The organism is Paenibacillus sp. EKM206P (assembly GCF_011066155.1).
Lineage (GTDB): Bacteria > Bacillota > Bacilli > Paenibacillales > Paenibacillaceae > Paenibacillus > Paenibacillus polymyxa_D.
The window spans coordinates 57,672-173,014 of sequence record NZ_JAAMNQ010000004.1; the positions used below are offsets into that span (position 1 = coordinate 57,672).

108 protein-coding genes, 6 pseudogenes and 1 CRISPR repeat array (2 of these 115 cut by a window edge) are annotated in these 115,343 nt (G+C 45.6%); of the genes and pseudogenes, 17 read left to right on the forward strand and 97 right to left on the reverse strand.

Translation table 11 applies throughout. From position 1 onward, the window contains the following. The 19 genes and pseudogenes from rpsN to G9G53_RS10125 all read right to left on the reverse strand — a co-directional run. Positions 1-210, reverse strand: partial view of a 30S ribosomal protein S14 gene (gene rpsN, locus G9G53_RS10035; protein ID WP_029519131.1) — the 5' portion only. The gene continues 60 nt to the left of window position 1, outside the view; 210 of the gene's 270 nt are visible here — the first part of the coding sequence; the start codon lies at positions 208-210; its stop codon lies beyond the left edge, outside the window. Between the two features lie 266 nt (positions 211-476). Continuing rightward, entirely contained in the window at positions 477-1,445 is a 969-nt protein-coding gene (locus G9G53_RS10040) for an ABC transporter ATP-binding protein (protein WP_069010207.1), read from the reverse strand. After that, entirely contained in the window at positions 1,438-2,421 is a 984-nt protein-coding gene (locus G9G53_RS10045; RefSeq protein ID WP_165147270.1) for an ABC transporter ATP-binding protein, read from the reverse strand. The genes G9G53_RS10040 and G9G53_RS10045 overlap by 8 nt, the downstream gene beginning before the upstream one ends. Before the next feature lie 13 nt (positions 2,422-2,434). Continuing rightward, positions 2,435-3,361 carry an oligopeptide ABC transporter permease gene (opp4C, locus tag G9G53_RS10050; protein ID WP_029519128.1) on the reverse strand — a complete coding sequence of 309 codons (927 nt, stop codon included), beginning with the start codon at positions 3,359-3,361 and terminating at the stop codon, positions 2,435-2,437. Between the two features lie 15 nt (positions 3,362-3,376). Next, positions 3,377-4,330, reverse strand: coding sequence for an ABC transporter permease (locus G9G53_RS10055; protein ID WP_165147273.1), 954 nt, complete (start codon positions 4,328-4,330; stop codon positions 3,377-3,379). A 107-nt stretch (positions 4,331-4,437) separates the two neighbouring features. Continuing rightward, on the reverse strand, positions 4,438-6,162 hold the full coding sequence (locus G9G53_RS10060; RefSeq protein WP_165147276.1) for an ABC transporter substrate-binding protein: 1,725 nt from the start codon (positions 6,160-6,162) through the stop codon (positions 4,438-4,440). 198 nt (positions 6,163-6,360) lie between these two features. Continuing rightward, complete coding sequence (locus G9G53_RS10065; protein WP_029519125.1) at positions 6,361-7,296, reverse strand: ArsR family transcriptional regulator; 936 nt, start codon at positions 7,294-7,296, stop codon at positions 6,361-6,363. Between the two features lie 250 nt (positions 7,297-7,546). Continuing rightward, a pseudogene (locus G9G53_RS26900) lies at positions 7,547-7,783 on the reverse strand (discoidin domain-containing protein); the annotation flags it as partial. A gap of 210 nt (positions 7,784-7,993) precedes the next feature. Continuing rightward, positions 7,994-8,100: pseudogene (locus G9G53_RS26905) on the reverse strand (dockerin); the annotation flags it as partial. Further along, positions 8,100-9,257, reverse strand: a complete 1,158-nt coding sequence (locus G9G53_RS10080; protein ID WP_165147279.1) for an amidohydrolase — start codon at positions 9,255-9,257, stop codon at positions 8,100-8,102. The gene G9G53_RS10080 and the pseudogene G9G53_RS26905, both read right to left, overlap by 1 nt. Before the next feature lie 56 nt (positions 9,258-9,313). Next, positions 9,314-10,330, reverse strand: coding sequence for an LLM class flavin-dependent oxidoreductase (locus G9G53_RS10085; protein WP_165147282.1), 1,017 nt, complete (start codon positions 10,328-10,330; stop codon positions 9,314-9,316). Positions 10,331-10,345: 15 nt separating this feature from the next. Further along, a complete protein-coding gene (locus tag G9G53_RS10090; RefSeq protein ID WP_029519121.1) occupies positions 10,346-11,098 on the reverse strand; it encodes an amino acid ABC transporter ATP-binding protein in 753 nt (250 codons plus the stop codon). Continuing rightward, positions 11,095-11,805, reverse strand: a complete 711-nt coding sequence (locus tag G9G53_RS10095; RefSeq protein WP_029519120.1) for an amino acid ABC transporter permease — start codon at positions 11,803-11,805, stop codon at positions 11,095-11,097. The genes G9G53_RS10090 and G9G53_RS10095 overlap by 4 nt, the downstream gene beginning before the upstream one ends. Continuing rightward, entirely contained in the window at positions 11,802-12,581 is a 780-nt protein-coding gene (locus tag G9G53_RS10100; RefSeq protein WP_029519119.1) for an amino acid ABC transporter permease, read from the reverse strand. Before G9G53_RS10100 ends, G9G53_RS10095 begins: the two co-directional genes overlap by 4 nt. 75 nt (positions 12,582-12,656) lie before the next feature. After that, positions 12,657-13,508: a transporter substrate-binding domain-containing protein gene (locus G9G53_RS10105; RefSeq protein ID WP_029519118.1), complete on the reverse strand. Its 852-nt coding sequence runs from the start codon at positions 13,506-13,508 to the stop codon at positions 12,657-12,659. 160 nt (positions 13,509-13,668) lie between these two features. Next, positions 13,669-14,559 carry a LysR family transcriptional regulator gene (locus tag G9G53_RS10110; protein ID WP_029519117.1) on the reverse strand — a complete coding sequence of 297 codons (891 nt, stop codon included), beginning with the start codon at positions 14,557-14,559 and terminating at the stop codon, positions 13,669-13,671. Positions 14,560-14,666: 107 nt separating this feature from the next. Then, positions 14,667-15,197 (reverse strand): NADPH-dependent FMN reductase, encoded by a 531-nt coding sequence (gene ssuE / locus G9G53_RS10115; RefSeq protein WP_165147285.1) that lies wholly within the window; start codon positions 15,195-15,197, stop codon positions 14,667-14,669. A 17-nt stretch (positions 15,198-15,214) separates the two neighbouring features. Next, positions 15,215-16,555 carry an LLM class flavin-dependent oxidoreductase gene (locus G9G53_RS10120; RefSeq protein ID WP_029519115.1) on the reverse strand — a complete coding sequence of 447 codons (1,341 nt, stop codon included), beginning with the start codon at positions 16,553-16,555 and terminating at the stop codon, positions 15,215-15,217. Between the two features lie 29 nt (positions 16,556-16,584). After that, complete coding sequence (locus G9G53_RS10125) at positions 16,585-16,854, reverse strand: glutaredoxin family protein (protein ID WP_029519113.1); 270 nt, start codon at positions 16,852-16,854, stop codon at positions 16,585-16,587. Between the two features lie 272 nt (positions 16,855-17,126). Between G9G53_RS10125 and G9G53_RS10130 the strand changes: the two genes are divergently transcribed. Next, positions 17,127-17,996 (forward strand): DUF421 domain-containing protein, encoded by an 870-nt coding sequence (locus tag G9G53_RS10130; RefSeq protein WP_069010217.1) that lies wholly within the window; start codon positions 17,127-17,129, stop codon positions 17,994-17,996. A gap of 87 nt (positions 17,997-18,083) precedes the next feature. Here the strand turns inward: G9G53_RS10130 and G9G53_RS10135 are convergent, their stop codons facing one another. From G9G53_RS10135 to G9G53_RS10155, 5 genes are all read right to left on the reverse strand, one after another. Continuing rightward, positions 18,084-19,208 (reverse strand): sensor histidine kinase, encoded by a 1,125-nt coding sequence (locus G9G53_RS10135; RefSeq protein ID WP_165147288.1) that lies wholly within the window; start codon positions 19,206-19,208, stop codon positions 18,084-18,086. Then, positions 19,205-19,879, reverse strand: a complete 675-nt coding sequence (locus G9G53_RS10140) for a response regulator transcription factor (protein WP_165147291.1) — start codon at positions 19,877-19,879, stop codon at positions 19,205-19,207. Before G9G53_RS10140 ends, G9G53_RS10135 begins: the two co-directional genes overlap by 4 nt. Positions 19,880-19,939: 60 nt before the next feature. Next, positions 19,940-20,755 (reverse strand): ABC transporter permease, encoded by an 816-nt coding sequence (locus G9G53_RS10145; RefSeq protein WP_029519108.1) that lies wholly within the window; start codon positions 20,753-20,755, stop codon positions 19,940-19,942. After that, a complete protein-coding gene (locus tag G9G53_RS10150) occupies positions 20,752-21,771 on the reverse strand; it encodes an ATP-binding cassette domain-containing protein (protein ID WP_165147309.1) in 1,020 nt (339 codons plus the stop codon). The genes G9G53_RS10145 and G9G53_RS10150 overlap by 4 nt, the downstream gene beginning before the upstream one ends. A 78-nt stretch (positions 21,772-21,849) precedes the next feature. Next, a complete protein-coding gene (locus G9G53_RS10155) occupies positions 21,850-22,179 on the reverse strand; it encodes an antibiotic biosynthesis monooxygenase family protein (RefSeq protein WP_013310063.1) in 330 nt (109 codons plus the stop codon). Between the two features lie 134 nt (positions 22,180-22,313). Here G9G53_RS10155 and G9G53_RS10160 point away from each other — a divergent pair, with 134 nt between their 5' ends. Then, on the forward strand, positions 22,314-23,174 hold the full coding sequence (locus tag G9G53_RS10160) for a LysR family transcriptional regulator (protein WP_029519105.1): 861 nt from the start codon (positions 22,314-22,316) through the stop codon (positions 23,172-23,174). Between the two features lie 5 nt (positions 23,175-23,179). Here the strand turns inward: G9G53_RS10160 and G9G53_RS10165 are convergent, their stop codons facing one another. Continuing rightward, positions 23,180-24,367: a GTP-binding protein gene (locus G9G53_RS10165; protein ID WP_165147312.1), complete on the reverse strand. Its 1,188-nt coding sequence runs from the start codon at positions 24,365-24,367 to the stop codon at positions 23,180-23,182. Positions 24,368-24,507: 140 nt separating this feature from the next. On the opposite strand from G9G53_RS10165, the pseudogene G9G53_RS10170 reads away from it, so the two are divergent. Beyond that, positions 24,508-25,202, forward strand: a pseudogene (locus tag G9G53_RS10170) (DMT family transporter); the annotation flags it as partial. Between the two features lie 66 nt (positions 25,203-25,268). On the opposite strand, the gene G9G53_RS10175 reads toward G9G53_RS10170, so the two are convergent. The 8 genes from G9G53_RS10175 to G9G53_RS10210 form a co-directional block, all read right to left on the reverse strand. Further along, complete coding sequence (locus G9G53_RS10175) at positions 25,269-25,556, reverse strand: hypothetical protein (protein WP_238437775.1); 288 nt, start codon at positions 25,554-25,556, stop codon at positions 25,269-25,271. A 66-nt stretch (positions 25,557-25,622) separates the two neighbouring features. Continuing rightward, a complete protein-coding gene (gene mnhG / locus G9G53_RS10180) occupies positions 25,623-25,991 on the reverse strand; it encodes a monovalent cation/H(+) antiporter subunit G (RefSeq protein ID WP_165147318.1) in 369 nt (122 codons plus the stop codon). After that, entirely contained in the window at positions 25,975-26,268 is a 294-nt protein-coding gene (locus G9G53_RS10185) for a Na(+)/H(+) antiporter subunit F1 (protein ID WP_165147845.1), read from the reverse strand. The genes mnhG and G9G53_RS10185 overlap by 17 nt, the downstream gene beginning before the upstream one ends. After that, positions 26,268-26,744 (reverse strand): Na+/H+ antiporter subunit E, encoded by a 477-nt coding sequence (locus G9G53_RS10190; RefSeq protein WP_165147321.1) that lies wholly within the window; start codon positions 26,742-26,744, stop codon positions 26,268-26,270. The genes G9G53_RS10185 and G9G53_RS10190 overlap by 1 nt, the downstream gene beginning before the upstream one ends. Positions 26,745-26,750: 6 nt before the next feature. Further along, on the reverse strand, positions 26,751-28,226 hold the full coding sequence (locus G9G53_RS10195) for a Na+/H+ antiporter subunit D (RefSeq protein WP_165147324.1): 1,476 nt from the start codon (positions 28,224-28,226) through the stop codon (positions 26,751-26,753). After that, a complete protein-coding gene (locus G9G53_RS10200; protein WP_165147327.1) occupies positions 28,223-28,558 on the reverse strand; it encodes a Na(+)/H(+) antiporter subunit C in 336 nt (111 codons plus the stop codon). The genes G9G53_RS10195 and G9G53_RS10200 overlap by 4 nt, the downstream gene beginning before the upstream one ends. Before the next feature lies 1 nt (position 28,559). Next, positions 28,560-31,418 (reverse strand): Na+/H+ antiporter subunit A, encoded by a 2,859-nt coding sequence (locus G9G53_RS10205; RefSeq protein ID WP_165147330.1) that lies wholly within the window; start codon positions 31,416-31,418, stop codon positions 28,560-28,562. Between the two features lie 47 nt (positions 31,419-31,465). Beyond that, the gene (locus G9G53_RS10210) at positions 31,466-32,107 is read right to left on the reverse strand and encodes a universal stress protein (RefSeq protein ID WP_165147333.1); all 642 of its coding nucleotides are present in this window, start codon (positions 32,105-32,107) and stop codon (positions 31,466-31,468) included. Positions 32,108-32,296: 189 nt separating this feature from the next. Here G9G53_RS10210 and G9G53_RS10215 point away from each other — a divergent pair, with 189 nt between their 5' ends. Beyond that, the gene (locus tag G9G53_RS10215) at positions 32,297-32,524 is read left to right on the forward strand and encodes a hypothetical protein (protein WP_165147336.1); all 228 of its coding nucleotides are present in this window, start codon (positions 32,297-32,299) and stop codon (positions 32,522-32,524) included. Between the two features lie 180 nt (positions 32,525-32,704). On the opposite strand, the gene G9G53_RS10220 is transcribed toward G9G53_RS10215, so the two are convergent. From G9G53_RS10220 to G9G53_RS10245, 6 genes are all read right to left on the reverse strand, one after another. Beyond that, positions 32,705-33,679, reverse strand: coding sequence for an aldo/keto reductase (locus tag G9G53_RS10220; protein ID WP_165147339.1), 975 nt, complete (start codon positions 33,677-33,679; stop codon positions 32,705-32,707). A gap of 403 nt (positions 33,680-34,082) precedes the next feature. Then, positions 34,083-36,758 carry a YhgE/Pip domain-containing protein gene (locus G9G53_RS10225; RefSeq protein WP_165147342.1) on the reverse strand — a complete coding sequence of 892 codons (2,676 nt, stop codon included), beginning with the start codon at positions 36,756-36,758 and terminating at the stop codon, positions 34,083-34,085. Positions 36,759-36,968: 210 nt separating this feature from the next. Next, positions 36,969-37,520, reverse strand: coding sequence for a DUF2062 domain-containing protein (locus G9G53_RS10230; RefSeq protein ID WP_049817076.1), 552 nt, complete (start codon positions 37,518-37,520; stop codon positions 36,969-36,971). A 190-nt stretch (positions 37,521-37,710) separates the two neighbouring features. Continuing rightward, complete coding sequence (locus G9G53_RS10235; RefSeq protein ID WP_165147345.1) at positions 37,711-40,164, reverse strand: glycogen/starch/alpha-glucan phosphorylase; 2,454 nt, start codon at positions 40,162-40,164, stop codon at positions 37,711-37,713. Between the two features lie 45 nt (positions 40,165-40,209). After that, on the reverse strand, positions 40,210-41,313 hold the full coding sequence (glgD, locus tag G9G53_RS10240; protein ID WP_165147348.1) for a glucose-1-phosphate adenylyltransferase subunit GlgD: 1,104 nt from the start codon (positions 41,311-41,313) through the stop codon (positions 40,210-40,212). Between the two features lie 23 nt (positions 41,314-41,336). Next, positions 41,337-42,482, reverse strand: coding sequence for a glucose-1-phosphate adenylyltransferase (locus G9G53_RS10245; RefSeq protein ID WP_029519096.1), 1,146 nt, complete (start codon positions 42,480-42,482; stop codon positions 41,337-41,339). Between the two features lie 255 nt (positions 42,483-42,737). Between G9G53_RS10245 and G9G53_RS10250 the strand changes: the two genes are divergently transcribed. After that, on the forward strand, positions 42,738-42,875 hold the full coding sequence (locus G9G53_RS10250) for a hypothetical protein (RefSeq protein ID WP_023988334.1): 138 nt from the start codon (positions 42,738-42,740) through the stop codon (positions 42,873-42,875). Between the two features lie 104 nt (positions 42,876-42,979). Here the strand turns inward: G9G53_RS10250 and G9G53_RS10255 are convergent, their stop codons facing one another. From G9G53_RS10255 to G9G53_RS10280, 6 genes are all read right to left on the reverse strand, one after another. Beyond that, complete coding sequence (locus G9G53_RS10255) at positions 42,980-43,792, reverse strand: DUF3891 family protein (protein WP_069010222.1); 813 nt, start codon at positions 43,790-43,792, stop codon at positions 42,980-42,982. A gap of 131 nt (positions 43,793-43,923) precedes the next feature. Then, positions 43,924-44,712 (reverse strand): response regulator transcription factor, encoded by a 789-nt coding sequence (locus G9G53_RS10260; protein ID WP_069010223.1) that lies wholly within the window; start codon positions 44,710-44,712, stop codon positions 43,924-43,926. Next, a complete protein-coding gene (locus G9G53_RS10265; RefSeq protein ID WP_165147351.1) occupies positions 44,684-46,648 on the reverse strand; it encodes a sensor histidine kinase in 1,965 nt (654 codons plus the stop codon). The genes G9G53_RS10260 and G9G53_RS10265 overlap by 29 nt, the downstream gene beginning before the upstream one ends. Before the next feature lie 46 nt (positions 46,649-46,694). After that, a complete protein-coding gene (locus G9G53_RS10270) occupies positions 46,695-48,341 on the reverse strand; it encodes an extracellular solute-binding protein (RefSeq protein WP_029519090.1) in 1,647 nt (548 codons plus the stop codon). A 26-nt stretch (positions 48,342-48,367) separates the two neighbouring features. After that, complete coding sequence (locus tag G9G53_RS10275; RefSeq protein ID WP_029519089.1) at positions 48,368-49,255, reverse strand: carbohydrate ABC transporter permease; 888 nt, start codon at positions 49,253-49,255, stop codon at positions 48,368-48,370. Positions 49,256-49,269: 14 nt separating this feature from the next. Further along, positions 49,270-50,232: an ABC transporter permease gene (locus tag G9G53_RS10280; RefSeq protein ID WP_029519088.1), complete on the reverse strand. Its 963-nt coding sequence runs from the start codon at positions 50,230-50,232 to the stop codon at positions 49,270-49,272. Between the two features lie 253 nt (positions 50,233-50,485). Between G9G53_RS10280 and G9G53_RS10285 the strand changes: the two genes are divergently transcribed. Beyond that, entirely contained in the window at positions 50,486-51,376 is an 891-nt protein-coding gene (locus G9G53_RS10285) for a hypothetical protein (RefSeq protein WP_029519087.1), read from the forward strand. Between the two features lie 245 nt (positions 51,377-51,621). Here G9G53_RS10285 and G9G53_RS10290 read toward each other — a convergent pair whose 3' ends face one another. From G9G53_RS10290 to G9G53_RS10305, 4 genes are all read right to left on the reverse strand, one after another. Further along, complete coding sequence (locus G9G53_RS10290) at positions 51,622-52,479, reverse strand: DNA-binding protein (protein ID WP_165147354.1); 858 nt, start codon at positions 52,477-52,479, stop codon at positions 51,622-51,624. A gap of 181 nt (positions 52,480-52,660) precedes the next feature. Then, a complete protein-coding gene (locus G9G53_RS10295; RefSeq protein WP_029519084.1) occupies positions 52,661-53,107 on the reverse strand; it encodes an acetyltransferase in 447 nt (148 codons plus the stop codon). 125 nt (positions 53,108-53,232) lie between these two features. After that, positions 53,233-54,732 (reverse strand): UxaA family hydrolase, encoded by a 1,500-nt coding sequence (locus G9G53_RS10300; protein ID WP_069010226.1) that lies wholly within the window; start codon positions 54,730-54,732, stop codon positions 53,233-53,235. 17 nt (positions 54,733-54,749) lie between these two features. Next, positions 54,750-56,243, reverse strand: a complete 1,494-nt coding sequence (locus G9G53_RS10305) for a tagaturonate reductase (RefSeq protein WP_165147357.1) — start codon at positions 56,241-56,243, stop codon at positions 54,750-54,752. A gap of 314 nt (positions 56,244-56,557) precedes the next feature. Here G9G53_RS10305 and poxB point away from each other — a divergent pair, with 314 nt between their 5' ends. Beyond that, a complete protein-coding gene (gene poxB / locus G9G53_RS10310) occupies positions 56,558-58,282 on the forward strand; it encodes a ubiquinone-dependent pyruvate dehydrogenase (protein WP_165147360.1) in 1,725 nt (574 codons plus the stop codon). Between the two features lie 99 nt (positions 58,283-58,381). Here the strand turns inward: poxB and G9G53_RS10315 are convergent, their stop codons facing one another. From G9G53_RS10315 to uxaC, 3 genes are all read right to left on the reverse strand, one after another. After that, complete coding sequence (locus G9G53_RS10315) at positions 58,382-59,386, reverse strand: LacI family DNA-binding transcriptional regulator (protein ID WP_029519078.1); 1,005 nt, start codon at positions 59,384-59,386, stop codon at positions 58,382-58,384. 87 nt (positions 59,387-59,473) lie between these two features. After that, on the reverse strand, positions 59,474-60,874 hold the full coding sequence (locus G9G53_RS10320; protein WP_029519077.1) for an MFS transporter: 1,401 nt from the start codon (positions 60,872-60,874) through the stop codon (positions 59,474-59,476). Between the two features lie 174 nt (positions 60,875-61,048). Continuing rightward, entirely contained in the window at positions 61,049-62,473 is a 1,425-nt protein-coding gene (gene uxaC / locus G9G53_RS10325) for a glucuronate isomerase (RefSeq protein ID WP_165147380.1), read from the reverse strand. A 518-nt stretch (positions 62,474-62,991) separates the two neighbouring features. On the opposite strand from uxaC, the gene alsS reads away from it, so the two are divergent. Together alsS and budA are read left to right on the forward strand one after the other, a co-directional pair. Next, positions 62,992-64,701 carry an acetolactate synthase AlsS gene (alsS, locus tag G9G53_RS10330; protein WP_029519073.1) on the forward strand — a complete coding sequence of 570 codons (1,710 nt, stop codon included), beginning with the start codon at positions 62,992-62,994 and terminating at the stop codon, positions 64,699-64,701. 163 nt (positions 64,702-64,864) lie between these two features. Then, positions 64,865-65,611 carry an acetolactate decarboxylase gene (budA, locus tag G9G53_RS10335; RefSeq protein ID WP_165147383.1) on the forward strand — a complete coding sequence of 249 codons (747 nt, stop codon included), beginning with the start codon at positions 64,865-64,867 and terminating at the stop codon, positions 65,609-65,611. 156 nt (positions 65,612-65,767) lie between these two features. On the opposite strand, the gene G9G53_RS10340 is transcribed toward budA, so the two are convergent. The 5 genes and pseudogenes from G9G53_RS10340 to G9G53_RS10360 all read right to left on the reverse strand — a co-directional run bounded on the left by G9G53_RS10340 (position 65,768) and on the right by G9G53_RS10360 (position 71,045). Continuing rightward, positions 65,768-66,253: a tetratricopeptide repeat protein gene (locus tag G9G53_RS10340; protein ID WP_165147386.1), complete on the reverse strand. Its 486-nt coding sequence runs from the start codon at positions 66,251-66,253 to the stop codon at positions 65,768-65,770. Between the two features lie 150 nt (positions 66,254-66,403). Next, positions 66,404-67,384, reverse strand: a complete 981-nt coding sequence (locus G9G53_RS10345) for a S8 family peptidase (RefSeq protein ID WP_165147389.1) — start codon at positions 67,382-67,384, stop codon at positions 66,404-66,406. Between the two features lie 204 nt (positions 67,385-67,588). Then, the gene (locus G9G53_RS10350; RefSeq protein WP_165147392.1) at positions 67,589-68,983 is read right to left on the reverse strand and encodes an MATE family efflux transporter; all 1,395 of its coding nucleotides are present in this window, start codon (positions 68,981-68,983) and stop codon (positions 67,589-67,591) included. A gap of 77 nt (positions 68,984-69,060) precedes the next feature. Beyond that, positions 69,061-69,219 (reverse strand): annotated as a pseudogene (locus tag G9G53_RS10355) (metallothiol transferase FosB); the annotation flags it as partial. Between the two features lie 440 nt (positions 69,220-69,659). Further along, complete coding sequence (locus G9G53_RS10360) at positions 69,660-71,045, reverse strand: MFS transporter (protein ID WP_165147395.1); 1,386 nt, start codon at positions 71,043-71,045, stop codon at positions 69,660-69,662. Positions 71,046-71,362: 317 nt separating this feature from the next. On the opposite strand from G9G53_RS10360, the gene G9G53_RS10365 reads away from it, so the two are divergent. After that, positions 71,363-72,376, forward strand: coding sequence for a LacI family DNA-binding transcriptional regulator (locus G9G53_RS10365; RefSeq protein WP_165147398.1), 1,014 nt, complete (start codon positions 71,363-71,365; stop codon positions 72,374-72,376). Between the two features lie 427 nt (positions 72,377-72,803). On the opposite strand, the gene G9G53_RS10370 is transcribed toward G9G53_RS10365, so the two are convergent. Next, positions 72,804-73,667: an aminoglycoside phosphotransferase family protein gene (locus G9G53_RS10370; protein ID WP_165147401.1), complete on the reverse strand. Its 864-nt coding sequence runs from the start codon at positions 73,665-73,667 to the stop codon at positions 72,804-72,806. Positions 73,668-73,765: 98 nt separating this feature from the next. After that, positions 73,766-74,569 carry a glutamate racemase gene (gene murI, locus G9G53_RS10375; RefSeq protein ID WP_029519057.1) on the reverse strand — a complete coding sequence of 268 codons (804 nt, stop codon included), beginning with the start codon at positions 74,567-74,569 and terminating at the stop codon, positions 73,766-73,768. A gap of 291 nt (positions 74,570-74,860) precedes the next feature. Here murI and G9G53_RS10380 point away from each other — a divergent pair, with 291 nt between their 5' ends. After that, positions 74,861-75,487 (forward strand): FMN-dependent NADH-azoreductase, encoded by a 627-nt coding sequence (locus G9G53_RS10380; RefSeq protein WP_029519056.1) that lies wholly within the window; start codon positions 74,861-74,863, stop codon positions 75,485-75,487. 147 nt (positions 75,488-75,634) lie between these two features. Here G9G53_RS10380 and G9G53_RS10385 read toward each other — a convergent pair whose 3' ends face one another. The 8 genes from G9G53_RS10385 to zwf form a co-directional block, all read right to left on the reverse strand. Then, the gene (locus tag G9G53_RS10385) at positions 75,635-76,144 is read right to left on the reverse strand and encodes a hypothetical protein (protein ID WP_029519055.1); all 510 of its coding nucleotides are present in this window, start codon (positions 76,142-76,144) and stop codon (positions 75,635-75,637) included. A gap of 173 nt (positions 76,145-76,317) precedes the next feature. Continuing rightward, on the reverse strand, positions 76,318-76,473 hold the full coding sequence (locus G9G53_RS10390; RefSeq protein WP_023988309.1) for a hypothetical protein: 156 nt from the start codon (positions 76,471-76,473) through the stop codon (positions 76,318-76,320). Positions 76,474-77,035: 562 nt separating this feature from the next. Further along, the gene (locus G9G53_RS10395) at positions 77,036-78,121 is read right to left on the reverse strand and encodes a lactonase family protein (protein ID WP_165147404.1); all 1,086 of its coding nucleotides are present in this window, start codon (positions 78,119-78,121) and stop codon (positions 77,036-77,038) included. A 69-nt stretch (positions 78,122-78,190) separates the two neighbouring features. After that, entirely contained in the window at positions 78,191-78,637 is a 447-nt protein-coding gene (locus G9G53_RS10400) for an OsmC family protein (RefSeq protein ID WP_165147407.1), read from the reverse strand. A 55-nt stretch (positions 78,638-78,692) separates the two neighbouring features. Next, positions 78,693-79,901 (reverse strand): MFS transporter, encoded by a 1,209-nt coding sequence (locus tag G9G53_RS10405; RefSeq protein WP_165147410.1) that lies wholly within the window; start codon positions 79,899-79,901, stop codon positions 78,693-78,695. A 380-nt stretch (positions 79,902-80,281) separates the two neighbouring features. Next, a complete protein-coding gene (locus G9G53_RS10410; protein ID WP_165147413.1) occupies positions 80,282-80,956 on the reverse strand; it encodes an SOS response-associated peptidase in 675 nt (224 codons plus the stop codon). 156 nt (positions 80,957-81,112) lie between these two features. Then, positions 81,113-82,006: a phosphogluconate dehydrogenase (NAD(+)-dependent, decarboxylating) gene (gene gnd / locus G9G53_RS10415; protein ID WP_029519049.1), complete on the reverse strand. Its 894-nt coding sequence runs from the start codon at positions 82,004-82,006 to the stop codon at positions 81,113-81,115. 53 nt (positions 82,007-82,059) lie between these two features. After that, positions 82,060-83,562: a glucose-6-phosphate dehydrogenase gene (zwf, locus tag G9G53_RS10420; RefSeq protein WP_069010238.1), complete on the reverse strand. Its 1,503-nt coding sequence runs from the start codon at positions 83,560-83,562 to the stop codon at positions 82,060-82,062. 290 nt (positions 83,563-83,852) lie between these two features. Here zwf and G9G53_RS10425 point away from each other — a divergent pair, with 290 nt between their 5' ends. Beyond that, positions 83,853-84,173, forward strand: a complete 321-nt coding sequence (locus G9G53_RS10425) for a winged helix-turn-helix transcriptional regulator (RefSeq protein WP_007430161.1) — start codon at positions 83,853-83,855, stop codon at positions 84,171-84,173. Between the two features lie 142 nt (positions 84,174-84,315). Beyond that, positions 84,316-84,645, forward strand: coding sequence for a hypothetical protein (locus tag G9G53_RS10430; protein ID WP_069010239.1), 330 nt, complete (start codon positions 84,316-84,318; stop codon positions 84,643-84,645). A 10-nt stretch (positions 84,646-84,655) separates the two neighbouring features. Here the strand turns inward: G9G53_RS10430 and G9G53_RS10435 are convergent, their stop codons facing one another. The 7 genes from G9G53_RS10435 to G9G53_RS10465 form a co-directional block, all read right to left on the reverse strand. After that, on the reverse strand, positions 84,656-85,579 hold the full coding sequence (locus G9G53_RS10435; protein WP_165147417.1) for an NAD(P)/FAD-dependent oxidoreductase: 924 nt from the start codon (positions 85,577-85,579) through the stop codon (positions 84,656-84,658). Positions 85,580-85,819: 240 nt separating this feature from the next. Further along, positions 85,820-86,422 carry a nitroreductase family protein gene (locus G9G53_RS10440; RefSeq protein ID WP_025722870.1) on the reverse strand — a complete coding sequence of 201 codons (603 nt, stop codon included), beginning with the start codon at positions 86,420-86,422 and terminating at the stop codon, positions 85,820-85,822. A 106-nt stretch (positions 86,423-86,528) separates the two neighbouring features. Further along, complete coding sequence (locus G9G53_RS10445; protein ID WP_165147420.1) at positions 86,529-86,807, reverse strand: hypothetical protein; 279 nt, start codon at positions 86,805-86,807, stop codon at positions 86,529-86,531. 130 nt (positions 86,808-86,937) lie between these two features. After that, positions 86,938-87,264 (reverse strand): (2Fe-2S) ferredoxin domain-containing protein, encoded by a 327-nt coding sequence (locus tag G9G53_RS10450; RefSeq protein ID WP_165147423.1) that lies wholly within the window; start codon positions 87,262-87,264, stop codon positions 86,938-86,940. 35 nt (positions 87,265-87,299) lie between these two features. Continuing rightward, positions 87,300-87,800: a metallophosphoesterase family protein gene (locus G9G53_RS10455; RefSeq protein ID WP_165147426.1), complete on the reverse strand. Its 501-nt coding sequence runs from the start codon at positions 87,798-87,800 to the stop codon at positions 87,300-87,302. A 24-nt stretch (positions 87,801-87,824) separates the two neighbouring features. Beyond that, entirely contained in the window at positions 87,825-88,259 is a 435-nt protein-coding gene (locus tag G9G53_RS10460; RefSeq protein ID WP_029519039.1) for an Rrf2 family transcriptional regulator, read from the reverse strand. A 97-nt stretch (positions 88,260-88,356) separates the two neighbouring features. After that, the gene (locus G9G53_RS10465) at positions 88,357-88,734 is read right to left on the reverse strand and encodes a DivIVA domain-containing protein (protein WP_023988297.1); all 378 of its coding nucleotides are present in this window, start codon (positions 88,732-88,734) and stop codon (positions 88,357-88,359) included. Between the two features lie 144 nt (positions 88,735-88,878). Here G9G53_RS10465 and G9G53_RS10470 point away from each other — a divergent pair, with 144 nt between their 5' ends. Next, positions 88,879-89,448: a TraR/DksA C4-type zinc finger protein gene (locus tag G9G53_RS10470; protein ID WP_029519038.1), complete on the forward strand. Its 570-nt coding sequence runs from the start codon at positions 88,879-88,881 to the stop codon at positions 89,446-89,448. Positions 89,449-89,562: 114 nt separating this feature from the next. Here G9G53_RS10470 and G9G53_RS10475 read toward each other — a convergent pair whose 3' ends face one another. From G9G53_RS10475 to hrpB, 5 genes are all read right to left on the reverse strand, one after another. Continuing rightward, positions 89,563-90,567 carry a Gfo/Idh/MocA family protein gene (locus G9G53_RS10475; RefSeq protein WP_029519037.1) on the reverse strand — a complete coding sequence of 335 codons (1,005 nt, stop codon included), beginning with the start codon at positions 90,565-90,567 and terminating at the stop codon, positions 89,563-89,565. Between the two features lie 19 nt (positions 90,568-90,586). Then, entirely contained in the window at positions 90,587-90,949 is a 363-nt protein-coding gene (locus G9G53_RS10480; protein ID WP_013310011.1) for a helix-turn-helix transcriptional regulator, read from the reverse strand. Between the two features lie 315 nt (positions 90,950-91,264). Beyond that, a complete protein-coding gene (locus tag G9G53_RS10485) occupies positions 91,265-92,437 on the reverse strand; it encodes an acyltransferase (RefSeq protein WP_029519036.1) in 1,173 nt (390 codons plus the stop codon). A gap of 270 nt (positions 92,438-92,707) precedes the next feature. After that, on the reverse strand, positions 92,708-93,295 hold the full coding sequence (locus G9G53_RS10490) for a general stress protein (protein ID WP_029519034.1): 588 nt from the start codon (positions 93,293-93,295) through the stop codon (positions 92,708-92,710). 118 nt (positions 93,296-93,413) lie between these two features. Next, positions 93,414-95,942, reverse strand: a complete 2,529-nt coding sequence (hrpB, locus tag G9G53_RS10495; RefSeq protein ID WP_039273477.1) for an ATP-dependent helicase HrpB — start codon at positions 95,940-95,942, stop codon at positions 93,414-93,416. A gap of 314 nt (positions 95,943-96,256) precedes the next feature. On the opposite strand from hrpB, the gene gluQRS reads away from it, so the two are divergent. Further along, positions 96,257-97,252 (forward strand): tRNA glutamyl-Q(34) synthetase GluQRS, encoded by a 996-nt coding sequence (gluQRS, locus tag G9G53_RS10500; RefSeq protein WP_029517083.1) that lies wholly within the window; start codon positions 96,257-96,259, stop codon positions 97,250-97,252. A gap of 64 nt (positions 97,253-97,316) precedes the next feature. Here the strand turns inward: gluQRS and G9G53_RS10505 are convergent, their stop codons facing one another. The 9 genes and pseudogenes from G9G53_RS10505 to G9G53_RS10550 form a co-directional block, all read right to left on the reverse strand. Then, a complete protein-coding gene (locus G9G53_RS10505) occupies positions 97,317-97,691 on the reverse strand; it encodes a DnaJ family domain-containing protein (RefSeq protein ID WP_165147429.1) in 375 nt (124 codons plus the stop codon). A 123-nt stretch (positions 97,692-97,814) separates the two neighbouring features. Next, the gene (locus G9G53_RS10510; RefSeq protein WP_165147848.1) at positions 97,815-98,009 is read right to left on the reverse strand and encodes an XRE family transcriptional regulator; all 195 of its coding nucleotides are present in this window, start codon (positions 98,007-98,009) and stop codon (positions 97,815-97,817) included. Positions 98,010-98,112: 103 nt separating this feature from the next. Then, positions 98,113-98,280 carry an aspartyl-phosphate phosphatase Spo0E family protein gene (locus tag G9G53_RS10515; RefSeq protein ID WP_165147432.1) on the reverse strand — a complete coding sequence of 56 codons (168 nt, stop codon included), beginning with the start codon at positions 98,278-98,280 and terminating at the stop codon, positions 98,113-98,115. Between the two features lie 219 nt (positions 98,281-98,499). Continuing rightward, positions 98,500-99,890: pseudogene (locus G9G53_RS10520) on the reverse strand (helix-turn-helix domain-containing protein). A 707-nt stretch (positions 99,891-100,597) separates the two neighbouring features. Then, positions 100,598-100,896: pseudogene (gene cas1 / locus G9G53_RS10530) on the reverse strand (CRISPR-associated endonuclease Cas1); the annotation flags it as partial. Between the two features lie 43 nt (positions 100,897-100,939). Further along, a CRISPR array of direct repeats spans positions 100,940-101,646; the repeat unit is 32 nt; unit sequence ATTTCAATCCACGCACTCATATAGAGTGCGAC. Positions 101,647-101,871: 225 nt separating this feature from the next. Then, entirely contained in the window at positions 101,872-102,012 is a 141-nt protein-coding gene (locus tag G9G53_RS10535; protein ID WP_185156351.1) for a hypothetical protein, read from the reverse strand. 118 nt (positions 102,013-102,130) lie between these two features. Then, on the reverse strand, positions 102,131-103,315 hold the full coding sequence (locus G9G53_RS10540; RefSeq protein WP_165147437.1) for an aminotransferase class I/II-fold pyridoxal phosphate-dependent enzyme: 1,185 nt from the start codon (positions 103,313-103,315) through the stop codon (positions 102,131-102,133). A gap of 1 nt (position 103,316) precedes the next feature. After that, positions 103,317-104,246 carry a D-alanine--D-alanine ligase gene (locus G9G53_RS10545; RefSeq protein ID WP_165147440.1) on the reverse strand — a complete coding sequence of 310 codons (930 nt, stop codon included), beginning with the start codon at positions 104,244-104,246 and terminating at the stop codon, positions 103,317-103,319. Between the two features lie 109 nt (positions 104,247-104,355). Next, the gene (locus tag G9G53_RS10550) at positions 104,356-105,840 is read right to left on the reverse strand and encodes an aminotransferase-like domain-containing protein (RefSeq protein ID WP_165147443.1); all 1,485 of its coding nucleotides are present in this window, start codon (positions 105,838-105,840) and stop codon (positions 104,356-104,358) included. Positions 105,841-106,052: 212 nt separating this feature from the next. Between G9G53_RS10550 and G9G53_RS26440 the strand changes: the two genes are divergently transcribed. Continuing rightward, positions 106,053-106,205 carry a hypothetical protein gene (locus G9G53_RS26440; RefSeq protein ID WP_238437776.1) on the forward strand — a complete coding sequence of 51 codons (153 nt, stop codon included), beginning with the start codon at positions 106,053-106,055 and terminating at the stop codon, positions 106,203-106,205. A 647-nt stretch (positions 106,206-106,852) separates the two neighbouring features. Here G9G53_RS26440 and G9G53_RS10560 read toward each other — a convergent pair. Together G9G53_RS10560 and G9G53_RS10565 are read right to left on the reverse strand one after the other, a co-directional pair. After that, positions 106,853-107,704, reverse strand: coding sequence for a hypothetical protein (locus G9G53_RS10560; RefSeq protein WP_165147446.1), 852 nt, complete (start codon positions 107,702-107,704; stop codon positions 106,853-106,855). A gap of 31 nt (positions 107,705-107,735) precedes the next feature. Beyond that, positions 107,736-108,344, reverse strand: a complete 609-nt coding sequence (locus G9G53_RS10565; protein WP_165147449.1) for a hypothetical protein — start codon at positions 108,342-108,344, stop codon at positions 107,736-107,738. Between the two features lie 220 nt (positions 108,345-108,564). On the opposite strand from G9G53_RS10565, the gene G9G53_RS10570 reads away from it, so the two are divergent. Further along, positions 108,565-108,816, forward strand: coding sequence for a hypothetical protein (locus G9G53_RS10570; protein WP_165147452.1), 252 nt, complete (start codon positions 108,565-108,567; stop codon positions 108,814-108,816). Between the two features lie 586 nt (positions 108,817-109,402). Here G9G53_RS10570 and cas2 read toward each other — a convergent pair. The 7 genes from cas2 to cas3 form a co-directional block, all read right to left on the reverse strand. After that, positions 109,403-109,693: a CRISPR-associated endonuclease Cas2 gene (gene cas2, locus G9G53_RS10575; protein WP_023988276.1), complete on the reverse strand. Its 291-nt coding sequence runs from the start codon at positions 109,691-109,693 to the stop codon at positions 109,403-109,405. A gap of 10 nt (positions 109,694-109,703) precedes the next feature. Beyond that, entirely contained in the window at positions 109,704-110,735 is a 1,032-nt protein-coding gene (gene cas1c / locus G9G53_RS10580) for a type I-C CRISPR-associated endonuclease Cas1c (RefSeq protein WP_165147455.1), read from the reverse strand. Further along, on the reverse strand, positions 110,732-111,391 hold the full coding sequence (cas4, locus tag G9G53_RS10585) for a CRISPR-associated protein Cas4 (RefSeq protein WP_076264226.1): 660 nt from the start codon (positions 111,389-111,391) through the stop codon (positions 110,732-110,734). Before cas4 ends, cas1c begins: the two co-directional genes overlap by 4 nt. Further along, a complete protein-coding gene (gene cas7c, locus G9G53_RS10590; RefSeq protein ID WP_165147458.1) occupies positions 111,378-112,253 on the reverse strand; it encodes a type I-C CRISPR-associated protein Cas7/Csd2 in 876 nt (291 codons plus the stop codon). The genes cas4 and cas7c overlap by 14 nt, the downstream gene beginning before the upstream one ends. Positions 112,254-112,296: 43 nt before the next feature. Beyond that, entirely contained in the window at positions 112,297-114,243 is a 1,947-nt protein-coding gene (gene cas8c / locus G9G53_RS10595; protein ID WP_165147461.1) for a type I-C CRISPR-associated protein Cas8c/Csd1, read from the reverse strand. After that, positions 114,244-114,960: a type I-C CRISPR-associated protein Cas5c gene (gene cas5c / locus G9G53_RS10600; protein ID WP_165147464.1), complete on the reverse strand. Its 717-nt coding sequence runs from the start codon at positions 114,958-114,960 to the stop codon at positions 114,244-114,246. A 113-nt stretch (positions 114,961-115,073) separates the two neighbouring features. Beyond that, a protein-coding gene (cas3, locus tag G9G53_RS10605; RefSeq protein ID WP_165147467.1) for a CRISPR-associated helicase Cas3' crosses the window boundary here: on the reverse strand, positions 115,074-115,343 show its end. It continues 2,214 nt past the right edge of the window; the window shows 270 of its 2,484 coding nt (coding positions 2,215-2,484); the start codon falls outside the window, past its right edge — the gene reads right to left on this strand; the stop codon is at positions 115,074-115,076.

Genomic DNA, 115,343 nt, shown 5'->3' on the forward strand with positions numbered 1-115,343 from the left:
TATACGAGACAGCTTGAATTTGCGCAAGTATCCTCTGGGTCTTCCTGTCAGCTCACAACGGCTTTTCAGGCGTGTTGGAGATGAGTCACGCGGAAGCTTTTGCAAAGCTTCGTAGTCCCCTTTTGCTTTCAATTCACGTCTCAGGTCCGCATATTTAGCTACAATTTCCTGGCGTTTCTTCTCTTTTACGACTTTTGACTTCTTGGCCATGTAAAGCTCCTCCTTGTGTTATATGCCAATCATGAAGGTTCACCATCACTACCACGAGATTGATGAACACGGATATGAACATGATTTCACACCATAAATAGTAATAATTACGATTACTATTTAATATAACGCTGCTCCAAGCGTGTTGTCAACCCAAGCGGTTTGAATCACAACAACATTAAAAAGCCGTTGAAACAGTAGACCCCTTTCACTCTTGTGATCGGTCTGCCGTTTCAACGGCTTTAAAATTTGTTGACTAGCTCTGTTCATTCAGCCAAATGGCAAGCTACCCAGTGATCTGGACGTGCCTCACGATAGAGTGGAATCTCTTTAGAACAACGCCCGATGGCAAAGGGGCAGCGAGTATGGAATTTGCAGCCCGAAGGCGGATTAACCGGACTAGGAATATCCCCCTTGAGCAAAATTCGTTCTCTTTTCAACTTCGGCACCGGAATAGGCACAGCCGACAGCAACGCCTTCGTATACGGATGCAGCGGATTGCCGAATAACTCGTCACGCGAAGCTGTTTCGACCATAGAGCCTAGATACATCACGCCAATACGGGAACACAAATGTTCCACCACGCTCAAATCATGCGAGATGAACAAATATGTCAAACCCCGTTCGGCCTGCAATTTGGCGAATAGGTTAATAATCTGCGCCTGTATGGACACATCCAGCGCTGATACCGGCTCATCAGCGATAATTAGATCCGGCTGAAGCGCCAACGCTCGGGCAATGCCGATCCGTTGACGTTGACCTCCCGAAAATTCATGGGGGAAACGGTCGATATGATATTCGGACAATCCACATAGCTTGAGCACGTCCAGCACAATCTGCCGGACCTCCTCTTTGGTAGCTATACCGTGATCCAGTAGCGCCTCACCAATGGCATCACCAATCCGTACACGGGGATTCAGCGAGCTATACGGGTCTTGAAAGATCAGCTGAATTTTAGGACGAAGCTCCTGCATCGCTTTGGCAGACAAGCTGTGCAGATCCACCCCTTTGTATTTTACGGTACCGTCCGTTTTATCCGTCAATCTAACAATCGTGCGGCCCACCGTGCTTTTACCGCTCCCCGATTCCCCTACCAACCCGAAGGTTTCACCCTGACGGATTGTAAAGCTGATATCGTCTACCGCCCGCACATGTCCTGAAGTACGGTTCATAAACCCGGACTTCACGGGAAAGTATGTTTTTAAGCGGTCTATTTCCAACAATGGCTCAGCCATGAACAACCGCCTCCTCATATAGCCAGCAGGATGCTTTCTGCTGAGCTGAAACTTCTTTTAATGTAGGCTCTTTTATACGGCAAATGTCCATGCAATACCCACAGCGGTCGTGAAAATAACAGGAAGTCGTCAGCTCCAGCGGATTAGGTACCTGCCCGGGGATGGAATACAGTTCCTCTTGGCGCTGATTAAGCACCGGTTTGGATTTTAGTAACCCCTGTGTATAAGGATGCTTGGGATGATTGAACAGCTGTACCACTTCGCCTTCCTCGACGATCTTGCCTGCATACATCACTATGACGTAATCAGCCATTTCGGCGACAACACCCAGATCATGGGTGATTAGCATGAGCGACATATTGGATTGGGCTTTAAATTCACGCAGCATATCTAGAATCTGCGCCTGAATCGTTACATCCAGCGCCGTGGTTGGCTCATCCGCGATAAGCAGCTTGGGACTGCAAGAAACAGCAATGGCAATCATAATGCGCTGCAGCATTCCTCCGCTCAGCTCATGCGGATAGCTTTTTAAAATCTGCTCCGGTCGGGATATGCCGACCTGTTCAATCAGTTCCAGTGCCCGCTTGCGAGCTTCCTTTCGACCCATCTTTAAATGCTCAATCAGTGGCTCCGACAGTTGTTCGCCAATGGTCATGACTGGATTCAATGAAGACATCGGCTCCTGAAAGATCATGGATATTTCATGCCCGCGAATCGTGCGCATCTCATTTCTGCTAAGCTCTAGCAGATCGGTTTCCTCAAAACGGATGCTTCCGCCTGCTACTTTACCACCAGGACTCTGGATGAGACCCATGATCGACATCGCGGTAATACTTTTGCCGCAGCCCGATTCACCGACAATGCATACCGTTTCCCCCGGCTTCACACGGAAGCTGATATCATCCACCGCTTTAACCGTTCCTTCTTCTGTATAAAAATGAGTGCTTAAATGTTCAATGGAAAGTAAATTGTCCATGGTGCATGATCACCTACCTCTTATGTTTCGGATCAAGTACATCTCGTAGCCCGTCACCAAAAATATTAATAGCGATGACTGTAGCAAAAATAGACAGGCCTGGCGGTATCCACAACCAAGGTCGTTGCTGAAAATCCAGCACATTGTTGGCGGCATCAATCATATTGCCCCAAGTTGGTGTCGTGGGTAGCACGCCAAGGCCAAAGAAGCTGAGTACAGATTCACTCAAGATAGCTCCGCCAATATTCAATGTAGCGATAACGATCAACAATGGTAAAATATTCGGCAGCAGATGCTTGAACAGCTTTCGACGATTCGAGAGTCCCAGTACCGTCGCGGCTTGCATAAATTCACGTTCCCGCAAACTAAGCATCTGGCCCCTCACCATCCGTGCAATCCCCGGCCAGTTGACCAGACTAAGCATCAGCATGACAATATACATCCGTTGATCGGGTGGAACCTTCCAGTCAGATAGCAGCGCGCCCATAATAAATAGCAGGGGCAAACTGGGAATTGTCAGCAGCAAATCAGCAACGCGCATAATAATCTGATCTGCAATCCCGCGAAAATATGCGGATATGACCCCCAGCGTAGCCCCCAAAAAGACTGACAATACCATGGAAGCCAAACCCACGGTAAGAGAAATTTGACCTGCCTGCATCACACGTGTCAGCACATCCCGTCCCAGCTTGTCTGTTCCTAACCAGTGATGGATATTTGGCGCCTTGTTCATCATTAATATATTTGTTTTATTATCGGAATAAGGAGAAAATAACGGGCCGATAAAACAGAGCAAAAACATAAATACCACGACGAGCAGACCAGCCATAGCAAGCTTGTTTCTGAACAGCTGCCGGAGCGCTTGCTGCCACATTGAAGATTTAACAGTTGCTTGCAGTCTGCCGTTGCTCTTGCTCAAATTACTGCTCACGGATGACATTCCTTAGCCCCCTTCTTACACTTTCACACGCGGGTCCGCGATGCGATATAAAATATCGGACAATAGTGTCCCGATCACGCTCAATATGGCAATTAGCATCGTAAAGCCCATAAGTAGCGGATAATCCCGGAGCGAAAAGGATTGCATGTACAACTGACCGATTCCCGGCCAATTAAAAATCTTTTCAATAATCAGGGACCCGCCAAACAGCGCAGGTAATTCGAAGCCAACGAGCGTAATGGCAGGCAGTAATGCATTTCTCAATGCGTGCGTAAAAAGTACCTTTCTTTCCTTTAAGCCCTTTGCACGGGCTGTGCGTATATAATCCTGCTGGATCACGTCGATCATATTGCTACGGAAGTAGCGGGTCAACGACCCCAGTCCCAGCAGCGTCATAACGATCACTGGCAAGGTCATATGCTGGAGAACCTCCTTCACATACTCCATACCTGTAGCGTTACTGCCCGTATTGAGCATGCCACCGGGTGGCAACCACTTCAGGTCAACCGCTGCGATTTTAATCAGATACAGCCCGATAAAAAAAGAGGGCACAGACATGGCAGCGAAAATCACTATCATTACCAAAGTATCAAACCATGAATACTGCTTATAAGCAGCAACCACACCAATAATGACCGCGATAAACCAGGTCAGGAAGGTCGATATAACGGCCAGCAAAAACGAGTTCCAGATATATTCATTAAATAAGGTCAGAACCGGCTTCTGCTGGGCAAGCGAATAGCCAAAATTGCCATGCAGCGCATTGCCTAGCCAATTTCCATAGCGTTCAAGAATAGGCTTATTGAGGCCGTAAATTTCCCTCAGCTCCGCCTTTCTCTCTGGCGACAGCTTCAGATTGCCGCTAATGAAATCTCCCGGTGTCATGGCATACAGGAAAAAAATCATCATCGATGCGGCCAACAAAATAATAACCATATACGTCAGTCTTTTCGTTAAAAACGAGCTCATGACAGACTCCTTTCAATTCAAGGTCAGGCTACTCATTACGTTTCCCCCATTTGGGAGGCCCCTTGATCCGAACCTGATGTTCTTCACAAGGGGCCCGCAAATGTGGCTTATTTAAGGGACCATTCGAACAAATTACCAGACAAGCCAATGAACGGACTGACCTTTACATGTTCCATCCGACCATTGTAGGCATACACCGTCTTCTTATAGTTGGTAAAAATAACGGGCAGTTCATCGTTTAGCAGCACATATAATTCTTTATATATTTTCTTGCGTTCTTCCATATTCGTCGTAGACAAGCCTTTTTCATATAGCTCTTTTACCTTTGGATTGTTATATCCCTTGACTTCTCCATTGACGAATTGCTCGATTCCATCCGATGGATCTGTCAGCATGCCTGTCGAGAAGGCGGCGAGATCATAATCTTTACCTTCTACTTTGGCTACCATTGCATTAAAGTCTGCAAAGATTTCCGGCTGAAGGTCAACACCAATCGCTTTGTAATTTTCAGCCGCAAGCGCAATAAAGGTGTCTGTTTCTGGACGTTTAGAGGTCAGCAGGTGAATGGTCAGCTTCTGACCGTTTTTCTCACGGATACCGTCACTACCTTCTACCCAACCCGCTTCATCCAGCAGCTTTTTCGCTTGCTCCGGGTCGTAGTTGTATGGATTGATTCCATCGGTCGTGTAAGACCAGAATATTGGGGAAGCTGGAATGTTTGCGACCGCCCCTGCTCCCTGAGCTGCGTCGACATAAATACTTTTCCGATCCAGTCCAAAGGTCAATGCTTGACGAACCTTTTTATCCTTAAGCTTTTCATTTTCTAGATTTACTTGCAAATATCCGTAAGTGCTAGGGGTATACGGCAAAATGTTTAAAAAGCCAAGCCCTTTCAGTTTGTCAATATTTTCCTGAGTTGCGGTGAAGGATGCAAAGTCGGTATCGCCCGTTTCAATAAACTGCCAAGCATCGCCTTCTGCTGTTTTGTAAATGAAATGCTGTGTTTTCGGCTTGCCTTTGAAAAAGTGATCATTCGCCTCCAGACGAACTTCTTGCCCCGGAATAAATTTTTCCAGCTTATAAGCCCCATTCCCCAGAGGACTACTATGTAGATTCTTAAAATAATCCAGCTGTCCAAACTTATAATCCTTGCCGTAGTAGGCTTTGGACAGTACATATTCACCCAGAATCGGCAGAGCCAACGCGTTAGGTTTTTCCAACGTCGCAGAAATGGTCTGCGCATCAATTACCTTGATTCCTGCAATTTGTTTTGCCTTGCCTTCCGTATAGGCGTTGCCGCCTTTAATGTTCAGCTTTCGGATTTGACTGTCGCCAGGATAGGCTTTGTCATAGATCAACGTCCAAGTAAAAGCGACATCTTCTGCTGTCAAAGGGGAGCCATCACTGAATTTAGTACCGGGAGCCAGATGAAATGTATACGTTAGATTATCTTTAGAAATATCCCAGCTCTTAGCCAGATTGGGCAGCGGAAGCCCCTTCTCGTCTACTGTGACCAGCGGAGTCCACAATTGCGAAATCACGTTGCCGTCATAGCCGCTTTGGTTAAAATACGGAGTAAACACCCCGGCTGGGTCAGTCAGACCCACAATAATCGTGTCGCTTCTCTTTTTGGACACTTCCGGCAATTTGGACATATCAGAAGCCTTTACCAAACTTGTTAATGGCTGCGTTGTAGTAGCTGTCTGTGTGTCCCCATTATTTTGGGCAGTAGCATTGTTGGAGCTGTCCGGTCCACCGTTAGAGCAAGCCGCCAGCAAAATAGAGCTCGCCAGAAGTAGACTGCTAAGTAAAATAATACTCTTTTTCAACATAATCCCCCCGAGTTAAATTATTAAATTCCGATAGAACAAGTTGTGATTAAGAAGATAAACCTCATTATAGGAATTTATTGGGGTTCTGTAAAGGGAGAACTACATTTTTTATGTAAAAAAAAGACGTCAACTCATCTGGATTCCAAATGATCGACGTCTATTTGTTTAAAGTGTTAAAGTCTGACGGGTGCGTGCAGCCTAATTTCGCTCCATATAGCCAAAAATGCTCCGATGCATTTCATCCACAGCCGAAAGCCGTGCGCTATATCCGAGTAATGTTTCTCCATCAAAATGTGCATGAATGAAGCCGGAGGCCCGAAGCTTAAAAATATGGTCGTGCGTGATTCCCTTGGACAGCTTGAGATGACGGACAATCTCAATAAAGGTTCGTGGAGACTGGCTTTGATACAAATACTTTAAAATCCTAAGCCTGCTCTTCTCCCCCAAGCTTCGGATCATTCGATATTCCTGTGGGGATAAAAAATCTTCCTCCTGAACATAAATTCCTGCCGAGTAATGGCATAACAGGAGCGACCCAAATCGATAAATAATATTTATCGGCTGAAAATGGTATTGAGGCACCAGCAACACGCGCGTCAGTCCCTCGGAAGGCTCGAACCGGAAGCCATTAGTGGTACGATCCACCCACTCCATAGAGCTATAAACGCCCTTCTCCTTATTTCTTCGTTCAGCTTCCTGTTCCAGACCGCTTAGAATACTTATATCCACATGGCGAAAATACTCTTCGTCCCAGCCAGATAGCAGTTGCAAAGCAAGTTTGCGAAGCTTCTCCATGTCGTCAGGCAGCGGAATCCCATAGGCTGATGCCTGTTGTTTTAATTCCTGTAAAGTCTGGCTTTCCAAACGGTCTACGACCTCTTCAACGCCCCCCTGATCAGAAAGCATATAGACAAGTCCATAAATAACCTTCCAATCTGCATTGATTTCCATGGACTCCAGCAATTCGGACAAACCTGGAGACAGCGTTCCACTCACTTGCTCCGCCCACCCGGCTGATAAGTCGGTCTTCTTGTAAGCCTTGCGGCAAATAAAGGTGTGTAAGCTGCTGAGCAGCTCAAACACCGGTCCATATGCTACATGTACATCGTAAGGAGCATTCACGTCGTGACTCATCGCTTTCTGTCCTCTTTTCTATCATATCTGATGTCCATTATACATACTATCGTACACCCATTCATTCTTAGTGAGCCATTCGTACGAGAATTTAGCAAAACACAGACACAAATATGAAGGAAACAAGCGCTATAATCAAAGCGCAAAAAAAGCCTGATCTCACCAGACTTTAACTGTTCAGCTATGAATTCAAAAAGGTTGTCTCCCACAAATATCGCAGGAGACAACCTTGGGTCAAATAGTATAATGTTTAAAGTTTGTTAGCTGCTACTTTCCACTCTAAAATTCCTGTGGATGCTGAACCTTTGGATACCATTTCAATTCTTAATTTCGTTGTTTTTACAGGCGTAAAAGTAGTTGTATTATACTGGTCTGCCGAAGCACCCAATCCATTAGCCTGCTTGACATTGGACCAGCTGCGACCATTCCAATACTTAATCTTGTAAGACTTAGGAACATCAATGCCACCGCCATCTTTAAACCAATAGACATCCGTTTGGGATACCGTATATTCTTGATCAAAATCATATTGGACCCATTGTGACCTGTCTCAGGCCAAAATGAAAAAACCGTTTATTCACTGAATCAATTCCATCGCAGAATTTGATTTTGGAATAAACGGCTCTATTTATAAGCTTTTTCACACTACTCTAGTAATTTTTTAGCGGGTAGGAAAACGAGAGGTATCCTTCTTAACCTAGCTCCAGGTATAACGCAACATCCAGGTATCCACTCTGTTATTTTGGGAGAATTTCCGGCCCACATAATAGTTGGCACAGGAAAACCACCCCTAGGCTCATGCTCTACTCTATGGATTTCAATGCCGATTCAGCCAGTGAAGCCAGTAGCTTCGCTGTTCCGGGCAACGCACGTTCGTCCAGATCAAAGGCAGGATGATGCCATTCCTGGCTTCCCGCAGTGCCGACAAAGACAAATACACCTGGGATGTTCTTCTGATAAAACCCAAAATCCTCGCTCGCCGAGGACGGTACGGGGCGAACGACTTCCAGACCGACCGCTTCGGCCACCTCTTCCGCGATAGCGGCCAACTTACCGTCATTCAGAACAGGTGGCGGACCCTCGATCCAGCGGATGGTTGCTTTCGTGCTGAAAGCATCGGCAACACCTTTTACGACCTGCTCGAAGCGTTCAGTCACCTGAGCGCGAACATTCTCGTCAAATGTGCGGATTGTTCCGTCCAAATGGGCGCGGTCAGGAATGATGTTCCAGGCGTTGCCACTGTGCAGCTTCGTGACGCTAATGACCGCGCTATCCAGCGGATTAACGCTCCGACTCACAATGGATTGCAGCGCCGTAATGATATGTGACGATACCACGATGGGGTCAATCCCTGCATGCGGCACTGCCGCATGTGTGCTCAGACCCTCCACCTCGATGTAAAAACCATCCGCCGCTGCCATTAGAGGACCTTCTTTGATGCCGACCGTGCCTACGGGCAGGTCTGGCTTGTTATGCAGGCCAAATATGGCCTGCACCCCTGCCAACGCACCGCTGTCCAGCACTTGGGCAGCGCCTTTGGCCTTTTCCTCAGCTGGCTGGAACACCAGCCGAACTGTGCCTTTCAGCTCCTGCTCCCGCTGCTTCAGGAGTATGGCTGCTCCTAACAAGGACGCGGTATGAAAATCATGCCCACAAGCATGCATCTTGCCCGGATGCACCGAAGCATAAGGCAATCCCGTCTCCTCCTGAATAGGCAACGCATCAATGTCTGCACGAAGCGCGACAGTTGGTCCCTCCTGCCGTCCGCCAATTTCCGCTACTAATCCGGTACGCAGCGGCACATCCAGAATCGTTATGTTCTGTTCTTCCAACAGACGTCGGATAAAGGCGGTAGTTTCAAACTCCTCGTTAGATAGCTCGGGATTTCGATGCAGATGGCGGCGAATATCCACCAGTTGCTGCTCCAAAACCTGCTCCTTCGTTCCGGTTGATCCACTCATCCCTATTCCTCCTTCGTGAACCCAAAATAGTTACAATTCTCTCAGACCAACAATTTCTAGGACTGCACAGGCAATCCGGCAAAAGCTTCATGCAACAACTCGAACGAGCGCACGCGCTTGTGTATATCTCTTATTCCTGTCGTAACGATCAGCTCATCGACCTGATACTTCGCTTGAATTTCCGTCAGGACAGCATAAATTTCGTCTTTATTCCCTTTGTTAATTTGCGCTTGTGTAGCTTCAATTGTATATTCTTCACCCGATTGCTTGCCAAACTTTTCTGCACTTTCCAACGTGCCCACCGTAGCCGTCTTGCCACTGGCCAGATGAATTTTGTACAGCTTGTGCTCCCCTGCTAACTCTGCAGCTTCCTCGGAAGTGTCCGCTACGATGACTGAAAGCGCAAAAAGAGCTTTCGGCTCACGTCCATAACTATAATCGAAAGACGCCCGATACGTACGGAATGAGTCCAATGCAACCTGCTCATTACTATTGATAAATTGCGAGAAAACGTAGGGCAACCCCAAACGCGCAGCAATTCCAGCACTGTCTGTACTTGTACCCAAAACGTAAATATCTGCCGGTGTTTCTGGAATCGGATTCGCCTGTAACCCGGCTAACGGTCCTTCTTCAGACGGAATATTATGAATATAGCGACTTACTTCATCAATTTTTTCTTCGAGAGAAGGCGCATCATGAACGTTTCGTTGTAACGCCTGTGTGGATTTCGGCAACCCGCCCGGTGCGCGTCCGATTCCCAAATCTACGCGACCCGGTGCAAGAGAGGACAGCACATTAAAGTTTTCGGCTACTTTATAAGGGCTGTAATGCTGAAGCATCACTCCACCAGAACCGACTTTAATACGCTCAGTGCGTGCCAGCAAGTGGGAAATGAGTACCTCTGGCGAAGAGCCCGCAACCTGCTCGGAATCGTGATGCTCTGATACCCAGAAGCGCGTAAAACCCAATTCCTCTACACGCTGTGCTAGCTTAATCGTATTACGAAGGGCCTGCGCTGCCGTTTCCCCCTCGTGTATAGGGCTTTGATCCAATACTCCGATTTTAATACTCATGTCTCCCTCTCCCGTCTAAATTGAATAGTTATATTCCGGTGTAATCCGTTTCAGGAATTGTTGGGTACGTTCCTCTTTGGGGTGGTTAAAAATGTCGTCCGGTGTGCCTTCCTCGATAATATGACCGCCATCCATAAATACCACATGATTTGAAACATCGCGCGCAAAGCCCATTTCATGTGTAACGACAATCATCGTAATGCCTTCCTTCGCAATCTTGCGGATCACCGACAACACCTCACCCACCAGTTCAGGGTCCAGCGCCGAAGTCGGCTCATCGAACAAAATCACTTCCGGGTTCAGCGCCAAAGCACGCGCTATGCCGACACGCTGCTGCTGCCCGCCGGATAGCTGGCTTGGATAATGATTTAGCTTTTCACCCAGACCGACCTTTTCCAGCACTTCAATGCTAATTTTTTTCGCTTCCTCCTGCTTGACCTTGCGGACAACGACAAGTCCTTCCATGACATTTTCCAGTGCTGTTTTATGCTTGAACAAATTGTATTGCTGGAAAACCATAGCCGTCTTTTGGCGTAGAGCCAAAACATCCTTCTTCGCAGGTCGCTTGCAGTTCACTGTAAAATCTCCAATGCTGACTTCCCCATCATTCGGCTTTTCCAGATAATTAATGCAGCGTAGCAGAGTCGTTTTTCCTGAACCGCTCGGGCCTAAAATAACGACGACCTCGCCTTTGTTCACGGTCAAATCAATGCCTTTAAGCACTTCATGTTTGCCGAACGACTTCGTAATATTTTGCAGACGGATCATGATGCTCGACCTCCATTAAACACATTGATTTTTTTCTCCACCAACCCAGATATTCGCTCGATCAATACCGTCAAGCCCCAAAATAGCAGTGCAGCTGCGATATACACCTCCAAATATTTCCAGTTGGTAGATGCCAGAATTTCAGCCTGTGCCTGGATTTCTGTGACAGAAACCGTGAAAGCCAAGGTAGAGCCATGAAGCATCCCAATAACGGAATTCGTCAGATTTGGCAAACTCACCACGAATGCCTGCGGAAATACAATCCGTCTCAGCACTTGCCACGTCGTCATCCCGACAGCATAAGCCGCCTCGATCTGCCCCTTGTTGACCGATTGAATTCCAGAACGGACGACCTCAGACATATACGCGCCACTGGTAATGGAAAACGAAATGAGTGCAAATACCATATAAGGAACATCTTTGGATTGCAGCGGCCAGCCGAAATGCTTCGCTCCCGCATCAATTAACAAAGGCAAACTGAAATAAATAAGCAGCAAATGCATCAGCATCGGTGTGCCACGGATAAAGGTAACGTAACCGTGGGAAACCTGGGACAACACAGGAACCTTATAGATTCGCGCCAGCGCCGTTATCATACCGATGACCAACCCTGCCAGTACAGAAACCACCGTAATCATTAAGGTGTTGGGCAACGCGGAGAACAACCCTAAAAAGGCAGTATATATAAATCCAAAATCCAGACTCATATGCCTTTACCTCCTTTACTCAGACGAGGACTTCTCAGGTAGCGCACCACAAAACTTTTTCGTTTTTCGGGTTCTTTCTGCACTTCATCCCGATGCTCATGCCGGAGAAGCGTATTTTCCAGCACCCTGAACAATTTTTGTAAAATCAGACTGATGACCAGATAAATAAGGGATAACGCGATGTAGGTTTCAACAAAATGCTGGGTAGCCGACCCTAATGTCTGTGATTTCCCTGTCATCTCCATCGCTCCGATTGTAAATGCCAGCGAGGTATCCTTCAGATTGCCAATCACCAGATTGGAAAATATCGGAATCACCACAGCCAGCGCTTGCGGCATTATGATACGTGTAAAGGTCTGATAGCCTGACATGCCGACGGACTGTGCAGCCTCGATTTGTCCTCGGTCTACTGCCTCTACTCCTGACCTGATAATTTCGGAAATAAAGGCTCCACTATTGAGTGCGTAGGTCGCTACAGCAAACCACAGCACATCCCATCTGGAGGAATTGATATCTACCAGCTTTAGTAGCTCTGGCAGGCCGTAATACACCAGAAACAATTGGATTAGAATAGGTGTTCCGCGAAAAAAGGAAACATACACCTGAGAAACACGTTTGAGAAATGGAATGTTATACATGCGAGGCAGCGCAACCAACAGACCAATGATAAGCCCCAATACAAGCGAGCTTGCTACAATAAACAAGGTGATGTGTAAGTAAGACAGCATTTTCGGGATAAAGCTAAAAACATAGTCAATATTGAACTCTCTGCTCATATGCCTGCCTCCTTTCTATACATCAGCGGTCAGAATACATAGAGTACCCTGACCGTGAAATGTCCAAGTCTATCCTTACTTTTTACTGCTGTTACCTTCCTTTTTCACATCTTCCAGAGACTTCGTGAAATCCTCTCCAAGCCATTTAATGCTCAGCTTCGACAGCGTACCGTCGTCCTTCACTTCCTGAATGGCTTTGTCCAGGTCATCCGCCAATCCTTGCTCATTTTTATTCAGTACATACAGTACATCCGATTGAGTCAAAGGATCACCAACGGTTTTCAGAGCTACTTCTCCTTTTTCATCGGTGTTAAAACGGTTCGCAAAGTCTGTCGTAACGGTAGCATCTATACGGCCACTCGTAATTTGTTGCACCGTATCATTGGCCGCACCACTCGTATAAACGATATTCAGGGCATCTCCATGGTTTTTGTTATATTCTTTTAGCACATACGCCGCATTACTGGTTGGGCTGGTAAGTACCTTTTTCCCTTTCAAATCATCAATGGAATGAATGGTATTGTTATCCTTCGCTACAGCGACTCTGTTCAGAAAAATGCTATATGGATTTTTGTTGAACAGATACTTGGCTTCACGCTCCGGGTTTTTTTCCATTTGATGCGATACCAGATCAATCTTGCCGGCATCGAGACTTAGCAGCAAATTTCCAAAGTCCATCGTTTTGAATTCAAATTCGTATTGAGGTAGGCGCTTGTCCAGCTCCTTGATCAGTTCCACATCAAAACCTGTTAAATTTCCGTTTTCGTCAATAAAGCATACATTTTTGAATTGAGTACCTGTGCCTACGATAATTTTTTTCACGTCTCCGCTTGAACCTGACGCACTGGACGCGTTATCTGAGGAACCGCAGCCTGCCAACACCAGGATGATTGCCATAACAGACAATATTGCAAACCACTTTTTCATATGAATCCCCCTCATCTCTTTGTATATCAGCAGTTTGCGACATACATGGTAGCTATAACATTCTATCATACATAATTCCTATAAGTTTAATCGGTTTTAGGATGTGATTAATTTAACACCTGGATACCTATACGTCAATCCACCAAGCTATAGAACTTTTCTATAACAAAACAGCACTCCGGAAACCTTCTGTCAGTGCATCTGCAAAATCTGAGGTTACTGCACAGTCTTCTTTGGTCGCAATTATGCTAATCTGCATCGACACCCTAGCTATCTCTGGAACATGGATACGGAACAGTTTCTGATCTTTTACTTCACGGTTCACACAGACATCTGGCAAGAAGGCAATACCCGCTTCTTCCAATACCAGCTTTTTGGCCGTGACCACATTGTCTACCTGAAAAGCAATGTCTGGTGGCTGCTCCAGTGATTCAAAAGCGCGATGAATTCTCATCCAATCTAGTGATCCGCATTCAAAAAACACCAGTGTTTCACGTTGAATATCCTGTATGCTGGCCTTTCCTGTCTTCATAAACGGATGGCCGTCGTATACATACAGGGAAATCGGATCTTCATAAAAAGCAAGCGTACGGATAGCCGGATGCATCACTTTACGGACAAAACTAATGTCTACCTCACGGTTCAACAGTTTATGTACCAGTTGATCCGTCGTTGCCGTCACAATTTTGTAGTTAACCTCTGGATAACGGGCACGAAGCTGCTTTAATATCTCTGGAATAATGTAGTTCGACACCGATATCGTGCAGCCAATTCGAATTTGTTGAGGGGCTTTCTTACGCTGTTGGAGCTTTTGCTTCCCTTTTTGCAGCACCTGAAGCATCTGCTCCGCATAAGGAAGAAACTTTCGTCCATACTCCGTCAGAACCGTTTGCTTGCTTTGACGGTCGAACAGCTTACATTCTAGCTCGCGCTCTAGCGTCTGAATCCGGGCTGTAACAGAGGGCTGGGACAAGAACAAGGCTTCTGCCGCCTTATTAAAGCTCCCATAATGATTCACGTATACAAAGGCTTCCATATTCTCGATATTCATACGCAAGTCCCCCAGTAAGTTTTATATACATTTATCCAATAAGTTAACTTGGTTTTTTGTATCATAAAACTCACTGAACGACCTGTCAATGGAAATATTGAAAATATCTATAATTTTAATAGCTCATTTAGTTCTTTAACAGAACGTTCCAACCGTGCAACCAATTCTTCGGACAACCCGTATGCTCCATCTGGCAGACGCTCGACCCACTGATCCACTGCATACACCCCGCCAAGAATATGTCTTCCGCCCAGTGCATTAATAACCGGCTTCAACGCATAGTCAATGACCAGCAGGTGAGCCAGTGTACCTCCGATAAATAAAGGCAAGACAGGTTTCCCTCTTAGCCCCTCCTGCGGAACCAAATCCAGGAATATTTTCAATAGTCCTGAATAGGACGCCTTATAGACTGGAGAAGCCACAATAACGGCATCCGCTGCTGCAATCAATGCAAGTGATGCTGTGACGTCGGGGCTGTTAAAGTTAGCTGTGACCAGATCCTCCGCTGGCAAGTCGACCACATTCAGTAATGTGACCTCCGCTCCAGCCTGCTGCAACTGCTCCGTTGTATAGTGAATCAAGCCGTATAAACGGGATTGTGTAGACGGACTGCCTGATAGGATGACAACCTTGGACATATTTTTTCCTCCTTCTGTTATGCGTCAACCTTCACTTTGGATCTGGCTGCTGTATAGCGGTTCTCAGGAATAGGCACTCCCAGATTTTCGCGCAGTGTACTAAATTCATATTCCTGACGGTAAATACCGCGTTCCTGCAAAATAGGCACAACCAAATTTACAAAGTCATGCAGACCCGATGGTACATCAGAACCAATAATGAATCCGTCTGCTCCTTTTCTATCAAACCACTCCTGCACTCGATCCGCCACCTGCTCAGCGGTTCCGATAAAAGAGGTTCTCGGTGTAGCTGAACGCAACGCAACCTCGCGTAAGGTCAAGTTTTGTTCCTTGGCTACTCGTTTGATTTTATCTGTACCGCTGCGGAACGCATTGCTGCCAATACCATCAAGCTCAGGGAATGGCTCATCCAGCGGATATTGTGAGAAATCATGATGATCGAAGAAACGTCCCAAATATTTTAGCGCAGCCTCAATCGTCACCAGATTAGTGATCTCTTCATACTTACGTTCCGCTTCCTCCGTTGTATTGCCAATAATCGGCGATATGCCCGGCAAAATGACAATATCCTCTTCGGATCTACCATAGCGTACCGCACGTTCTTTCACATCACGATAAAACTGCTGCGCTTCCTCTAACGTTTCATGTCCTGTAAATACAGCATCCGCTTCCTTAGCGGCCAGGTTTTTGCCATCCTCGGAGGAACCTGCCTGGAAAATAACCGGCTGTCCCTGCTTGGATCGTCCAATGTTCAGCGGACCCTGCACAGAGAAAAACTCACCTTTATGGTTCAATGTATGCAGCTTTTCAGGATCAAAAAATACTCCAGCTTCCTTATCACGAACGAACGCATCCGCTTCCCACGAGTCCCACAGTCCTTTGGTAACCTGTAAATATTCCTCTGCAATTTTATAGCGCTGCGGATGCGACGGGTGCTCGCCTTTGCTAAAGTTAAGGGCAGAGCCTTCCAGCGGGGAAGTCACCACATTCCAGCCTGCACGACCTCCGCTAATATGATCAATGGAAGAAAACTGGCGTGCTACCGTGAACGGTTCGCTATAGGAAGTCGACAATGTGCCGACCAGTCCGATATGCTTCGTCACCCCAGCCAAAGCGGACAAAATCGTAATTGGTTCAAAACGGTTTAGAAAGTGGGGAATGGATTTTTCGTTAATGAACAGGCCATCTGCGATAAATACGAGGTCAAACTTTCCTTCCTCTGCCTTTTGTGCCTGCGTTTTATAAAATTCAAAGTTAACACTCGCGTCCGCAGGTACTTCAGGGTGACGCCAAGTCGTCATGCTTCCCCCAACGCCGTGAATAATCGCACCAAATTTAATTTGTTTATTCTTAGCCATAACTCTTCCACCTCTCTTGAACATGATTGTTATACCACTTGATTGTAACTTTCCAGCACTTTACCCAACTCTTCCAGATCCGGGTTGAGCAGGGCTTCATATTTGTTATCCCCGCCTACTTCGACGACAGGAACATAACGAACACCATATTTGGTTTCCAGCACGTCACGCAGCGCATCATTTCCGTCCACTTGGATATTTTCATACGGCTGATTTTGGGATTCCAGGTACGATTTGATCTCTCCACAAAAATGACAGCCGGTTTTGCTCCACAATACAACTTTAGGTTTGGACGACATATACATACCTCCGTGAGCTTAATGTTTATAATTCCGATGAATTAAATAAGGATTATATTTATAATGTATCCTGCCGACCCTTTTCCGTCAATCGCTTGTGTAATAGACATTGCTAATTCAACGATAGAAAATTTTAATCTTATATCGTATTTAATCGGTTTATTGGTAGCTCAGTTATTTAAATTTAGGGGAATTGGAGTTTAAATGTGCCTTGACGCGGATATCCTTGGAATAGTAGCGCCCTTGTGGCGAAATGAAATGGGGTTGAGTAAATGCAGGATTGGGCCGAGGTTGCTATACGCACATTAATGGCTGTCGCTATATTATTTTTAATCACCAAAATTCTTGGAAAACGTCAGGTATCCCAGCTTTCCTTGTTCGAATATATAACAGGAATCACGATAGGTAACCTGGCTGCTACCATTCCTATGGAGCGTGAATCCACCTGGTATCTAGGCCTCATAGCCTTGTCAGTATGGGTACTGACAACACTTGGCATTGAATATTTGCAAATTAAAAGCAAGAAAATCAGAGATATAACAGATGGAAGGACAACAATCCTGATCAAAGACGGCAAAATTTTAGAGGATAATCTGAGAAAGGAACGGCTCACCCTGGATGAACTCATGGAGCAGCTACGAAGCAAGAATGTATTCAAAGTATCTGATGTAGAATTTGCTCTCATGGAAACCAGTGGCGAAGTCAATGTGCTGTTAACCAAAGACAAGCAGCCTGTGACGCTTAAAGATTTGAATATGTTTCAGCTACCGGAGAAGGAACCCACAGCAGTCATTATGGATGGACAACTTATGGAGCAACAAATGGCATATATGGGGATTACTCAACAATGGCTGGATGCCAAGCTAAAGGAAAAGAGCCTGACGGTCAAAGATGTGTTTTTCGCGCAGGTGGACACGCAAGGGGAGCTATATATTGACCCATACAGTGATAATGTACAGATGTCCAAGGCACAGGATTCGAATCAAGCTGTGCTGACGCTGCTGCAGCAATGTACAACCGAGCTGCAAAAACTGGCTACGAATTCCAGCGAACAGCAAAGGAAACAGTTGTATGAGCTATGCTCACACAACTTGAAGGAAGCTATCCAGGAAATGCAGCCGGTAAATTCATCTAAGTCCTGAGCACATACGCATATGCCATAAGAGTATAAGCATGGGAGTTAAAAAGGAGCGTCCTTCAGCCGCTTATGGCTTTGAAGACGCTCCTTTTTATATTACTGTGCCGGTGTACATTTCACAGTTGTTGCTGCCTTTCATTCCTTGCCGGCGCAGCGGCAGCATAACCGTAAATACCGTTCCTTCTCCCACCTTGCTGGATACAGAGATAGAGCCGGTATGCATCTCTGTTATTTTATAAGCAATGGACAGTCCCAAGCCGCTGCCTCCTGCAGTTCGGGCCCGTGACTGGTCTGCTTTATAAAACCGTTCAAAAATGCGTTGCTGATCCTGTTCGTTGATGCCCTGTCCCGTGTCCGCAATGCGGATAACCGCCTGTTCACCGTTACTTGAAAGAGAAACAGATATGCTTCCACCCTGTGGTGTAAATTTAATGGCGTTGTGAAGGAGATTTACCCAAACCTGGCCCATCAGATCCTCGTCCGCGTTGATCTCAACGATATCCACCTCAACAGTCATCTCGATTTTTTTAGCCTCCCATTGCGGTTCGCAGGCGAGAATAAGCGAAATTAGCTGCTTGTCCAGCCGATAAAGGGACGGACGAAACAGATGCCGCTCCGAATCCAGAATCGCCAGCTTCATGAGATTATCGCTTAGCTTGGATAGACGAATACACTCCGTCTCGATGATCGTCAAATACCGGTCTCGCTGTTCACGATCCAGATTCTCGTCCTTGAGCGCCTTGGCGAATCCGATTATCGAGGTCAGCGGTGAGCCGATTTCATGGGATACGTTTGAAATAAACTCCTCCCGCAGCTTTTCCATAGCCTTCAGATTTGCAGCCATATCATTGATACTGTCCACCAACTGTACATAAGGATGCGGCCTCCGATGTTTTCCGTTCCTCCCGCCGAGATCCCAATCCAGATTAATGTGAAAGTCTCCTTGCGAAATACGTTTTAAAGCATCGATCATTTCGGTAAAAGCGTGCTGTTCTCTAGGCTGGAAGAAGCGCCTTACCGTCATACTGATAATACCGAAGAAGAAAAAGCCTAGCGTCGTATTCATAAGAAAGACGAACAAACCATGGGGAGCCCATGACATGTGCGAATAGATCGCCTCCATAATAAAGAACGCGGCAGTCCAGCTGAGATACAGCACCAATAACACCAGCATGAGTCTCGCAAGGATATGGAGGAATCCCGGTTCTCGTTTCATTGCCTTACCTCCAGCCGATAACCCAATCCTCGGATCGTACTGATCCGGAAGGAGTGGCTTGCCTCCGGAAACCGTTCCCGAAGGCGTTTGATATGGACATCAACCGTTCTTTCGTCTCCCTCATAATCATAACCCCAGATCTGTTCGATCAACTGGTCGCGGGTAAAGGTTTTGCCAGGATAGCTGGCCAGCTTGAAGAGCAGCTCAAATTCTTTGCGCGGCAGGGTAAACTCCTTCTTTTCAGCCCGGCATTCAAATGTATCACTCCGCAGGACAAGATCTCCGACAGTCACTGATTTGGAAGCCATGATACGATAACGTTTTAATAAAGCCTTCACGCGTGCAACAAGCACCATGGGGTCGAATGGCTTGACAAGATAGTCGTCCGTTCCGAGCGCGAAACCTTTCACGATCTGTGTCGTCTCGCCTTTAGCTGTAAGCATAAGCAGCGGCAGGTCGGTTTGCTCTCTCAGCTTACGACACAACCCCCAACCATCCATTCCCGGCATCATGATATCAAGAACAAGTAAATCGACCTTGATTTGATCAAAAATGCGCATCGCGTCCAATCCATCCACCGCCTCGACTACCTCCAGACCTTCCATCCTCAAAAAGTGTCCGACCAGTTCGCGAATATGCGGATCATCATCAACGACCAATACACGCGCCATTTCAATCCCCCTAACTAGTTCTGCCTTAAATCTCTCATCCTCGTCAAGAAGACTGCCATCTTATGCTTTACGCATATATGCACGCACCGTAAGCGGCGCGAAAATCGCCACAATGACTGTAGCGCCAAGCAGGGAGATCGCCAGTTCCCCGCCAATCGTTCCCGTATTCGCAAGCTCCCTGACTGCGTTCACAAGATGTGAAATCGGGTTGACGTTCACAAACCACTGTAGCCAACCAGGCATTGTGTCCACAGGCACAAATGCGTTGGAAACAAAAGTGAGCGGAAACAGAACAATCATGGAGATGCCCTGTACACTGGAAGCAGTGCGGGCAATCACGCCAAAGAAGGCGAAAATCCAGCTGACTGCCCAGGAACACACGATGACCAAAAGCGCGGCGATAGCAACACTCAGCAGCCCTCCCTCTGGCCGATACCCCAAAATATACCCCATGGCGAAGGTAAGTACAGTCGCAATAGTATACCGGATACTGTCAGCCAGCAGAGCTCCAGCCAAAGGCGCAATACGTGCGATTGGGAGTGACTTGAACCTGTCGAACACTCCTTTGTCCATATCCTCACGTAGTTGGACGCCGGTAACGACGGAGGTCGAGATCACAGTCTGCACGAGGATGCCTGGAATAATAACCGGCAAATAATGCTGCACGTCTCCTGAGATGGCGCCACCAAAGATATAGGTAAACATAAGTGTGAAAATGATCGGCTGGAGCGTGACATCAAACAATTGCTCGGGAGTATGCCGGATCTTCAGAATGCCCCGGTAGGCCATCGTCATGGAATTGAAGAACGCCTGTCTGAAACTCACAGACTTCTTCAAAGTGCGATCAAAACCTGTCATAACCGTAGTGCTCTTCATGCTCTCGCCCCCTCCCCAGCATGCGCTCCTTGGGACGTCTGCTGCTCGTTTACTTGTGCCCCATGACCAGTGATGGACAAAAACACCTCGTCAAGCGTCGGCTTTTGCACACTCATTTCTGCTAGACGAATCTCTCCAGTACGGAGGGCAATCAGCAGGTCCGTTACCCGATCTGCATTGGCCATCGGAGAAATAATCTTTCCAACTTCCACTGACACGCTGGACTTGACTGAAAGCACCTGTTCAACGATCTGAACAGCTCTCTCAATGTCCTGTTGATTTTGCACTTTGAGTTGCAGAGTCGACGCCCCCACTGCCGCTTTCAGTTCATCCACCGTACCCTCAGCGACTACCCGGCCATGATCGATCACCGCGATTCGGTCAGCAAGTTGATCCGCCTCGTCGAGGTACTGGGTAGTGAGCAGTACGGTGGAACCGGTCTTGACCAGACGCCGGATCGTGTCCCACATCTTGACACGCGTGCGCGGGTCTAGTCCGGTAGTCGGCTCATCCAGGAAGATCAGCGGCGGCTTAGCGATGAGACTGGCGGCCAAGTCCAGTCGGCGGCGCATGCCTCCCGAAAAATTTTTTAACGGTCGCTTGGCTGCTTCGGCCAAGCCAAATTCCTCCAACAGCTCCGCTGCCTTATGACGCGCCTCGGCACGTCCCAGTCCAAGCAGTCTAGAGAAGATGATCAAGTTCTCAGTAGCGCTAAGCGACTCATCGACCGATGCGTATTGGCCTGTTACCCCGATCAATTGACGCACAACCTGCGGCTCCTTTACTACATCGTGCCCGAAGATACGCGCTGATCCACCATCAGGTCGCAATAACGTTGACAGCATTCGGATGGTAGTCGTCTTACCTGCTCCATTAGGGCCGAGCACACCGTAGATCGTGCCAGCATGGACATTCAAATCGACACCGTCAACCGCATGCTTATCACCAAAAGTTTTAACGAGTCCCCTTGCTTCAATGGCCAAGGTCTCTTTTTTGTCTGTATAATCCACATTCATATCCTCCCTATACGGTTTCTATAGCGAGGATAACCCACGTTTATGAACTGAATATGAATAGAAAGATATTGAACCTATTTACACTGTAAAAAAATAATCTCGTTCTACCTTGCTCACTCTTAAACCAAATGTTTTATACCACTCGGATTTCCCTTTTTCCTGCGCTACCTTGTGCAGCTCGTTATGTTTCCAATTTTTTATAGCGTCTAGAGACTCCCAATAGGAAACTGTGATGCCTACTCCATTGTGATCACGAACACTTTCCACACCTAGAAAACCAGGCTGCTCGGCAGCCAGTTCCACCATTTTGTCTCCCATCACTCCGTATCCGCCATCTCCTTCCGTACGTTCAGAAGTAAAGATAGCCGCATAATAGGGTGGCCGAGGAGTTTTAGCAATTGAGTTCATATGTTCCTCCTAAAACAAAAATATATAACCTTTCTTTCATTTGATTATAATCATAAATATTAAATAAAAAAAATGAATATATCTGATATGATACATGAATATATTTCATTAAAAAAATAGGAGTGAACAGGAATTTGTTTAAATATAAGATTTTTCTTTGCGTAGTTGAAATGGGAAGTTTCACAAAGGCCGGGGAAGTTTTAAATCTTACACAATCGGCAATCAGCCATGCGATCTCTGGATTGGAACATGAATTAGGGTTGACTCTTCTGATCCGAGGTCGTTCAGGCATCAGATTGACCAATAACGGAGAAAGATTGATGAAGCAATTTAGAGAGATCGTACAAATGGACGAAAAGCTCTACCAAGAGGTAGCTCTAATTAAAGGATTGGAAATCGGAACCGTAAAGATCGGCACATTTTCAAGCGTCTCTATTCATTGGCTGCCCCGTATTCTAAAAAAATTCAATGAGCAGTTTCCTCTTATTGAAATAAAACTGCTCGATGGGAACTACCATGAAATTGAGAGCTGGATAATCAGTGGGGAGGCTGATTTCGGCTTTGTGAACCTCCCCACGCTAGACACATTAGAGGCGTTGCCCTTAAAAGAAGAAAGCATGCTTTGTCTACTTCCTTCCGATCATATTCTGGGAAAGCAAGCCTCCATTCGAGTAGAACAGCTCAGAGATGAGCCTTTTATTATGCCTGTTGCAGGCTGTGACACCGATGTAAGGAATATTTTTTCACAGCATAATATGTCACCTAAAATCAAATATGAATTAGAAGATGACCATGCGATTATGGCTATGGTGCAGAATGGACTAGGCGTGAGTATTCTTCCTGAAATGATCCTGTCTCACATTCCTTACGACATCTCTATTCGTCCATTGGATGAGAGGCATTCCCGTACTATCGGTATCGCTACCGCTTCCTTAAAAAATGTTTCTCCAGCAGCTAAAAAATGTATGGACTTTATTAATGAATGGATCAACTAGCTTCATCATGTCGGCCAAGGAAGCGGATTTTCAAAACTGGACCAGTCCATATCCATTTCATTATCGTTCAGCAGACATTCATCTAGCTCTTCTTCCAAGTCCGGTCGATTCATTCCGATACCGATCATGACGATTTCGTTCATGCGATCGCCCCATTGTTCATCCCATTGGTCCAGAGCCTCAGGGTCAGCTGCAACGATCTCCTGCCGTTCTTCTTCGGATAATGCAGCAAGCCAGCTTCCCGCAGGGCCAAATTGAATAGATGGTCCTGCCTGACTAATACTCGCTGCCCAATCCTGCGGGGTTGCAATCCAGGCCAAACCTTTGGCGCGAACGATCTCCTCCGGCCAATAGTTCATAAATTCAGCCAATCTTGCAGGATGAAATGGTCTTCTACGACGATATACAAAGGAATTTATCCCATATTCGTCCGTTTCCGGTGTATGGCTTTCAAGCTCCAGCTCCCGAATCCATCCAGCGGATTGACTAGCCTTGTCAAAATTGAACAGCCCTGTATTCAAAATGTCCGAAGGAGCGACCTTTCCCTTGGAAGTACGAATGATTCGGGCTTCAGGCTGTAATCTCCGCAGCACACCCTCCAGCTTATCCAGCTCAGCAGACTGAACCAGATCGCACTTATTCAGAATCAATACATCACAGGTTTCAATCTGGTCTATGAGCAAGTCCGAGATATCACGCGTGTCGTCTTCACCAGTAGCCTGCCTACGATCCAGTAACGTTTCTCCTGATTCAAAATCATGCCAGAAACGGTTCGCATCGACTACGGTCACCATGCAATCCAGTTTTGCCAGCGATGCCAAATCAATGCCAGTTCCTTCATCGGCGTACGTAAAGGTTTGAGCGATTGGCACAGGTTCACTGATGCCTGTAGATTCGATTAAAATATAATCAAACTCGCCTTGTTCCGTCAGTTTCTTGACCTCCACCAATAAATCTTCACGCAATGTACAGCAAATACAACCATTAGACAACTCGACCAGTTTTTCTTCTGTTCTGGACAAGCCGCCCTCTTTTTTAACCAGCTCAGCATCTATATTCACTTCACTCATGTCATTGACGATGACTGCCACTTTCATTCCGTCCCGATTGTTTAATACATGATTCAAAATCGTTGTTTTTCCTGCACCCAAATATCCGCTCAACACTGTTACTGGTATTGCTTTCTTATTCATCGCTGGTACGCTCCCTTGAATATCGGCTTTCTCTTCTATAAATCGTAATAATTACTATTAATATCAACTTTCAGTAATATACAGCATCCCTTTTGCCTTGTCAACTGTGAAGAAACTCTTGAAATGAATAATCTAAGGTTGCTTCGTTGCGATATCTGTTTATGGTTCCTATTCTAGTTGTCATTGTGATAACCCAACAAAAGCTAGCCTCTTTGGAAAGTCATGACGAAACAACCAGGAACGTGGTTGTGGTGGAGCTTCATCGGATTTGGCTTATTTTATGCTCCGCTATGCTTCGCATCGGCTTATTCACCGGGTTGGTTGATTGCGGGAACCCGGCAAATTACCATTATTTCTGGTTCTTTGCTTGTCCCTTTATTTTCGGAATTCTGCCTGTCATACTCGCCTCATTCGCCTATCCATTAGGTAATCGCAAAATGATGGAAGTCTGCGCGGGACGATTGAATGCCTATCAACGTGTGCTCGGGATGACATTGGCTAGCTTACCCTTCTGGTTATTGCTTTCGTTATATGGAGTTTTCAGCGCGGGAATGCCAAGTAAGGAACAGACGGTACAGTCCGCCTTGGTGGCTGTGTTTTTCAGGGGTGATCGCTACGGTTTTATTTTTTAAAGCTACAGATCAGGTTCGTGGAAATATGCAAAAGCTGGGACCGTAGAAGCAACACAATCTCTGGAAGTTCTTTATGCATTAATGGGAGAATTATTTTTTTGTATATCCCCATGCCGTCTCCTTTATCATGGATGGGTATGTTCATCGTCATCCTCGGCATGATTCTGCGCAGTTATGTAACACATGCTAAAAGCTTTATGTAACTTCAAGCATTAGAAAAAGACCGCAAAATAGATGCGGTCTTTTTAAATTTCTTATATCGAACGATCTTACTTTTCTACATTTTTTTTGAATTCGATCATAAAGTCTTTAGGATCTGATTCTACAGTATAAGGGAATACACCTTGTTTCGTATGCAAATAAAGAACACCATGGCCCTGCCCGATACTTTTAAACGATATATCATATACCTCATTGAGAGAAAACTCCCGGTACGCTGATACAATTTTAGTTGTATACAAGTGTAAAACTCGACGATGAATGACTGTTTCCTGTTTTAACGGAGTTACGATCCTTTCCGCTTTGTAATACGGCTGGACTGAAACAATATTGTGCACACGATCCCTCCACATTTATTATCAATCCAGACGGACATGACGCAAATCCTGCACTATGGGCTGCTTTCATTTTGGTTGTTTTGAAGACGTATTTTGTTCCAATACCGGCGCCAACTCATCCTGAACACTGTTTTCCCATAGAGGGACTCCCGAACGGTAGGCAGCTCTTCCATTTAGATGTCCGGCTACGGGAGAAGTGATAAAGACAAATACAATGGCAAGCAGTAATTTGATACTGACCACGTCTACATAAAACAAAAAATAAAGAAAGGCTCCTGTTAATACGCAAAGCACGCCAAGCGTTGCACTTTTGGTTGCGGCGTGAGAACGTAAATAAACATCTGGCAGCCGCATCAATCCAAACGCGCTCAATCCACAGAACAGAGCACCGAGTAAAACAAGGATCGCAATAAGCAACTCACCGATCAAGTTCATCACCCCCAGTATCTATGACGGCGTCTCTTTCTATATATCTCGCCAATGCCGTTGTTCCTATGAACGTCAGTATTCCTATAACAAGAACAATCTCAATAAAATCCTGTGTCCTCAGCTGCATGCAGATCACAGCAATCATAGCTAGCAGATTTATACCTATCGTGTCCAGCGATGCTACCCTATCCGGACGTGTCGGTCCTTTAATCAAACGGTACAAGCAACCTAATATGGCTAAGGAGAGAATAGCCAGTGATGCAGTCAAAAGTGCCGAAACTATCACTGTGTCACCTCCATGATCGCTTTTTCAAATGTCCCTCTAATTTGCTCAGAAAGCAGTGTCGCGTCCTGTATGTCCATGGCATGAATATACAGCATTTGACCTTCTCCAGATACTTCTAGAGTGAGCGTTCCTGGTGTCAGACAAATGAGGCACGATAAAATAGTGATCTCCCAATCTGACTTTAGGGCGGTCTCATAGGCAAAAATGCCTGGGCGGATCGTCAGCTTCGGGCGGAGAATATGATGGATAACCGCAAAGCTGGAAACGATCAGTTCCCGCATAAACAGAAGTAGCAGCTTTAGGATGGCCCATATACGCTTCAGGTAGAAAGGTTCTGGACGGAATTTACGCAAAACAAGCAATATGGCTATCCCTAGCAGAATGCCCATGGTGAACCGCGACCCTGACCAGTCGTTGTTAAGTAGCATCCAGAGCAACGCAATCATCAGATTTAATAATATTTGAAAGACCATCTTCATCTACTCCTTTATTACAGCTTCGATGTATAGCGCGGGATGAGCCAGCACATCCCCGGCTTGTGCAACATAGGAATAGACCCAATCCGCCCCGATGCCCATCAATATAACCAGAACGAGCAAACCGGCCGCCACAGCATTCACACTTTTTAGCCCTATCCTCGGCAAGTCGCCTTCGGGTTCATTCCCCCAAAATGCAAGCCTGAATACTTTGATCAGCGAATACAGCACAAGGAAACTCGAGCCTAGCCCAATCAAGGATAATGTCAGCATTCCGGCATCCAGTCCGCCCCGAGTGATCAACACTTTACCGGCAAACCCGCTGAGCGGTGGAATACCTACAAGTGCAAGGGCCAGTGTAAAGAACATCCAGCCGATTAAGGGATAGCGTTTGATGAGGCCCCCCATATCTTTTAATTGGTCCGTTCCCGCTGCAGTGATAATGATGCCCCCAAGAATAAACATTAATCCTTTCGCCAACATATCGTGCAGCAAATAGAAAACCGCCCCATTCAATGCATCTGGTGTCGCTGCAGCCAGACCGAAGGCCACAAAACCTATACTGATAATGACGTTGTAATTAAAAATACGGGGAATATCATTATAAGCTACCGCTCCCAGTCCTCCCAGAATCATCGTAGCCGCCGCCATCCAGGCGATCCACGTATGCGTGAGTCCGGGATCATTCACAAAAATAAGAGTAAAGGTCCGAATGATTGCATACAGTCCCACTTTTGTCAGTAACGCACCGAACAAGGCCCTTATAGCAGACGGCGGCGAACTGTAAGAACCCGGCAGCCAGAAAAAGAGGAATAACCCCGCCTTCAATGCGAACACAATCAGGAACAGAACAGCGATCACATTGAGTACGCCGCCCTGCCCCGCTTCAGCAACCCGCTGAGACAAATGAGCCATATTCAGGGTGCCTACAGCCGCATATAGATAAGCAACTGCCGCCACAAAGAGTGTGGAAGACACAATGTTAATAAGCAAATATTTGGATGTTTCCCGAAGCTGGAGCTTCGTTCCCCCCAGTGAAATTAAGGCATAGGAGGAAATCAGCATAACCTCGAAGAAAACGAACAAATTGAACATATCTCCTGTAAGAAATGATCCATAGACACCTACAAGCAGGAAGTGAAAAAAGGTATAGTAATAAAAACGCTCCCGTTCTGCCCCTATACTGCGGAAGGAGTAGAGGAGAATACCCAAGCTTACCACTGAAGCGGTCAGCACAAGCAGAGCCGCAAACATGTCCCCCACGAACACAATGCCATACGGCGGCACCCATCCCCCCATTTGCAAAGTTTGTATACCCCCGCTATGAATGCGGTAAATCAGCACAAGAGCACTTATAATATTCAAAATGGCGCTAACTGTACTAATGAGCCGCTGAAGCAGAATCTTCTCCTTCAGAAAAATCAATATAACGGCGGTACACAAGGGAATTAAAATCGGTAGTGCCAAGAGATTGGTCATTGTTCTTCCCCCTTAACACTGTCGATTTCATCGGTGCCCAACGTCTGGTATGAGCGGTAAGCAAGCACGAAGAAAAAGGCAGTGACTCCAAAACTGATAACGATAGAGGTCAGAATTAACGCCTGCGGTAAAGGGTCCACATAAGTTTCCGCTTTACCTCCTAATACTGGAGCAGCTCCCGTCTTTAGTCCGGCCATCGTCAGTAGCAGCAGATGGACGCCATGTGTTAGCAAGGAAGTACCCAAAACAATACGCAGAAGACACTTAGATAGAATCAGGTACACTCCAATTGTAAATAAAATACCGACTGCTACAGCCATAATCAGTTCCATTTCACTCATCCCCCCCTATGGTAAAAATAATACTCATGGTCACACCTACTACAGCCAGGTATACCCCCAGATCAAAGAGGACTGCTGTAGCCAGCTCGGTATCACCCATAATAGGCAGATCGAAATGGCCAAAGGCATGGCTGAGAAAAGGGGCTCCGAAAACAAACGAGCCAGCCGCAGTCAGAATTGCAATGAGCAGCCCCACCGCCGTGATCATGCGGTAATTCACCGGAAGGACTTTACGAACCGTGTCCATTCCGAAGGAGATCGCCATCAAAATAAGCGCAGCTGAAGTCATCAGCGCTCCGATGAAGCCACCTCCCGGATTATTGTGTCCGGCAAAGAACAAATACATTGAGAAGGTGAGAATCACGATTATGATAACCTTGGACAGGGTTCGCAGGATCACATCATTACTCCGGAGCGGAAAGGCAATTCCCCCCCCCTTCTTATTTTTGTTGGCGGGTGAAATACCAGGCTCCATTTTCAAGTTAATCAAGGCATAAATGCCGAGGGATGCAATAGCGAGAACCATAATTTCGAATAAAGTATCGAATCCCCGGAAGTCAACGAGAATGACATTGACTACGTTTTTCCCTCCGGCCAAGGAATAGCTTTCTTTAAGGAAAAACTCCGAAATGGGAGCGAATGGACTACTGCCCATGGCTGCCAGCGCAATGAGTGTCATCGTAATTCCTACACCTACAGCGATAATCAAATTCGGCAATCTAAAGCTCAGACGCTCCTTATCCTTCTTTAACTTTGGAAGATACTTAAAGCACAGAAGGAACAGAATGACGGATACTGTCTCCACGATCATTTGTGTTAACGCAAGATCCGGTGCGCGGAAGATAACAAACAGCAGGGTCACCATGTACCCGACTGCACCGGTGAACAAAATCGCGTTGACCCGCGACTTGGCAAAGGGTACGGCAAACGCTGCTAGAAGCATTACAACAACAATGACAGCCTCATAAAAGGCCAACGGAGCATAGTGGCCCATACCCAGCGATATCCCTTGCGTCCCAAGCATCACACTTCCCAAGGCAATGACGAAAAAGCCAAATATATAAAGCAAATAGTGTCTGTTTGATCCCGTCATATAGAGATTTGTGAAGCGGTTCGATCCACGCTCCAGCACTTGAAGAGATCCATCATACAAGAGATTAAGAAAATTGCTACCGTTCCATTCCCGATCCAGAATCCGCAGTCGGGTGTATCTTCTATAGAGAAGTGTCCCGGCAGCGATAACACCCAGTGTCATGAATATCTCAGGTGTCCAACCATGCCAGAAATGTATGGAGACACCGAAGGTTTCCACTGGCGACAATAGCTCATTATAGATCGAGCCCATAGCCGGCTCAATCAGAGAATAAGACAAGAGATCAGGAAATAAGCCGAATACCACAGCGAGTGAAACCAGCAGGACTGGGGAAATCAACAGACCCAGCGGTGCTTCATGCGGTATTTTATCGAGCTTCTCCGGCTGAAGCTTACCCGTAAAAGTCTTAAAGACCAGAATCATACTGTAAACAAAAGTGAATACACTGGCAATCCATGCAATCACCGGAATTAGAATCATCCACGACTGTGTATTCAGAACATCCAACTCCCGAATATTCAACACAGCGGTAAAGAACATTTCTTTACTCAGAAAACCGCTGAATGGTGGTAACCCTGCCATGGAGAAAGCCCCCATCAACGCCACAGAAAAGGTGACCGGCATTAAGGATATTAAACCGCCGAGTTTGCGCAGATCCCGAGTGTTCACCTCGTGGTCGACAATACCAACCACCATAAATAGAGAGCCTTTAAAGACGGCATGGTTGATCAGATGAAAGATGGCCGCCGCAGTAGCCGTCGTATAGAATAACGACTCCTCTGTACCAGAAAAAAAGGCAGAAGCCGATCCCAGCCCGAGCAAACACATAATCAGACCGAGCTGACTAATGGTGGAATAGGCAAGCAGAGCTTTAAGATCTGTTTGTTTAATCGCTTTAAACGATCCATAAAAAAGCGTGACCAGACCGGAAAGTGAGACCAACCAGAACCATTCGGACTGACCAGCGAATACGGGGCTAAGACGCGCCACAAGGTATAACCCCGCCTTAACCATTGTAGCTGAATGCAGATAAGCACTGACAGGTGTCGGTGCCTCCATGGCATCGGGCAGCCAGATGTGAAAAGGAAATTGTGCGGACTTAGTGAATGCCCCCAGTAGAATCAGCAGCATCGCCGGAATAAACAACGGGGACTCGGTCAATAAGCCGACTTGGGCTATAATCTCCCGAATGCTGTACGTTCCACTCATTACGTAGAGCAGATTGAACCCCGCGAACATCGCCAGCCCGCCAAAGACAGTGATTAGCATCGACTTCAGCGCTCCATAACGGGATCTTTCCCGTCGGTGCCAAAAGGCGATCAGCAGGAATGAAGTAATACTGGTTAACTCCCAGAATCCATATAGAACCATCAAATTGTCGGACAAAACGACACCAAGCATTGCTCCCATAAACATGAGCAAATAGATGTAGAAATGGCGAATCGCTTCCGTCCGCTTATTAAGATAATAAATGGAATACAAGATCACCAGCGCACCCATCCCCGTAATCAACAGAGCAAACAGCAGGCTGAGTCCATCCAGATGCAACGTAATATCAATCCCAAGCGAAGGCATCCAAGATATAGTTGACATCGTATCATTTCCAGCCTGAATGTTCGATATCCTTGTCAGGAAATACAGGAAAAGAGCTGTGGGTACGGGCAAGACTGTCCAACCTGTATGAAAGCGCGAAATGCCCTTGGTCAACGGGATTAGAACAGCCAGCAGAAATGGAATCAAAATTGCAGCATGCAACACAGTCGAGCACTCCCCCTATATAAACTTAATTTTTTGTATATGAACTTCTAGGAATGCGGCTTTACCCATTCACTTTGTAGAATTCTCAAATACTGGGCTTCGCCATTTCTAACGATTTTGAATAGACCGCTGTTGAAATCAGTATCCAGCTCACGAAAAAATATCCCTTTGATCGTATCTTCTCCACCAGGCTCTTCACTCAGTACATAACTTCCATCCTGCTTCACCAAATAAGCGGAAAATCCCTTCTCATGTGAGTGCTCTAAAAGCTCGGGATAACGCTGTACAGCCACAATATGAAGATCAATAGGACCCAGTTGTTCAATCAAATCGTTGACAAAATTACCACGGGTAATCTCTTGCCATAGCGTTTGACTGGACTGGCCGATGATGATTTGAGTAACCTTTTTTTCCTGGGCTGTCTCCACAATCACCTCAGCTGTCTTTTTCCCATTGCATTTACGAATCAGAAACGCTCCTCCAGCATCTTTAGTCTGCTCTTCCCATCCCGAGAGGTATTGTTCCTTGTTTTGGTTGTATTCATGATCTGTGGTTGCATCCACTGTAAGCACATATAAAGGAGCCCCGAGTAACCGGGACAACTCGCTGCCTCTTTGAATTAACCGCTGTCCGTGCGGACCATAATGGACACACACCATAATGCTCTCATTGTTCATCTCCGCCATCATTTTCTCTGCCTCCTGTTTCCAATTTACGAAAAAAACACAAAAAGAGCCCGCTGTTGGCAGGCTCCTCCGGGTAAACCAATATACAATTAGCTTTAATTATATAGTTTACCGGGGAGATTGTAAAGGTAAATCCTTTTGCGTATAGCACCTAGTATAAATGGAGAATATTCATACAAAGGAGTGGTTCACATGTTGATGCGCAAAGTGATGATCTGCACCAGTCTCTTTATCCTGTTGCTTGTCGTGGGCTGGAGACTTGAATATAATATTCATGAAAAAGCAGTTAAGAGCAACCAAAAGTTATCAGCAAATGAAAGTTACAAATTCCGATCAGCCAATTTTGCTGAACCTGTTCTAATAAGCATTCCCTTTCTCCCCCGGGAGTATGTACGAATAGTACGAAAGATTGGTGAATAGTTGTTAGCTTTTTCGATTATCTTTAATATGAACCCTTGACTATAGCCGTTTTGCCAACCACGATTTAGGATAGGACACTAGTATAAAAACAGCAGATCAAGGAGACTATTCCCGATCTGCTACTTTTTTGGCGATTATTTCTCACAAAGAATGATACTTTATGACGAGCACAAAGTATTATTACCAAGCGTAGGCTTCTGGCGCAGGTTTTCCCGGACCCGGGAAAATCTCATTCAGCTTGGCAAGCACATCTTCGCTCAATTTGACCTCAGGTACCCGTAGAGCATCCTCTAACTGTTCTAAGGTCCGTGGTCCGATAATTGGAGCCGTTACAGCCGGATGGGAAAGTACCCAAGCCAGTGCAATCACGTCTTCCTTTTCACCCAGCTCGCGGGACAATGCTGCAAATTGCTCCAGCTTCATACGATTCTGCTCCACCTTTTCCTTGGCGCGTGCGCTGCGGGAACCTGTACCAGCTAACGCATTCCGTCCCAGCAGTCCGCCCGCCAACGGGCTCCATGGGATCACACCCAGCCCCAGCTCCTGAGCTGCCGGTAATACTTCAAGCTCGGCGGAACGTTCGTTCAAGTTGTACAAATGCTGCTCGGATACAAGCCCCAAAAAACGCCGTGCCTTCGCTTCGGCCTGCGCCACCGCAATGTGCCAGCCCGCAAAATTACTGGAACCGATATAACCAACTTGTCCCCGATCCACCACGGACTCGAATACGCCCCACAGCTCATCCCATGACACGTTTCGGTCAATGTGATGCATTTGGTATAGCTCTACATGGTCGGTCTGCAGACGTTTCAGAGACGCATCCAAATGGCGGCGAATTTTGTAAGCAGACAAGCCTGATCCTGCATTGGGTCCGTCATGTTCATTTTTCATATCTCCGTATACCTTCGTTGCCAACACGACCTTCTCGCGTCTTCCGCCGCCCTGCTGGAACCAACGTCCGATAATTTCCTCTGTCCAACCTTTACGGTCATGGCCATATACATTAGCCGTATCAAAAAAGTTAATGCCCGCATCCAGTGCGGCATCCATAATTTTAAACGCATCCTTTTCTTCGGTTTCTGGTCCGAAATTCATCGTCCCCAGACATAACCGACTCACCTTTAAGCCTGACTTTCCTAAGTATGAATACTCCATACTACCTCCCGCCTTTGCTTAAGGATTTTAAAATTCCGCAAAATTACATGCCAAAAAAGACCATACTCCGTTTATTCACCAGAACAAACCGCATTGAAACACCCCCAAATGCAATTTAAAGTTTGGAGAGCGCATGCAAAAAGGCCTCCGCACCATGCCGAAGCATAACATGCGGAGGCCACCTCCCCGTACTACCCGCCGAATATTAAAAGAAGGTGACTTTACGGCGGATGCCAGCAGAGCGGAGGATTTGAATCTGGAGAAGCGGCGCGTTCGCCTTTGCCACGGGATTCTTACCTTTTCATGTCTATCTAATCCAAAGAATCCCGTGGCAACAGCGATCGTAAGATCAAATCCTTCGCGGAGCGCGTTTATCCACCGTAACTCACTCTCTATTTAACAATCAAGGAATTAATTTCGTTTCTTTCGCTCGCTCAGCCATTTTTTTCGTATGCTTGCTGAGCGGCTTCTTCAACACCAATCCAAACAGGAAGCAAACACCGATAAATACAAACAGCATCACCACATCCCGTATCACCGTTGAAGCCAACATCCCTCCTACTGTCTCTCGTAACAGACTAACCGCATAGGTAAATGGTACAAATGGATTCAGCGCCTGAAAGAATGGTGTACTCGTCGCAATCGGAAACGTCCCTCCTGAACTGGAGAATTGAAGCACCAGCAGGATGACCGCCAGTCCCTTGCCGATATTGCCGAACACAGAAACTAGTGTATAGGTCATCGCCGTAAACACCAGACTGATCAGCATAGAGGATAGTACAAAGGCTACTTTGGCATCCACATACGCCCCGAGCAGGAACAAGTCACCGAGAGATACGCTCAGCGCCTGAAAAATACCAATTGTGGAGAATGTCATCAGCCGTCCGAAATACACTTGGTAGCTTTTAAATTGTCCTTCCGGGTCATCCACATCTACCCTGAACATTGATACCAGTAGCATCGCACCTACCCAAATCGACAATGTAGTGTAAAAAGGTGACATCGCAGAACCATAGTTAGGGATTGGATATATCCGTTCCTGCTTCAACGATACCGGACTGCCGAGAAACTCACTTTCCTTTTTCACATCCCCCTTGAGCAATGCAATAGCGCGTCCGAGTGCATTTTCGCCCTTAAGCTTGCGAATGGTGTCTGCAGCCTGACGTATGGAATCCTCGGCAGCTGGAAGATCGGTCCTTACAAAATTGGCTACTTGGTGCACCGCTTTTTCCACTTCAGGAAATTTATTTTCAATTAAGTCAGCCATTTTGACAAACTGTTGTTCCGCTTTGGGCAAATCATTACGCACAAAATCTGCCGCCTGATGAATTTTACTTTTAACCATCGGCAAATCGTTATTTACGAAGTCTGCTGCTTTGTTCACAGCATTCGTAAACTCGCCCATACGTCCCTGAATCGTTGTCGCCGCTTCATGCAGTTTCTGACGGTATTGTGGCAGATCCTGCTGGAGACGTGTTAGCTCTTGCTGGCCGAATTCTGCTGCAGCCTGTGCGTCATTTAATAGCTTTTCAATATTCGGTAGCTGCTCTTGAGTTGTAGTCAGCACATTGGCAGAATTGCGGGCTACGGATTTGATCTGATCTAGCGCCTTTTGAATGGCGGGTGCATACTCCGTATCATAATTGCCCAAAATGCTGTCAATTCCGCTACTGATTTCTCCAGCAAGGCGATCAGTGTCATCCAGCAGATTTTGCGCAGGCTTTTCACCGCGCTGGATGGCATTCCCGATACTAGTTACTGTGCTATTCAGACGGCGGAAACGATCCTCCACCCCGCTCACACGGGAAATAAGTGAATCCAGAGGTTGACTTGGCAAATATCCGTTCACACGGTTCAGCAATTGAGATATATGATCCAGCACCCCCACGGCAGTTGTCAGCCTACCGCTGACACGATTCACCGCAGCTTGTGCTGCTTTAGGATCAAAATCCACACCACGAATGATGTCTGTAATCTGAGAAACCTCATTCGCAATTTGTTGTACCAGTTGTAAATCTTCTTTAACTACTGTACCTATCGAATCAAGCGCACCCTCATTTTTGTCCAGAAATTCAAGTAAACCGTTTGTAAAGTCCTTGCCTGTGTCCGCTATCTGCTGTACTTCTGGCAGTGCCTTCTGGGCAGCATTAATAACTTTAAGAGCCGTTTGCATGTCCTCTAGGGCGGTGGTCAGTGCGCTTTCTACCTTGCTAAAATTTTGATCCAGTTCAACAATTCGATCACCAGCCTTTTGAATATCAGGTAGTCTTTTTTGGATATCTAAAATAACAGCGGCTACCTTGTCCAGCTCAGGCATGTTTTTGTCAATTTTGAGCACCAGGTCACCGGCGCGGTTAATTTCAGGAATTTTCTCCTTCAATGCGATAATCTTTTGTCCCTGCGCCTTAATTTTCGGCAAATTTTGCTCCAGCTCCAAGGCCTGTTTGCCCAACCTATCGATATCCGGTAGTCGATTATTTAGCTCCAACACCCGGTTTTCAATGTTACGAATTGTCGGGAGTTCCTCCTCCAACTTTACTCCAGCTTCCTTCAACTTCGTCAATACCGCCTGGCTAGCAGTTTCAATAAAGTTTTGGCTAATCTGGTTCGTCAGAGAGGTTGCCCCCGAAGATGTAATTTTCGGAGCTACTGCATTAATTTTTTCATTTACGGCGTAATCAATTTCCGGCTTTTGCGGATTTTCCGTCAGCACACTCGTAATTTTCTCTGAAAAGTCTTTCGGGATCAGCAGGCTGGCATAATAATCACCATCCAACACACCTTTCCGTGCTTCCGCTTCATTGACAAAAGTCCAACCCAGCTTCTTGTTATTTTGAAGGTTATGCAAAACCTCATCGCCGATATTAATCTTCTTACCATTCACTTCTGCACCCTGATCTTGGCTGGTAACTGCAATTTTAATTCCAGATGTATTCGCATATGGATCCCACATCGCTTTCAAATTCACCCATGCATAGACGGAAGGCAAAAGAATGATGCCAATGACTAATAAAGTCCCGGTCGATACTTTGAATACATTTCTCCAGTCTGTTAAGTAGATTTGCCATATCTTCCGCAACTTCATCACTCCTTGTATGTACATTAACCTGTCGTCCAGTGTTGTATGCACACGTATTGTAAACGATTCGAGCAAATGAAGCCAATCCTGTTACAATATATGCCAAAAGCGTATGGGTCTTATAGAGATCATAGGCTTTTTCTTGCCCCAACTCAAAGAAGCCCTTCAGACCTAATGAATAGGCTCGAAGAGCTTCTTTCTTATACATAGTTATCCATTCTTCAGCAGTCTGGCCGCCGAAAATGCTGCCCCATGACGCAACTTCCGCTTCTCCAACCGTTTGTGCAGCGAACGATTATACAGAACCTGAATGACAAAATACGAGATAATGCCCAGCACCACACCGAAAATCGACATGCCGATCAGGATGTGCAAGCCTCCGTGCAACAAGTCTCTGAATACAGACCAGTTGCCGTGAAACAGCTCCATAAAAGAATGCTCGTGAAGTCGTCCGCCCCTGACATGTACCGGATAATGAGATGGATAAATCCAAGCCCCCACTTGCTTGGCGAATGGCATTAGTACAATTGGCAAAAAGGTCAGCTTACCTACAACGTTACCCACAATGGCCGCAGGCAGCGAGCCGCCAGACAGACGAACAATCGGATAAAAAACAAGGTATACCAGAGAAGCCGTGGAAATCACAATCATCTCCAGCGCAAAGCCAATGGCGAAGCCCAAGGAGATCTTTTTAACTCCTCCAGGGGCGCGCAACAGCTTGATGAAATTCAGCCGAATCGCACGCCCTATATTTTGAAACATATTATAGTTCTTCTTCGATTTATGAGGTTTGAGCCTTTTCGGATTGAGCTTTATCAATAGGAGGACTCCTTCAACAGTACAATTCAATTTCAGGAATGAGTATTTACAGCTCCCATCCTTACTTATGTCTATACTGTCATTATAACCCTCAGCGTTCGAAAAGCAATGCTATTCCGCCTGTTTCGCCGTTTTAGGACAGAATTCGCTTGTAGACATCGTTCTGGAGAGGTACAATGTCCCAAATCTCAGCCGCGTATTGCTGAATCGTACAATCACTAGAAAATTTACCGGAGTGTGCCATATTGACAATAGCACGCCGAGTCCACTCCGAGGGATTCCGATACACCTGTTCAATATGAACCTGCGTATCCACATAGGCTGCGAAGTCCTTGAGCACAAAGTATTCATCATTATGATCAATCAGGGATTGATAAATGGCCTCAAATTCCCGTTCATGCCGCGTAAAAGGAGCATCGTTCACAAGTTGATCCAGCACTTCACGCAGTCTTTCGTCACTGTTGGCTGTTTTGCGCGCCGAATACTGGCCGTCCCGGTAATATGCCTCGATCTGATCCACCTTCAATCCAAAAATGAACATGTTGGAATCGCCTACCATTTCATGCATTTCAACATTGGCTCCGTCCAATGTACCTATTGTGAGCGCACCGTTCATCATAAATTTCATATTGCCTGTGCCTGAAGCTTCTTTGCCTGCCGTGGAAATCTGCTCACTGACATCCGCCGCAGGAATAATCAGCTCCGCCAGTGAGACCGAATAATTTTCAAGGAAAACGACTTTCAGCTTGTCCTTGACTTCCACATCTCGATTGATCGTGTCCGCCACGTTATTAATGAGCTTGATCGTCTGTTTGGCGAGAAAATAACCGGGTGCGGCTTTGGCTCCAAAAATAAATGTGCGTGGCGTCACATCCAGGCCCGGATTACTTTTAAGCTGGTTGTATAGATGCATCACATGCAAAATATTGAGCAGCTGTCGCTTATAACCATGCAACCGTTTGACCTGTACATCAAAAATGGAGGACGTATCCAATCGCACGCCCTGTTTTGCAAAAACATACTCAGCAAGCCTGACTTTATTATTTCGCTTAATCGCCTGTATCCGTTCTTTGAACGTCTCGTCCCCACTGTAACGAAGCAGGTCGATGAGCTCCCTTGGACGGGTCCTCCAGCGTGTGCCGATCGTCTCATCGTACAAGCTTGCCAGCTCCGGGTTGGCGTGCATCAGCCAGCGGCGATGGGCAATCCCGTTTGTTTTATTGTTAAAACGGTCAGGGTACAGCTCGTGAAACGACTTCATCTCTCGTTCCTTTAATATTTGCGTATGCAGCGCAGCCACCCCATTAACGCTGTAGCTGCCGACGATTGCCAAGTGGGCCATACGGATTTGTTCACCGTGAATAATCGCCATTTCACCAATTTTGATGTCCTGGCCTGGGTAATGCTCCAGTAGCATAGCGCAATAACGTTTGTTAATTTCTTCAATGATTAAAGAAATACGAGGAAGCAGCTCCCGTACCATATTAACAGGCCATTGTTCCAACGCCTCACTTAATATCGTATGATTCGTATATGAAACGGTTCGCGTCGTAATATCCCATGCTTCGTCCCAGCCCAAGCCCTTCACGTCCATCAGAATACGCATCAGTTCCGGAATAACTAGGGTCGGATGTGTATCGTTAATGTGCAGTGCTATTTTATCGGGCAAATGGCTATAAGGTAAACGAAGCTTCTCAAACGTACGCAAAATACTTTGTAATCCGGCCGAGCACAGGAAATACTGCTGCTTCAAGCGAAGCAGCTTTCCCTCATAATTGGAGTCGTCCGGATATAGAAATGCGGAGATAGATTCCACCGATCGATTGTAGTCGAGAAAGCGGTAATAACCGCCCTCGCCTCGAATCGGTCCTCGAACGGGATCAAGCGCTGATTCCGCACTCCAAATCCGCAGCGTATTCACCTGTGTATGACCATAGCCTACCAGCGGAATATCGTAAGGGACAGCCCAGACCGTTTCAGCATCCTTTGTCTCGAATACAAGACGTCCCTCCTGTTCGTGGGTTTCCACTCTTCCCCAAAAATGAACCTCGACCTTTTTATCAGGACGACGTTCCTCCCAGACATTCCCTTTCTGTAGCCAGTAATCCGGCAGTTCAACCTGATTGCCGTCCACAATACGCTGTTCAAACAGACCATATTTATACCGGATGCCGCACCCATGTCCTGCATAGCCAAGGGATGCCAGCGAGTCCATGAAGCAAGCCGCCAGACGGCCGAGACCCCCATTGCCTAGCCCCGCGTCCGCCTCCTGTTCTTCAATTTCCTCCAGATCCCAGCCCAGTTCACCCAATGCCTGCCGAACCATATCCAGTACGCCCAAATTCAGCAGATTACTGCCCAGTAGACGACCTATCAAAAATTCCAGGGAAAAATAATAAATCTGCTTCTCTTGTCCTTCTTTATAGGCTTGGTTCGTTTCTGCCCAATTCTTGCCGACTTGTTCACGAATCATGCCACCCAAAACCTTATATACGTCTTCCGACTGAGCCTCCTGCATCGGTTTGCCCAGCCTTCCGACCAGTTGCTCTCGAAAAGCCTGCTTAAATGCTTCTTTATTGCTGAACAAAGTTGTACCTCCTGTTATTTCCGTTTTAATGGCTAAGTATATCCTTTAAATTACGCTATTCTTGGCAATGACATAGGGAACTCTAATGTCTCCAATCAGAGTTCGATCTGGTGAAAGCTGTACATCTTTATCTAAAACCACATTCTCCACAACTGCCCCTTTACGGATGACACATTTTTGCATAATAATCGAGTTGCTTACCCGCGCGCCCTCCTCCACCCGCACTCCACGGAAAAGAATACTATTCTCGACCTTGCCTCCAATGGTGCAGCCATTGGCAACAAGTGAATGATCCACCTCGGCGCTGTGCGTATAGCGGGTCGGGGCTTCATACTTGATTTTGGTGTGTACCGGCTGATTCTGAAACAGGGCTTGATACTGCTGCTGATCCAACAGCTTCATGCTATTTTTATAGTAGCTCTCAATAGAATTAATAACCGCATGATAACCTTCATAATGATACGCATAAATACGCAGTCCACTTGGGTTTTTCTGGATGGCATCACGAAAGAAATGATTATCCTGATGGGCAATGCAATGCTTCACCTGATCCAGATACAAGTCTTTGTCCATCACAAACATTTCCAAATAAATGTTATGATGATCCTGCTCCTGATGAATACCCGTCACTCGTCCGTTCTCATCAATCTCCAGTCGTGCACAAGGATCATGCTCAGATTCTAGCTGGTCTATGGGTTTATATACAAGGGTAACATCTGCATTTTTCTCCTGATGATAACGGTATACATCCTCGATATCCACCTTATTGACATGCTGAGTTCCTGCGTGAATAATGGTTTGCCCCGATGAGCGATGAAAAAAATCCAGATTGTTGTGCACATGCTGCAAATCTCCACGCGATGCATCCGTCGGATCATTCCAGTCCGGTGGCAAAATAAACAACCCGCCCCGTCTGCGGTCTAAATCCCAAGGCCGACCTTCGCCCAGATGATCCAGCAGCGAACGGTATTTGCGGCGGATAAACAGTGCAATATCATGCACCCCTGCATGCATCATATTGGATAAGGTAAAATCAATGAGCCGATATCGACTAGCAAAGGGGACTGCGGCCCCGCACCGGAAATAGGTCAACTCCTTCAACTGATCCAGTTCGTGATCCAGGTTGATAACTCCAATGAGTCGACTCATAGCAGACACCGTCCTTATCCGGGTTAAATTCGTGCATGAAGCTGGCTTTCCTGATCGAACAAAATAATCTCATCAGAACTATCTTCAGGTCCAATAAACGCGTTGTCTTCAATAACGATGTTCTCATTCACGATAGCCCGGTGAATACGTACATTGCGCCCAATTTTTACGTTCGGCATGATGACAGAATCGGTAATGACGCTCCCTTCACCTACTTCGACCCCATAAAATAGTACAGAATGCCTTACTTCTCCATCCACCATGCAACCTTCATTTACAATGCTGTTTTTGAGGATCGCCCGTTGGGTTATATACTGGGCCGGTTGATTGGGGCTGCGAGTATAGATGCGCCAGAAAGGATCGTTCAGATCCAAAGGCGGATCCTGAACCAGAAGATCCATGTTGGACTCCCACAAGCTCTGAATGGTACCTACATCCTTCCAGTACCCAGCAAACGGGTACGCATACAGCGACCGGCCATGCTGAAGCAACAATGGAATGATATCCTTGCCAAAATCATGTGAGGATTCAGAATCGCTTGCGCTTTCCAGTAAATAGCGACGCAACACCTCCCATTTGAACAAATAAATACCCATGGAGGCCAATGTACTTTTCGGCTGTTCAGGCTTCTCCTCAAAGTCATATATTTTCAGATCATCGTCAGCGTTCAGGATTCCAAATCGTTTAGCTTCCTGAATCGTGACATTGATAACAGAAATGGTGCAGTCTGCTTCCTTCTCCTTGTGATAGTGGAGCATTCGACTGTAGTCCATTTTATAAATGTGATCCCCTGACAGAATGAGTACATGCTCCGGGTCATACTGATCCAAGAAATGCAGGTTTCGATAAATTGCATCCGCCGTGCCCCTGTACCAGTTGTTTCCATCTTCTTTCTCGTGCGGAGGTAAAACGAACACTCCTCCATCCAGACGATCCAAATCCCAGTCGCTGCCTACGCCGATATAGGAATGAAGCACCAACGGCTCGTATTGGGTCAATACGCCTACGGTGTCTATACCAGAATGAGTGCAATTGCTGAGAGGGAAATCAATAATGCGGTAAGTTCCCCCAAAAAATACTGCCGGTTTGGCTAGTGTACGGGTAAGTCCTTTGAGTCTTTTGCCTTGTCCGCCGGCGAGCAGCATGGCAACCACTTCCTTCTTTCTCATAACAAAGACCTCCCTGTCATGTGCGTCTGAAGCCATTGTGGCGGGATATTTGATAATATCCATTAAACATGAAAAGACAGTCGTAATCGTTTCATTGGCGAAGGAACGGGTAAGATGTGATGGAGAAGGGTAAATCATAGTTATGCGGAACGAGTGCAAGGAATCACTAAATCGTAAAATCCCGTTCATCTTTTCACATTTTGGATGCTTTTAAGCATTTGGGTATGACAACATGATCATAAGGAGGCGTACTTTATGAAGAATAAGAAATGGGTGGTAGCAGCATTGGGAATGGGTGTGACGTATCTGATGAAAAATAAAGGGGCACGCGATAAGGTATTGAATAAGGTACAGACTATTGTCAATCGTGCGAAAACCTCTGCAAAATCGTAAAATGTTAAAGCTAGAAAAAAGCGAGCCTCTCTGAATCATGGTTCAGGGAGGCTTTTCTCTGCCTCTACAAACAAATTATTGTTCGAGGCTGTATCCGTAGACGGTCAAGCATTCTCCTTATGTTCTTCTACTTCCATGATATGTTCAACGGTAAAGGTTCGATGCGTCCATTCGGAAGAACGGTAAGCCTCTAGGAGACCGAAGGTACGAATTTTCTCCTTGTCCACCTTTTTAAAGGTATGAGTAATCCCTACCTTGCCCTTGAAAGGAAAAAAGGAGAGCCCTACAGTCTGATCCGATAGCCACTCGGCCCAAACTCGCCCGCTTTCATGACGAACAGCCGGGAAGCTCAAACCTTCAGCAAACCATTCATATTCTACTGTAGGCGTACCCGGCTCTCGACTGCACAAAAACAGACTCAATTCGTCGCAAAACAACATTCTCCGTACATCCGTCCGCACTTGATGGTCGAAGGTTACGCCACATGCCAGCTCCTGTTTGAGCCTCAGACGACGCTGTTCCTCCGCTTCCTGATAAGCATGCGTAATCTGCTTGTCCTGAGCATTTTGATGCTCGGTCCGCCCGACTAGCTCCTTGTACATCAAGCTACACAGCAACGCAGCATACGTGTTTCCTTGTTCGACTTCATCAATCCCAAGACGATAGAAAACAAAACGTGGACTGAGTGGAAAATCAATAAATGTATAAGGTGCTGACATATGATCATTCCAGAAAGGAGCAGCGTCTAACTGTATCCAACCCCGATCATGCTCCCTTGCTGCATATACAAAATCCTGCTTATGACGTCTATTCTTGAAGGCACTCTCTTCCCATTGTAAAGCCAACTCACCTGAAATATGGGCATGGTCATGCTGCGTCGTCATGATATAAGCTTGGTCCGTTTCATAAATAACCATATGCTCTCCCCTTCCGTTCGGCGATTCGTGTGATTGTGTACAAACTCTCTGATTGAAGGTCATGGTTATGCATACGTTTATTATATCAGGATAAGGGTAAAAAGGCAGTGGAGTTTTCCCCCTCTTTATATCTAATTCCCCCTTTGATTCTGCACTCGAAACTGCTGCGGGCTCATCCCCTCCAGCTCACGAAACACTTTGTTAAAGTGCTTTGCATTGTCAAAGCCCACGTTAGCCGCAATTTCATAGATCCTGCCCCCTTGACACTCCAGCAGCTTTTTGGCTTCTGTAATGCGCAGCCTTTTTACATATTGAACAAAGCTGAGGCCTGTATAGGCTTTGAACGCCTGACTAAAATACGTATAATTCAAGGATACTGAGTTGGATACTACTGCCATATTCAAATCCTCGCTGTAATGAGCGTGGATATATTGGATAGCACGTGTCATACTACCACTTCTATCGACGTTGGCACTCGCGCCAGCTAGTCTATCTTTCTCTACGCCGACAACACTATCGTATGTGAGGGGGTTCCTCTGCTTCAATTCCTCATTCAAAACTGCCAGTGCACCGAACAGTTCCTCCCTTACAATCGGCTTGAGTAAATACTCCCGTGCCCCACAGCGAATCGCTTCGCGCGCATACTGGAACTCGTCATATCCACTGAGAATGATCACCGAAGGCCTGCGTTCCGGCTCCAGCTCACGAATATGCTGCATCAGCATAATGCCATCCATAATAGGCATACGGATATCCGTTATCACCAACTCGGGCAAAAACTGCTTCACATGCTGCCAGGCTTCCCTTCCGTCCTTGACCAGTACACATTCATAGAGACCGGAAAATTCCCGTTCGATCATAGCTTGAAGTCCCATTCGAATATTTTTCTCGTCATCCGCAATCAACAGCTTGGTCGTCATGGTCCGTCCCCCTCATCATGTAACGTCTAGGCAAAATCAGGGTCACTGTCGTCGATTGTCCGTGGATGCTGTCCAGTCTTATGCCATACTCTTCGCCATACTGCATACTTAAACGGCGATGCACATTATACAAACCGATTCCCCCATTCATCCCGGGCTCGTGGAAATCCATATTCGTTCGCGCTAGACCAGCCATGATGGCGTTTCTTCTTTCTTCAGATATCCCCACTCCGTTATCCTGTATACGCAATTCTATGATATCCTGCTTAGAGCAGGCTTCAATCGTGATGCTGAATGGGCTTTGCAATGTACTCCACCCGTGCTTGATAGCATTTTCGACTACAGGCTGCAGCGACATTTTCAGCATCTCCAGTTCCATAAACGCCGACGATAGATGAATTTCCAATCCAATTTGGTTATCGTGGCGAATGTTCATGATGGCCACGTAATGCTGGATATGTCGGATTTCATCCCGCAACGCAACACACGACCCGGACCATTGGAGATTATAACGCATCATCGAGCCAAGGGAGGTAAGGGCATCCGACAGCGGATACTGCCGTTCTATCTCCGCCATCATTTTTAAATTTTCCAATGTATTATAGAGAAAGTGGGAATCAATCTGATGCTTGAGCGCTAGCAGTTCAGCTTCTTGAGCAGTGGCCTGCTTGTGTACTGCCTCGGCAATGAGCCCGTTAATTCGACTCAGCAGACTGCGAAAATATAAAGCCAGCTCAGCCACTTCTCCCCGTCCATATACTGGAATCTTAAGCTGAAAGTCACCCTCCTGCTCTACTTTTTTCATGGATTCACGCAGGGTATGTAGCTGCTTGAGAATGAAGGCATGCAAGGTATAGGAAATGACGGACATAAACAAAATCAGCATACTAATAATGAGCAGCATGGCATTGCGTTTCTGACGGAGATCACCTAGCGGACCGTCCAGCGCCACCACATTTAGCAGGTAGGCGTCCAACCCTTCTATATAACGGTACAAACCAAGATAAGGCTTATTCCCATAGGTAAAGTCAAAAACACCACCCTGTCCCTGAACGCGGGACTGTAACAGATGGTGCACATGGGACAGAGGGATCGAAATTGAATCTGATAGAGAGGAAGCTGTAGCTATTTCGGTAGAATACATTGGTTTGTCAGCGTTCCTTGAGCTGTAATCGTCGCCGTCCAGAATGAACATTTGCCATGCGCGATTACGTTGCGGGATTCCAAATACCCTAGGTGAAAATAGCTCCAGCCTCATATTTGTTTCTACCAACCCCGCGTGTCTTCCTCCAGTAGACTGAATTTCACGTAGCAGTGCCATATACTGCACTGTCTCACTTTCCTGGCGGGATTGTCCCCCAAGTAAGCTTTTCGGCCCCTTGTACATATCCCACCATATTTTCCCTTGTCGGAGTTGAGCCGCTTTCAGCCAGGAAGCCTTAGGCAATCGTGATTCTTTGAAAATCATCGGCCATATTTCATGCGTCTGGGGATTATTGGTATACAGTCGAATGTTCTCTACATTGGGATTACTGTACAGCAAGTGCTGTAAATTTGGAAACACATTCAAGTTGAATTGGACTAGCTCATCGCTGCTTATTTCACGTTCCTCGGTTAGATAATGAAGCACGTTGCGATCTGAGATCGCAAGCTGTGCGGTTCGCTCCATAATTTCCATATTGCTATGAATATGGGCCAGCTCTGTATCCAACACATACTGATTTTGTACGGTAATGTCTTTCATTGTATTCTCGTACAGTTGGTGAAAGGTATATAGCGAGAACAATACCACCGGGATTAAAATGACGCCGATATACGCGACAATGAGCTTAACTTGAAGGGAACAACCGCCAAGCCGATCGGTCGTTCCCGTCATCCACTGCCATATCGTGCGGCGCAGCAGGCTCTTCATCTGTGAACGTGCACGGCCTGGCATGTAATCACATCCTTAGGGGTTCAATAGATTAAGTTATTGAATTAAATCATTTGGTGAACTGTTCAATTTTCTTAAGGTTTTCCTCATAGGCTTTTTGCTGATAAGCCAATACCTTGTCATAGCCTGCTTTTCTGCGGTCTTCCAAAAAGCGGGCAAACAGCCGATCGAACTCCTCATCCGAGGAAGCCAGCAACAGTTTCGGTAATGCCTTGCCCCAAATTTTGTCTATCTGGCCTGACGCAATGCCTTCTGCCGAGGTTCCGGTCGGTTTGATATTCTCATATTGAGAGAAGCTGTGGGTCTTGCCTTTCGTCCAATCTTCAGGCTGCTTATACGGCTCGACACTGGGCGGCGCCCACTGCAAATTCATATTTGTATCCATCAGCATCCAGAAAGTGAAGGAGGCGCCATACTTTTTGTCAAATGCAGACCGATCCTTGTTCAGCAGCTCCAGTACCTCCGGCTTGAAGGCTGGCTTACCGTTAACTGTGTCCCACAGCTTTCCCTGCTCCCCCAGATACAGATCACGATTTCCTTCCTCGCTAATCAGATAAGTCAGAAATTCAATAGCCCGCTCCTTGTCTTTGACATCCTTCGAAATAAGCGTCACCGTCCACCCGGAAATGCCCGGCCCGGCCAGCGTCGGCGGGTCCAGCTTACTGTTGGAAGGTCCATCCACCGCAATGTAGACGGAGTTGGGATCTTTCGCATGCAACGTCACCTGTTGTGTAGCAAAATCAGAGCGCTGATATAGCATGGCAAAATACCGTCCCTGTGCCACCTTCTCCTCCATTTGCGGACGTTTGTCGATAAATACGTCCTTGGCGATCAGACCCTGCTCATTGGCTTGACGGAATGTTTTGAGCCAGCGAATGTACTCTTCGTCCGATCGACGGTCGTACAGCTTTCCGTCCTTCTCATGTGGAACGGCTAAAAAATTAAGTAAATAGTCTTCAAAAGAATAATTTCCGTTATCCGTAAATTCGTGGAACCCTATCGGGATCAGCGGTTGACCGTTTATCTCCGGGAATTTCTCCTTTGCTTTTTGAAGCGCTTTCAGGAATCCCTCTGGTGTTCTCATATCCGGCTTGCCAATCGCCTCGTACATATCCTTCCTAACCATAAACGTTTGATTGGAGACAAAATTTTGGCCGTATTTTTGGTAATCCTGTGGTGAAGAGGACGCGTTAGGATACCCATATACATTCCCGTCCGTTTGACGATACCATGACATTTTAGCTGGGTCTGCCACTTTAATCAGATATGGATCATATTTCTCGGCCAACTTGTTAAGTGGGAGCACCATCTTGCCCTCGATCATTTTTTTGATCGCATCTTCCCCCCAACTGAGCGTGACAAAATCAGGCAGTTTGCCCGAGGCGAGCATGGTATTCAGTTTTTCATTTTCATTCCCTGCGGGTACGATAAAATTAACGCTGACCCCAGTCTTTTGCGTCACATACTTCGAGGTCATATCCGTTCCCCACTTGTTCGGGAACCAGGAAAAATTCAAATACCAGTCAAACGTAATCGGCTCTGTATCCGCCTTCCAGCCTGGCGTATCTGCCGAAGCCTTAGTTTTCTCGTCCTTCAATTCCGTGACAGCGCCACTTCCACCGGACGTACACCCCGCGAGCGGTCCTATCAGCAGCACGACGGCCAACAGCCCTTTCTGCCATTTGCGAATGTTCATCATAAATCTCCCCCTTGGATGATGTGCTAACCCTTGATCGATCCGATCATCAGACCCTTGACAAAATACTTCTGCAGAAAAGGATATACCAGTACAATGGGCAGTGTCGTCACGACCATCGTCGCCAGCTTGATCGATTGCGAAGTGACGGACTGGGCAACGCCCCCCGGTGCAGCAGCCATCATTTGATTAGAGCTGGATTGGGCAACAACCCGGTACAAATACGTCTGAATCGGCTGAAGATCCGTATTATTAATATAGATCATTCCGGTAAAATAATCGTTCCACTGGTATACCCCATGAAACAACGCAATCGTCGCTACTACCGGCATGGATACAGGGAGCACGATTCGGCAGAAGATACCGAAATCATTCGCACCGTCTATTTTCGCCGCCTCTTCCAGTGCATCCGGCAGTTCTCGGAAAAAAGCCATAAAAATAATAAGATCAAAAAAGCTGAACATCGCAGGAATGATGTACACCCAAAAGCTGTCCAGCAGTCCGAGATCACGAATCAGCAAATACGTTGGAATCAATCCCCCACCGAAAAACAGGGTAATGGTACCAATCAGCATATACAGTTTGCGCCCGATCAGCTCCTTACGGGAATATGCATATGCAATCATAGCGGTAAAAAACACATGAACAATCGTGCCGATAAGCGTCTTGGCAATAGTCACTCCCATCGCAGTCATAATACCGTTGTTAGCAAATACGGCCTGATAGCTGCCCAGACTGAAGACTCTCGGCCACCAGTAAATGCCACCCCGCATAGCGTCTGCTCCTTCGTTAAAGGAGTTCACCAGCACATACCACACGGGATACAATGTCACAAAACAAATAATCAGCATGAAGACGTTGTTCATGAAATCGAATATCGCTTCGCCTGCTGTTCTACGTTGCAATAGCTGCATGCACCCGTCCTCCTTCAAAATAGGGATGTATTATTCACCCGTTTGGTCACCGAATTGGCAATTAGCAGCAAAATGAGAGCAAGAACCGATTTCAGCAAACCCACCGCGGTAGAATACGAGAAACGGCCCTGCTGAATGCCCACCTGATATACATAAATATCAACTACATTACTTGCACTTTCATTCAGCGAGTTACGCAGGACGAGAATTTGATCGAAGTTGGAGTTCAATATGCCGCTGACCGCCAAAATAAACAAAATGGATATGGTCCCCTTGATAGCGGGAAGTGTGACGTACCACATTTTCTGAAACCGTCCGGCCCCGTCAATGGTGGCCGCTTCGTACATGTCCGTAGATACCCCCGCCATGGCTGCCAAATAGATAATAGCTGACCATCCAAGCTCTTTCCAGATATCCGAGCTAACGACGATAGCCCAAAAATAGCTCGGCTCTGCCAAATAACTGATCGGCTGGTCAATCCACCCCCAGGCTAGCAACAGTTGATTGATCATCCCGGTATCTGCCAGCCACGTCGTTAAGATCCCGCCAAGAATGACCCAAGATAAAAAGTGCGGAAGGTACGAAATGGTCTGTATAGATTTTTTGAACCGTGTAGACCGAATCTCATTCAGAAACAGAGCAAATACAATAGGTAACGGAAACCCGATCGCCAGCTTGAGCAGGCTAATACCCAGTGTGTTTTTGACAATGTACCAAAAGTTATCATCCTCCAAAAAGGCCCGAAAATGCTCTAATCCCGCCCAAGGTGCGCTTGATATGGTTCCAATGATGTCAAAATGTTTGAACGCAATTAAAATACCGTACATCGGAATGTAATGGAAAATAATCATCCATACCACCCCAAGCAGCGCCATAGTCTGCAAATGTCTTTGTTGAACCCATTTGCGCGCTAGTGATGCTCCTCTTCCCGATCGAACCGGCGGCTGTGGCTGCGGATTCTTCCCTCCTGTACTCATACGAAGACCTCCTTTCTTTGTAATGTAAGCACTTACATTTATTATTTTAAAGGCTTCTGCTTCGTATGAGTAGTACTGGATTTTTTGATTTTGGTATCTAAAGTTCAGGTGGGGATCTGACTATAGGCGAGAATTTTCTTCCATACTTTGGATTTTCATATCTATTAATTTACGAAAAAGACTATCAGATGGTACGATAAGACTATATGTGATTCCAATCATTACCTATATACCTAGATCAGGAGGATTAAGAATGGAAGAATTGGTTCGTTCGATTCAGAAACAGGTTCGAATTAAAAAGTTTGCTTGCTGGGCGGGGCTCATCATGTTTGGTCTGTGTACTTTAGTTGGCATTGCAGCTCAGGAATGGCTTATGACGCTCCTGTCACTCGGGATGACAGTCTTATCAATCTATGGGTTAACCATGATGCGTGGTATGACGAAGTTTACTAAAGAGTATCAACCGGGAAAGGGCTACGGTTATTATCGCCGTACGGTACAACAAAAGCTGCGCTATCTAACTTGGGGACAGTGGTTAGTAGGCGGCCTTATTGTCCTGATGTTCTTTATATTTAACGTCCGACTTAGTGCTTTTCTCATTGCTATCTTGGGTATCCTGACTATTCAGTTCAGTATCAAAAAACGAATTAAAAATCATCAGGAACCCGATGTCACTGAGCTGGAGGAGTTTGTACGGATGGGGATTGTTTCTCCGCATGAGCAGACTATTGGTGTATATAAAGATTTTCTACACCTGAGTCATACATTTCGGGGTAACCAAATTGTTATCGTTACAGACAAACGCCTGATTTCTGTATTTGTGGAGGAACAGGGGCGTGCGGTGAAGACGGAAATGTTACTCTCGGGTATAAACAAAATACGCGCCATCGGTACGGGTTTTCAAGGTCAAGGTATATTGCTGTCCGTAAGCAACCGTGACCATAACGAGCTTCACATTCATATGGTCGGAAAAAGCATTTTCTTTTCTCCAGAGCAATTTATAGGTTCCTTGCTACGGGCACTGGATGCAGCGTTAAAAAGCAGATCATACAGTACGGAAGAACCATTCCCGGTTTACCAACAGACAAGGATTTCATTGCATCCGTCAGAACAGGGTTTGCTGCATAAACCTACGACAGCTTAAATATTGTTGGGACATGTACCGCGTTATATATACGGTATGATCGGTCTTCATCATACGCCAAATAGCAAGTAAGCCCTGACCTAAATGAGCTTACTTGCTATTGGGTGTACTTCCACATCATATTTTCCAATCAACTGCCTACCTGCTAAAACAACTAATTTTCTACTGTACTTCTGCCTTCTTAATGATTGGCTCCATGATAAAACACCGTGATGAGATCATGACTTGTAACAAACACTAGCAAACTAAACAGACTGAGCGACAGAGGGCGTGAAATCAATTTTTTCATCCTTTAACACTCCTTTTAAAATAGTTATATATTGGTCTTGCTGTGTTGCTGTAGCTTGGGATCTGAAAATTTCAAATACAGCGGTACATTTCCTAAACTCATGTTCATGTTCCATACCCAGGGTATCGGACAGCATGAGAGATTGCAGGATATAGCCCAACGCAACCGTAAACTGTTGTTGCTTGATATAGTAAAGAGCCAGTTGATAGCAGAAGCGAAAATAATAAGATACATTCACAGGCTCTTCAAAATATTTAAAACCTTCAATTTGTTCGGCAAATGATTCCAGCACAGCCTCTAAAGAATAGTCGTATCTCGACGCTCCCTCAACGATGGAAAGAAGCCCCGGTAACAGCTCTTCCGGATTGTTACGAAGAAATTGGATATATTCCTGCAACACTTCGGCATGGCCTGACAAAATATCAAGGGCATACAAATTAGCTCTGGCAGCATAGCGGTAATATTCCACCTCTGCTTCCCCATATTGATCAAGACCATTAAACCAGCCCAATTCTGCATATTTTTCGATGCAATCGCGAGCGGCCTCATACTTGCCCTGTTTTTGGAAAGCCATGCCTTTCATGAGATGACTGTAGCCGTAGTAGTAGACTAGCGGCCGTTTGGTATGTATGGGTTGTATAGGTTTCTTGCGCGCTTTGTAGAGCTGCAATTCCTGATACTTTTGGTTGACATGGCTATACAGCCGGTCGCATAAAGCAATCATATTGGCACCGTCCGCAAATGAAAAAGAAAGCTTAATCATGTTGACAAGTGTGTCTAGATCTGTGATGTCGGAGTGAACAAGATCATCCACTATTCCCGCCTCCTTGTCTGACTTTTTATATTCACCAAACAAAAGCAAGCTCTAAACCCTAACTAAAAATAACTTAATTACGTATTTATTACGTAATTAAGTTATACCATGAATTCAAACATATGACAAGTGCATTATGATAATATATTCCATTTTTAAAATACCAACGAAAGTAGATCGTTCACTTGTTCAATTCCATGTGAAGCAAAGGAAATGCCCTACCTGATCCATCCAGTGCAGAACGCGCCGTTTGTACAAAGCCGTAATGTCTGTAGAAAGCATACGCTTTCTCGTTCTGCTCATTCACGTCCACTTTGAGGTGTTTCCCTTTTATTTTTTCAGCATGCTGGATGAGTCGGCTGCCTATGCCCTGCCCATGGTGTTCAGGGTCCACAAACAGCATCTCTATTTTTAATCCGTCCAGCCCGATAAAACCTGTTGGTTCTTGACTTGTATTCCATTCCATCCAAACTTCAAGTTCTCTTAAAACACCATTGCGTACGATATGATGATAAAATTGAATGTCCTCTTCCGCCAAAAATGTGTGCGTCCGGCGTACAGCCCGCTGCCAAATATCAACGAGTTGATCATGATTTTCTTCCCGATAAGCAACAATTTCATTTTGCACGGTACTTCCCCCTTATTTAAATATCGATATTGCATGTTTTGCAGTAAGTCTAACATGCCTATTTAGAAGCATACAAACACAAAAAAGGAAGCGGAGTAATTCCGCCTCCCTTAGACTACAGCCTTTTACAACGTAACACCGTTTTTAAAAATAGCGAGCTCCCTGAAATTGTTTTTCTCATTGTTCACCCATGTTCCGCTGGCTACATCGACGATGTAATCGACAAAGTTGCGGAGCGCATCTTCCATACTGACATCCTCCACCAATGAACCGGCGTTATAGTCGATCCAATGAGGTTTAGCCTTATATAACGGCGAGTTGGTTGATACCTTCATCGTCGGAACAAAGGAGCCAAACGGCGTACCGCGTCCAGTTGTGAAAATGACGAGTTGGCAGCCCGCTGCGGCGAGAGCTGAAGATGCCACTAGATCGTTGCCCGGCGCGCTGAGCAGGTTGAGTCCCTTGGTCTTGAGACGTTCCCCGTACTGAATGACATCAGTGACCGTGGAAGACCCGGATTTTTGCGTACAGCCCAGTGATTTATCCTCCAGCGTCGTAATGCCCCCTGCTTTATTGCCCGGTGACGGATTTTCGTATACTGGCTGCTTGTAATCCAGAAAATATTGTTTGAAATCGTTAATCAGATGTACGATCTTACCAAATACTTGCTCATCGGCAGCGCGCTCCATTAAAATCGTTTCCGCGCCGAACATTTCAGGTACTTCTGTCAATACCGTTGTTCCACCTTGCGCTGCCATATAATCCGACAATCGTCCGAGTAGTGGGTTGGCAGTAATACCCGATAAGCCATCAGATCCACCGCATTTCAAGCCGATGTTCAGCTCAGACAATGGTACAGGTTCCCGCCGATCTTCTTGCACGGCCGCAAAAATTTCATGAAGCAACCTTACCCCTTCCTCTACTTCATCCGACACATCTTGGGAAAGCAAAAACTTTACCCGCTCCGAATCATATTCCCCGATGGCTTCCTTAAATTCTTTCATTTCATTGTTTTCACAGCCCAAACCCAGTACAAGTACGCCACCTGCGTTCGCATGTTTCACGGCATCGATCAAAATCGTGCGCGTATGTGCATGATCGTCACCCAACTGAGAACAACCATAGTTATGCTTGAGCACAAGTGCATTTTCAAAAGGTGAAATATCTCCCACTTCCTGCTTGAAACGGTTTAAAATAAGTTCAGCGATCCCGTTCACACAGCCGACCGTCGGCACAATCCACAACTCATTGCGAATCCCCACACGACCGTCCTTTCGCCGAAACCCTTGAAACGTACGACTCTCCTGTTCATATAAATGAGGAGCTGGCTTAGGCTTATAAGTGTACTCTTCTACGCCTGTCAGGTTCGTCTTCGTATTATGCGTATGCACATGCTGACCTGCCTGAATGGGCTGAATGGCATGACCGATGGGATATCCGTATTTCAGAACATGCCCACCTACAGGTATATCCTGCAAGGCGATTTTATGCCCACGTGCTACATCCTCGGCTAGCTCCACCCGTTGTTCTTCTTGTGCTCCCCATGCCAGTGTTTCTCCCTGCTTGTAATCACGCAAGGCGACAGCCACGTTATCTTGATTATGAATTTGAATGAATTCCAGCATTCCGGTTTCCTCCTTGCTTATGCTCTGGGCACGCTGTTCCCGGTTAGAGAATCGAGCGTCTCCTTCATTCCTCTGCTTGTAATTTCATACACGTGCTGTGCCGTTTGTTCAGCCAGCCCTTCGATCTGGTTCAAATCTTGACCCCACCATGTTTGCTTGCCGAGTACCCGCTCAGTCAATTGCTTCGCCCCGGCGAGAGTACCGTCATATTTACTCCACAGTTCACCAAACGTGCTCAACACTTCAGCTTCGTCTGCCAACGCAATCGACTCGCCATTTCTATCACCCCGGTAAAATACGAGTAAGGACGCCAGTGAAAACACGATTTTGGCAGGCAGCTCCTTACGTTGTTCTACATACTGGAGCAAGGATGGCAAGTTCCGTGTCTTGAACTTTGACACCGAATTCAACGCAATACTCATAACATAATGACTTACATATGGATTACGGAACCGCTCAATAACATCGTCGGCATATACATTCAATTCCGCTTCTGGTGAGTTCAGCGTCGGAATAATTTCTTCTCGAATCAGCGACTGGATAAAACTGCCCATAATATCATGCTCAACCGCCTGCCCCACTGTGTCCAGGCCATATAAATAAGCTACAGGTGTAAGCGCCGTATGTGCTCCATTCAAAATACGCACTTTCCGTGTACGATATGGCGCCATATCGTCGACAATCAGGACATTCAATCCGGCCAAATGAGCAGGTAATTCCTCTTTAAGCCACTGTGGCCCTTCAATAACCCATAAATGATACTGTTCGCCCACAACAACCAAATCGTCCTTGTAACCCAATTCCGCTTGGATTTCATGAATTCGGTCTTTGGGATAACCAGGTACAATTCGATCCACCAAACTGTTGCAGAACGTATTTGCTTCCTCTATCCATGCAATAAACTCAGCTCCAAGCTTCCATTGGTCCGCATATTTCAGTACGATTTCCTTGAGAGCGTCTCCATTACGGTCGATGAGCTCGCATGGAATGATGACCAATCCCTTGCTCTGATCGCCCCCAAAAAATTGAAAGCGCTTATACAGAAAGGCAGCCAGTTTGCCCGGGAAGCTCTTTTGCGGACGATCTTCTAGCTGATCGTCTGGGGCATAAGCGATCCCCGCTTCCGTCGTATTCGACACAACAAAACGCAGCTCCGGCTTTTGGGATAGTGCTTCATACTCCAAAAAGTCCGAGCCGTACGGATTAATCCCACGAGAGACGCACTCCACAACGGTATGCTCCTTCATGGCCTTCCCATCCTTAATCCCTTCAAGAATAACCGTATACAGGTCATCCTGCTCGTTAAGCTTCTCCACGAGGCCTCCTGGCTGCGGTTGTACAATCACAACTCCCGTATTCCATTCTGCCAGCTTATTCATTTTGTCAAATTGCCAGTCTACAAAAGCACGCAGAAAGTTCCCTTCCCCGAATTGCATCACCCTCACAGGATGCGGGTCTGTAACGATAAAGCTTTTTCTGTTTAATTGATCTAATGCATCTACTTTTTTCATCCGGAGTATCCTCCCACTATTACCATAATGATTTCAACGTTATTTTAGCATAATGCACACGTTAACAAAATAGTTTTCTCAACATTTTTACTTTATAAAAATAATAATGACAATAATATGAACACGTTAACACAAGAGTTTTGCATAACAACCAGCAAGTATATGGACCTCTTTCTGTTGTTTCGCTGCTGAGCCAAGACGGTTAAGGCTAACTATCACCCTATCCGAGACCTTGTCCTTATATACTTTTCAGGAGAATAGACGCAAGAAAGCACGGGCAGGATAACACTACTTACTAGGCAGGAGGAACATCTATGAAGACAATTGCAGATACTATTGTACAAGTTTTGGTCAATGCAGGGGTCAAGCGGATTTATGGCATTGTTGGAGATTCTCTAAATAATATGGTGGATTCCATTCGCAGCAATGGTCAAATCGAATGGATTCATGTAAGGCACGAAGAAGTGGCTGCCTTTGCAGCCGGAGCGGATGCTGACCTTAGTGGCAGCATTGCTGTATGTGCCGGAAGCAGTGGTCCCGGAAATTTGCATCTGATTAATGGTTTATATGATTGTCACCGCAATCGTGTGCCTGTACTGGCTATTGCCGCTCACATTCCAAGCGACGAAATCGGAAGCGAATATTTTCAAGCGACGCATCCTGAACATCTTTTCGGAGAATGCAGTCACTTCTGTGAAGTTATAACGACACCGCGTCAAATTCCCAGAACGGTGACCATGGCCATTCAACAGGCAATTTCACGTTCAGGTGTCTCCGTCATTGTTCTTCCCGGTGATGTAGCAGCTTTGGGGGCGGAAAAGGTACCCGTCCCTGAACATGTCTACCATCCCACTACACCTGTAGTGCATCCGTCAGCTTCTGAAATTTCCCGACTGGCCGAATATTTGAATCAAGGCAAACGAATTACGCTACTATGCGGCGCCGGCTGTTCACAATCTCATGAATTGCTCATGCAGCTATGTGACAAGTTAAAATCCCCCATGGTATCCGCTCTGCGAGGCAAGGAATATCTGGAGTATGACAACCCTTATTATGCTGGATTAACGGGACTGATCGGGTATTCTTCCGGGTACCATGCGATGATGGATTGTGACGTCCTACTTATGCTCGGAACAGACTTCCCTTACAGACAATTTTACCCTGAAGATGCGATTGTCCTACAGGTAGATATAGAGCCAGCCCATCTTGGCAGACGTACTCCGTTAACGTATGGTTTATGTGGGGATGTAAAAGCCACGTTGGAAATGCTGCTACCGCATTTAACATCAGAGCATGATTCCAAGCATCTAGAGAAAACCGTCTCCCACTATACCAAGGTACGCCAGGAGTTGGATGACCTTGCTGTCGGTAAACCAGGTCATACGCCGATCCATCCGCAATATCTCGCCAAGGTCATCAGTGACGCCGCGCAGGAAAATGCTATTTTCACCTGTGATGTCGGTACTCCCACTGTATGGGCGGCGCGTTATTTGCAGATGAACGGTCAGCGCCGGCTTCTCGGCTCGTTCAACCATGGTACGATGGCAAATGCGTTACCACAAGCGATTGGAGCACAGGCCACTGAGCCTGACCGACAAGTGATTGCCCTCTCAGGCGATGGCGGACTCACGATGCTGATGGGCGACCTGCTCACCCTGAAGCAGCATCATCTGCCTATCAAAGTCATTGTTTTCAATAATGGCGCTCTCGGTTTTGTCGAGCTGGAAATGAAAGCGGCCGGATTTCTGGAAAACGGTACTGAACTGGTGAATCCTGATTTTGGTGCTGTAGCGCAAGCCATGGGACTCAAGGGCATCCGGGTTGAAGATCCGACCATGCTGGAAGATGCCATTCAGCAAGCATTGGCTCATGATGGCCCTGTTGTGGTAGACGTGGTGGTGAACCGTCAGGAGCTATCCATGCCACCCAAAATTAATCTTAAACAAGCAGAAGGATTTACACTGTGGATGATGAAAGCGATGCTAAACGGACGTGGTGACGAGATTGTAGAACTGGCTAAAACCAATCTCTTTCGTTAAATATAGACGAAGCAGAACGCATTTCAGCCTAAAAGGGGCAGAAACCATAAGTCTCGCATGGTTTCTGCCCCTTTGGCCTACCTGTTAATCAAACGAAACTTAGTGTGGTCTGCCTGCCGTTGATTTCCGCTTCATGAGCGCGGTCTCCATAAATATAAGCTCGCCCTCATTGGACGGTGACTGAATTCGTTCCAGAATGCAGGCGGCTCCGCGCTCGCTAATCTGCTCAATCGGTCTTTTGACTGTTGTTAACGGTGGAGTCGTATACATTGAGAACCCGATATCGTCAAAACCAATGACAGAGATATCCTCTGGTACCTTCAAGCCGTTTTCGAATACCGCATTCATTGCCCCAATAGCCATATCATCGTTAGAGCAAAATACCGCTGTCGGCGGCTCCTGCAAGGAAAGCAATTGCTTCATTGCCTGGCTACCACTTTCAGTATCATAATGACCTTGCACGATATATTCATGTCGAATGGGCTTACCACTATCAATCAACGCATTCATAAAACCCTCGCGGCGTTGCTGGGTAGACTTGAAGCCTTCTACCCCTTCGATGATCGCAATGCGTTCATGCCCACTTTCAACGAGAAAGGAGACCGCTTCATAGGACCCTTCTTTATCATTAGAAATCACGTTTACAATCCCCGCCCCGGACACCTGCCGATTCAGAACAACAAGCGGAATGCCTTGACCGAGCACATGATAAATAAAAGGGTTGTCCGCCTCGCTCTGGCTCATCAGAATGATACCATCAAAACGTTTGCGGTGTATGGCCGAAAAATCAGCGTAATCGTCAATTCCTCGCACAAACAGATTGTAATCTACCCCAATGACATGATTAACACCGCGGATGGTATCGGCAAAAAAACTGGAGCTTGTGCCTTCTGAAATACTGGTGAAAAACAGGCCAATCGTATGCGAGCGCTGGAGAACTAGGCTTTTGGCATTAAAATTTGGAATGTAATTGAGTTGCTCTGCCAACTCCATAATTTTGCGTTTCGTATCTTCTTTAATCAGCGGGCTGTTATTGAGCGCCCGGGAGACGGTTGTATGGGAAACATTAGCCAATTTGGCAATGTCTTTAATGGTAGCTGCCATATACGTATCCTTTCCTTAGTGAGGCTCTAAAAAAATTATATACCCACCATACCACAGGAGCCGCCCGGAAAAGAAGACTTTCACAAATTATACGCGGTTGTCCGCATGTCGACGCTGTAATTCTTGAACCATTTCTGCATGTCTGCTGTCCGTCAGCTTGTACATTTTACCGATGACCAGCATGGCCAAAGCCAGGGCAACAGCCGGATAGAGACAAAGTAATGCTTTGATCCCAAGCAGGGTTCCAGAGGACTGAACCACATTCGGAACATACCCGATGAGCGCTAGTCCAATACCCGATAGAAAGCCAGACAAGGATTGAGCCAACTTACGTGAAAAGTTAAATAACGAGTAAGTAATCCCTTCCTTACGCTCCCCGGATGACCATTCGCCATAATCAATAATATCGGACACGAATGCCCAGGTCACCCCGTTAGGAATACTAATACCAATGAACGAAATACTGGCCAGGATTGTGAAAATGTATACATTTGAAGGCATAAAAAAGTTAATGGAGTCGGCAATGACACTAACCAGCATCCCCAGTATGGCTGTTTTTCGTTTACCGAAACGCCGTACCAGCTTGGGCAGGAACAATACACCCAGTAGCGACGAACCGATAATAATAAAATTCATATAAGCCATTAACTCTACATGCCCCAAGTTATATTCGGCAAAATAGATCAGCAGAGCGGACTTAATATTGTACGCGGATATAGTGAAAATCGTCATCAAAACGAGCACCAGCAAAGGCTTGTTATTCGTAAAAGTATGCACAATAACGCCTATAGATAGCTTCTCTTTTGGCCCGGACTGGCTAATAATACGTTCTTTCGTTCCTCGGTAACATATGATGAAAGCGATCACACCAATGAGTGACATAATCCCCATCACAACCGGATAGCCAACATGGTGGTTAGGAAATAGTAAAATAAGCGGCATGACAACGACACTGGTGACGAATAATGCGCCCAGCGATCCCGCCTGACGGAAAGATGACAATGAAGCACGCTGATGAGTATCCTGTGTAATAGCGGCACCTAGCGAGCCGTATGGAATGTTTACAATAGAGTAGCCGATCCCCCAGATCATATAGGACGCATAGGCGTAAATGAGTTTTCCTGTGGGTGAAATATTCGGCGATATAAAGGTTAGAACCGTAAGAATTGCAAGGATAACGCTTCCAACAATAAGAAAAGGTCTAAATTTTCCACGTGTACCGATATGTTTGCGATAATCAACAAAGGACCCGACAATGGGATCACAGACGGCGGCAAATAGCTTGCTGACCAAGAAAATGCCTGCGGCGGCTCCTGCAGAAACCCCTGCTACATCTGTAAAAAATTTCAGCAAATACAACTGCCCCAAATCAAACATGAATCCGTTTCCAAAGTCACCCATACCATACGAAATCTTTTCTTTCAGGCTAATATGCTCGCCTGTCTTGTTGTCAGTTTGGACGTTCTCCTGCACGATAGGCACTCCCATACCTACACACTCCTCTTTGTTTGTAATTAATTTCACAAAATTAGTTCTGGATTTTGCAAAATCCTCAGTTGATAACTATTTTATTTTTAATTGCTCTTACCGGGAGTTTTGAAACAAGCTCCCGGTAAGAGCCATTTTTTATGAAGTTAGTGAGTTCTCACCTAGGCAATAACTTCACTTACTATGAACAACCGTTGGGAAATTAAAATATTGCTCGGCGTTGTTGTAGCAAATGTTTTGTACCATGGCTCCGAGCAGTTCCAGATCCTCAGGCGCCTTACCCTCCTGAACCCACGTTCCAATTAAGTCACAGAGTATACGGCGGAAATATTCATGGCGTGTGTAGGAGAGAAAGCTGCGGGAATCCGTCAGCATACCAATAAAGCGGGACAGCACCCCGTAGTTAGCCAGCAGCTTCATCTGCTCCTGCATACCTTCGATATGGTCGTTATACCACCATGCCGTGCCAAACTGGATTTTCCCCACATTTCCACCAGATTGGAAACAACCCGCGAGACTTGCCAGTACTGGATAATCAACCGAATTAAGCGAATACAAAATGGTTCTCGGTAATCCTCCTGCCAGCTCCTGTGCGTCCAGCAATGCCGCCAATGGACGAGCGATAGAGCCATCATTTACGGCATCGTAGCCTGTATCCGGTCCCAATTGACGGAACATAGCAGTGTTGTTATTACGCAGCGCGTGGATGTGGTATTGCATAGCCCAGCCATGTTCTGCATACTGTTTGCCAAGGAAAACCAGAACGTACGATTTATATTTCGCCTCCTCCAAAGGAGTCACATGGCCTTCCTCCAGCGCCTTATTGAATATGGCTGCGGCTTCCTCCCGTGTCGTTTCTTCATAGACTACAGTATCCAGCGCATGATCAGATACTCGGCCTCCGGCCGCATGGAAATGGCGCACTCGGCTCGCCAACGCATTCAAAAATCCTTCCAGGCCAGAAACATCCAGTCCGCTGACTTCACCCAACCGAGCCACCCAAGGCTGGAAAGTTTCGCGATTAATTTCCAAAGCCTTGTCGGGACGGAAGCTTGGTAGCACTGCCACTGGGAAATCAGTCAGCTTGCTGATTTGTTTGTGGTATTCGAGATGGTCTGTCGGGTCATCTGTGGTGCACACCACAGTTACCTTCGAGTTTACAATGAGATCACGTGCGCCAAAGCCCTTTCCCTGCAGCTTTTGGTTTACCTTTTTCCAGATCACGGGTGCGCTCTGTTCATTCAGCAGCTCATAGACACCAAAAAAGCGTTGAAGCTCCAAATGCGTCCAATGGTACAACGGATTGCCGATTAGTGTAGGTACGGTTTTGGCCCATGCCAAAAACTTGTCATAATCTTCGCCATCCCCCGTAATCAGGCGTTCCTCAACCCCATTGGCCCGCATAAGTCTCCACTTGTAATGATCTCCGTACAACCAAGCTTCCGTAATATTCTTGAACGCTTTATTTTCATAAATTTCTTGTGGACTTAAATGACAATGATAGTCAATAATCGGCATATCCTTGGCGTATTGATGATACAAGATTTCAGCCGTTGGATTGCTCAACAAAAAGTTTTCGTCTAAAAACGCTTTAGTCATTACTTTCTCATCCCTTCTATAATCGTGTTTCTTAATAAATTGTTAACGTTAACAAAAATGCTTGTACTGTACTCGTTTTTCAATAATAGCATTCTCCACCACATAGCAGGTCTCGTGATTAGACAAGATAATATAGCTATAATACGATACCTGTACATCATTTCAAGCCGGGTTACTTCACTTTAAATTTAATGTTTACGTTAACAACAATTACATTGTAACCGCTATCCTTTGTTGACGAAAGTGATTTTTATCATGTGAGCGGATAAAAAAATGGCCTACTGCCATTTGGAGCAGATTTGTTCTATATTTTTCCGATGGCTGATACCAAAAGAAAATTCTACAATTTTTAATTTTCCCCGACAAATCAAACTTTGAAAACGTTTTATGTATTTTTCTCTTTTTTTCAGAAAATTTCTTTCTTGAAAATACCAGTTATTGCATTATAATTGTAATATACATCCATTGTTTTACATTGAAAGTATTTCATTGGTTTATTTCAAAGATGAAAAGAAGAGGTGGTAGCATTGAGTACCAAAGTTCAAGCTGTTCAAACTAAAACTAAAACCAAATCCGATACAAAAGGAGCCGACCTTGTTGTCGATTGTTTGATCAAGCAAGGGGTTACGCATATTTTTGGCATTCCAGGTGCCAAGATCGATTCTGTTTTTGATGTTCTTCAAGATCGGGGTCCAGAATTGATCATATGCCGTCATGAACAAAATGCCGCCTTTATGGCAGCAGCGGTCGGTCGTTTAACCGGTAAACCGGGCGTATGCATTGTTACTTCCGGTCCAGGCGCGTCTAACTTGGCGACAGGACTTGTCACCGCTAATGCAGAGAGTGATCCTGTCGTCGCCATTGCAGGTGCAGTCCCAAGATCAGAACGCCTGAAACGCACGCATCAATCTATGGATAACGCCGGACTATTCGAACCCATCACCAAGTACAGTGTAGAAGTAGAACATCCCGATAGTGTACCGGAAGCAATTACTAATGCATTTCGGATTGCGACCTCAGCCCAGCCTGGAGCCACATTTGTCAGTCTGCCGCAGGACGTGTTGACTTCGTCATCCGAAGTAACCGCCATTGAGAAGGTTTCCCTTCCCCAGCTTGGAACCGCACCCGCCGAGCTCATCAAACAAGTTGCAGGCCAAATCAAAAAAGCCAAGCTGCCCGTACTTCTTCTCGGCATGAAAGCCAGCACACCCGAAGCTACAGCAGCCATCCGTGCACTGATTCGAAACACGGATTTGCCTGTGGTTGAAACCTTTCAGGCCGCTGGAGCCATTTCCCGGGAGCTGGAAAGCCACTATTTTGGGAGAGTCGGTCTGTTCCATAATCAGCCGGGTGACATGCTTCTTGGAGCGGCAGATCTGGTACTGACGATTGGCTATGATCCTATTGAATATGATCCAAAAAACTGGAACATTCCTGCGAACCGAACCCTTATTCATCTGGATGATCATCAAGCAGATATTGATCATGATTATCAACCTGATCACGAGCTTATCGGGAATATAGCCCTGATTGTGAGTGGCCTTGCAGAAGAATTGCCTACCTTGAAGCTACCTAAAGCCTCCTGTGACCAATTAAATCGTCTTCGTCATGATCTGAACGAGCAAGAAGCTGTTCCTGTACACAGTCATGATTATCTGATTCATCCATTACAATTTATTCGTACACTGCGCAGCCTGATCGACGATAATGTCACTGTCACCTGTGATGTTGGTTCACACTACATTTGGATGGCACGATATTTCCGTTCGTATGAACCACGGCGCCTTCTATTCAGTAACGGAATGCAGACGTTGGGCGTAGCACTGCCTTGGGGGATTGCTGCCACACTCGTCAACCCCGGTCAAAAAGTCGTTTCTATTTCTGGAGACGGAGGATTTCTGTTTTCATCCATGGAGCTCGAAACCGCTGTACGTCTTAACTCTCCGCTAGTGCATATCGTATGGAGAGATGGTACCTATGACATGGTTGCATTTCAACAACAGATTAAATACGGCAGAACATCTGGTGTAAAATTTGGAGATGTCGATGTTGTGAAATATGCGGAAAGCTTCGGGGCCACCGGATTACGCGTGCACTCTCCTGAAGAACTGGAAAGCGTATTGCAGCAGGCACTTCATACGGATGGTCCTGTGGTCGTTGATATCCCGATTAATTATCAAGATAATATCCAGTTGGGACGTAAACTGCTGCCAAATCAATTAAACTAACCTTTACCAAGACTCACTCGTGACGGTTTCGTGACAATTATGGAGCAAAACGTTATTTTTTATGATTTTTTTGAGTTATTCGCGTTATTTACTGAAACTTTACGTTTATTATTGAAAAAGAAAGAAAATAAATGCATACAATTACAAAAGGAAGTGTATTACCATGACCGTTGCAGGACTGGAAACCAAGCAAGAAACTGATCATGATATTTACCAAACGTCCACTATGCTCGCTCTATTAGATGGTCTTTATGACGGAGTTGTTGCCTTTGAGGAGTTGCAAAAGCACGGGGATTTTGGGATTGGTACCTTTGATCAACTGAATGGCGAGATGATCGCGTTCGATGGTGAATTCTATCACTTGCTTCCAGACGGTACGGCCCATCGCGTAAAACCGGAAGAAACCACACCTTTTTCCACCGTCACCTTTTTTCAAGAAGATTTCACATATACTATTGACCGCCCCATGCATCGCGAAGAGCTGGAAGCTCTGCTGTTAAAGTTGTTTCCAAGCCGTAATCTGTTCTATGCCTTCCGTATGGATGGCACTTTCCGTGAAGTAAAGACACGTACCGTCCCTCACCAGGTGAAGCCTTACAAACCTTTTATCGAAGCGACCAAATCTCAGCCTACGTTCTCTTTTAACGACGCTTCTGGGGTGATTACAGGTTTTTGGACACCTGCCTATGCTCAAGGTATTGGGGTAGCCGGATTTCATCTCCATTTTATTAACGATGAACGTACTGGGGGTGGGCATGTCTTTGATTTTATCGTCGAAAAGTGCACCATCCGCATTTGTCAAAAATCCAATCTGCACCTGGTCCTGCCCGATACCCCGGATTACCTGAAGGCCAACCTGTCCAGAGAAAACCTGGAGAAGGAAATCGCCGTTACCGAGGGAGCGCAGTAATCGCAGCTATTTAACTCATCAAGTTACGGACCCTATAACCAAACAATAAACAGCAAAAGATCACAGTCAAGGAAGAGAATTACTGCTCTCTGACTGTGATCTTTTTATGTACGAGCGTATATACACGTTACTGCTTATGCTCTCACTCCGGTCCACCTATGCCTCGATCTGATCCAGTTTATCTGCATAATATTGAATGGCGCGTGAGTACTCCTGTGTAGATAAATCTGAGGTCGTCTCAGCCACCTCCGTTAGCAGCTCCTGCATGGCTTTCCCGTATTCCCCCAGATTATATAATACCATCGCGTAAAATACCCGAAACGGTCTGTAGTCCGAAAATTCGTCCATCCCTATTTCTAACCATTCTTTCGCCTTGGCATACTCCCCCAATACACGATATGTACTGCCTAATCCCAGGATGGCTCCTTTTCTTGATTCTGCGGACAACGTCATACCTAGACTTTTTTCATAAAAAGAGACCGCTTCCCTCTCTAAGCCCAATGAATCATGCGTCCAAGCTGTCTGATACCACAGTTCTGCATCATTTTGTTGCTGTTCTAATGCCTTCAAAAGAAGCTTTCGCGCTTCCACTGCTTGCCCTGTTCGTCTAAGCTCGCCAGCTTGCGCCATGATATCTTTCATATTAATCCTCCACTTCTGAATCATGCCTATCTTTGAGATATATGTTACCCGACATTTAAATGCAATGTAAATGAAGTTTTTCCTAAGACTTGAAATCCAAAAAAAACGACTCTCCCTACAGGAGAGCCGCTCTATATCCGAAGTTATGGTTTATTTAACCTTCAATGATCCTGCAGTTAGTATTCCCGCTACACGTTGTGCGTCGAAAATACGTGAGAGCTCATCCACTGCCGTCAAGTACAGTAGACCGTTGCCCTCCAGCTTAGGAGAATTGCCAAGTGGAATCGTGCGTTTGATGAGTTGTGCGTATAATTCCGGTTCGGTGAGATCACGTTCAAAACTCGCATTCGCCAGCTGCTTAATCAACGCCAATGCACCTGCTACGTGCGGAGTAGCCATCGAAGTTCCGCTAAAGGTCGCATATTTGCCGCCCGGAGCGGTGGACAAAATATCTTCTCCCGGTGCAACCAAATCCACCTCATTATTAGAATTACTAAATTCTGAGGCGTGCCTGTCAAAATTGATAGCGCCTACGCTAATCACTTCATTATAGCAGCCGGGGTAGCCGAGCTCGTCCGTTCTGTCGTCACCGTCTCCCTCATTTCCAGCTGCACAGATGACTAAGATTTGGCTAGATACAGCCTTTTTTACTGCTTCATGAAGCTCTGGCACATCCTCAGGACCGCCAAGTGACATCGATATGATATCCGCCTTTTGCTCAATCGCATAATAGATGCCTTGAATAATCCAGTCATATTGACCGGAGCCCTGCTTGTTTAGCACTTTGATGATGAGCAGGTCTGCCTCTGGAGCAACACCCACGACACCATCCGCATTTTCTGCTGCCGCAATGGTACCTGCCACATGTGTACCGTGACCGTTGTAATCCTTGAAAATTTCCGGATCACCTTCATCATCATCCGTGAAATTCCGGCCGCCAATAATGCGCGCCTTCAAATCAGGATGGTCCGAATCACAGCCCGTGTCCAGCACCGCCACCTTCACGCCTCGGCCTCGAGTCTGGTTCCATACCGCAGGAGCCTGAATCAGCTCTACACCTCGCGGTATTTCATTCACTTGTTGCTCCTGCTTGATCACTTGGTAAGGAATGATATGCACTTTACGTTCCATCCTATTCCCTCCTTCATGGATTCAATCGGAAACCATCCGTCTTTGAAACTCTGAAACTTTGAAAACCTCTACTACATTCGAGGTTACTATATTCTAGCAATTTTTGAAAAGTTTTAACATCCCCGTTTTGCTTATTTTTGTAAAAAAAGAGACATTCCCCAATTCGCTTGGAGAATGTCTGTTGTAGAATCTCTTCTTTCAGCCTTAGACTGGTTCCGCCTGAAGCTCAGCCTTAGATAACAGCGACTTGTGCTGCCACTTCCGACCTTTCCAGCGTAAATAGTGAAAAATACCTCGTACCCACTCATCGCAGGCATGTGCAATCCACACACCCAGCACACCATATCCCAAATGAATGCCCAGCACATATGCTAATGGGATTTTTATCCCCCACATTGAAATAATGGCCATCATTAACGGGAACTGAACATCTCCCGCTGCTCGCAAGGAGTTAATGACCACGTGGTTGAATACACGGCCCGGCTCCAGCAATATACAGAACAGCAAAATTGCTGCCCCCAATTGAATAATTGCTGGCTCATCCGTAAAGATCGCCATCACTTCATATCGGAAAAAGGATACTGCTACGATCACCAAAATTGTAATGACCAAAGACCATTTCAGGCTTCGTAAAAGTTGATGATACGCCTTTTCCTTGTCTCCTGCTCCAATCAGGCGGGCAACAATAATCTCTGTCCCCTCACCTACGGCCATTCCAAATACCATAAAAAAGTATACAATCGTATTCGTATAAAAATGAGTTGCAATCGCCGTTGTACCCATAAAGCTGACAAATCGGGTCACCATCATTTGACTAAGCTGATAGGACAACCATTCCAGCCCGGCCGGAATACCAATCTTCAGGATGGCTACCAGCTTACTCCATTGGAGCTGTACATAATACCGTATGCGAATCGGCGCACTTACACGCTTGTACAGCAATAGAAAAATCCAGACACATGCAACAGCACGGCTAATAACCGTTGAAATCGCTGCTCCCGCCACTCCCATCTGCGGCAGACCAAACCAGCCATAAATGAGCAATGCATTTCCTACAATATGTAAAATATTCATACCAATGCCCACGATCATCGTATCTTTGGTAAAACCATGCGATCGAATAACCGGACCTGCGGTTAGCATGAGCGCTTCCAGAAATAGCGAACCCCCTGCCAGCATCATATAAATCTCTGCATTTTCCTTAATCGTCGGGGTAATATGGTAAAAGGATAGCAAAAAATCCCGGCTCACAATAAACATCAAACTCAGCGCCAGACCAAACACCAGATTAAAGGTTAGTGCCGAAGCCGTAACACGGCTTGCATCCACATGCTTTTGCGCCCCCAATAGCTGAGCAATGATCACACCTACACCAAGACCAAGCAGATTGAACAGTATAATCGTAAATTCAATTAACTGTCTGGATACACCCACAGCCGATACAACCTCATCAGAAACATGGCTGAGCATGAACGTATCCACGCTACCCATCAAAATATGAAACAACATCTCTATAAAGATCGGCCAAGTGATTGCAAAAACCGTCATCGTTTTAACGGCTTGCGCTTGCTTGGAAGCGTTTTCCTGAGACAGTGACATTCTTCCGTATTCCTCCTAAATGCGAACCCAATTATTACCTACTTATTACTTATATCATTTATATCGATAACAATTACTCATTCAAAAAAAGTCATATGCTTTTTCATTTTATAATATTCCAGGCGGTCCTGCAATTGTCCTGTGTGGAATTCATACTTATGTCCGTCTGGATCTGTAAAATAGACCGACCTTTTGTCCTGTTCATTCCGTTCTCGTCCGGGCAAAATGGTGACATTGAAAGCTCTCAGCTTGATAAGTGTGGTATTCAACATGATTCGATTGTCCACTGCAGAACGTCCTTCTTGTGGTTTTCGTTCAGGTAGACCTCGTTAAAATAATAATTTCTTATCAAAAAAAAGACTATAACATCATCAAGATTGATGTTATAGTCCTTTTTTTAAACTGGTCAAGAAAAAAACATCGTCGGTTTTCATAGTTAAAATTCTAGACTACCGCTCTTTTATTCAGCTAACGTTTCCTAAGCCTACAGGTAGGGGCTTCTCAGATCATTGAGCTTCATAACCTTAGTTGACCTACCTTATAGTTCTGATAAATATGAGATTCAAAGAATAGAAACTGAAAAGGAAGCAAAGAATTCAGGAAAAATTTTAGTGGATAATGGTTTGAATACGGCTTCTTTCCACCATTTCTTCTCCCTTTGCTTTCCTCTCCTTATTTAAGCGTTTTTTAAGAATTCAAGCTCTTTGACAATACCCGGAAATAATTTATCTAGGTTGTAAAATGCCAGAAAAAAAATTTGCAGGGCAGCCAAGATAATTGGAACGTAGATAAACATGAAATGAATAGACGCTAGCGCTGTGGCACTGATTGTAGCTTGTCCACCAGCATATCCTCCCAATGCCAGTCCCCAACCGATGAGTGCCGCTCCGAAACCGCCTCCCGCTTTTGTGCCGAAACTACCCGCACTGTACACCAGTCCTTCGGTGCGCATCCCTGTCTTCCATTCGCCATACTCAATGGTATCTGACAACATAGCAAAGAAGGTTCCGAGAATAGCGGCATGTCCAAGCGCTTTAATAACGAGTCCCAGGCAGACCGCCATAAGACTTGCGGGACTGACGGCAATAACAAGCGATCCCACAATCAGGAGGATACTTCCGATAATGGATGAATTTCGTTTCCCGATCCGCTTGACGACGGGAGGCAATAACAAATAACCAAGCAGGGAAGGAAGGAGTAAGGATATGCCGAGCACCCCAATCAGATTGGCGTCTTTTAACACATAACGTGCGTAGTAAATATTCATACCTGTGCCCAGTGAGTTATTTATGAAATAGACCACAGCAAACCCAAGAATCAATTTCCAATACTTATTACGCATCAGCGCTCCAAAAGCACGTCCAAACGGAATTGGCTTCTGTACAACAGATGGAGTAACCCTTTCCTTGGTACTGAAGAAGGTAACGAGAAATAAGAAGGTTCCGAGCAAACCAAACAGAATAAAGGTGAAAATCCACCCCTTTTGACCGCCGCCGAACGACTTCACTAACGGGAGGGTGAAATAATTAATTAGCAAGGCACCAATATTCGCTAGAGACATACGAAAAATATTAAGCAGAGAACGCTGGTAAGAATCCTGCGTTATCATGGAATTAAGCACACCATAAGGGACATTAATGCTGGAATAGATAATGTTCATCAACAGATAGGTAACGTAAATGTATAGAATAGTGATCGTCATATTTCCACTTGGAACCGTGAACAAGAGAACTCCAGACAACGCAAATGGCCCGGACATCCACAGTAACCAAGGACGGGCCTTCCCGTGTCTGCTCTTCGTTTTATCGATCAAAGCCCCAATCGCGACATCAATAAACGCATCCAGTACACGCGCAACTAGCATTAAAGTACCAATGACCCCGGCGCTGATCCCGATTACATCTGTGTAAAAGTAGGACAGAAAAGTCATTGCGGCGGCAAACAGCAACTGGCTGGCAAAATCACCGAATCCATAACCCATCTTTTCTTTTAGCGAAATATTTGAACCGGTTTGCTTTGAAGCCTCATTTCCCATTACAACAATATCGCTCGAACTTCTCATGCTCATGCTCCTTTTCCCTTGTTATTCTCTACAATTCCAAGCCATAAGGAAAACGTTTTCTTGATAATCAAAAAACAAGCCGAAATACCTTGAATTCAGCTAGTTATTTGGTAAAAACAATCATTTATGTCCAGAAAATGCTAGAAAACGTTTTCCGGAGTTGATTATACTCTCCCTATAAACCAAGGTCAAGCGCTTTCTTTGCCCTGGAATCTTTGTTAAACTCAATAAACAATTCAATAAACTGATATAATAAATTCAATTCACTTTGAGAACCTTTTTCTAAATAAATACTTGCTTGAAAGTCGGTGTGTACAATGAAAATGACTATAAAAGATGTGGCTCGAATGGCCAACGTCTCCATTTCAACGGTTTCCAGAGTGATCAATAACAGCCAGACGGTGAACAGTGAAATACGCAAACGAGTTCTAGATGTCCTTGAAGCCACTCAATTCCGTCCAAATGCCATAGCACGGACACTGGTAAAGAATAATACATCTCTGATTGGAGTACTTCTGCCCGAGATTAAAAACAACGTCTTTGATAACATGGTTGAAGGCATCAATCAAGTAGCGCATCTATACGGTTTCGATGTCATAATCGCCTTGTCAGGGGGGGACGCGGACTCTGAAATACACTATTACAATATGTTCCGTGAAATGCAGGCGAGCGGAATTATCATATCGGTAGACGGAATCCGGGATGCGCTATACGCGCTCATTGAAGCGGCGGGAATTCCCTGCATCCTTGTCGGACGGGATTTTCGAGACAAATCCATTCCTTCCGTACATGTTGACAACATAACGGCTGCTTTTGAAGCGGTAACTTATCTAATTCAGCAGGGACATCAGGATATCGCGATGCTGCGGGGAGCTGCGGGAGATATTTCAGTGGGCAGTCAGCGTTTTTTGGGCTATGAACAGGCATTGAAGGCCGCTCACCTGCCAGTACGTCCTGAACGTGTGTTGGAAAGCGGCTTTTCAGTTGAAGACGGCGTAACCTCTATGAGAAAACTTTATCATTCAGGCCCATTGCCCAGTGCGGTGTTCTGCGCGACGGACCGAATTGCCATAGGCGCTATGAACTTTCTGACCGAGAATGGGGTGAAAATACCTGAACAGGTCTCTTTCTTGGGATTTGACGACATTGATATGGCTACAATAATCCGGCCTAAATTGTCAACTGTCCGATATTCAGCATCCGAACTGGGCATGGTCGCCGCCCGCAATCTCATTAAGCTTATTAAAGGAGAGGAATTGGCGGCTGTCCACTGGTCCATATCGCATCAGTTAGAAATTCGGGACAGCAGTGTAAAACATGGGGTATCCTAATCTTTGCATGTTCCTACGCGGTTGCTGGAAGTGCTTCACCGGCTAGGATGGATTTTGTCAGCTCCGACGCTGAATAATGGAAACGTTCTCTTGCAAAGTTTTTCCCAAAAGAGCTTACTACATTCCCATGATTATAATAATAATTATATGGGGGGCTTTTTTTACCGGCGGCCTGATTGTAAGTCAAACTTGGTTAACTTCGGAGGCCTCAGAAGCACCTGAATTTGCTAATAGCTTGTTTGTCTCCTTTGCAAATTTAGGTGTCACGATTGGCACCACCTTAGGCGCATGGTTTCTATCACAGATGGGAACACACCTGATTACCTGGAGTGGAGTATTATTTCTGTGCTTGCATCTATCTGCATTGGGTTAAAAATCAAGTTTTTTGATGTACCGAAAAGAAAATATGATCCTTCCTTGTATGCTTTTATCCCTCTTCCTTACAGCGAATCCTGTTCAGCCAATAGGCCCACGCTTCTGTATATTGATCGAGATCTTCCGGATGATGACGAATGCAGGTGGCTATACGAAAATATAGTCCCAGTAACACTTCCCTGTTTAGCTCGTATTCCCCTGTCATCTCCGGCTCAAGCTTCTCTAAGGAAGGCAAAATGGTATCGATGGTCAGCCTATCCGGTGAAGAACAAAAGGCGTATATCAGATCATATAGGGGTTCTCCCACCACGGGATCAGGATCAATAATACCCGTCAATGTGCCATTTTCGTTAAACACAAAATTATGTACTCCACAGTCGCCATGAAGCAAATATTTAATATTCCGTTGCGGCGATCCAGCCACAAGGGTATGAACGAAACGATGATCCTCACGGGGTAAAATGTCTTGTATGATCTTTCCAGATTCCTTCGTTCTGTGCAGCAGAAAATCTTTCCATTCCACAAACGGGTGGTCCGGATAACCATAATGACGTTCCTCACCAAAAGGCTTATAGTGCGAGATCACCTCCGTCGCCAGATGAAGCAACAAATTGCTTTTGTTTCGTCCATGATACTGTGTGAGCCCTGACCTGAACGTGTATACCAAATAACGGTGCAACGGATCTACATAAACCAAACGCGATAGTTTCTCAATCTGTACATAGGTATGTAAAAACTCCGCCTCGGCTTTTACAATCGCATGATCATTTTGCTTAATCACATATCGAGGCCTGGTACCATCCATGACAACAACCACTTCGCTCGAAGTACCGCCGGTCAGCGGTTTGAGATTTTGCATATGGCCTTCAAGCACGCCTGCTGCATAAAGCTCATTCAGGATTAGTTGAACGTCCATTTCACGCCTCCCTCCGTGCGTCTGATCCACAATGCGGCTGGCGATTTTTTGGATAATTTCATTAAGATAATCCCACACGTTAGCCAGCCGCTCTTCTTTTAAAAATAAATCTTTTCATGCTCCGTATAGATTTCAAGCGCCCGCTCCATCTTACGCACATAGGCCTCATCCTGACTAGAACATAGAAATGTAATGTGTCCCGCCTGCGATGGACTGGATTTTGGCGAAGGTTCCAGCAAATTACGCTCAGACAACACCTGTTTCAACCGTCTAACTGTTCCCTGGCTCCCGTCAATTAACTGAATATGAGAAGGCAGTAGTTCCCTTAGAATTTCCTTATAAAAAGGATAATGAGTACATCCCAATACCACCGTACCATATATGTCGAGATTGAACGAAGACAACTCACGGTTAAAATATGCGGACATTTCTGCCCGGTCAAAATTCAACTGTTCGCAATAATGTACTAGCTCCGGCAGAGGTAGTGAGTCCACGCTCCCATGATCGTCAACTCTGGATACGAGTGCCGCATAACAAGATTGTTTCAACGTCAATGGTGTGGCTAACACCAGAACTCTTTTACCATTAGCCCGGTTCATCTCGACCGCTGGCTTCACAGCTGGCTCCATACCAATAATCGGAATAGGATATTCCTTCCTTAGCTCCGCAACCGCGATACTTGTAGCCGTATTGCAGGCAATCACCAGTGCCTTAACATCTTCTTTTAGAATCGTTTGCACTGAAGCCTTGACATAACCAAGCACCTCTTGGGGAGTTTTCGTCCCGTAAGGCACATGAAGGGTATCCGCCATGTATACAAAATTTTCGTTTGGCAAACGTCTTAGTGCCTCGGACAATACTGTAATTCCACCCAATCCTGAATCAAAAAAACCTATCTTCAAGCTACTCACCTTTTTTCATTCAACTATGGTGCCAAATCTTGCTGGCACCATGTTCATTTCCTTCTTCGCCTACTTAAACTATTCTCTTCATTAGACTTTACATTTAAATTTTACCGCAAAACTGATATTTTGCAAAAGAAACACTTGAATTTTACAGTGTAAAAAATAAAGTAGCTTTTCAAAGTAAATTTAATATAAAAGCGTTGACAGATATTATCTTTATATTGTAATATTACATGGTAACTTACTAACTTAACTTACTTATTCAACTTACTTAGGGGGAAATAAATTATGTCTAAAGTATTATTTGTCAAAGCTAATGATCGTACAGCTGAAGAATCTGCAACAGTTAAATTGTATAACGCATTCGTGGAAAGCTACAAATCTTCCCACCCATCTGATGAAATCACTGAGCTGGACCTGTTCTCCGTCGAGCTTCCTTATTTGAACGCTAACATGATCAACGGCACGTTCAAATCCGCTAGAGGCATGGAGCTGAACGCAGAAGAAGCTCGCCTGGCAAACATCGCTAATGGCTACCTGGATCAATTCCTGGCAGCAGACAAAGTCGTATTTGCTTTCCCGCTCTGGAACATGACGATTCCAGCTGTACTGCATACGTACATTGACTACCTGAACCAAGCTGGTAAAACATTCAAATACACTGCTGAGGGTCCTGTGGGTCTTGTAACTGAAACTAAAGTAGCCCTGTTGAATGCAAGAGGCGGCGTTTATTCCGAAGGACCAGCTGCTGCAGCTGAAATGTCCTTGAACTTCATGAGTAACATTTTAACCTTCTTCGGCGTGAAAGACATCGTGAAGGTTGTACTGGAAGGACATAACCAAGCTCCAGATCAAGCACAAGAAATCGTTGCTTCTGCTGTACAACGTGCAGTAGACACAGCAAAATCGTTCTAATCATATATTATGAAGGGAAGAGGATATCCGCGCCCTATATGGGCTGGATATCCTCTTTTTTGTTATAAAATATAAAAACACGTGCTCCCCTGATCTGTAATCAAGTGAAGCACGTGTTTGTGATATGAGATTACGATTACTTCTATTTTAAGGAATGAATTGCTGCACGATTTTTACAACTTTACCGTCACGAAGCGTAACATGGTATGGAAATTGACTGAGGTCCAGAACGTCCTTTTTTGCAAAATCCTTCTCAAACTGTGTCAGCGGAATCGATTCGTTCCATTGTACGTCTGTATCTTCTATGTTACCCGTGTGATCATAAATCTGCACCTCTACCGAAGCATCTGGTGCAACCTGATACACGTCATTTTGCACGGAATTGTTTACGATGTAGTAGCCATCCGGCGCTCCATCCAATCCTGTATTTCCTTCATGCTCCACAAATGCTTTGTCTGCCGCCGCGCCTTCATACCATTCAATCGGGTCTGCCGACAAATAAATTTGTCCGTCACGAATCTCCATTTGGTTTATATATACGGTCTCCTGATTTTCAGCAGCTGCGACAGGCGTGTAGCCTTGCGCTGTTGCTCCTGCCGTCGTAATCAGCATCATCATTAAAGCCAATACGGTCCATTTCGAAGCTAGTTTCATCATGTCTGATCTCTCCTTGCCGTTTGGGTATGTACACGGTGTCTGTAAGCTTCATTACCCTTGTGTACTTATCATAAACGTTGCACGGTTAAAAAGTGTATCAGATACATAAAAAAGAAGTTACGATTTTTTAAGACTTGGTCTTAAAACTTGATAACATGTCCTATTTATCTTTGCTATCTTAATAACCCGACCTGACGTGCCTGTTCTTCGGTGAGAATAAACTCCTCATTTTGCCATACTTCGTCCTCTTTGGTTACAGCAAACATCCCCATGATCTCTGTCCATATTCCTTTGTCGACGGCTTCCTTTTGTGTAATGATAATTTTCATGAGAATTCCTCCTCCTGTAGAAATACATGCAATCCAACGCTGTCGATTTGTGTGGCCCACTACGCGAACAGATGGTAGGTCAAATATAATACTTTTATTTAAAGCCTCTACCTCTTATATGGAACTCACAATGCTTGTCCTAGATTTACATTATCGGAGTGCTTGAGGGCTTCTTGTCCCGCTTATAACATATGTACCCTTTTCCTACCGATATTATTCGTATCTTATTTGTAACCTTAAAATTTTAGTTTATTTTCGTAGTTAGTGACTTCTTTAGAAATGACTAAGCCCTAAAATAAAAACGGCTGTAGGTTATCCTACGAGCCGTTTTCACTAACAATTTTTCTATGCTTGGTTAATCTATTAGTACCATCAACATATACATATTCAATGGCTGTCAAAGCATTAAAGCAGCGGAGCGTTCGCCTTTGCCCCTGGATTTCTACCCTTGAACATACAAACAAGAAATCTGGGGGCAACAGCGATCGGAAGAATGATCCGTTCTCGTAGTGGTCACAAGTCGCATACCGTTACTTAGTTCCCCCTAATGTTTTCCTAATTTTTATACAGAAAAGTAAAAAGGCTGTACGCATACTGGCTTGGACACGGTTACTTGTTGCCCGGTGTAGGTCAAGCGTCCACTTGCCTTGTCCACTTTGAACGTAACGATGTTATTGGTGTCGCGGTTGGCCACGAGCATATGGTTACCATTTGGAGTCAATGCAAAATGGCGTGGATGCTCTCCTTCGGCAGATACATGCTCCACCAAGCTCAGCTTGCCAGTTGCTCCGTCTACAGCGTATACCACAATGCTGTCATGCCCACGGTTGGAACCGTACAGATAAGCTCCATCCTCCGAAATTGCAACTTCAGCAGTTGTGTTTTCACCTGTAAAGTCAGACGGCAATGTCGGTACGCTCTCAAGCTCAGTGAGCTTACCAGCCTCTGCATCATATGCAAAAGAAGTAATGGAAGAATCCACTTCGTTAATGACAAAAGCAAATTTACCATTTGGGTGGAACGTCAAATGACGTGGACCTGCACCTGCATGGGTTTTCGTTTCACCATGGAGCACCAGTTGTCCTTTGCTGTCATCAATGGTATAAACACGGACCAGATCCAGACCGAGATCTTGTACGAACAGGAAGCGACCATCTGGACTAAAGAAACTGGAATGTGGATGTGGACGATCCTGACGTTCAGGGTGCGCTCCTTTGCCCTCGTGCTGTTTAACATCCAGCAACTCACCAATACGTCCGTCCTCAGTCAGAGACACCAGTCCCACCATACCTCCGTGGTAGCTGACTACAATAAGGTAACGATCAGATGGATCACGCTGAATGTGGCAAGTTGTTGCACCCACGTTTTCCGCACGATTCAGCAATGTAAATGTTCCTTTAACTGGATCAATTTCGAAAGCAGAAGCTTCGCCTACTTTTGCTCCTGCAGCAGAAGTCGTCTCCCCAATGGAATACAGCTTCCGATTTTTGACGTCCACATTCAGGAATGTAGGATTTTTCAAGCCGGAGAACTCATCCTGTAGTGTAAGTGCTCCTGTCTGTTCATTAAAAGTATACGAATAAACTCCGTTACCTTCCAATTCGGCGTAAGAGCCTGCGAATACGAGCAATTTTTGTTGCGCTGTCATGGTTGTGTCCTCCTTGGATTAAAAAAATGATGGGCAATTAGAATGATTGCTCCTGTTACAGATATCGCTTTAAGAGACGCGCTCCACCACGGGCTCTGTGGACAACGTCACATTTCCCGCTACAGCACGCGAGATCATGCATGAGGTTTCTGCCTGCTCTGCCAGTCGCAATGCTTGTTCGATCTGCGATTCTGTCGCATCGGCGGCCAATTGAACCTGCGGACGATGCACAATTCGGCGATATGTAAAAATATTGTTCGTTACATCGACAATCCCTTCGGATTCCAGCGCCAGTGACGCCACCGGGAGACTCGCGCGCTCCATCATCGCCGCCAAAGTAATCAAATAGCAGGTAGCGGCGGCACCGAGCAGCATTTCATCTGGATTGGTGCCCACACCAGGGCCTCCCATCTCGGCCGGGATCGAAATTGCAGTCCGCAACTGTCCAGCCTCAATACGACCGTCACTGTTGCGCCCCCCGTTCCAGTCTGCCTTGAGCAGAAAGGTATGCTCCATTTCAGGTCACTCCTCTCTCTTATATTATGAATCTTCACACAGGTGAATGTAAAGGTTAGTCAATCTCCTGATTTTTGGTTTCCGTACCCAGCAACCATACAGCCGCTGCTCCGATCAAGATAGCTACGAAGAAAATCACAAAGATAGATGGTAACGCTACGCCCTGTCCTACGAGTATACCGACTGCAAAAGGCCCGATAACGCCTCCAATACGACCAAACGCAGCCGCCATACCCACACCGGTTGAACGTACGGATGTCGGGTACAATTCTGGTGTATAGGCGTACATGGCTCCCCATGCACCGAGATTAAAAAAGGACAAGCAGATACCAGCAGCTAGCAGCATTCCCGCCGTTTCCGAGGTGCCAAACCAAATGGCAGACACGGCTGTGAGCAGCAAGTAGATGATCAGTACGAATTTGCGGCCCAGCTTTTCAATTAGATAGGCGGCGGTAAAGTAACCTGGGAGTTGGGCAAGCGTCATGATCAGCACATACTCAAAGCTTTTAACCAGTTCGAAACCTTTCATAAACATAATGCTCGGTAGCCACAGGAACATGCCGTAGTATGAAAATACAACTGTGAACCATAAAATCCACAGCATCAGCGTAGACTTGCGATTAGGTCCCGACCAAATCGAAGCCAATCGTGCACGCAGCGGAAGTTTAACGCTTTGCAGCTTGTAACGCGGTGAATCATCAATAGCTCTACGCAGATAAAGAGCGTACAGCGCAGGTACTGCGCCGAGAATAAATGCCATTTGCCAACCATACTTTGGAATAACAAAATAAGCAATAAGAGCCGAAAGGATCCAGCCTGCCGCCCAGAAGCTTTCCAGCAGCACAACCGCTCTCCCTCGTTCTTTCACAGGCACTGATTCTGACACCAGCGTCGAAGCAACCGGCAATTCCCCGCCCAAGCCTGCACCAGCAATAAAACGCAGCACCAGCAGCATTCCGAGGCCTGTCGCCAAAGCTGATAAGCCGCTGGCAATAGAAAAGATCAACAATGTCCACACTAATATGGCGCGTCTGCCGTAACGATCAGCCAAAATCCCCGCCAAAGCGGCTCCGAACACCATTCCTATCGAATTCATTGCAGTCAGCAGTCCAATTTGCTCAGATCCCAGATGCCACTCCTTTGCCAACGCTGCGACTATAAATGAAAGCAGCCCCACATCCATAGCATCAAACAGCCAGCTAAGCCCTGCGCTGAACAGCAATTTTCTTTTTTTGGCTGGTGGTAATGAAGTTAAGTCACTCATGATTCGCTCTCCCTTAAAAATATATCGTATGTAGACGTATATTCAGGTGTCTTGTCACCTGTAGCCTAGCATCTATTGTACCGTAAGCTTCCTTAATCTGCGAGCTTTTTAACACAGAAAAAAACGGAAGATTGCCTACGGCAATTCTCCCGCCTTCTGGAACCTGCCACTTACCGGTTTTGGACCAGACCGATGATCGTCACCATGAGCACCAGCAGCTGGATGAGTGTATCGTTACTCATTCCAATCGCCTCCATCCCATATGAGATACTCCTTCGGCCGTTTCCCCTCTCCCCGGATCATGACGCTTGTTCCCCAATACATACCTATGCAGGTGGCGGAAAGCTTATGATCAATAATGGATGAAAATCTCCATACGTTTAAGGTTTAATCCAGGACCACTGCAAATCCATTTCCTGAATACATTCACGGTTATCATGTTCATCATTGGCCACCAGCGGGGTCACTGGATAGATGTTCATGTCGCCTTGCTCATACGTGCGCAATAGAGGCAGCAGCTCATCTATGTTCTGGACAGACGGATCCAGCCATGAATCTATATGATCAGCTTCCAAAATAGCTGGCATGCGGGTATCGAATTCACGTATATCCGTATTAGCATGAACTGTCATCATCGTACAGGTGCGTAAAGGCTCCTTACGACTATCATGCCATACTTCATATAGCCCCGCGATCGCAAACATCTTCTGTTCCGGCAGTACCACCCTTACAGCACACATGCGTTTGCCTACTTTTCGCCAATAATAAAATCCATTGCATGGAATGATACAGCGTCGGGTTTCCGCCATCTTGCGATAACTCGGATTTACCCGAACCGTATTTAAGTCTGCATTGACACAATCCTTGCCCCAGTAGGGAATAAATCCCCAACGAAATTCATCAAGTACCCGCTCTCCATCCTGATGCAACACAATTGGAACATGCTGAGTAGGACTCATGTTATAGCGTGTTTTGTAATAATACATCACCCGTTGTATACCAAAGTGATCCCTCACCTCATCTAAATCAGCCGATAACGAAAACCTTTTGCACATATGCTATTCACCCTTCCGCCTTTTTCACCTATTGTGCGGATATACAAGGAAAAATATGCATATGCAGGTTATGCAAAAATCCAATAAACGCCAAAACATATAGCAATATCCCCGCAGTTGTAAAGCTACGGGGATAGATACTAGCTTATATTGTTATTACTTCTTTTCTACCGCGTGACCGCCAAATTCATTGCGCAGTGCAGCAACCACTTTCCCGTTGAACGTGTCCGCATCAAGAGACCGGTAGCGCATCAGCAGGGACAAGGCAATAACTGGTGTAGCAGCCTGAATGTCCAACGCTTCTTCAACCGTCCATTTTCCTTCACCAGAAGAGTGCATAACCCCACGGATTTCGTCCAGGTTTGCATCTTTGGAGAATGCACGTTCAGTTAAGCCCATCAACCAAGAGCGGATAACAGAACCGTTGTTCCACACACGCGCTACTTGTTCATAATCAAAGTCAAAGTTGCTTTTTTCCAGCACTTCAAATCCTTCACCGATGGAAGCCATCATGCCGTATTCCACACCGTTATGAACCATTTTCAGAAAATGTCCGCTTCCGGATTTACCTGCGTACAAATATCCATTTTCCACTGCTGTGTCGCGGAAAACAGGCTCAACAACCGCCCAAGCTTCCGGATCGCCACCGATCATATAACAAGCGCCATTGCGTGCGCCTTCCATCCCGCCTGAAGTTCCAGCATCCATGAAGCTGATACCATGTTCTTTTAAGCGGGCATGACGAGCAATAGACTCTTTGTAATGAGAATTACCACCTTCAATAATGATGTCCCCTTTGGACAACATCGGTTGAAGCTGATCCAGCACAGAATCAACAATTTGGTGAGGAACCATAATCCATAATACTCTAGGGGATTGAGTTGCCTGTACAAGCTCTTCCAATGTAGAAGCACCTTTAGCTCCATAATCCTTCATTTCTTGGATTGCGGCTGCGTTGACGTCGTAAGCGACAAGTTCATGCTTATGATCGATCAAATTTTTTCCGAGATTCAAGCCCATTTTTCCCAAACCAATTAATCCTACTTGCATAGTAAAGGCCTCCTGCCATAGCAAACATATTTTGTATATACTTTCTTAAAGTGTTAAGAACGAACGACTGCTTTCTCAGAGCTTTCGGACTTTTCATCCAACCACCATGTAAAGCCTTGCTCCTCTAACAATTGATCTGAAGCTTCTGGACCGTAAGAGCCTGCTGCATACGTGTGAAGTGGAACCTCACCACGAGCAAAAGCTTCCAGTACAGGTTGAACCCACACCCACGAAAGCTCAACTTCGTTCCAATGAGCAAAAAAGGTGGAATCGCCGCGTAGCGCATCAAAGATGAGGCGCTCATAGGCTTCTGGTACATCCTTGGCCTCGGAATGATAATTCATCAGAACCGTCTCCAGTTGACCATTGTTCAGCGGGTCTCTACTGTTCAGACGCAGCGTTACCTTTTCATCCGGGTTAACATGGATGATCAGCAGGTTCGGGTCAGTCGGTTGCCCTTGAGCGGCATAAGGATCTGTGCTGTCCTTTTTGAATTCCACGACGATACGAGTAGATTTTTCTTTCATGCGTTTGCCGGTACGAATATAGAACGGCACACCCGACCATTGTTCGTTGTCAATCCATAGGCGAGCTGAAATGAAAGTATCATTTTGCGAATCAGGTCCGATATCCGGCTCTTCTTTATAGGAAGGAACTGCTTTTCCGTTGATCTCACCGTTGGTATATTGGCCTCTAACCACGCTGGAAGCAATATCAGAAGGATCAAGTGCACGAAGCGCGTCCATAACCTTGCTTTTTTCGTCACGCACCTGGTCAGCCGTGACATGTCCCGGCTTGTTCATAGCCGCCATCATCAATACCTGCAGCATGTGATTTTGTACCATATCACGAATAGCGCCGGAGTGATCATAGTATCCTGCTCGCTCCTCTACTCCTACAGTCTCAGAAGCGGTAATTTGCACATTGGCGATGTACTGATTGTTCCATATTCCTTGAAGCAACGGATTAGCGAATTTTAAGGCTTCAAGGTTTTGAACCATGGGCTTGCCTAAGTAATGGTCAATACGATAAATCTCATCCTCAGCAAAGGTTCTGCTCAGGCGATCATTCAACTCACGTGCGGATTCCAGATCGTGTCCAAATGGTTTTTCGATAATGAGCCGTTTCCAACCCTTTGTTTCAGCTAAACCACTCTCCCGAATATTGAGGGCAATCACATCAAAAAATTCCGGTGCCACCGATAAGTAAAACATGCGGTTCCCCGGAATTCCCAAGTCATTTTCACGTTGCTCAGCAAGCTGTAGCAGCTTTTTATAATCTTCCGGGTGGTTGACGTTCAATGCGCTGTAACGGAAAGCACTTAAGAACTGATCCATCTGTGCACGGTCTTCATTCACGTGTCTGGAAAAATCCTTAATGGATTGCTCTACATTACTTTGAAATTGCTCGTCTGCCACTTCACGACGCCCCATCCCAATTACAGAAAAGGAAGCCGGAATTTTACCTTCTACAAACAAATTATACAAGGCAGGGTAAATTTTACGTTTAGCCAAATCCCCTGTCGCTCCAAATAAGACAAATGTCATTGAATCCATGAATTATTCCTTCTTCCCATTATAAAGATGAGGTTATTAAAAGTTACCTGAGGAATTAACGTAACCCATAATACACCCAAAATAAGGGGCAAGTCAATCAAATTTTAGCGAAATCGTGAACATTCGATATATCCTGTAATGATAACGTTTTCTGTGGTATGATTGACGAAAGGAAAGAGAAAAAAATGTTAAATATGTCACAGTTGACACAAATCGTTATAGTTACTATTGGTATATAGAGTTACTTTTAGTATACTGTTTAAAACAACAATGAAATTGAGGGGATTCAGATGAGCGACGACAGGCAGCCTAAGCTTTTGTGCGGTAAGGTGGAACAGTCCTTTCAGATCATCAGCAAAAAATGGACCGCTCTCATCATTCATACTTTGATGGAACATCCCAAACGATTTAGTGAAATTCACGTCTCCATACCCGATCTTAGCAAACGCATGCTGAACGAACGCATCAAGGAACTAGAGCTTTCCGGCCTGATCCTTCGCAATGTCATCACAGAGCGGCCTGTGCGTACCGAGTATTCGCTGACACGCAAGGGTAAAGAGCTAGGTGATGCATTGAATGGTGTGGAGAGCTGGGCCGAGAGATGGCTTTAACTTCTAACAGGAGATCGTCACACATGGTCTCCTGTTATTGTGTTACCCCATGTGGATCATAATACAGACTACAGTACGAAAATAATGGAACAACCACGCAGCAGCTCATGATTTCAGTCTGAGCCAAGGAAGGAAGAGAACGATGGCATTTGGCATTACCCGGCAGGAGCTTATGGCCTGGAAAAGAGAGGTCAGTCGTGGTGAAATTGCTTTTCTGACACATTACTGGCTGGATGATCGCTTTCCAGGCATTACAACCGTCACCAAGGTGGGATGTTCTGATTTGGACAAGCTGCGCTTATGGTGCAACCATAACGGATTGGACCCCCAATATATTCATCAACGTCAGGCCTATCCGCATTTTGATCTTATCGGCAACAAACAGACAGAAATTTTACGTAAGTACGGCATGAGCGATCAATTAAAACGCTTTGAACTTCATCTCCCAACGAGTACACGCCCATCGTTCTAAACCGCAGCTCTCAGAGCTGCGGTACTTTTGTTTTCATACCCGTTAATACCTTGTGTATCCAAATCGCTGACATAGCTCCTTCTCCCATCGCCACAGTCGCTTGCTCGGCATGAACTCCTAAGTCCCCGGCTACCCACACATTTTCCACATTTGTCATTTTGCTGCGAGGATGAGTTTCAATGTGCTTATTATGCAGCAGATGTACACCCAGTTGCTCTGCCAGCTCTGAATGAACATGATTGCTGCCAAAAGCTAAAAAGCCCCGCTCTGCTCGAACTACTTGTCCATCGGCCAGCCGCACTCCTTCAAAACAGCCCGGTTCTCCGGTTATAATCTCAGAAATAGCGGCTTCCTTATAGCCAATCCCTTTTTCCCGCAGCTTTTCGCTCAGCTCGTCCGGCACCTCTGAACGCTCATGATTGACATATACAAGTTGATCGGTGCGCGCTGATAAAATCAGAGCCATGGAAGCTCCTGCTTTGCCTGCCCCCATGACGACCGTACTGCGATCCTGAACCTCATAACCGTCACAATCCGGGCACACATATACACCGTTGCCCAAGCAGGCTTGTAACCCATCCAGTTTTGGAAAACGGTCCGTTAGCCCTGTCGCCAACAGCAGCGTCTTTGACGAATACACGGAGCCTTCCTCCACTTGAATGTCAAAAAGCTCATCCCTTTTGGCGGCTTTTACCGCCTTCCCTACAATAAACTCAGTACCTAGTTTTGTAGCTTCATTACGTCCAAGCCGTCGCAGCTCTTCACCAGAAATTCCGTCAGGAAAGCCCAAAATATTATGATACTGGTGGCATAGCGTAGATCGACCATAGCCCGAATCTATCACTAGAACTCGATGACTGCTGTATCTCCCCAATTGAATCGCTGCTTGCAATCCGGCAATTCCCCCACCAACAATAATGCAATCATAGTTCATCACTTTTCCTCCTTTGAATGCGCGTTATCCTAGACATCTGCATAAAATCGCAATAACACCTATGTAAACTTCTCATCCAATTTTAAACATAATATCACCCACTAACGGATGAATTAACCCCTGTGTCCGTACATATCAAAGCTTATATGCCTTAAAAATGGAATGACAAAAAGCACTGTGGATACCCACAGTGCTTTACCAGGTCGAGCCTGAATCGTCATTTTATCGTGAAAATTATAATTATTTAAATGTTTTTACGCGTTCTTCAACAGGCTGGAATTCTTTTTCACCTGGTTGGAATGTCGGTTTACCAAATGGCATTTCAGCAATCAGTTTCCAATGCTCAGGAATGTTCCATTCGTTTTTCACTTTTTCATCAATCAATGGGTTGTAATGCTGAAGGGATGCCCCCAGTCCTTCTTGCTCCAGAGCCGTCCATACTACCAATTGCAACATACCATTAGATTGGTTGGACCAGATTGGGAAATTGTCCGCATAGGCTTCAAATTGTTGTTGCAGACCAGCCACCACGTTATTGTCTTCAAAGAACAAGACTGTTCCGTATCCGCTGCGGAAACCGTTCATTTTCTCGGCAGTAGACTTGAATTGCTCCTCATTGCCTACAACCTCACGTAAAATATCTTCTGTAATATTCCACAGTTTATCATGATGCTCTCCGAGCAACACTACAGCACGTGAAGTTTGGGAGTTGAACGAGGTAGGTGTGTACTTAACAGCTTCCTCTACAATCTCTTGAATCCGTTGGTCAGAAATGACCTGTTCTTTGCTAATACCATAATAGGAGCGTCTGTCTTTCAGAGCTGTGAAGAAGTCTTTAGCCATTTTGTTACCTCCTGAGAAAAATTAATTACTTTTCGTAACTTAATATACATTACATATATCTTAAAGTCAAGAGTTTTCTTTTTAAATATTACCAGTTAGTTGATAATTATACGCCACTATTATATTTTTTCTCACTGGAAGAGGTGTGCTTGGTTGCATCCTTGTCTCTCTCCTCCTGTCTTTCCATCTTCAAATCCTCTACAGGAATGGCGTCTACCGTCTGCTCGATCTCAAAACGGTCGAACAAGCTTTCCTGCTCTGTCGGATACTGCTCTGCATGATCTCGATTGATCGACTGTTTCTGATGTTTAGACTCCGTTGTTCCTTTCCCCGTCTGTCCTTTCTGCTGATTCTGATCGTACAGGTTATCTTCAAATGGGGCCATTTTACTTCCCTCCCTATCGGATTGGTGTCCACAGTATACTTTTACCTTTCACATCGGGGATTAAACGCAAAAAAGAGAAAATCTCTGCAAAGATTTTCTCTACTCATGTACTTATAGATGGTTGATTGAATTATTCCGAACTGGATTGACCTGTACACTCATAAAAAAGATGAGGTTCCAGCTTCTCTCCCGTTACGAGCTTCTGCACCAGTTGAGTCCCCGAGTCGGGGGTCATTTGACCATACCAGTCCCCTTGAGGATATACGATCACAACCGCAGCATCATGACAACGCCCATTACAGCGAGTTCTGGTCGTGTGAATATATGCTTCTGCATTTTGTTTACGAATTTCATCCCGAATTGCCTGTGTAACTTCTTCACCCTCATGTCGCATACATGTGCCTCCATTGCAGATCAACACATGATGCTTCATTGGTTCTAATTCAAAAATAGCCATAGCTTCCCCTTTAATCAACAGTTGTTGGTTTTAAATCAATGTTTATCTGGATAAAGAACAAGCTGTGCTTCCATCTGATCAGCTTCAATCGTCAGCACGATAAATGAATATTCGTCTTGGCCGCGTTTGTCCGTCGGAGACCCCGGATTAAGGACAAGCTGACCGTCAATCGTTTTGACCACCGGAATATGCGAATGTCCATAAATCAGACAATCCAGCGTTTCTCCCTTAAACGTATTCAATGCGATATTTTCTGTCGTTCCTCGCCAGCCGTGACCGTGAACCATACCGATCCGCTTGCCTTGGGCTTCAACGATTCGCTGATAGCCTAGACGCTCCACGATGTCCACTCCATCATTGTTTCCGGCAATGCCTTGCACAGGCGCAAATTCAGCTAGACGTTCATATACGAACCAATCCGTCCAGTCTCCGGCATGGAGAATGAGGTCACTGCCTTTTAACTCCTGTACCAGTCGACTAGGCAGTGTTTTGCCTCTGTGCGGCATATGAGTGTCTGAAAGTACGATGATTTTCATATTAATTGCTCCTTACCAGCGTCTTTACACAGATGAACTTTGTTGCCCCACGCGCTGCTGAAGTGCCTGCTCCAAATCTCGCAGCGTAACGGTCTCGAAAAACGTCTGTATTTTCTGCTCTGCCACGGTATATAAACCATCCAACAATGCGTCTATGTTCCTGCCTACCTCACAATTAAGATTGCTATCGGTGTGGATGGCGAACAACGGACCTTCATCCTTAGTCGCTTCATAGATCATTTTCAGATTGATGTTTGAACTGGACATGCTTAGACGAAAGCCGCGTGCTCCAGGCGATGAATCAACCAAACCCGCTTGCTTGAGGCGGCTCATAATCCTTCTCACAACTACCGGGTTTGTATTGATGCTGGAAGCTATAAGTGACGATGTCATTCGCTCCGGTGCCCCTTCAGCCAGAAGAAGCAGACAATGGATACTAACGGAAAAATGGGTACTCATGTTAACCACCTTTATGTGTGTGCCTCATTAAATGTTTGATAAAATACTTGTTTCCATCATACCACAATAGAGGCACCAACACAGTGCTAACTGCACCTTACTCCGGAAAATAGTCATTTTCAGGACGTACTCGCACCTTTAATTGGCGCACACTATATTCCAACTGTTTTACGATATCCTCCAGTTGACGACGGTCAAGTCCATTAAGGTCGGCCGCTGGCTTGGGTGCATTTTTCAAATCACGTATGGTTGCCTGCTGCTCCTGCCACTTGTCCATCAGGTCGGCTATATTCGCATAAAAGCGTTCATAATCCTTGATCACTTCATCCAGAAAGGCATCTACCTCGTCCGGATCATAGCCGCGCATTTTATTCTTAAACTGTTTCTCATGAATGGAGAGCGCGTCCAGCTGAATGCCCAGTTGTTTAAACAACTGCTTTTGCTTATCCAGACGACGCTTCATATGTTCATCCATCGGTTATTCCCTCCTTAACACACTATTCTTTTTATATCACATTCTAGGCTGGGAATAAAAGTCTCTGCTGATTGCCCGGCCCTATGAACGGGTATAAAAGAGCATACGTGTCACTTATACAGACCACGAAGGGGAGAGATGATCATGAATCATTTGAACGATTCGCAGCTTGCAGAGCTGAAACATATGTTGTTGGAGCAGAAAAAGGATTTAGAAAAGCATTTTGAACAAAACGGTCAGGCAAACGCTCAATTGGGAGAAACACTGACAGATTCCACAGGTGAGCTCTCGTCCTATGACAATCACCCCGCTGATATAGGGACAGAAACCTTTGAACGGTCCCGTGATATGGCGATTAATGATTCGCTGCAAGACGAGCTGGAGCAAGTCAATGCAGCCCTTCAGCGGATAAAGGATGGGACATACGGAATTTGTGTGGAGAGCGGGGAAGAAATTCCTTTTGAACGGTTACAAGCCATTCCATATACAGCCTATACCGTCGAGCACACGCCAACTCGAGAATTATCGAATGACCGTCCGGTAGAGGAACAGGTCATGACTCCGCCGCCCAAGGGTGCAGGTGAGGTTCGCCAACGGAATGCAGGACGATTTGATGATGCGGGCGCATGGGACGCCGTGGAAAAATACGGTACATCGAACTCACCTGCAACTGCCGCCAAGCGTGATGTCACAGATTATGATGAAAATATGTGATGCTCGAATGCCCAAAGACTTATTGAAAATACCTATGTATTTGTCATCTAAAAAAGCAGCTTGTCCTTTTGACAAGGCTGCTTTTTTAGATCTTCTAGGAATACGGTACACCGCTTATCCAATTTCTATCCGTTTCCGACTGCGAGCTGACTCAATACAAGCATCGATCACCTTCATATTGCTCACCGCATCTTCTGGCTCATACGGCAACGGGACACCGTCAAGCACTGCTTTAGCAAAAGCATCCGCTTGCAGTTCAAAAGAATTAAAACCTTTCAGACGTTCCTCACGCGTAACCGAACCGACGTGGACGAAAATTTGCGGTACCACAGACGTTCTTTCCCAGCCGAACATTTTGGGCATCGCAATCGTACCCTTGCTACCGAGAATTTCCATGTTGGAACGATTGGCTGCCCACATGCCACAATCGAAAGTAAGATTGATTCCACCCGGAAATTCCAGCAAGCCGGAAGCCATCATATCGACGTTGTCATGCTCCGGGGAAAATAAGGCATGTACCGTCACTGCCTCCGGCTCCCGATCCAAATACATACGAGCGGCTGATATCGGATAGACACCCACATCATATAGCGAGCCGCCGCCCATGTTTTTATTAAAGCGCACATTATCTGCCTGATCGGTATTGTTAAACGTAAACGTGCAATGGATGCCGCGAATGTCACCAATTTCCCCACTATTGATAATTTCCTTAATTCTTCGATGTTTGGGATGATAACGATACATAAAAGCCTCTGCAAAGATCACTCCTGCACGTTGACATGCTTCAATCATGCGGCTTGTACCGGCCGAGCTAAGAGAAGATGGTTTTTCACACAAAACGTGCTTCCCAGCCTCCGCCGCCCGAATGGTCCACTCTTCATGCAGATGGTTTGGCAACGGAATGTACACCGCTCCGATTTCGGGATCAGCCAACAGTTCATCATAGCTTCCATAACTTTTTGGAATATCGAACTCCCGGGCGGCCTCAGCAGCTTTATCCGCATTACGACTAGCAATCCCAAGCACTTCTCCGCGTTCGGATTGCTGAATCGCAGGAATTACAGCGATTTGGGCGATCTCCGCAGTGCCTAAAATTCCCCATTTCAGCTTTCTACCCATCATTCTCATCCTTTCGTGGTTAGGAATAGTTGTCTTGTTCCGCTTTGTGCAGCATACCTAAGCAACGGTCCAAATCAGCTTTGACCTGCTTCTTGTACAGTCGGGCTTTCTCCTCCCCATCATCTGTAAAGTGATAGAGTACAATCTCCTGAAAATCCACGCGCGGGTCTGTTCCTTTCAATCGCTTGGTACGGTAAAAAACGCCTTCCTGTACCAGCTCATGCAGCGCCCGGTAAACTTCGCTCTGAGGCGGAACATATCCAAACCCACTAAACTCATCCTTCATCGATTCGAGCATCTGATATCCATAACCGCGATGCCTCTCCACCATTGTGATCAGATAAATTTTGATAAAAGCCCGCTGGGATATCATAAACGCCATTTCACAGCCTCCTCCACACCTTATTCATACACCTTACCTTCCATTATAAACCACTCTGCGTCCATAGACTATTTCCTTTGATGATATGAGAGCTTATGAGAACTCTCCATCCCTTGTGACCTGTTTTAAGATGGCGAGAGATATAGAATGAGGCGATATAGAGTAGTGTGCGAAGTGCTGAGAAATGAGTTTATGGTTTACTATTATGAACTTTTCATATGTTGAAATAATATAATATCAGTTAAAAAAGTATCCCTTGGCCTTATTTCTTGGCTTTGGGATACTCTTGTGAACATATGTGATTGGATTATCAAATCAAGCTTGCTTTTGTACGGCTGGCGGACTCCCAGTCGGGCGAGGACGAACCCGAAGCCCCACGATCCATTTGCCCAGAGGCAAACGTGCCAGCAGCCATGTTCCGGCAACGGAAAAGATCATACAGAGAACGAATGAAGCCAGCATACGAAGAACGTGGCTCCAGTCTGCAAACAACGTCTCGTCAAAATAATAGGTCACACGCAGCATAAAGGCATGCATGAGATACGCTCCATAGGACAACGTTCCGATGGCCGTCAGCATACTCGCCGCACGTCCCCCCTTATGAGCAATCCACGTCGCTACCCGATAAGCTACAAAAATAGACGCGACGCAATATACAGCCATGACCGGACGCAGCAGAGACAAATAGTTAAAGGAAAGAACTGTACCTTGCGGTGTCTGGAACTGACCGATCATCTCATACAGCAAGTAGCCAGTAATTACGATAAACAACGGCCAGTATATCATTTGTGCTTTGGTTACCCATGCATTCCAACGCTTGACGTTCATCCCGGCTGCCGCTCCCAGCACAAAATAAAAGAAAAAGTAGATCACATTCCGGTCAGCATACAGGGTAAACCAAGAGGTAATGACCGGAAGCTGGAGCTTATCCATCGCTTGGTATACGGGTCCAACGGCGAACATGAGCAAAATATATAGCACGCCGAATACAGCCAATGCAGCGGGTCGCCATGTTGATGGCAGTAGCGCAGACAAACGACGGACAGCATAACGAAACACAGGAAATAACACATAACATTGAATAATCATTACGATGTACCACAGATGATAGCTACTTTTCCCGTTCAACAGCTTCTGGAAAAAATCCAGCGGGTGAATATATCCTCCACTTTGAGCAAGCTGATTTCCCAATTCGTATAAAAGAGACCATATGATATAAGGAACGATGATGTCCAGGAATCTTTTACGTAAAAACGTTCCGTACTTTAAGGCTCCATCATAATTGTAAAATAGCACCATTCCAGTGATAAATACAAACACAGGAACTGCAAATTTGGAACACAGCAGTAAAAGTGTCATCAATACCCCGTCCTGGACGCGCGCCCCCTGCGCAACCGCATAGTGTGCGACGGAATGCTGAAGAACAACGGCCGCAAAAGCCAGCCCTCTCAGCAAAGCGACTTCGGAAATTCTCTCTTTTTGACTCATGCCACTCTCCTGTTACATCTAGCAATTTATAAATCCAGGATTTTTTCAAAATCCTCAATCTATTATAACGACAATTCTGTAAAAATATATAGAAGGTTAAACGTGCCAACGGCAAGCTTAGCATCATTTATCTCAGATTTATTCTATGATCCACAAATATGTAAAAACAGCAGTCCTCCCTCTCGGGGAGACTGCTGCTGTAGAAACAACCCATATACAAAGGAGATAGGAAAGCCTGTTAAATCACGTTCTCAACTAGCCGTTAGGTTTTTACAGGTTCCTTCTCGTATCTGTGTATGCATCTGTACGCGGCGTGTCTGCCAACGTATCATCATACGTTCTGTAACGATCCGCATTCAGCGAACGGTTGGTGCGGAAAATATCATAAACATCCCTGTTATGGTCAGCGGAGTCCACCAGCACTAAAATCTTGCCCTGATCGACGTAAGTCTCGTATTGACGTGCATCATCTTCCGGAATACCCAGCCCGACCAGTCCACCGACCAAGCCACCTGCTCCCGCTCCGACAGCTGCTCCGGTAAGGGTAGCCGCGATAGGTCCAGCAGCGAGGATTGGTCCGATACCTGGAATAGCCAAGGCCCCGATGCCCGCCAGCAGCCCAGCAACGCCGCCTACAACGCCGCCGGTAGCCGCACCGGTCGCTACACCCTCCGGTGCTTTGGTGCCTGTCTCTTCACTAATCGTCCTCAACTCGTCACGGTCACGGGTGATCACAGAAATTTCACTGCTTGGGATTCCTTTGCTCTGCAATTGTCCTATCGCACGAGATGCTTCCTGCTCTGTATCAAAAACACCAACAATCTTCTTTTCATTATAATCGTTTAAGTTATTAGCCATGATAGTTGCCTCCCAATATTTTAGTGTTGAGTGGTTCGTTTTTCATTACCCCGCTATTATGACGTTTAAACGATTTTACAAAAATTCAAAAAGTCGATTAGCATAAAACAGCTTCTATTTAACGCTTTGGCTTTGCTCTGTTGGTCGCCACAGCTTCCAGTGGATCATCCGGCCAATAATGCTTGGGATATCTGCCTTTCAGGTCCTTTTTGACTTCAAAATAAGCCTCGCTCCAGAAGCTGGACAAGTCGGACGTCACTTGGACAGGTCGCTGGGCAGGTGACAGTAAATGCAATACAATGGGCACACGTCCGCGTCCAATACGAGGCGTATCCCTCATACCGAACAATTCTTGTAGTCGTACGGCCAGCGCTGGTGCCTCAGGATTCGAATAATCGACAGGAATGCGGGAACCGCTGGGTACACGGATATGCGTCGGCGCTTCCTGATCAAGCTGCTGCCGCTGTTCCCAGTCCAGCCTGCCAAGCAGCAATGCAGCACTGTCCAGCCGTTGCAGATCGGATACGTTTTTGGCTCCTAGAGCAAAAGGCAACAGCCACGATTCCAGTGAATCCAGCAATGCCAATTCCGTGCAGTCCGGCCAGTCTTCAGGCGCTGAGAAGTGCATAAAAATCAAACGAGCCTGCAACTGGAGGGTTTGCCGATTCCATGACAACAGCTTCAGACCGCGTTCACGGACACCCTGCATCAAGGCGGCAGCAACTTCCTCTGCCGGAGGTCGCTCATAGGACGTTTCCTTTAAGACGAGTGAGCCCAGTCGCAGTACCTTGCGGGCTCTCACTGCTGAGGCGGAGCTATCCCAGTATACGCTGGCTTGTTCCAGCAACAAATCGCTGCAATGCTGGGTCAGCTCTTGCAGTTCAACCGGTGCCGCCAACTGAATGGCACCATCTGCTCCCTCGTCGTCCACTTCGGCGGCGACGAGATAGGATGAACGCGACATCCACTCCACTTGTCGGAGTCGCGCGCCCCGGCCGCCGCTAAGCAAAAAGCGGCCGTCCCCTCGGCCCTGCGCGATCCGATCCGGATACGCAAAGGCCAATAGCAGCCCGCAAGCCGCGGAGCCGTCAGGCTCGTCCTGCGCTGCGACTACTGTCGGCAGCGAGGCTAGCAACTGCCGGCTCTCTTGCACGATACGGCGAATCACCGTATCGTCTGCCGTCCGCAGCAGGCTGTGCGTGCTGCGGGCATGGGTCGCCTCGCGCAGGGCATCCAGCCGCGGGCGCAAATCCGTTCCGCCATGGGCGCGGAACGGGTCCCGCTCTTGCAGCAGCGCAGCCAGACGGCTGGCAATCAGGGCCAGGCCAAGGGCTGCTGCACGCAACAGCATGTGCCCGAGGCGTGGGTGCGTGCTCAGGGCGGACACCTCGCGCCCATGCGCGGTGATGACGCCTGTAGTGCCATCGGCTGCTTCATCCAGACAGCCGAGCTGGTGCAGCAGACCTGTGGCCTGGCCGTACGCGGCCTCAGGCGGGGCATCCAGCCAGGCCAGCTCGGCGGGCTCGCGCACGCCCCAGGCCGCCAGCTCCAGCGCGAGCGGGGCCAGATCCGCCGCCGCGATCTCCGGGCGGCTGGCTTCGGGGAGCGCTGCATGCTCCTGCGCGCTCCACATCCGGTAGCATACGCCCGGCTGGAGACGCCCCGCCCGTCCGCGCCGCTGGTCGGCGGAGGCCTTGGACACCTTAACGGTGGTCAAACGGCTCATACCGGTCCGCGCGGAAAATACCGACTCCCGCGACAGTCCGCTATCGATCACCACCGTGATCCCCGCTATGGTCAAGCTAGACTCGGCAATCGAGGTGGCCAATACCACTTTTCGACTGCCCGAAGCCGACGGGCGTATTGCCTCATCCTGCTGCTCCAGCTTCATGCTCCCATACAGCGGAATGACCTTGACATGTGCTGGTAAATGCTTTGAAGCCAATTCTCGTTCCGTTCTGTGAATTTCTCTAGCCCCTGGTAAAAACACCAGCAGATCACCTTCATGAGTATGAAGTGCCTTTTCTACCGTCTCAGCCGTAAAGGACTCTAATGAAGTTGACGAAGGTTTGGACATATGAAAGGTTTCTACCGGAAATACAGTGCCTGGACATTCCAGCAATGGCGCATCCCCTAATAGTCTGCATACAGGCTCTGCCTCCAGGGTGGCAGACATGATCAATATCTTCAAATCCGGTCGCAGCAACGCCTGGCTTTGTAGAGCAAGTGCCAATCCCAAGTCTGCATGCAGGCTGCGTTCATGAAACTCATCAAAAATAATCAGCCCGACTCCCTCCAACGCCTGATCATGTTGCAACATCCGGGTGAGTACGCCTTCCGTAACCACCTCAATCCGCGTGTTTGGCCCTACTTTTGTATCCATGCGAACCCGGTAGCCCACCGTCTTTCCGGTGGGCTCTCCCAGCGTTTTTGCCATTTGTGCTGCTGCTGCACGTGCTGCCAAACGCCTCGGCTCCAGCATAATTATCTTTTGCCCTACCAGCCACGGCTCATGCAGTAGCTCCAGCGGTGTTACCGTCGTTTTCCCCGCTCCCGGCTGTGCAATCAGTACCGCCGCCGAATGAGATTGCAGTGTATGTTTAAGCTCGGGGATCACTTGCATAATAGGCAGTTGTTTATCTGTCAATGAAATCTCTCCAATGATACGCTTGATGCGTAGAATCTAAGTTTTAGTTCTTTTATTATTGTGAATTTTTCATTACCTGTAATTATTGAATAGAAAAGGTTAAGCTGCCCTCTGGAACTTCTCCTCGGTCTGTCATACATAATTCTTCTAAATCTATTATACAGATATTTAAATTTCCCGTCTGATCATCGCGGCTATGTATGCTTCGTCTTTAGCTTCTATACCTATCGGGATGCACTCACGGCAAGATCGTTTTATAATATATTTGATATGGATTGCTGAAGGACGGAACACAGAATCGAGGTCACTTTCGTATGGAATTACAGGCCCAACCCATCAGAGGGCGATTTGCCCCAACACCATCGGGATGGATACACTTAGGAAATGCTCGTACCGCCTTATTATCCTGGCTGCACGTTCGTTCCCTGGGCGGAACCTATATTTTGCGCATGGAAGATATTGATATGACGCGAGCTCGCAGCCAGTTGGCGCAAGGGAGTATGGAAGATTTGCGCTGGATTGGTCTGGACTGGGACGAAGGACCCGACGTAGGCGGTCCCTACGGCCCCTACACTCAAAGCCAGCGGCTGGAACGCTACCAGTCTGCATTGGAGAAACTACAGAGGCAAGATTTACTGTATCCTTGTTTTTGCAGTCGAGCTGACATTCTGGCTGCCGCTCATGCTCCGCATGGACTGTCTGGTGAAGGGCCTGCGTATTCGGGGGCATGTCGTAGCCTTAGCTCTCAAGATGCCGTAGCCAAAGCACAATATAAACTCCCTTCACTTCGCTTTAAAGTACCGCAATATCCAGATGCCGTTATTTCGTTTCATGATCAGGTAGCAGGTCATGTGGCCTTCGGTGCGGCAGAGGGGGGCGATTTTATCGTCAAACGAGCGGACGGCATGTTTTCCTATCAGCTGGCTGTCGTTGTCGATGATGCGGATATGCATATGACCGACGTACTCCGCGGGTATGATCTTCTCGATTCAACGCCCCGTCAGCTATTGCTGTACCAAGCTTTGGGGTTGCAGCCGCCACGTTTCGCACACGTTCCCCTTGTCCTAGGCCCTGATGGACGAAGGCTGGCCAAACGACATGGTGGTGTAGCACTCCGAGCTATGCGCCGACAAGGGGTCACACCGGAAGCAGTCATTGGCTGGCTCGCCTATTTTTCCGGGCTGCTGGATTCACCGGTGCCTGTGAAGGCAGTAGATTTAATCGATGACTTTCATTTAGACAAACTGCCCAAAGAATCCGTCATCCTGACGAAGCAATGCCTCACGAGATTATCTGCACTGCAACAGTAATGAGGTAAAGCGTAGAAATTAAAGTGTACGGGCAAGGGCCTTCCGCCCTTCGCTCCTCTCGCTTCTATTCCTCCAGTCGCTTACGCATAGCGGACTCATATTCATAAAATACAGACGACGTATCCAGCCCTCTTTTCTCCAGCAGCATACGGAGACGAAGTGATTTTTCAGTCAGCCTGCGACTGATCCGCTCTTGCTCTCCCGCCTCATGACAAGCGTGAAGCAAATCACGTAACTGGACACATTCCTTTTGCAGCTGAAGCTCTTTCGGTAAAATGCCTGCATTCTTCAACAGCTTGTACGACATCCGCAGCTCCTCTGGAACATGTGACAAATCCTCGATGACCAGTGGCTTGCCCGCTCCCGGTAGATGATCAAACTCACCTTTGGCCATTGCCTCGGCAATCTTCTGCTCTGCCATTCTGGAGAACATTTCCATCGATCCTTTCCACTCTTGTATTAAGCTTCCTATGTACACTCTATATTAAAGAAACCTGGAGTCCTTTGCCACTGTAGCTTACATATCATTAGGATGTCCTGTATCCATAAAGGAGAAAGAGGGTTATTCTTCGATCCCAAGCAATTGAGATACTTGTACTCTATATTTTTTGGTCTTACGTGTTCCATGAATGAGATTAGACAAGCGGCTAGCAGGAATATGGTAGGTATCACAAAATGTTCTCTGATCCATTTGCCTCTCGACTAGCTTTTCTTTGATTTTCCACCCGAAAGGGGTTACAGGATTTCGTTTGTTCAGCAACGTTATCACCTCTTCATAGTATAGGATTTAGAATTTTATCGGGGTTTGGAGATTGGAGTTCGTCTTCTTGCTTTAAAAGCGCGTCAAGCATACATATTAGCTAAGATTTCATTTTACAGGTTAGGTATTGATTCAATAGTTTATCCAGTTTCATGGATTGTTCAATCACTTTGGGATGCGTTAAAAATCCGTACTTCTTCTGGACTTGGTACAGTCTTTTTCTGGTCCGTTCGACACGAAGTAAAGTCACACCTGGATTCATCAGCATGATTCCCCCTTCTGTGTCATATGCTAATACAAAACGTAAACTTTTGGATTTTTTGATAATTTACTCGACAAAAAAAGTGCTTCTGGAGCATTCCAGAGGCACTTTTTGACGTTTTATGTTTATTTAAAATCCCAACAGACTCCCACAAGCTGAACTTAAAATCCAAATATATTTTATTTATTCAGCTTGGGATCAACACTGAGAAATGATTGATTACTTCTAATAATAAAATAATCTTTCTTTTCGCCCTTCTCTAACTAAACTCTCATACTTTGTACACAGTCTAAAGTCTGCAAATTGTTTGAACTGCTCAAATAATTTTATGCAGCTAATGAAAAAGGCTTCTTTGTTAATGACTAATGATTTAGATAAAACGTCTAGTAAGTATTTAAATCCATATGAGTAATTACCTTTATTTAAGTAGTGTTTAGCCAGTTCATATTTAAAACGTGTTGATTGTTCTGGAACCACTTGATGAGTGTACATATCAGCAGATAATTGCTGTTGGGTGATCGAATCAATCTCCGTTTCGAACTGTTGAAGTATGTCATCCACATCAACTTGAAATCGGTTAGCCGCCATCATAATATTCAATAATTGAGTAACCATTTCTTTAGTGGTATTTGATGATACACTAATATATTCAACGTAATCCGGAAGCACACTTATATCTCCGGATAATAATTTATTAACGTAAGTATTACATAGCGCCCAATTTTGAAATAGTTTAATCCAATGCAGAGTATCCTCGTCCGTCTCTTTGACCCACTCTAAATTAACGTAGGCGTATGTATATTGTAGAGCTTGTTGGTAATTACTTTGGGCTTCACAGACGCTTGCACACAATAAATCAGCATAGGTGATATACACAAACAAAGGACGACTTAGCTTCTTTTCAAGTGCAGGCTTTCGTTTTTTCTGCTGATGCTCTAGCGCATATTGGATTTCCGCTTTACCTCTCATTTTGCGTGCTGTCACATCAAGCCGATCCCATAAGCGCAAAGAACGATACACATTCGCCAAATCCTTTAAGGCATCAAGCTGATCTATTTCATCCAGACGTTCCACAAAGGGTTCAAACAGTGTGGCTGCCTTGAGATTAAGGCTCTGATCATCTCCAACTTGAATCGTGAATATACGATATTGACAGATGGCCAAGCGTTCAGAATGCTGATATTTCTCCACTTCTGCGACATTCTCATAGAGAGGAAGCGCAGCAGCATGTTGTCCCTGTTCAAATAATGCTTCTGCAACATCGAATAGCCTAGTCGCATACAGCGGATTATCCATGATATCTCCAACCATTCGTCGGATTGCATCCAGCTTGTCCAGCTCCGCACAACGATACAATAATGGCTCGATTCGCCTAAAATTCGGTGAAAGTTCAATGATGTAATTTTCTATGTATAGATCGTAAAAATAGCCTTCTGGCAAATCCATAGCCACAGTAATTTGGTCCAGCTGCTGTACGGAAACAGGACGATGCTGAGTAATCCAATGACTAAGCGTTCTTTGATGAACCCTGAATATTCGGCAAATTGACTCAACGTCATATCATTTTGTTTTAGATAATCCTCAAACTCCGCTGAAATCGTAGGTGTATGCTTCAAGTCTTAACCATCCTTCACATAAAATTCCATTATTTTAAAAATCACGGAAGATTGTGAAAACGAATAGCAAAAGTGAAATTGGATTGCCGAAATAAAAGGTTTCACAGAGTTGACATGACTATTTCATTTCTCCATATTCTTTACTATTAGTAAATGATATAGAGTTCCCAGGTAATAACTCTGTTGAACCTCTTAATCAAATGAAAAATCCCCTGATTTTGATGTAATCAAGGGATACATAGGTTCATTTCTCTCGCATTGATAATGCTAAGTTGATTATTTCTCCAGTCACAATTCCTGTCAGAATTGCATAGATTCCCATAGCGCTCATCTGATATCCCAAAGCGTAAAATGCCCCTATCACTATTGCGTAGTTCAATAGAATCGTTGCATAACGTTTTAGAACCTTACTCATGGAAACCCTCATAAGCAACTCCCACCTTAATTTATACTTCAACCATTGTAAATGTTAAGTAATTGTTTCATAAAAGTAAGAGGAAATTTGTCGAATGAGAAATCCGTTAAAAAGAGATTTGCAACTATTCACTGCTGGGTAGGCCACGAAACAAGCCTTCTTTTTCATACCACCCACGCACTCACATGGAGTGCGAGCTTTAAGGGGGATACACCCCCTACTACCTATAAAATTTCAATCCACGCACTCCATACAGAGTGCGACAGCGAAAATGTAGTAATTCATACTCTAATTCCATCACATCCAATGCCAAGGAGGCTCGCCCTGGACGATCTCTAAGCAGAAAACCTACATAAGCATCGAGACCGACAGCTTCCAGTGCGGATTTCATATCGTTGGACAGCAGTGTATAGACAAAAGATAATAGGGTATTCACGTTATCTAACGGCGGGCGTTTATGGCGTCCATGGAAGTAAAAATCATCTTTTTGCTGCAAGATCAGATCATCCCACACGGAATTGTACTGAACCACCGTCGTCCCCTCCAAACCGCTAATATGTCCAGTTCCTCCACTTCTCGGATTTGCTTCATGATCCGGTCACCACTTTATGTGACCAGGTGACGAGGCTACTACGTCATTATCCACGCACTCATATAGAGTGCGACTTAAACAGGCGGAAAAGCCGCCTGTAAAAGATAAATTTCAATCCACGCACTCATATAGAGTGCGACGCCCGAGCAGCCCAAAAACTCGGCTGTACCATGGAGATTTCAATCCACGCACTCATATAGAGTGCGACGTTAATAGTCAGATCAAAATAGTCCGTTACTGGTGATTTCAATCCACGCACTCATATAGAGTGCGACTCCATTGCTTTGTTTATTTTCGTACAACCGGACTATTTATTTCAATCCACGCACTCATATAGAGTGCGACTGTAGCGTAGGCAACGAATGCAATACCTGAGTAATTTCAATCCACGCACTCATATAGAGTGCGACACTGTTGTATTTAAGTAATCAGCAATCAAACTCAATATTTCAATCCACGCACTCATATAGAGTGCGACGCGGTTAATGGTCTTTCGAACCGTTTCGTCATCTTCGATTTCAATCCACGCACTCATATAGAGTGCGACTAGAGGAGATTATTTAGAATTCGAGTTTATACGGATTTCAATCCACGCACTCATATAGAGTGCGACGCTTGATGCTGCACCAGTGAATAAGCCGATTCTGTGCATTTCAATCCACGCACTCATATAGAGTGCGACCCAACCATTCGAACCATAGGTTACCTCAAAGGCTCATTTCAATCCACGCACTCATATAGAGTGCGACAGCGAAAATGGGTCAAATGCCCCCTATTTAAATAACATTCTAGCGTTATTTTGGCAAAAACGCATCTAATATTACCTCATCCTCTTGCGATCGTTTAAAACTTGTTCACATTCGATATAATTCGACAAAATCTGAGGTGCGAATCTCTCGGAGAATTCATGTGAGCTTCACATTCGCACCTGAACAGACTCGCTTTTTGGCTTAGCAACAAATACCTGCCTGGACTTATTTCACCTCTGCCAGTTCTGCCACCTGTGAAGGAGGAAGCGCACATTCGAATATATTTAATTCATCGATAGCGCATTTAAAAGCAGGGTTCCACCAGTTAACTCCAAAGCTGAACGTTCGGGCTTTGGGTAAATACATCCGAAAATATCCACTACATTGATCAGAAAAATACCTTTATGTTTTCGAAAATCATAAAGGTATTTGTAAAATATTTTATGAAAACGTTCAGCAAAAGTTGAGTTATTAACCCTGTTCATCATACCGGCTGCATTACCTGCATAAACCTTTCCATCCGTTCCAGCGCCTTCTCCAAATCGACGAGCGAGGTAGCATATGAGCAACGAATAAAGCCCTCTCCGCCTGATCCGAATACATGTCCCGGTACGACCGCCACCTTCGCTTCCTTCAGCATACGAAGTGCAAACTGCTCAGATGACATGCCAGTAGAAGTAATTGAAGGGAAGGCATAGAAAGCCCCCTCAGGCTCATGACAAGCAAGCCCGATTGCATTCAAGCCGGCCACAAACAGTTTGCGACGTTCATTGTAGCTCGCCATCATCTCATCCTTGGCAGCCAAGCCATGGCGCAATGATTCCAGCGCGGCAATCTGTGCAATGGTGGGCGCACACATGGCTGTGTACTGATGGATTTTCAGCATGCCGGCAATCAGTTCACGTGGACCGCACGCATAGCCTACCCGCCAGCCTGTCATCGCAAATGCTTTGGAAAAACCACTGATGACAATCGTACGCTTCTTCATGCCCGGCAAAGAGGCGATACTGACATGCTTTCTCCCGTAAGTCAGTTCGGCATACACTTCATCCGAAATGACGACCAGATTATGTTTGATGATGAGTTCTGTAATCGGTAGCCAATCCTGCTTCGTCATAACTGTTCCAGTCGGATTACAGGGATAATTGATCATTAAAACCTTTGAATGAGGTGTAATTGCCGCTTGCAGCGCTTGCGGGGTCAGCTTGAATTGCTCCTCTGCCGTAGCCGCCACCTCTACAATTTTACCGCCATGCAGATGGGTAATGGGTTCATAGGCAATATAGCTTGGTGCTGGAATCAGCACCTCGTCACCTGGATCGATCACTGCTCGCAGCGCCAGGTCGACGGCTTCACTGCTCCCCACCGTCACGATCATTTCGTGCTCAGGATCATAAGAAAGCGCGAAGCTGCCGGAAAAATAAGCAGAGATCTCCTCCCGCAGCTCTATCAAGCCGGCATTCGAAGTATATTTCGTCTGTCCTTCATGCAATGCCTGAATGCAAGCTTCACGCACCTTTTCCGGTGTAACGAAATCAGGCTCTCCGACCCCAAGGGCGATTGTATCTCCTCCAGCTGCATTCAGATCAAAAAAAGCGCGAATTCCCGATGGTCGAATATCCCGTACACGCGAGGATACAAACCGCCCTGTACCCTTTTCAATAAACATATTACGCCACCCCCCATTCCTGTTTCCGCTCATGGAGCGAACTGGAAATAATATGGTCCAGCAGCTGTGTAAAAGTTATACCCGCAGCTGCCGCACTTTTCGGAAGCAGGCTATTGGCGGTCATTCCTGGTAATGTGTTCACTTCCAGCACGTAAGGCCTATCCTGACACAAAATCATATCGATCCTTGCATAGACCTTGCATTGCAGCAGTCGGTAGCTGGCCAGTGCCGCCTCGCGCACACGCTGCTCAATTACGGGAGGAAGCTCGATCACCTCCTCCTTAGCGCCACCGACCTCATATTTAGCTTTGTAGTCGAACCACTTCGAACGAGCGGAGCTAATACCAATAATCGGCAATACCTCGCCGTCTACGATCGAACAGGTAATCTCGGTCCCTTTATAATAGGGCTCAATCAAAATCGCTTGATCCAAGCTGCAAGCCTCCTGAACAGCCGGTAGCAGCTCCTTCTCATTCTGTACAAGCTGGATTCCGATGCTGGATCCCCCCGTATTCGGCTTCACAATAACCGGGTAGCCCAGACGCTCCACTACCTGCGGATCATAATCGTCCATCCCCTGCCAGCAAAAACCTGCAGGCGTATGCACACCCGCGCCCTTCAGCAGCGTCTTGGACAACTGCTTATTCATGCATAAGCTACTTGCCAAGACACCGCTGCCTGTATACGGAATGCCCAGCGTCTCCAGCGCTCCCTGCACCGTGCCGTCCTCGCCATACTGACCATGCAGTGCCAGCAGCGCAATATCGATGCCGGCCTGCTGAACCTGCGTGATTAAATCCGCTCGCTGCTCGATCACAATTGGAACCACTTCATAACGGCTTCGATCCAAATGATTGATCATCTCTTGACCTGTCTGCAGAGAAATCTCACGCTCAGAGGAAATACCGCCCATAATAACGCCAATTTTCATCATGGCACCTCATTTTTCTTCAAAATTATTATGTGGCTACGGATTGTTCTTCCGATCGCTGGTGCTTCTCCAGAACAATATTTCATCTCCATAGCTCTTTTCTTAATCCTTATACCTTAGGAAAGTTACGCGCCTGTTTGCCGATTATTTGAATACCCCGTTCGATATTTTCATCCGTTACTCGTGAAAACCCAAGCCGCAATGTATTCGTCCCTTCGCCTTCTTGAATAAAAAACTTGTCTCCCGGTGTAAAAATGACGCCCTGTTCGTTGCAAGCTTCTAACAGCTGGCGTGTATTCACACCTGCCGGGAAGGTAAGGAACAAATGCAAGCCCCCGTCACCAGACACCTGCGCCTCAGGAAGATGTGCTTCACAGCATGCCTTTGTCAGCTCATATTTGCGCTTATACTCTGTACGTGCTTTCTTTACATGTTTATCGAAATTTCCGTTAAGCATATATTGGTATAAAATCGATTGATCGATTGTTGAGGTATGAATGGTACGCGCACGCTTAATGCTTTCCAGAGTGTCAATCAGTGCTCGGTCTCCAAGCACCCAGCCTACTCGCAAGCCAGGGAACAGCACCTTGGAGAAGCTGCCAATATAGATTACTCCGTTCCCTTGCCCTGCTGTCGCTATTAAGGGCGCAACATGCGCTCCCGAGTAGCGCAGCTCCTCATTAAATCCATCCTCAATCACCGGAATCTGATAGCGCATCATTAATTTCATAACAGCGCTGCGCTTTGCTGGCGACATGACGATGCCTGTCGGATTGTGATAGGAAGGAGTTAAATAAGCCAAATCGAAGCTATTGGTCTGCAGTACCTCCTCTAGCCGCTCCACATCAATACCGTCACACTCCATCGGAATGCCGGTAATCTCAAATCCTTGCAATTTCAAATTTTTGATCGCTGTGTGATGGGTCGGATTTTCACAAATTGCCGCTCCGGGGCGTGCAGAAGGGCGTAAAGCCGACAGCACAATGTCAAAGCCTTCTGTAAACCCGCCTGTAATCAGCATATCCTTGCCAATTATATCGACGCCCTTGTTCTCCATATAATGCATCAGGTAATCAATCAGCGGCTTGTAGCCCTTGGCATAGCCGTAGTTGAGCAGCACCTGTCCTTCGATTGCCATCCGATCCATAAAAGCTCGCCTTACATCCCCCAGATCAAACAGCTGCTCATCGGGAGCGATGCTTGTGAACGAGATAGTTCCTTTTTGGGCACGAATGCCCTGCTTCATCATATCCAGATCAACAGCCGATACAGCATATTCGTTCATTCTTGCCTTCCAGTCGATCTCCCAGGTAGCAGAGCTGTCAGACCCTCCGTTATCTACATCCGACCGACCCACCATGGCGGCCACATAACTACCCTTTCCGGGAATCGCATACGTAAACCCGTCATCCTCCAAGCCTTCATAGGCTGCAATGACTGTATTTCGGCTCACCTTAAGCAGAACGCTCATTTCTCGTGTGGAAGGTAGCTTCTGATCCGCCTGAAGCGCCCCTTTTATAATTAAACGATTGACGTATTCTTTTACTTGTATCGAGACCGGGCGGTCACTGACGAGCTTGAAATCCTGGAACATCCTTCATCGCCTCCCCCTATAATGATGACATACAAGACGAGTGAAAAAAAAGAACCACCGCACTGGATTTTTCATCCTTCGGTGGTTCTTCCGCATTTTATCCCCTGTACGCCCTCATATTGTTGCCTCATTCCCCTGCATTCCTTGGCCGGGCCCGCGAGGGTCAGTAGTTTCAAACCTTCACCAAATTATAACACGGTGAGGGGATTGCATTGGGGAAAAGAAGAAAAAACAACTTACAATTAACGTTCAATATTCTGCCGGTCGACGAAAAAGCCACCCGCCTTGCGGTGGAGGAATATTTGGAGACAGTTCGGCAGTATCGTCAGATCGGTTCTGTTCGTCGGGAAGCAGCAACCACTTAGGCGTATTCATATAGAGAACATCAATCTACAAATGCTATCAGCAAGCAGACGGAGGAAATCGCCACATACAACGTGGACAAGGAGGCAGAACTGGAGGCGAAGGATAAGCTGCTGGAGCGGCAATGAGTAGATTGTCTAGTGTGCAGCGTGAGGTTATTATGCGGAGTTACTTGGATGATGAAGGTGAGTTTGATTTCATAGTTTGTGGAGATTTAGGCTTGGGCGACAGGACATTCCGCCGTATAAAGTCGGAAGCCCTTAATATTCTTGCCGCTGCCTTGAGAGTCGAAGTATATGAGGTGGGGTATGTAGAGAGGTTATATAGCTGAATTTATTGGTGTACGACTACTTATCTTTTTTTGGTTTCAGAATTGTGAAGAAGGATTCCGATTATGAGAACCAGTAAAATATAGGTAGTCTCATCACCTTTAATCACATGGATAGTAAACAGAGAGAGAATGAAAACCACGACATAAAACACTATGAGACTGATAAACATGTATAAATAGACCATGTTTATTACCTCCAACTTATTTAAAGGTACTGGGTGGAAATTATCCAGCACCTTATTCTTTTGTGAATTATTTTAGTAAGAAAGGCGTTCCCCGTTTTAATGAGAAACACCTTTTCAAAATACTTTATAATCTTTATTTTTTAATTTGGGGCTCTTCTAAACCGTTATTGTCTACTCCGGGTGGTTCAGCAGTAATCCCTTTTTCAAGTGTCGCCTCTACTTTGTCTTTACTGTTAGCAGCCTTCTCACTTTCAGGTCCAGAGTTCGTCCAAGTTTCACCGCCTAAAGCATCTGATTGCCACCAATAAAAATCACGATATACTAAATCTGCTGTCAAATAGAATAATACTTCATTATCTTTACCATTGATAGTCAGATCGTATTGAGAAATACCATTGCTGTCTTTAGCATCATTTAACGCCATTATCCACTGTTCAATTTTAGGAACCAGACTATTGATCTCGGAGACATCCGCTTTAATCACAATCTTTGCCAGCTTTCCACCAATAACGCTATCTGTAATATCTACCGATTTTACATCCATACCGTTTCCTTGAAGTTCACAAATTACAGCTTCCAGGACCTTTGTCGACTCCAGGGAACCTTGGATTTTTTTCGAAAAGTCTGGGATATGAGTAACATCATTAGAAACTTCATCATAAATCGTTTTTCCATTTGCACCTTTAATAGCTAAATCAATATTTTTGATTTCATTGGTTCCGTTGACTCCACTCCGTACTTCATTTCGAACCGCGCGAATCGCTTTAATGTCATCAATTGTAGCTTTCCCAGAACTAGAAACTGATTTTGTTTCTACTTTTAAGTCCTCCTGTTGAGCACTAATGCTTGAAATGGATACTCCTTGCTGAGAAAGCTTGGTTTGGATAAGCTCAGTAGGACTCTCGGCAGAAATGGAATTTATATAAAAAGCCCCACTAAAAATGCCCAGTGCAGCCCCAACGATCAGCAACTTTTTATGTTTCATTATTACTTTCGACCTCCTTTAAAATTATTGGTTAATAGACTTTGTAATTTGAATTATCCGTTTTGCTGACATGATATGGACTATCGGCACGTGGGGCCGTATCATTTGCTTTCCACACACCATTTGTATTTTTGTATTGCACACCTGTAAATTGGAATGGTCCCATTTGGGTATTTGTAGAATGGGTTTCTGCATTCGCTTGTACATTATTATTTGTTCCTAAGCTCCAGCTCCCCTTATCATAACCTCCAATATATGCATGCCATTTACTGTCAGAACCATATTGAACCATATATTTTACAGATGAAGATAAAAGGTGAGTCCCTATTTCCTGCATGCCATAAGCTCCATTAACAGTATGTTCAACGTAAGTTGCAAATCCCGGATATCCTGAATAAAATCGGATACCTGTTTGAATCCAATCTCGACTTGGAGTGACATTTGTTACCCAAGCTGACTCACCGCTAGTACCAAGTGTAGGCAATTTACTCGGAGTTGTAATGGTAGCAGTCATACCCAAATACTGACTTCCGGGCTTCGTGACTCCAGCGTAATAACTCTCTGCATAAGTTGAACTAGAGCCAAAAAGGAAGAAAACTGTGCAAATAACAGAAAATAAAGATACCCACTTTTTCGTCATAATCTTTCCCTCATCCTCTCATGATATAGCGATAGGCTTCCCCTAATCTACATACAGGAGTTTGAATAAATTTGCACTTCCTTTCAATCTTAATTAGATTTGGAAAAAAAAGCCTTCTTAGATAAGAGACTGATCATAGATGGAAAAAGTTGCGGAGAAAAAACACTTTTCACAGAAAATTTTTTTCGTGTCCTATATTTGTCCTTAAAGTGGCCTCTAAGTGGCCCGTCCCTGGACTTTTCATGTGGTAAATTTGTATCACGGAAAATCAAATGAGGAGCATGCCGCACAACATGGCAATCACGTGCAAACATCTTTAACTGATGATGAGAGCGGCTACCCGGTCGTTGAGGGCCAAGGCGATGTATATTATGCCTACGAGGATAAAACCTACATCAAGGGCAACAAAGGTGACGGCCAACTCATCCCAACACCGCCAGTGCTCAAACAGATCGCAGCAGAGCTCCTGTAATTCAGCAATATCCAGAGTCACTTCCCGAGTTATTCCGGGGCTTTACGGCACGTTCAGGCGGCAAGGAACCAGTTAACCAGCGGAAACAATAACAGCCTGGTCAGAACCCTTGCGCAGTTCAATTCCGCAACGTGTCTTCTATTCATTTCGATGGGAGCTGTACTTGTGAAATTTCAATCCACGCACTCACTCACATAGAGTGCGACTGAAACAATACTTATAGACCACCAGTTAGGCATATTTCAATCCACGCACTCACATGGAGTGCGACCAATTTCCTAATTACATCACACTTCAACTTGAAATAAATTTCAATCCACGCACTCACATGGAGTGCGACTAACCCTGCGGGTCCTTATCACTGGTTTAAAGTGATTTCAATCCACGCACTCACATGGAGTGCGACAGCGAAAATGCAGTAATTGATACCCTAATGATATCAATTCTACACATTGTCGCAAAAACTGATGCCAAAAAGGCTTTAATCAACCATTGACTTTTACTGATGGCAACTGATTCAATTGATTTTCGACAAATTCGAGGTGCGAAGGACCCGGGATTTTTATGTGAGCTTCACATTCGCACCTTACAAAATGAGTGGGCTTTCCATATCATAAGCTTCCTTTGCCCCTATATGCTCTACTTTCTTTTTGTAGTTATCTCCTAAGTTGTAGAAGCGCAAGCTGTCTTCTTTTGGGTCTATTAATTCTTCAAGTTCATACTTTAAGCTGCGGAACTGGGTCGAGTCCAAAATACATTCAAACACAGAATTTTGCACCCTTTGTCCGTGATCTACGCACTTTTTCGCAACCTTTGCCAGTCTTTTTCTACCTTCTCTGTCTACTGTGCTTACATCATACGTGATCAAAATGAGCAAATGTTCACACCTACTTCCACAAAAATGGAGGGTACTCGTCCAAATCTCCCCGAATATATCTAGCCAAGAGCAAAGCCTGTGAATAGGGCACCAGTCCCCAAGACATTTTCTCATTCAAATAAGGATGAATCATTTTTTCCTGTTTTCGTTCTTGCCATGCCTTCAATACGATTTTCCTCGTATCATCGTCCATCATCACAGCCCCGTTTTCTTTTTTGTAAAATCCTTTCCCATGAATCAATTTTTTGTTAATCAATGTAAGGACAAAACGGTCGGCATATACTCCTCGAAGCTCTTCCATCACATCCAGTGCCAAGGAGGCTCGCCCTGGACGATCTCGATGCAGAAAACCTACATAAGCATCCAGACCGACAGCTTCCAGTGCAGATTTCATATCGTTGGACAGCAGTGTATAGGCAAAAGATAATAGGGCATTCACATTATCTAGCGGCGGGCGCTTATGGCGCCCATGGAAGTAAAAATCATCTTTTTGCTGCAAGATCAGATCATCCCACACGGAATTGTACTGAACTGCCGCCGTCCCCTCCAAACCGCGTAATATGTCCAGTTCCTCCACTTCTCGGACTTGCTTCATGATCTTTGTCAAAGAAGCGGTCACCTTCTTCATGCGTTCCGTATCAATACGAAGTGGATAATCCCTCGTTGCCCGTTCCAAAATCCATTTATGGTTATATATTTTGCCTATAATCATATTTCTGGCTACAAGAGCACTTCTTCTATCATCATCGGAAATCCGGTACTGTTCTTTTCTCAGTACCACATTTCCCCGGCTTTCCCCGGTAACTCTCGCCAAGAAGCGTCCGCTTCGTGTCATAAAGGTTAGGTCTATATTGCGTGTTGCACAAGCTCCCATGAGGCCTGGACTGGCCCCTGAATAGCCAAAAGTGCAAACCGCCTCCAAATTGTGCAAAGGATACCGTGCAAGAATGGACTCTTCTTGTTTGATCACGATATTTTCCCCATCTAGTGACAAGTACGTATCTGGCATGGTCACAAATAATGTGTTTAGTAATTTTTTCATTCAGCTATCCTGCTTTCAATAAAGCTTGAAACTGATTTTTTATTCAGTATTTCGGGAACACATATGTTATGTAGTGAGCAGCTCAGGCAGTGTGGTCCCGCTTTGGCTTTAGGTGTATGATTTCGCTCAAAATAATGCCGCATTTCCTGCAAGCTTGTACGCACACGCTCTCGGTCAGCCGCCGTGATGATGACCTCTACACGGTGTTTGATCTCATCGTAATAAAAGTAGCCTTTTGAAATCTCACACACGAGCATTTCTTCAAGACACATCACTTGTGCGACCAATTGTGCATGATCCGAGTCATTTCGTTTCGGTTTGCCACGCTTGTATTCAACAGGAAAAGGAAGGTAGGTACCTTCCTCCCCCGCAAGCGGAACACCAAGGGGATCACATATGAACTCTACCACGTCACAGATTCCTGTAATTCCAAGCTCTCTGGAATGTACAGGTAACGCGCGTACGATGAGCTTATCCCCTCTTTTTTCACGAATCATGGGCTGATCTGCTTTCCTATGCAAATGATTGCCCTCAATCGTCCGCACGTTTTCTTCCCATTGCTGCTCAATATGAATAAGCGCCCACTGTCTTCTACAAAAATTAAAATGCTGTAAACCAGATAGCAGCAAATAATCTTCTTCGTTATAGCCCTGCATACTCTTGGACCTCTAAGCCTTCGAGCGGTGTTAATATACATTCATAATGTGTATCAAAAGATTTGTCGATTGCACTTACATTTTCTTTCGGTTTCACTTCCAAAGATCGGTGTACTTTAGCAGATGAGTATTTTCCAAGTTTGGACTTGTGCTCCCACCAATAGACTTTATGAACCTCCATACTACCGTCAGGACGGGCGGATGAAACATCATTTTCAAACAACGAAATCAGCGCATCCTTGATCTTTCCAGCATCTTCGTTGGTAAATCCTGTTTTTTCTGCTAGTTGTGTATTGATGCTTCCTTTGAAAAGGTACACGCCGAAATCCACCCGATGCTTCATCCCCATCGTATCGGAACCTCTTTCTTTCCCTGGTTCGGAGTTTACACTTTTTGTAATTTGCATACTTGTAATATCAATAGGATCTATACTGGTTGCCGTATGTATAGATACAGGACCTCTTACTCCAACGGACACTCCTGCTCCCTTACTCGCCGCCTTGAACGCAAATACTTGACCGAAGCTACGAACATCTATCCATTCCTGACAGGCAATTTTAGCAAATTCATCACTTGAACCTTCCTTGCCCTTGAAGAATTTTTCCAATTCAGGATTGGCATCTGCACGTTCTCTTAAACTATTAAAAGCATCCGATTTCCGATCATTCGATTGAACAAAAATAGACTCTCCTATATCTTGCAGACGATTTCTCAATTTCCGTTTCAGAGCCACATCTGAAATCTCACCATAACCATCGTAATTTTGCCGCGGACGATTGCCATTCAGGGGATCGCCATTGGGATTTGCTCTAGTAACCGACAAAACAACTGCAAAATCAATTTTGTGATCCAACACGGACATATGATTACTCTCCTTTAATGTACCTACATATTTTTAAAGTTACTTAGGATTCCTGCTGTTCATTCATGTCTAAGGTGTTGTTCTCTTTGTTGTCGTTATTGCTCTCAAGATCTTTTTTATGATTATTATGGTAGATTTCATAGCGTTGGCTACTGAGTCCTAACAAGTATTTCCCGGTCAATGGTTTATTGTTGAATTCGTTGAAGGGGATTTTGTGAAGCACTTCATCAATCATATTGGAATAATAGCTTAAGCGTTTACCAAGTCTGGCCTGATGTGGCTGCAAGGCATTCTGAATGGTCCTCCAGGTTCTTTCTGGATGTTGTGAGAATGCATTCATATATCGGATTGCATTTGTAGATCGTTTCTCATCCTTGTCTAATGCGCTTCGTTCCATCACATCTGCTATCGCCAACAGTCTGCCAAATAAATAACTGCGATCCATATTTTCTTTATCTAATGCCACATTGTATCCCTCCCGTTGGTTAACCAAAGCACATGTCACGCTCAGTGTTTTCTCCCATTCCCACTTGTCCATGGATACCGGGTTAGAGGCGCGGTTAATAGCACTCCTCACAATATCCTGAGGAATGTTTTGACCATCTACTATACAGGGGAGCATTCGTTCCATCAAACCCTTAACGAGTTTATCATTAGCCTTTGAACCGTATGCTGCAAAAGCAATATCTTTCGTTGCTGGAGCACCCCAAAATTGTAAATATTCACCCTGCTCATCCTTCTGATAGCGATGAAGCCATACACAGGTGGAATGCCAGTGAATAAGCTTTTCAAAATACAATTTTTTATCCAAATTACGATAATAGATCACAGCCATCCGCCCTGTTGTTGCTGAGTCAAGTACAAGAATATTGACTTTTGCTTTGGAATTAGATTTGACAGCTAGTGTATTGGCATAACCCGTTAACGCTTTGGCTAATTCAAAAGCAAACTCTTCGTTTGTATGACTTTTTATTTCTTTAGCCTTGGATGGCAAGCCCATTGCAAAGATATTATCATTTTCGGTAAAATTCAGAATACTCGGTTCATCATTTCCCCACACTAGGAAAACACGTTGCTCCATGACTTTACCTTGACGATTAATGAGCCATTTTAAGGCATTATGAGCCTTTTGAGATACTTCATAACTGATACTTGCAGCTTCATGACTGTGGGCAAATCGTCCTCTGAACGTGAATCCACTCGTATCATTGGCGGAAATCAACTTCGCCTTATCCCCGGAATTTCTGATTTTATTGGCATGCTTGTCTGTGCTAGGGAGCTGCTTTCCAGTAACATAGCAAATGTCTTCTTCTCCCAGCAACTGGCTATAGTAACCAACAAATGAATCATACATTTCTTTATCTTCCCAAACTTTAGTTAAAACTTTATCTGGAGAGTACACATTAAAACGAATGAATACGCTCTCTTGTTCACCAGGAACCGCTGTAAATATAGGTGGTTTTTCCCCATGTATAGGTTCGTACTTCTTGTCCCATGTACTTATTAATTTCTGATCCGCATCAAGATATAAAATTGACTCGTCTACTAAGTCTTTAATCAGGCGGCGCTTGCTTAAGTAACCATATATGCTTTTCACCTTTGAAGTGGCATAATCTGAAGTAGCCCAGCCTTCTAACTGCTGAATATAAGCAGAAAATGGTTCTTCTTTTTTTATTTTTCCACCATATGCTACAAAATCTCCGGCAACATAGCTTAATTTATCATGCAGCGGATAAGGTGATATGACAGAGCCGGCTCTACTGGCGGATTTTTCAGAAGAAGGAATCAATGTACTAAACTCATTTTTATCCAATATCCTGGCTGAATGAAAATCACCTTGTTCTGTAACTTCGACTTCGATCTGCGCATTTTGGGTCGTGTGGGAAATAGGCAACAATGTATATTCACGATCATTATGTTTCTTCTCAATCACACCAACACGGTCAAGATTAGATTCATACGTTTCATATAAATTTAGCAACCAGCTCATTTAATTCACCCACCCTTCCCATTGCGCAAGCAACTCATCAGCGGATTGAACGTTATTTTCATCAAACCGTTTAGGTTGCATATTCGCTATTGTGCGAACTTGTGTGCATTCCTCCGGTCGAATAAAATCAATGACTCCGTCCTTCATTACTGGATTCCACAAACGGACTTCCATTTGATCCCTGCCTGTCTCATCTGGATAGTTAATTCCATGTACCATATTGCCTAAATGAATGTCACCATAGTTATCGTAAAAACCTGCTTCTATACCAAATTCACAAGGCTCTACATAAGCTTGGCATTCTCGTGTACCTAGGAAAATATCTCTACGCCCACCAGCAAGTAATGATCGCTTGAGAATGTTATGATGCTTATTCTCATTACGGTCATATTCCATCTCGGGGCGATGCGGATTAAATTCAAAATGAGCCTGAACCTCATAACAGGGATCTTTCAAGTAAGTATAATTAGCAAGGGTATTACCACCGCCATATTCGATGGGGCGAACGCCTTTGGATTCCATCCGAATAGCATGAAGAACACGAACTTTGTCTACTACCATCATAATCGTAGGCTTCCAATAAATACTTTCGACAATACCTTTTAACGCCTGATATGTTGGAACACTATAAGTTAATTTCTCACCACCAAGTTTGGTTAGTGGATCTGTGAACAGTGCATAATCTCCATAAACTTTAAATTCGATCGCATTTCTCAACTAGCATTTACCTCCTTTCTATGACTATTTTTTCCAAACACAGTACCAGAATATTACTTTTGGCAGGGTCAGTCAATGTAGAATATAAGTCCCTAGTCCCAATCAAAGAGTTTTTAAAGGATAAATCCACTAAGCAGACTGTCATTTTCAAGATTGAGGCCATAACAGTCATCGTAAGCTCCATCGGTTAGTGCATATATTTTTCCATCCAAAAAAGAAACTAACCCCTTATTTTGATCTAATCGGTCTTTCTCATAGTTAAATATATTAATAGTGAATTGTTGTGCCCTGCGTAACAAATCGGTAAGGTCTGCTATGCTTTGCTGTCCATTTAGGTCCGCGATGATCTCCTTTCCTTCTTTTTCTCCATCCCCATAAGGAAC

What these genes read in the sequence shown, in the direction of transcription:
- G9G53_RS10040 (WP_069010207.1), bottom strand. Translation starts at nt 1,445, where the DNA reads ATGGCTGAGCCATTGTTGGAAATAGACCGCTTAAAAACATACTTTCCC.
- G9G53_RS10045 (WP_165147270.1), bottom strand. Translation starts at nt 2,421, where the DNA reads ATGGACAATTTACTTTCCATTGAACATTTAAGCACTCATTTTTATACA.
- opp4C (WP_029519128.1), bottom strand. Translation starts at nt 3,361, where the DNA reads ATGTCATCCGTGAGCAGTAATTTGAGCAAGAGCAACGGCAGACTGCAA.
- G9G53_RS10055 (WP_165147273.1), bottom strand. Translation starts at nt 4,330, where the DNA reads ATGAGCTCGTTTTTAACGAAAAGACTGACGTATATGGTTATTATTTTG.
- G9G53_RS10060 (WP_165147276.1), bottom strand. Translation starts at nt 6,162, where the DNA reads ATGTTGAAAAAGAGTATTATTTTACTTAGCAGTCTACTTCTGGCGAGC.
- G9G53_RS10065 (WP_029519125.1), bottom strand. Translation starts at nt 7,296, where the DNA reads ATGAGTCACGACGTGAATGCTCCTTACGATGTACATGTAGCATATGGA.
- G9G53_RS10080 (WP_165147279.1), bottom strand. Translation starts at nt 9,257, where the DNA reads ATGAGTGGATCAACCGGAACGAAGGAGCAGGTTTTGGAGCAGCAACTG.
- G9G53_RS10085 (WP_165147282.1), bottom strand. Translation starts at nt 10,330, where the DNA reads ATGAGTATTAAAATCGGAGTATTGGATCAAAGCCCTATACACGAGGGG.
- G9G53_RS10090 (WP_029519121.1), bottom strand. Translation starts at nt 11,098, where the DNA reads ATGATCCGTCTGCAAAATATTACGAAGTCGTTCGGCAAACATGAAGTG.
- G9G53_RS10095 (WP_029519120.1), bottom strand. Translation starts at nt 11,805, where the DNA reads ATGAGTCTGGATTTTGGATTTATATATACTGCCTTTTTAGGGTTGTTC.
- G9G53_RS10100 (WP_029519119.1), bottom strand. Translation starts at nt 12,581, where the DNA reads ATGAGCAGAGAGTTCAATATTGACTATGTTTTTAGCTTTATCCCGAAA.
- G9G53_RS10105 (WP_029519118.1), bottom strand. Translation starts at nt 13,508, where the DNA reads ATGAAAAAGTGGTTTGCAATATTGTCTGTTATGGCAATCATCCTGGTG.
- G9G53_RS10110 (WP_029519117.1), bottom strand. Translation starts at nt 14,559, where the DNA reads ATGAATATCGAGAATATGGAAGCCTTTGTATACGTGAATCATTATGGG.
- ssuE (WP_165147285.1), bottom strand. Translation starts at nt 15,197, where the DNA reads ATGTCCAAGGTTGTCATCCTATCAGGCAGTCCGTCTACACAATCCCGT.
- G9G53_RS10120 (WP_029519115.1), bottom strand. Translation starts at nt 16,555, where the DNA reads ATGGCTAAGAATAAACAAATTAAATTTGGTGCGATTATTCACGGCGTT.
- G9G53_RS10125 (WP_029519113.1), bottom strand. Translation starts at nt 16,854, where the DNA reads ATGTCGTCCAAACCTAAAGTTGTATTGTGGAGCAAAACCGGCTGTCAT.
- G9G53_RS10130 (WP_069010217.1), top strand. Translation starts at nt 17,127, where the DNA reads ATGCAGGATTGGGCCGAGGTTGCTATACGCACATTAATGGCTGTCGCT.
- G9G53_RS10135 (WP_165147288.1), bottom strand. Translation starts at nt 19,208, where the DNA reads ATGAAACGAGAACCGGGATTCCTCCATATCCTTGCGAGACTCATGCTG.
- G9G53_RS10140 (WP_165147291.1), bottom strand. Translation starts at nt 19,879, where the DNA reads ATGGCGCGTGTATTGGTCGTTGATGATGATCCGCATATTCGCGAACTG.
- G9G53_RS10145 (WP_029519108.1), bottom strand. Translation starts at nt 20,755, where the DNA reads ATGAAGAGCACTACGGTTATGACAGGTTTTGATCGCACTTTGAAGAAG.
- G9G53_RS10150 (WP_165147309.1), bottom strand. Translation starts at nt 21,771, where the DNA reads ATGAATGTGGATTATACAGACAAAAAAGAGACCTTGGCCATTGAAGCA.
- G9G53_RS10155 (WP_013310063.1), bottom strand. Translation starts at nt 22,179, where the DNA reads ATGAACTCAATTGCTAAAACTCCTCGGCCACCCTATTATGCGGCTATC.
- G9G53_RS10165 (WP_165147312.1), bottom strand. Translation starts at nt 24,367, where the DNA reads ATGAATAAGAAAGCAATACCAGTAACAGTGTTGAGCGGATATTTGGGT.
- mnhG (WP_165147318.1), bottom strand. Translation starts at nt 25,991, where the DNA reads ATGAACTTGATCGGTGAGTTGCTTATTGCGATCCTTGTTTTACTCGGT.
- G9G53_RS10190 (WP_165147321.1), bottom strand. Translation starts at nt 26,744, where the DNA reads ATGGTCTTTCAAATATTATTAAATCTGATGATTGCGTTGCTCTGGATG.
- G9G53_RS10195 (WP_165147324.1), bottom strand. Translation starts at nt 28,226, where the DNA reads ATGACCAATCTCTTGGCACTACCGATTTTAATTCCCTTGTGTACCGCC.
- G9G53_RS10200 (WP_165147327.1), bottom strand. Translation starts at nt 28,558, where the DNA reads ATGGAACTGATTATGGCTGTAGCAGTCGGTATTTTATTTACAATTGGA.
- G9G53_RS10210 (WP_165147333.1), bottom strand. Translation starts at nt 32,107, where the DNA reads ATGATGGCGGAGATGAACAATGAGAGCATTATGGTGTGTGTCCATTAT.
- G9G53_RS10215 (WP_165147336.1), top strand. Translation starts at nt 32,297, where the DNA reads ATGTTGATGCGCAAAGTGATGATCTGCACCAGTCTCTTTATCCTGTTG.
- G9G53_RS10220 (WP_165147339.1), bottom strand. Translation starts at nt 33,679, where the DNA reads ATGGAGTATTCATACTTAGGAAAGTCAGGCTTAAAGGTGAGTCGGTTA.
- G9G53_RS10230 (WP_049817076.1), bottom strand. Translation starts at nt 37,520, where the DNA reads ATGTTTCAAAATATAGGGCGTGCGATTCGGCTGAATTTCATCAAGCTG.
- glgD (WP_165147348.1), bottom strand. Translation starts at nt 41,313, where the DNA reads ATGAGTCGACTCATTGGAGTTATCAACCTGGATCACGAACTGGATCAG.
- G9G53_RS10245 (WP_029519096.1), bottom strand. Translation starts at nt 42,482, where the DNA reads ATGAGAAAGAAGGAAGTGGTTGCCATGCTGCTCGCCGGCGGACAAGGC.
- G9G53_RS10250 (WP_023988334.1), top strand. Translation starts at nt 42,738, where the DNA reads ATGAAGAATAAGAAATGGGTGGTAGCAGCATTGGGAATGGGTGTGACG.
- G9G53_RS10255 (WP_069010222.1), bottom strand. Translation starts at nt 43,792, where the DNA reads ATGGTTATTTATGAAACGGACCAAGCTTATATCATGACGACGCAGCAT.
- G9G53_RS10260 (WP_069010223.1), bottom strand. Translation starts at nt 44,712, where the DNA reads ATGACGACCAAGCTGTTGATTGCGGATGACGAGAAAAATATTCGAATG.
- G9G53_RS10265 (WP_165147351.1), bottom strand. Translation starts at nt 46,648, where the DNA reads ATGCCAGGCCGTGCACGTTCACAGATGAAGAGCCTGCTGCGCCGCACG.
- G9G53_RS10270 (WP_029519090.1), bottom strand. Translation starts at nt 48,341, where the DNA reads ATGAACATTCGCAAATGGCAGAAAGGGCTGTTGGCCGTCGTGCTGCTG.
- G9G53_RS10275 (WP_029519089.1), bottom strand. Translation starts at nt 49,255, where the DNA reads ATGCAGCTATTGCAACGTAGAACAGCAGGCGAAGCGATATTCGATTTC.
- G9G53_RS10280 (WP_029519088.1), bottom strand. Translation starts at nt 50,232, where the DNA reads ATGAGTACAGGAGGGAAGAATCCGCAGCCACAGCCGCCGGTTCGATCG.
- G9G53_RS10285 (WP_029519087.1), top strand. Translation starts at nt 50,486, where the DNA reads ATGGAAGAATTGGTTCGTTCGATTCAGAAACAGGTTCGAATTAAAAAG.
- G9G53_RS10300 (WP_069010226.1), bottom strand. Translation starts at nt 54,732, where the DNA reads ATGCTGGAATTCATTCAAATTCATAATCAAGATAACGTGGCTGTCGCC.
- G9G53_RS10305 (WP_165147357.1), bottom strand. Translation starts at nt 56,243, where the DNA reads ATGAAAAAAGTAGATGCATTAGATCAATTAAACAGAAAAAGCTTTATC.
- poxB (WP_165147360.1), top strand. Translation starts at nt 56,558, where the DNA reads ATGAAGACAATTGCAGATACTATTGTACAAGTTTTGGTCAATGCAGGG.
- G9G53_RS10315 (WP_029519078.1), bottom strand. Translation starts at nt 59,386, where the DNA reads ATGGCAGCTACCATTAAAGACATTGCCAAATTGGCTAATGTTTCCCAT.
- G9G53_RS10320 (WP_029519077.1), bottom strand. Translation starts at nt 60,874, where the DNA reads ATGGGAGTGCCTATCGTGCAGGAGAACGTCCAAACTGACAACAAGACA.
- uxaC (WP_165147380.1), bottom strand. Translation starts at nt 62,473, where the DNA reads ATGACTAAAGCGTTTTTAGACGAAAACTTTTTGTTGAGCAATCCAACG.
- budA (WP_165147383.1), top strand. Translation starts at nt 64,865, where the DNA reads ATGACCGTTGCAGGACTGGAAACCAAGCAAGAAACTGATCATGATATT.
- G9G53_RS10340 (WP_165147386.1), bottom strand. Translation starts at nt 66,253, where the DNA reads ATGAAAGATATCATGGCGCAAGCTGGCGAGCTTAGACGAACAGGGCAA.
- G9G53_RS10345 (WP_165147389.1), bottom strand. Translation starts at nt 67,384, where the DNA reads ATGGAACGTAAAGTGCATATCATTCCTTACCAAGTGATCAAGCAGGAG.
- G9G53_RS10350 (WP_165147392.1), bottom strand. Translation starts at nt 68,983, where the DNA reads ATGTCACTGTCTCAGGAAAACGCTTCCAAGCAAGCGCAAGCCGTTAAA.
- G9G53_RS10360 (WP_165147395.1), bottom strand. Translation starts at nt 71,045, where the DNA reads ATGAGAAGTTCGAGCGATATTGTTGTAATGGGAAATGAGGCTTCAAAG.
- G9G53_RS10365 (WP_165147398.1), top strand. Translation starts at nt 71,363, where the DNA reads ATGAAAATGACTATAAAAGATGTGGCTCGAATGGCCAACGTCTCCATT.
- G9G53_RS10370 (WP_165147401.1), bottom strand. Translation starts at nt 73,667, where the DNA reads ATGGACGTTCAACTAATCCTGAATGAGCTTTATGCAGCAGGCGTGCTT.
- G9G53_RS10380 (WP_029519056.1), top strand. Translation starts at nt 74,861, where the DNA reads ATGTCTAAAGTATTATTTGTCAAAGCTAATGATCGTACAGCTGAAGAA.
- G9G53_RS10385 (WP_029519055.1), bottom strand. Translation starts at nt 76,144, where the DNA reads ATGATGAAACTAGCTTCGAAATGGACCGTATTGGCTTTAATGATGATG.
- G9G53_RS10390 (WP_023988309.1), bottom strand. Translation starts at nt 76,473, where the DNA reads ATGAAAATTATCATTACACAAAAGGAAGCCGTCGACAAAGGAATATGG.
- G9G53_RS10395 (WP_165147404.1), bottom strand. Translation starts at nt 78,121, where the DNA reads ATGACAGCGCAACAAAAATTGCTCGTATTCGCAGGCTCTTACGCCGAA.
- G9G53_RS10400 (WP_165147407.1), bottom strand. Translation starts at nt 78,637, where the DNA reads ATGGAGCATACCTTTCTGCTCAAGGCAGACTGGAACGGGGGGCGCAAC.
- G9G53_RS10405 (WP_165147410.1), bottom strand. Translation starts at nt 79,901, where the DNA reads ATGAGTGACTTAACTTCATTACCACCAGCCAAAAAAAGAAAATTGCTG.
- G9G53_RS10410 (WP_165147413.1), bottom strand. Translation starts at nt 80,956, where the DNA reads ATGTGCAAAAGGTTTTCGTTATCGGCTGATTTAGATGAGGTGAGGGAT.
- gnd (WP_029519049.1), bottom strand. Translation starts at nt 82,006, where the DNA reads ATGCAAGTAGGATTAATTGGTTTGGGAAAAATGGGCTTGAATCTCGGA.
- zwf (WP_069010238.1), bottom strand. Translation starts at nt 83,562, where the DNA reads ATGGATTCAATGACATTTGTCTTATTTGGAGCGACAGGGGATTTGGCT.
- G9G53_RS10425 (WP_007430161.1), top strand. Translation starts at nt 83,853, where the DNA reads ATGAGCGACGACAGGCAGCCTAAGCTTTTGTGCGGTAAGGTGGAACAG.
- G9G53_RS10430 (WP_069010239.1), top strand. Translation starts at nt 84,316, where the DNA reads ATGGCATTTGGCATTACCCGGCAGGAGCTTATGGCCTGGAAAAGAGAG.
- G9G53_RS10435 (WP_165147417.1), bottom strand. Translation starts at nt 85,579, where the DNA reads ATGAACTATGATTGCATTATTGTTGGTGGGGGAATTGCCGGATTGCAA.
- G9G53_RS10440 (WP_025722870.1), bottom strand. Translation starts at nt 86,422, where the DNA reads ATGGCTAAAGACTTCTTCACAGCTCTGAAAGACAGACGCTCCTATTAT.
- G9G53_RS10445 (WP_165147420.1), bottom strand. Translation starts at nt 86,807, where the DNA reads ATGGCCCCATTTGAAGATAACCTGTACGATCAGAATCAGCAGAAAGGA.
- G9G53_RS10450 (WP_165147423.1), bottom strand. Translation starts at nt 87,264, where the DNA reads ATGGCTATTTTTGAATTAGAACCAATGAAGCATCATGTGTTGATCTGC.
- G9G53_RS10455 (WP_165147426.1), bottom strand. Translation starts at nt 87,800, where the DNA reads ATGAAAATCATCGTACTTTCAGACACTCATATGCCGCACAGAGGCAAA.
- G9G53_RS10460 (WP_029519039.1), bottom strand. Translation starts at nt 88,259, where the DNA reads ATGAGTACCCATTTTTCCGTTAGTATCCATTGTCTGCTTCTTCTGGCT.
- G9G53_RS10465 (WP_023988297.1), bottom strand. Translation starts at nt 88,734, where the DNA reads ATGGATGAACATATGAAGCGTCGTCTGGATAAGCAAAAGCAGTTGTTT.
- G9G53_RS10470 (WP_029519038.1), top strand. Translation starts at nt 88,879, where the DNA reads ATGAATCATTTGAACGATTCGCAGCTTGCAGAGCTGAAACATATGTTG.
- G9G53_RS10475 (WP_029519037.1), bottom strand. Translation starts at nt 90,567, where the DNA reads ATGGGTAGAAAGCTGAAATGGGGAATTTTAGGCACTGCGGAGATCGCC.
- G9G53_RS10480 (WP_013310011.1), bottom strand. Translation starts at nt 90,949, where the DNA reads ATGGCGTTTATGATATCCCAGCGGGCTTTTATCAAAATTTATCTGATC.
- G9G53_RS10485 (WP_029519036.1), bottom strand. Translation starts at nt 92,437, where the DNA reads ATGAGTCAAAAAGAGAGAATTTCCGAAGTCGCTTTGCTGAGAGGGCTG.
- G9G53_RS10490 (WP_029519034.1), bottom strand. Translation starts at nt 93,295, where the DNA reads ATGGCTAATAACTTAAACGATTATAATGAAAAGAAGATTGTTGGTGTT.
- gluQRS (WP_029517083.1), top strand. Translation starts at nt 96,257, where the DNA reads ATGGAATTACAGGCCCAACCCATCAGAGGGCGATTTGCCCCAACACCA.
- G9G53_RS10505 (WP_165147429.1), bottom strand. Translation starts at nt 97,691, where the DNA reads ATGGAAATGTTCTCCAGAATGGCAGAGCAGAAGATTGCCGAGGCAATG.
- G9G53_RS10515 (WP_165147432.1), bottom strand. Translation starts at nt 98,280, where the DNA reads ATGCTGATGAATCCAGGTGTGACTTTACTTCGTGTCGAACGGACCAGA.
- G9G53_RS10535 (WP_185156351.1), bottom strand. Translation starts at nt 102,012, where the DNA reads ATGTATTTACCCAAAGCCCGAACGTTCAGCTTTGGAGTTAACTGGTGG.
- G9G53_RS10540 (WP_165147437.1), bottom strand. Translation starts at nt 103,315, where the DNA reads ATGTTTATTGAAAAGGGTACAGGGCGGTTTGTATCCTCGCGTGTACGG.
- G9G53_RS10545 (WP_165147440.1), bottom strand. Translation starts at nt 104,246, where the DNA reads ATGAAAATTGGCGTTATTATGGGCGGTATTTCCTCTGAGCGTGAGATT.
- G9G53_RS10550 (WP_165147443.1), bottom strand. Translation starts at nt 105,840, where the DNA reads ATGTTCCAGGATTTCAAGCTCGTCAGTGACCGCCCGGTCTCGATACAA.
- G9G53_RS10560 (WP_165147446.1), bottom strand. Translation starts at nt 107,704, where the DNA reads ATGAAACATAAAAAGTTGCTGATCGTTGGGGCTGCACTGGGCATTTTT.
- G9G53_RS10565 (WP_165147449.1), bottom strand. Translation starts at nt 108,344, where the DNA reads ATGACGAAAAAGTGGGTATCTTTATTTTCTGTTATTTGCACAGTTTTC.
- cas1c (WP_165147455.1), bottom strand. Translation starts at nt 110,735, where the DNA reads ATGAAAAAATTACTAAACACATTATTTGTGACCATGCCAGATACGTAC.
- cas4 (WP_076264226.1), bottom strand. Translation starts at nt 111,391, where the DNA reads ATGCAGGGCTATAACGAAGAAGATTATTTGCTGCTATCTGGTTTACAG.
- cas7c (WP_165147458.1), bottom strand. Translation starts at nt 112,253, where the DNA reads ATGTCCGTGTTGGATCACAAAATTGATTTTGCAGTTGTTTTGTCGGTT.
- cas8c (WP_165147461.1), bottom strand. Translation starts at nt 114,243, where the DNA reads ATGAGCTGGTTGCTAAATTTATATGAAACGTATGAATCTAATCTTGAC.